The 115,343-nt window shown below is 54.5% G+C and carries 100 protein-coding genes, 4 tRNA genes and 1 other annotated feature (2 of these 105 cut by a window edge); of the genes, 67 read left to right on the plus strand and 37 right to left on the minus strand.

Annotated elements, in window-relative coordinates:
- From WH279_RS12275 to pqqF, 19 genes are all read left to right on the plus strand, one after another.
- A protein-coding gene (locus tag WH279_RS12275) for a GPW/gp25 family protein (protein ID WP_133842469.1) crosses the window boundary here: on the plus strand, positions 1–69 show its end. It extends 279 nt beyond the left edge of the window; the window shows 69 of its 348 coding nt (coding positions 280–348); the start codon falls outside the window, past its left edge; its stop codon occupies positions 67–69.
- Between the two features lie 2 nt (positions 70–71).
- Positions 72–980, plus strand: a complete 909-nt coding sequence (locus tag WH279_RS12280; protein WP_339456866.1) for a baseplate assembly protein — start codon at positions 72–74, stop codon at positions 978–980.
- Positions 973–1,500 carry a phage tail protein I gene (locus tag WH279_RS12285; protein WP_339456868.1) on the plus strand — a complete coding sequence of 176 codons (528 nt, stop codon included), beginning with the start codon at positions 973–975 and terminating at the stop codon, positions 1,498–1,500. The genes WH279_RS12280 and WH279_RS12285 overlap by 8 nt, the downstream gene beginning before the upstream one ends.
- 10 nt (positions 1,501–1,510) lie before the next feature.
- The gene (locus WH279_RS12290; protein ID WP_339456870.1) at positions 1,511–2,539 is read left to right on the plus strand and encodes a phage tail protein; all 1,029 of its coding nucleotides are present in this window, start codon (positions 1,511–1,513) and stop codon (positions 2,537–2,539) included.
- 240 nt (positions 2,540–2,779) lie between these two features.
- Positions 2,780–3,949: a phage tail sheath protein gene (locus WH279_RS12295; RefSeq protein ID WP_200641790.1), complete on the plus strand. Its 1,170-nt coding sequence runs from the start codon at positions 2,780–2,782 to the stop codon at positions 3,947–3,949.
- 12 nt (positions 3,950–3,961) lie between these two features.
- The gene (locus WH279_RS12300) at positions 3,962–4,471 is read left to right on the plus strand and encodes a phage major tail tube protein (protein ID WP_200641789.1); all 510 of its coding nucleotides are present in this window, start codon (positions 3,962–3,964) and stop codon (positions 4,469–4,471) included.
- A gap of 165 nt (positions 4,472–4,636) precedes the next feature.
- Complete coding sequence (locus WH279_RS12305; RefSeq protein WP_133842460.1) at positions 4,637–4,933, plus strand: phage tail assembly protein; 297 nt, start codon at positions 4,637–4,639, stop codon at positions 4,931–4,933.
- Between the two features lie 14 nt (positions 4,934–4,947).
- Positions 4,948–5,070, plus strand: coding sequence for a GpE family phage tail protein (locus WH279_RS12310; protein WP_339456875.1), 123 nt, complete (start codon positions 4,948–4,950; stop codon positions 5,068–5,070).
- Positions 5,071–5,072: 2 nt separating this feature from the next.
- Positions 5,073–6,557 carry a phage tail tape measure protein gene (locus tag WH279_RS12315; RefSeq protein WP_339456877.1) on the plus strand — a complete coding sequence of 495 codons (1,485 nt, stop codon included), beginning with the start codon at positions 5,073–5,075 and terminating at the stop codon, positions 6,555–6,557.
- A gap of 6 nt (positions 6,558–6,563) precedes the next feature.
- Positions 6,564–7,034 carry a phage tail protein gene (locus tag WH279_RS12320; protein ID WP_200641786.1) on the plus strand — a complete coding sequence of 157 codons (471 nt, stop codon included), beginning with the start codon at positions 6,564–6,566 and terminating at the stop codon, positions 7,032–7,034.
- On the plus strand, positions 7,034–8,107 hold the full coding sequence (locus tag WH279_RS12325) for a contractile injection system protein, VgrG/Pvc8 family (RefSeq protein WP_339457081.1): 1,074 nt from the start codon (positions 7,034–7,036) through the stop codon (positions 8,105–8,107). Before WH279_RS12320 ends, WH279_RS12325 begins: the two co-directional genes overlap by 1 nt.
- A 102-nt stretch (positions 8,108–8,209) precedes the next feature.
- A complete protein-coding gene (locus WH279_RS12330; RefSeq protein ID WP_133842455.1) occupies positions 8,210–8,428 on the plus strand; it encodes an ogr/Delta-like zinc finger family protein in 219 nt (72 codons plus the stop codon).
- Between the two features lie 99 nt (positions 8,429–8,527).
- Positions 8,528–9,562 (plus strand): dipeptidase, encoded by a 1,035-nt coding sequence (locus WH279_RS12335; RefSeq protein ID WP_339456881.1) that lies wholly within the window; start codon positions 8,528–8,530, stop codon positions 9,560–9,562.
- Between the two features lie 180 nt (positions 9,563–9,742).
- On the plus strand, positions 9,743–9,814 hold the full coding sequence (pqqA, locus tag WH279_RS12340) for a pyrroloquinoline quinone precursor peptide PqqA (protein WP_072166356.1): 72 nt from the start codon (positions 9,743–9,745) through the stop codon (positions 9,812–9,814).
- 233 nt (positions 9,815–10,047) lie between these two features.
- A complete protein-coding gene (pqqB, locus tag WH279_RS12345; protein WP_200641782.1) occupies positions 10,048–10,959 on the plus strand; it encodes a pyrroloquinoline quinone biosynthesis protein PqqB in 912 nt (303 codons plus the stop codon).
- The gene (pqqC, locus tag WH279_RS12350) at positions 10,956–11,711 is read left to right on the plus strand and encodes a pyrroloquinoline-quinone synthase PqqC (RefSeq protein WP_339456884.1); all 756 of its coding nucleotides are present in this window, start codon (positions 10,956–10,958) and stop codon (positions 11,709–11,711) included. Before pqqB ends, pqqC begins: the two co-directional genes overlap by 4 nt.
- A gap of 11 nt (positions 11,712–11,722) precedes the next feature.
- Positions 11,723–11,989: a pyrroloquinoline quinone biosynthesis peptide chaperone PqqD gene (gene pqqD / locus WH279_RS12355; RefSeq protein WP_167863375.1), complete on the plus strand. Its 267-nt coding sequence runs from the start codon at positions 11,723–11,725 to the stop codon at positions 11,987–11,989.
- Positions 11,976–13,124: a pyrroloquinoline quinone biosynthesis protein PqqE gene (gene pqqE, locus WH279_RS12360; RefSeq protein WP_339456886.1), complete on the plus strand. Its 1,149-nt coding sequence runs from the start codon at positions 11,976–11,978 to the stop codon at positions 13,122–13,124. The genes pqqD and pqqE overlap by 14 nt, the downstream gene beginning before the upstream one ends.
- A gap of 3 nt (positions 13,125–13,127) precedes the next feature.
- The gene (pqqF, locus tag WH279_RS12365; RefSeq protein WP_339456888.1) at positions 13,128–15,506 is read left to right on the plus strand and encodes a pyrroloquinoline quinone biosynthesis protein PqqF; all 2,379 of its coding nucleotides are present in this window, start codon (positions 13,128–13,130) and stop codon (positions 15,504–15,506) included.
- Between the two features lie 3 nt (positions 15,507–15,509).
- Here the strand turns inward: pqqF and WH279_RS12370 are convergent, their stop codons facing one another.
- Entirely contained in the window at positions 15,510–16,094 is a 585-nt protein-coding gene (locus WH279_RS12370; RefSeq protein ID WP_339456890.1) for a TetR/AcrR family transcriptional regulator, read from the minus strand.
- A gap of 84 nt (positions 16,095–16,178) precedes the next feature.
- On the minus strand, positions 16,179–17,219 hold the full coding sequence (locus WH279_RS12375; protein WP_339456892.1) for an aldo/keto reductase: 1,041 nt from the start codon (positions 17,217–17,219) through the stop codon (positions 16,179–16,181).
- A gap of 178 nt (positions 17,220–17,397) precedes the next feature.
- On the opposite strand from WH279_RS12375, the gene WH279_RS12380 reads away from it, so the two are divergent.
- On the plus strand, positions 17,398–18,399 hold the full coding sequence (locus WH279_RS12380) for an NADP-dependent oxidoreductase (RefSeq protein WP_445235265.1): 1,002 nt from the start codon (positions 17,398–17,400) through the stop codon (positions 18,397–18,399).
- Positions 18,400–18,506: 107 nt separating this feature from the next.
- Here WH279_RS12380 and WH279_RS12385 read toward each other — a convergent pair whose 3' ends face one another.
- The 7 genes from WH279_RS12385 to WH279_RS12415 all read right to left on the minus strand — a co-directional run bounded on the left by WH279_RS12385 (position 18,507) and on the right by WH279_RS12415 (position 27,161).
- Positions 18,507–20,297 carry a response regulator receiver domain gene (locus tag WH279_RS12385; RefSeq protein ID WP_339456896.1) on the minus strand — a complete coding sequence of 597 codons (1,791 nt, stop codon included), beginning with the start codon at positions 20,295–20,297 and terminating at the stop codon, positions 18,507–18,509.
- Positions 20,290–21,579, minus strand: coding sequence for an ATP-binding protein (locus tag WH279_RS12390; protein WP_339456898.1), 1,290 nt, complete (start codon positions 21,577–21,579; stop codon positions 20,290–20,292). Before WH279_RS12390 ends, WH279_RS12385 begins: the two co-directional genes overlap by 8 nt.
- A gap of 219 nt (positions 21,580–21,798) precedes the next feature.
- Positions 21,799–23,259, minus strand: a complete 1,461-nt coding sequence (locus WH279_RS12395; RefSeq protein ID WP_339456900.1) for an ATP-binding protein — start codon at positions 23,257–23,259, stop codon at positions 21,799–21,801.
- Positions 23,189–24,472: a DNA cytosine methyltransferase gene (locus WH279_RS12400; protein ID WP_339456902.1), complete on the minus strand. Its 1,284-nt coding sequence runs from the start codon at positions 24,470–24,472 to the stop codon at positions 23,189–23,191. Before WH279_RS12400 ends, WH279_RS12395 begins: the two co-directional genes overlap by 71 nt.
- A gap of 377 nt (positions 24,473–24,849) precedes the next feature.
- A complete protein-coding gene (gene yjjJ, locus WH279_RS12405) occupies positions 24,850–26,154 on the minus strand; it encodes a type II toxin-antitoxin system HipA family toxin YjjJ (RefSeq protein ID WP_339456904.1) in 1,305 nt (434 codons plus the stop codon).
- A 191-nt stretch (positions 26,155–26,345) separates the two neighbouring features.
- A tRNA-Ile gene (locus WH279_RS12410) sits at positions 26,346–26,422 on the minus strand.
- Between the two features lie 184 nt (positions 26,423–26,606).
- Complete coding sequence (locus WH279_RS12415; RefSeq protein ID WP_339456906.1) at positions 26,607–27,161, minus strand: histidine phosphatase family protein; 555 nt, start codon at positions 27,159–27,161, stop codon at positions 26,607–26,609.
- Between the two features lie 687 nt (positions 27,162–27,848).
- Here WH279_RS12415 and WH279_RS12420 point away from each other — a divergent pair.
- The 3 genes from WH279_RS12420 (at position 27,849) to WH279_RS12430 (ending at position 31,387) form a co-directional block, all read left to right on the plus strand.
- A complete protein-coding gene (locus WH279_RS12420; protein WP_167863334.1) occupies positions 27,849–29,243 on the plus strand; it encodes an MFS transporter in 1,395 nt (464 codons plus the stop codon).
- 128 nt (positions 29,244–29,371) lie between these two features.
- Complete coding sequence (locus WH279_RS12425) at positions 29,372–30,388, plus strand: LacI family DNA-binding transcriptional regulator (protein WP_339456912.1); 1,017 nt, start codon at positions 29,372–29,374, stop codon at positions 30,386–30,388.
- Between the two features lie 12 nt (positions 30,389–30,400).
- On the plus strand, positions 30,401–31,387 hold the full coding sequence (locus WH279_RS12430) for a nucleoside hydrolase (RefSeq protein ID WP_339456914.1): 987 nt from the start codon (positions 30,401–30,403) through the stop codon (positions 31,385–31,387).
- Between the two features lie 133 nt (positions 31,388–31,520).
- Here WH279_RS12430 and WH279_RS12435 read toward each other — a convergent pair whose 3' ends face one another.
- Positions 31,521–32,948, minus strand: a complete 1,428-nt coding sequence (locus WH279_RS12435) for a PepSY-associated TM helix domain-containing protein (RefSeq protein ID WP_339456916.1) — start codon at positions 32,946–32,948, stop codon at positions 31,521–31,523.
- 54 nt (positions 32,949–33,002) lie between these two features.
- Positions 33,003–33,449: a DUF2946 domain-containing protein gene (locus tag WH279_RS12440; RefSeq protein ID WP_339456918.1), complete on the minus strand. Its 447-nt coding sequence runs from the start codon at positions 33,447–33,449 to the stop codon at positions 33,003–33,005.
- Positions 33,450–33,859: 410 nt separating this feature from the next.
- Here WH279_RS12440 and WH279_RS12445 point away from each other — a divergent pair, with 410 nt between their 5' ends.
- The 7 genes from WH279_RS12445 to WH279_RS12475 all read left to right on the plus strand — a co-directional run bounded on the left by WH279_RS12445 (position 33,860) and on the right by WH279_RS12475 (position 46,721).
- Positions 33,860–35,563, plus strand: coding sequence for a ShlB/FhaC/HecB family hemolysin secretion/activation protein (locus WH279_RS12445; RefSeq protein ID WP_339456920.1), 1,704 nt, complete (start codon positions 33,860–33,862; stop codon positions 35,561–35,563).
- 1 nt (position 35,564) lies between these two features.
- A complete protein-coding gene (locus WH279_RS12450; protein ID WP_339456922.1) occupies positions 35,565–36,083 on the plus strand; it encodes a toxin-activating lysine-acyltransferase in 519 nt (172 codons plus the stop codon).
- Between the two features lie 19 nt (positions 36,084–36,102).
- Complete coding sequence (locus tag WH279_RS12455) at positions 36,103–43,914, plus strand: two-partner secretion domain-containing protein (protein WP_339456924.1); 7,812 nt, start codon at positions 36,103–36,105, stop codon at positions 43,912–43,914.
- Positions 43,904–44,191 carry a hypothetical protein gene (locus WH279_RS12460; RefSeq protein WP_167863337.1) on the plus strand — a complete coding sequence of 96 codons (288 nt, stop codon included), beginning with the start codon at positions 43,904–43,906 and terminating at the stop codon, positions 44,189–44,191. Before WH279_RS12455 ends, WH279_RS12460 begins: the two co-directional genes overlap by 11 nt.
- Before the next feature lie 22 nt (positions 44,192–44,213).
- Entirely contained in the window at positions 44,214–44,795 is a 582-nt protein-coding gene (locus tag WH279_RS12465) for a hypothetical protein (RefSeq protein ID WP_339456926.1), read from the plus strand.
- A gap of 117 nt (positions 44,796–44,912) precedes the next feature.
- Positions 44,913–45,347 carry a VOC family protein gene (locus WH279_RS12470; RefSeq protein WP_200641731.1) on the plus strand — a complete coding sequence of 145 codons (435 nt, stop codon included), beginning with the start codon at positions 44,913–44,915 and terminating at the stop codon, positions 45,345–45,347.
- Between the two features lie 168 nt (positions 45,348–45,515).
- On the plus strand, positions 45,516–46,721 hold the full coding sequence (locus WH279_RS12475) for an MFS transporter (RefSeq protein ID WP_200641730.1): 1,206 nt from the start codon (positions 45,516–45,518) through the stop codon (positions 46,719–46,721).
- A 26-nt stretch (positions 46,722–46,747) separates the two neighbouring features.
- Here WH279_RS12475 and WH279_RS12480 read toward each other — a convergent pair whose 3' ends face one another.
- Together WH279_RS12480 and WH279_RS12485 are read right to left on the minus strand one after the other, a co-directional pair.
- Entirely contained in the window at positions 46,748–47,218 is a 471-nt protein-coding gene (locus WH279_RS12480; RefSeq protein WP_339456929.1) for a YbaK/EbsC family protein, read from the minus strand.
- 222 nt (positions 47,219–47,440) lie between these two features.
- Positions 47,441–48,538: a GGDEF domain-containing protein gene (locus WH279_RS12485; protein WP_200641729.1), complete on the minus strand. Its 1,098-nt coding sequence runs from the start codon at positions 48,536–48,538 to the stop codon at positions 47,441–47,443.
- A 249-nt stretch (positions 48,539–48,787) separates the two neighbouring features.
- Here WH279_RS12485 and WH279_RS12490 point away from each other — a divergent pair, with 249 nt between their 5' ends.
- The gene (locus tag WH279_RS12490; protein ID WP_133842413.1) at positions 48,788–49,024 is read left to right on the plus strand and encodes a DUF1435 domain-containing protein; all 237 of its coding nucleotides are present in this window, start codon (positions 48,788–48,790) and stop codon (positions 49,022–49,024) included.
- A gap of 136 nt (positions 49,025–49,160) precedes the next feature.
- On the opposite strand, the gene WH279_RS12495 is transcribed toward WH279_RS12490, so the two are convergent.
- From WH279_RS12495 to rsmC, 4 genes are all read right to left on the minus strand, one after another.
- Positions 49,161–49,247: transfer RNA gene (locus WH279_RS12495), tRNA-Leu, on the minus strand.
- 34 nt (positions 49,248–49,281) lie between these two features.
- Positions 49,282–49,368 (minus strand) — tRNA-Leu (locus tag WH279_RS12500).
- Positions 49,369–49,401: 33 nt separating this feature from the next.
- Positions 49,402–49,488: transfer RNA gene (locus WH279_RS12505), tRNA-Leu, on the minus strand.
- A 214-nt stretch (positions 49,489–49,702) separates the two neighbouring features.
- A complete protein-coding gene (gene rsmC, locus WH279_RS12510; protein ID WP_339456933.1) occupies positions 49,703–50,731 on the minus strand; it encodes a 16S rRNA (guanine(1207)-N(2))-methyltransferase RsmC in 1,029 nt (342 codons plus the stop codon).
- Between the two features lie 107 nt (positions 50,732–50,838).
- Here rsmC and WH279_RS12515 point away from each other — a divergent pair, with 107 nt between their 5' ends.
- Genes WH279_RS12515 through yjjG form a run of 3 tightly spaced genes read left to right on the plus strand, consistent with a single transcriptional unit; the run spans position 50,839 to position 52,354 of the window.
- The gene (locus tag WH279_RS12515) at positions 50,839–51,258 is read left to right on the plus strand and encodes a DNA polymerase III subunit psi (RefSeq protein ID WP_133842411.1); all 420 of its coding nucleotides are present in this window, start codon (positions 50,839–50,841) and stop codon (positions 51,256–51,258) included.
- Positions 51,221–51,661 (plus strand): ribosomal protein S18-alanine N-acetyltransferase, encoded by a 441-nt coding sequence (gene rimI, locus WH279_RS12520; RefSeq protein ID WP_133842410.1) that lies wholly within the window; start codon positions 51,221–51,223, stop codon positions 51,659–51,661. The genes WH279_RS12515 and rimI overlap by 38 nt, the downstream gene beginning before the upstream one ends.
- Positions 51,662–51,676: 15 nt before the next feature.
- The gene (gene yjjG / locus WH279_RS12525; RefSeq protein WP_339456937.1) at positions 51,677–52,354 is read left to right on the plus strand and encodes a pyrimidine 5'-nucleotidase; all 678 of its coding nucleotides are present in this window, start codon (positions 51,677–51,679) and stop codon (positions 52,352–52,354) included.
- Between the two features lie 52 nt (positions 52,355–52,406).
- Here the strand turns inward: yjjG and yghU are convergent, their stop codons facing one another.
- Positions 52,407–53,258, minus strand: a complete 852-nt coding sequence (gene yghU / locus WH279_RS12530) for a glutathione-dependent disulfide-bond oxidoreductase (RefSeq protein ID WP_339456939.1) — start codon at positions 53,256–53,258, stop codon at positions 52,407–52,409.
- 144 nt (positions 53,259–53,402) lie between these two features.
- Between yghU and WH279_RS12535 the strand changes: the two genes are divergently transcribed.
- The 10 genes from WH279_RS12535 (at position 53,403) to deoD (ending at position 63,462) form a co-directional block, all read left to right on the plus strand.
- On the plus strand, positions 53,403–54,050 hold the full coding sequence (locus WH279_RS12535) for a DNA-3-methyladenine glycosylase I (RefSeq protein WP_339456941.1): 648 nt from the start codon (positions 53,403–53,405) through the stop codon (positions 54,048–54,050).
- A 167-nt stretch (positions 54,051–54,217) separates the two neighbouring features.
- On the plus strand, positions 54,218–55,807 hold the full coding sequence (gene prfC / locus WH279_RS12540; RefSeq protein WP_339456943.1) for a peptide chain release factor 3: 1,590 nt from the start codon (positions 54,218–54,220) through the stop codon (positions 55,805–55,807).
- Positions 55,808–56,090: 283 nt separating this feature from the next.
- Positions 56,091–56,708 carry a molecular chaperone OsmY gene (osmY, locus tag WH279_RS12545; protein ID WP_339456945.1) on the plus strand — a complete coding sequence of 206 codons (618 nt, stop codon included), beginning with the start codon at positions 56,091–56,093 and terminating at the stop codon, positions 56,706–56,708.
- 126 nt (positions 56,709–56,834) lie between these two features.
- Positions 56,835–56,996 (plus strand): DUF1328 domain-containing protein, encoded by a 162-nt coding sequence (locus WH279_RS12550; RefSeq protein WP_133842404.1) that lies wholly within the window; start codon positions 56,835–56,837, stop codon positions 56,994–56,996.
- A gap of 95 nt (positions 56,997–57,091) precedes the next feature.
- Entirely contained in the window at positions 57,092–58,141 is a 1,050-nt protein-coding gene (locus WH279_RS12555; RefSeq protein ID WP_339456947.1) for a patatin-like phospholipase family protein, read from the plus strand.
- The gene (locus WH279_RS12560; protein WP_339456949.1) at positions 58,138–58,914 is read left to right on the plus strand and encodes a TatD family hydrolase; all 777 of its coding nucleotides are present in this window, start codon (positions 58,138–58,140) and stop codon (positions 58,912–58,914) included. The genes WH279_RS12555 and WH279_RS12560 overlap by 4 nt, the downstream gene beginning before the upstream one ends.
- A 276-nt stretch (positions 58,915–59,190) precedes the next feature.
- A complete protein-coding gene (gene deoC / locus WH279_RS12565; protein WP_339456951.1) occupies positions 59,191–59,970 on the plus strand; it encodes a deoxyribose-phosphate aldolase in 780 nt (259 codons plus the stop codon).
- Between the two features lie 121 nt (positions 59,971–60,091).
- On the plus strand, positions 60,092–61,411 hold the full coding sequence (gene deoA / locus WH279_RS12570; RefSeq protein ID WP_339456953.1) for a thymidine phosphorylase: 1,320 nt from the start codon (positions 60,092–60,094) through the stop codon (positions 61,409–61,411).
- A gap of 66 nt (positions 61,412–61,477) precedes the next feature.
- Positions 61,478–62,701, plus strand: coding sequence for a phosphopentomutase (gene deoB, locus WH279_RS12575; protein ID WP_339456955.1), 1,224 nt, complete (start codon positions 61,478–61,480; stop codon positions 62,699–62,701).
- Between the two features lie 41 nt (positions 62,702–62,742).
- Positions 62,743–63,462 (plus strand): purine-nucleoside phosphorylase, encoded by a 720-nt coding sequence (gene deoD, locus WH279_RS12580; RefSeq protein WP_339456957.1) that lies wholly within the window; start codon positions 62,743–62,745, stop codon positions 63,460–63,462.
- A gap of 61 nt (positions 63,463–63,523) precedes the next feature.
- On the opposite strand, the gene WH279_RS12585 is transcribed toward deoD, so the two are convergent.
- Positions 63,524–64,219, minus strand: a complete 696-nt coding sequence (locus tag WH279_RS12585; RefSeq protein ID WP_339456959.1) for a YtjB family periplasmic protein — start codon at positions 64,217–64,219, stop codon at positions 63,524–63,526.
- A 152-nt stretch (positions 64,220–64,371) separates the two neighbouring features.
- On the opposite strand from WH279_RS12585, the gene serB reads away from it, so the two are divergent.
- From serB to WH279_RS12610, 5 genes are all read left to right on the plus strand, one after another.
- Complete coding sequence (serB, locus tag WH279_RS12590; protein ID WP_339456961.1) at positions 64,372–65,349, plus strand: phosphoserine phosphatase; 978 nt, start codon at positions 64,372–64,374, stop codon at positions 65,347–65,349.
- A gap of 9 nt (positions 65,350–65,358) precedes the next feature.
- The gene (radA, locus tag WH279_RS12595) at positions 65,359–66,741 is read left to right on the plus strand and encodes a DNA repair protein RadA (RefSeq protein WP_133842394.1); all 1,383 of its coding nucleotides are present in this window, start codon (positions 65,359–65,361) and stop codon (positions 66,739–66,741) included.
- Between the two features lie 12 nt (positions 66,742–66,753).
- The gene (nadR, locus tag WH279_RS12600; protein ID WP_339456965.1) at positions 66,754–67,980 is read left to right on the plus strand and encodes a multifunctional transcriptional regulator/nicotinamide-nucleotide adenylyltransferase/ribosylnicotinamide kinase NadR; all 1,227 of its coding nucleotides are present in this window, start codon (positions 66,754–66,756) and stop codon (positions 67,978–67,980) included.
- Between the two features lie 453 nt (positions 67,981–68,433).
- Positions 68,434–68,982, plus strand: coding sequence for a fimbrial protein (locus tag WH279_RS12605; RefSeq protein WP_339456967.1), 549 nt, complete (start codon positions 68,434–68,436; stop codon positions 68,980–68,982).
- A 34-nt stretch (positions 68,983–69,016) separates the two neighbouring features.
- Entirely contained in the window at positions 69,017–70,066 is a 1,050-nt protein-coding gene (locus WH279_RS12610; protein ID WP_339456969.1) for a hypothetical protein, read from the plus strand.
- Between the two features lie 94 nt (positions 70,067–70,160).
- On the opposite strand, the gene WH279_RS12615 is transcribed toward WH279_RS12610, so the two are convergent.
- Entirely contained in the window at positions 70,161–71,162 is a 1,002-nt protein-coding gene (locus WH279_RS12615) for a zinc-binding alcohol dehydrogenase family protein (protein ID WP_339456971.1), read from the minus strand.
- Between the two features lie 104 nt (positions 71,163–71,266).
- On the opposite strand from WH279_RS12615, the gene WH279_RS12620 reads away from it, so the two are divergent.
- A complete protein-coding gene (locus tag WH279_RS12620; RefSeq protein WP_200641906.1) occupies positions 71,267–72,163 on the plus strand; it encodes a LysR family transcriptional regulator in 897 nt (298 codons plus the stop codon).
- Positions 72,164–72,204: 41 nt separating this feature from the next.
- On the opposite strand, the gene ettA is transcribed toward WH279_RS12620, so the two are convergent.
- Entirely contained in the window at positions 72,205–73,872 is a 1,668-nt protein-coding gene (gene ettA / locus WH279_RS12625) for an energy-dependent translational throttle protein EttA (RefSeq protein WP_200641713.1), read from the minus strand.
- 195 nt (positions 73,873–74,067) lie between these two features.
- Here ettA and WH279_RS12630 point away from each other — a divergent pair, with 195 nt between their 5' ends.
- On the plus strand, positions 74,068–75,012 hold the full coding sequence (locus WH279_RS12630; RefSeq protein WP_200641712.1) for a 2-hydroxyacid dehydrogenase: 945 nt from the start codon (positions 74,068–74,070) through the stop codon (positions 75,010–75,012).
- A 53-nt stretch (positions 75,013–75,065) separates the two neighbouring features.
- Here the strand turns inward: WH279_RS12630 and deoR are convergent, their stop codons facing one another.
- From deoR to atzF, 10 genes are all read right to left on the minus strand, one after another.
- On the minus strand, positions 75,066–75,809 hold the full coding sequence (gene deoR, locus WH279_RS12635; RefSeq protein ID WP_339456973.1) for a DNA-binding transcriptional repressor DeoR: 744 nt from the start codon (positions 75,807–75,809) through the stop codon (positions 75,066–75,068).
- 157 nt (positions 75,810–75,966) lie between these two features.
- Positions 75,967–79,905 carry an amino acid adenylation domain-containing protein gene (locus WH279_RS12640; protein ID WP_339456975.1) on the minus strand — a complete coding sequence of 1,313 codons (3,939 nt, stop codon included), beginning with the start codon at positions 79,903–79,905 and terminating at the stop codon, positions 75,967–75,969.
- 275 nt (positions 79,906–80,180) lie between these two features.
- On the minus strand, positions 80,181–80,879 hold the full coding sequence (gene urtE, locus WH279_RS12645; protein ID WP_339456977.1) for an urea ABC transporter ATP-binding subunit UrtE: 699 nt from the start codon (positions 80,877–80,879) through the stop codon (positions 80,181–80,183).
- Position 80,880: 1 nt separating this feature from the next.
- Positions 80,881–81,672, minus strand: a complete 792-nt coding sequence (gene urtD / locus WH279_RS12650) for an urea ABC transporter ATP-binding protein UrtD (protein WP_200641709.1) — start codon at positions 81,670–81,672, stop codon at positions 80,881–80,883.
- On the minus strand, positions 81,665–82,741 hold the full coding sequence (gene urtC / locus WH279_RS12655) for an urea ABC transporter permease subunit UrtC (RefSeq protein WP_339456979.1): 1,077 nt from the start codon (positions 82,739–82,741) through the stop codon (positions 81,665–81,667). The genes urtD and urtC overlap by 8 nt, the downstream gene beginning before the upstream one ends.
- A complete protein-coding gene (gene urtB, locus WH279_RS12660; protein ID WP_445235263.1) occupies positions 82,741–84,300 on the minus strand; it encodes an urea ABC transporter permease subunit UrtB in 1,560 nt (519 codons plus the stop codon). The genes urtC and urtB overlap by 1 nt, the downstream gene beginning before the upstream one ends.
- A gap of 136 nt (positions 84,301–84,436) precedes the next feature.
- Positions 84,437–85,705, minus strand: coding sequence for an urea ABC transporter substrate-binding protein (urtA, locus tag WH279_RS12665; protein WP_133842383.1), 1,269 nt, complete (start codon positions 85,703–85,705; stop codon positions 84,437–84,439).
- Positions 85,706–85,732: 27 nt separating this feature from the next.
- A complete protein-coding gene (locus WH279_RS12670) occupies positions 85,733–86,434 on the minus strand; it encodes a GntR family transcriptional regulator (RefSeq protein WP_445235262.1) in 702 nt (233 codons plus the stop codon).
- Between the two features lie 2 nt (positions 86,435–86,436).
- Positions 86,437–90,054: an urea carboxylase gene (uca, locus tag WH279_RS12675; RefSeq protein ID WP_339456981.1), complete on the minus strand. Its 3,618-nt coding sequence runs from the start codon at positions 90,052–90,054 to the stop codon at positions 86,437–86,439.
- A complete protein-coding gene (atzF, locus tag WH279_RS12680) occupies positions 90,047–91,846 on the minus strand; it encodes an allophanate hydrolase (protein ID WP_339456983.1) in 1,800 nt (599 codons plus the stop codon). Before atzF ends, uca begins: the two co-directional genes overlap by 8 nt.
- Before the next feature lie 406 nt (positions 91,847–92,252).
- Between atzF and sltY the strand changes: the two genes are divergently transcribed.
- Both sltY and trpR read left to right on the plus strand, forming a co-directional pair.
- Positions 92,253–94,175 carry a murein transglycosylase gene (sltY, locus tag WH279_RS12685; RefSeq protein ID WP_339456985.1) on the plus strand — a complete coding sequence of 641 codons (1,923 nt, stop codon included), beginning with the start codon at positions 92,253–92,255 and terminating at the stop codon, positions 94,173–94,175.
- A 111-nt stretch (positions 94,176–94,286) separates the two neighbouring features.
- On the plus strand, positions 94,287–94,619 hold the full coding sequence (gene trpR, locus WH279_RS12690) for a trp operon repressor (protein ID WP_200641703.1): 333 nt from the start codon (positions 94,287–94,289) through the stop codon (positions 94,617–94,619).
- Here trpR and yjjX read toward each other — a convergent pair.
- Complete coding sequence (gene yjjX / locus WH279_RS12695; protein WP_133842377.1) at positions 94,605–95,153, minus strand: inosine/xanthosine triphosphatase; 549 nt, start codon at positions 95,151–95,153, stop codon at positions 94,605–94,607. The two genes, trpR and yjjX, sit on opposite strands and share 15 nt — an antisense overlap.
- A gap of 50 nt (positions 95,154–95,203) precedes the next feature.
- On the opposite strand from yjjX, the gene gpmB reads away from it, so the two are divergent.
- Positions 95,204–95,851, plus strand: coding sequence for a 2,3-diphosphoglycerate-dependent phosphoglycerate mutase GpmB (gene gpmB, locus WH279_RS12700; protein ID WP_339456988.1), 648 nt, complete (start codon positions 95,204–95,206; stop codon positions 95,849–95,851).
- Between the two features lie 47 nt (positions 95,852–95,898).
- On the opposite strand, the gene robA is transcribed toward gpmB, so the two are convergent.
- Positions 95,899–96,774, minus strand: coding sequence for an MDR efflux pump AcrAB transcriptional activator RobA (robA, locus tag WH279_RS12705; RefSeq protein ID WP_200641701.1), 876 nt, complete (start codon positions 96,772–96,774; stop codon positions 95,899–95,901).
- 204 nt (positions 96,775–96,978) lie between these two features.
- Between robA and creA the strand changes: the two genes are divergently transcribed.
- A complete protein-coding gene (gene creA / locus WH279_RS12710; protein ID WP_339456991.1) occupies positions 96,979–97,455 on the plus strand; it encodes a protein CreA in 477 nt (158 codons plus the stop codon).
- A 34-nt stretch (positions 97,456–97,489) separates the two neighbouring features.
- On the opposite strand, the gene arcA is transcribed toward creA, so the two are convergent.
- A complete protein-coding gene (arcA, locus tag WH279_RS12715; protein WP_133842373.1) occupies positions 97,490–98,206 on the minus strand; it encodes a two-component system response regulator ArcA in 717 nt (238 codons plus the stop codon).
- A gap of 647 nt (positions 98,207–98,853) precedes the next feature.
- Between arcA and WH279_RS12720 the strand changes: the two genes are divergently transcribed.
- The 5 genes from WH279_RS12720 (at position 98,854) to thrC (ending at position 104,581) form a co-directional block, all read left to right on the plus strand.
- On the plus strand, positions 98,854–99,534 hold the full coding sequence (locus WH279_RS12720; protein ID WP_339456993.1) for a tRNA/rRNA methyltransferase: 681 nt from the start codon (positions 98,854–98,856) through the stop codon (positions 99,532–99,534).
- Positions 99,535–99,742: 208 nt separating this feature from the next.
- Positions 99,743–99,814, plus strand: coding sequence for a thr operon leader peptide (gene thrL / locus WH279_RS12725; RefSeq protein WP_105594825.1), 72 nt, complete (start codon positions 99,743–99,745; stop codon positions 99,812–99,814).
- Positions 99,750–99,871 (plus strand) — a sequence feature (Thr leader region). Its footprint overlaps the gene before it by 65 nt.
- A 25-nt stretch (positions 99,872–99,896) precedes the next feature.
- Positions 99,897–102,359, plus strand: coding sequence for a bifunctional aspartate kinase/homoserine dehydrogenase I (thrA, locus tag WH279_RS12730; protein ID WP_339456995.1), 2,463 nt, complete (start codon positions 99,897–99,899; stop codon positions 102,357–102,359).
- Between the two features lie 2 nt (positions 102,360–102,361).
- Positions 102,362–103,291: a homoserine kinase gene (gene thrB / locus WH279_RS12735; RefSeq protein WP_339456997.1), complete on the plus strand. Its 930-nt coding sequence runs from the start codon at positions 102,362–102,364 to the stop codon at positions 103,289–103,291.
- A gap of 3 nt (positions 103,292–103,294) precedes the next feature.
- The gene (gene thrC, locus WH279_RS12740) at positions 103,295–104,581 is read left to right on the plus strand and encodes a threonine synthase (protein ID WP_133842370.1); all 1,287 of its coding nucleotides are present in this window, start codon (positions 103,295–103,297) and stop codon (positions 104,579–104,581) included.
- Between the two features lie 52 nt (positions 104,582–104,633).
- Here thrC and yaaA read toward each other — a convergent pair whose 3' ends face one another.
- Positions 104,634–105,404, minus strand: a complete 771-nt coding sequence (gene yaaA / locus WH279_RS12745; protein WP_339457000.1) for a peroxide stress protein YaaA — start codon at positions 105,402–105,404, stop codon at positions 104,634–104,636.
- Between the two features lie 259 nt (positions 105,405–105,663).
- Between yaaA and tal the strand changes: the two genes are divergently transcribed.
- Positions 105,664–106,617 (plus strand): transaldolase, encoded by a 954-nt coding sequence (gene tal / locus WH279_RS12750; protein WP_133842368.1) that lies wholly within the window; start codon positions 105,664–105,666, stop codon positions 106,615–106,617.
- Positions 106,618–106,735: 118 nt separating this feature from the next.
- Here tal and WH279_RS12755 read toward each other — a convergent pair whose 3' ends face one another.
- Together WH279_RS12755 and WH279_RS12760 are read right to left on the minus strand one after the other, a co-directional pair.
- Positions 106,736–107,032, minus strand: a complete 297-nt coding sequence (locus tag WH279_RS12755) for a colicin immunity domain-containing protein (protein ID WP_200641696.1) — start codon at positions 107,030–107,032, stop codon at positions 106,736–106,738.
- Positions 107,022–107,588 carry a colicin D domain-containing protein gene (locus tag WH279_RS12760; RefSeq protein ID WP_339457003.1) on the minus strand — a complete coding sequence of 189 codons (567 nt, stop codon included), beginning with the start codon at positions 107,586–107,588 and terminating at the stop codon, positions 107,022–107,024. The genes WH279_RS12755 and WH279_RS12760 overlap by 11 nt, the downstream gene beginning before the upstream one ends.
- A gap of 648 nt (positions 107,589–108,236) precedes the next feature.
- Here WH279_RS12760 and mog point away from each other — a divergent pair.
- The 6 genes from mog to nhaA all read left to right on the plus strand — a co-directional run.
- Positions 108,237–108,824: a molybdopterin adenylyltransferase gene (gene mog / locus WH279_RS12765; RefSeq protein WP_200641903.1), complete on the plus strand. Its 588-nt coding sequence runs from the start codon at positions 108,237–108,239 to the stop codon at positions 108,822–108,824.
- 128 nt (positions 108,825–108,952) lie between these two features.
- Positions 108,953–110,257, plus strand: a complete 1,305-nt coding sequence (locus tag WH279_RS12770; RefSeq protein ID WP_339457007.1) for an MFS transporter — start codon at positions 108,953–108,955, stop codon at positions 110,255–110,257.
- Positions 110,258–110,494: 237 nt separating this feature from the next.
- The gene (gene dnaK, locus WH279_RS12775) at positions 110,495–112,408 is read left to right on the plus strand and encodes a molecular chaperone DnaK (protein WP_339457009.1); all 1,914 of its coding nucleotides are present in this window, start codon (positions 110,495–110,497) and stop codon (positions 112,406–112,408) included.
- Positions 112,409–112,515: 107 nt separating this feature from the next.
- Positions 112,516–113,658: a molecular chaperone DnaJ gene (gene dnaJ / locus WH279_RS12780; RefSeq protein ID WP_200641687.1), complete on the plus strand. Its 1,143-nt coding sequence runs from the start codon at positions 112,516–112,518 to the stop codon at positions 113,656–113,658.
- A gap of 201 nt (positions 113,659–113,859) precedes the next feature.
- A complete protein-coding gene (locus WH279_RS12785) occupies positions 113,860–114,150 on the plus strand; it encodes a Bor family protein (RefSeq protein WP_200641686.1) in 291 nt (96 codons plus the stop codon).
- 221 nt (positions 114,151–114,371) lie between these two features.
- Positions 114,372–115,343, plus strand: the 5' portion of a protein-coding gene (nhaA, locus tag WH279_RS12790; RefSeq protein ID WP_339457011.1) for a Na+/H+ antiporter NhaA. It continues 204 nt past the right edge of the window; the window shows 972 of its 1,176 coding nt (coding positions 1–972); its start codon is at positions 114,372–114,374; the stop codon falls past the right edge of the window.

A 115,343-nucleotide genomic window follows, 5' to 3' on the forward strand; every position in this document is an offset into this window, starting at 1 on the left:
ATGGTGGTGGCGCTGCAGGGCAGCCTCAGCCAGTCCCCTTTTTCTCTTTCCATTCCAGTGAGTGAATGATTATGGCCACGATTGATTTAAGTCAGCTACCTGCGCCGAACGTTGTTGAGGCGCTGGATTTTGAAACGTTGTTGCAGGCGCGCAAGGCCGCGCTGGTGGCGCTTTATCCGGCCGACCAGCAGGCGGCGATAACCCGGACCCTTGAGCTTGAGTCAGAGCCCATCGTCAAGCTGTTGCAGGAGAACACCTACCGCGAGCTGATCCTGCGACAGCGCATCAATGAAGCCGCCAAAGCCACGATGGTGGCCTGGGCTACCGGAGGCGATCTCGATCAGCTGGGAATGAACAACGGCGTGACCCGCCTGGTGCTGAGCCCGGCTGACAGCAGCACGCTGCCGCCGACTGCTGCGGTGATGGAAAAGGATGAGGACTTCCGTCTGCGCATTGCTCAGGCCTTTGAAGGGCTGAGTGTGGCGGGGCCGGCGGGGGCTTATGAATACCATGCCCGCAGTGCTGATGGCCGAATTGCTGACGTGAGCGCCACCAGCCCGGCTCCGGCGGAAGTGCTGATCACCGTGCTGTCGCGTGAAGGGCGTGGGGAGGCCAGTGCCGCGCTGCTGTCCGTGGTCAATATTGCCCTCAACGATGAGAATGTGCGCCCGGTGGCCGATCGCGTCAGCGTGCAGTCCGCCAACATCGTTGAATACAGCGTTGATGCCACGCTGTTCCTCTACCCCGGCCCGGAGGCCGAGCCGATCCGCGCCGCAGCGGAAGCACGGCTTGCCGCCTTTGTCACCGCACAAAGCCGGCTGGGACGTGATATCCGCCGCTCAGCCCTGTTCGCCGCCCTGCATGTGGAAGGGGTTCAGCGTGTGGAACTGGCCCAGCCCGCGCAGGATGTGGTGCTGGATAAAACCCAGGCGGGCTGGTGCACCGGGCGTGCGATCAGCGTGGGAGGTTCCGATGAGTGATCGTCTGCTGCCTGTCGGATCGTCTGCGCTGGAAGTCGCGGCCGCAGAAGCCTGCGCCAGCCTCCAGCAGCTGCCGGTGCCGCTGCGCACGTTGTGGAACCCGCAAACCTGCCCGGTCGCGCTGTTGCCCTACCTGGCCTGGGCCTGGTCAGTTGATCGCTGGGATCAAACCTGGCCGGAGGAGACGAAGCGCGCGGTGGTTGCCGCCTCGCAGTTCGTTCACCGTCGTAAAGGCACTATCGCTGCGATCCGACGCGTGGTGGAACCGCTGGGGTATGTGATCAACGTGCATGAATGGTGGCAAACCAGTGAGCCACCCGGCACGTTTCGCCTGGATATCGGCGTGCTGGATTCCGGCATTGATGAAGCCATGTTTAACGAGATGGAACGACTGATCGCAGATGCAAAAGCAGTCAGCCGTCACTTAACCGCCCTGACGATCACCCAGGATATTCAGGGCATCGTCTGGACAGGCGCCGTGCAGTATGACGCTGAAACGGTCACTATTTTTCCCGCTTGAGAGGTTTTAAATGGCTGTAAAATATAAGTCTGTCGTAACAACGGCAGGGCAAGCACGCATCGCCGCTGCGATGCAGGGCGGCACTCAGGTCGATATCAAAACCATGGTCGTGGGGGATGGCAACGGCCAGCCCACCACACCGAGCTCCAGCCAGACGACGCTGGTCCATGAGGTATATCGCAAGGCGGTTAACTCGGTCAAAGTCGATAAGACGCACAAAAACTGGCTGGTGACGGAGGTGATCATCCCTGCCAGCGCAGGTGGTTTCTGGATGCGTGAGCTGGGGCTGCTGGCGGGGGACGGTACGCTGCTGGCGGTGTGTAATATGGCAGAAACCTATAAGCCTGCGCTGGAAGAGGGGTCTGGCCGTACGCAAACCCTGCGCATGGTGATCGCCGTTAGCGGAAGCGAGGCGATAGCACTGACGCTGGATGACAGCCTGGTTTTCGCGACAGAAGAGTATGTGAATCAGCAGGTTGCTGCACGAAATGTTGTTGATGAGATTTATCCTGTCGGCATCGTCACCTGGTTTGCGCAGAATAAAAACCCGAACACCCTGTTCCCCAATACGACCTGGAACTCTATCGGTGAGAATAAAACTATCCGGTTAGCGAAAGCGGACGGCAGCGATGTGATGACAATCGGGGGTAAGGATATTTATCAGATTGAAAAGAATCATTTACCGTCACTTTCATTGGGCTTATCCGGCAGAACATCATCAAACGGGGGGCATACTCATACACGCGGCACAATGAATATTACGGGGAATATTGAAGCAAATCAGCTAACTAAAGTTGGTGGTGGGAGGGCAACAGGCGCATTTAGCGCTTACAGATCAGGATTGGATGGCGTTGCAAGTATTTCGAGTAATTCTGATGGCTTTAATTTTGATGCATCTAAATCCTGGACAGGAAATACGTCAAATAGTGGTGATCATGATCACACATTTTCGGGTAATACAGAAATTATGGGTTCGGGACTAGAGTTTAATGTTACTAACTCATTTATTAAACTGATGGGCTGGTACCGCAGCGCATAATCTCTTACCTAAAACGTGTTATTTAAATACGGCTCCCCTGCTGGCAACTCAGGGGAGCCTTTTTATTGGTTTTTGGCATGTAAAAGCAGATCTTTATTTATTTTCTTATCCATATAAATTTCTGTTTTTTAATGACTTTTAAATTCCACGTTGTCCCTTACTCCCCACAACGCCCATCGCATGCCTGCATATTAAATTCTTGTCATCATGACCTCACCCCAACAACGGAGTGCAATAAAGATGGCTAATTATCACCACGGCGTCCGCGTCGTAGAAGTGAATGACGGAACCCGCAGTATCTCAACGGTTTCCACTTCCATTGTCGGCATGATCTGTACCGCAGAAGATGCCGATGCCACCACCTTCCCGCTGAATACCGCGGTGTTGATCACCGATGTACTGGCAGCCGTGGGCAAAGCCGGTACCAAAGGTACGCTGGCACAGTCGCTGCGTGCCATTGCGGACCAGAGCAAACCGGTCACCGTGGTCGTTCGCGTTGCAGAAGGTAAAGACGCTGCCGAGACCACCAGCAATATCATCGGCGGCAGCGATGCCAACGGCCGCTATACCGGCATGAAAGCCCTGCTCAGTGCGCAGACCGATCTCGGCGTTAAGCCGCGCATCCTCGGTGTACCGGGCCATGACTCTCTTGAAGTGTCTACCGCACTGGCAGCGGTCTGCCAGCAGCTGCGCGCCTTCGGCTATATCTCGGCGTATGGCTGCAAAACCATTACCGAGGCGATCGCTTATCGCGAGAACTTCAGCCAGCGTGAGCTGATGGTGATCTGGCCGGACTTTGTGGCCTGGAACACCACGACCAGCGCGGCGGATACCGCTTATGCCACCGCACGTGCGCTGGGCCTGCGCGCCAAAATCGACAATGACACCGGCTGGCATAAAACCCTGTCCAACGTTGGCGTTAACGGCGTAACGGGCGTCTCCGCCTCGGTATTCTGGGACCTGCAACAGGAAGGGACCGATGCCGATCTGCTGAACGAAGCCTGCGTCACCACGCTGATCCGCAAAGACGGTTTCCGCTTCTGGGGCAACCGCACCTGTAGCGATGACCCGCTGTTTGCCTTTGAAAACTACACCCGCTCGGCGCAGGTGATTGCTGACACGATGGCCGATGCGCACATGTGGGCCAACGATAAACCGCTGTCACCGACGCTGGTGCGCGACATTATCGCTGGCATCAATGCCAAATTCCGCGAGCTGATTAACGCCGGCTATCTGCTGGGTGCCAACTGCTGGTACGACGAAAGCGCCAACACCCAGGAAACCCTGAAGGCGGGCAAACTGTTTATCGACTACGACTACACCCCGGTGCCGCCGCTGGAAGATATGACGCTGCGCCAGCGCATTACTGACAGCTATCTGGCGAACTTTGCCGCTTCCGTCAACAGCTAAGGAGACACTCTTATGGCACTGCCAAAAAAACTGAAATACCTGAATTTGTTTAACGATGCCAACAGCTACCAGGGTGTGGTGACCTCGCTGACGCTGCCAAAACTGGCACGCAAACTCGACCCGTATCGCGGCGGCGGTATGAACGGCGTGGCGCACATTGATAACGGTCTGGAAGACGATGCGCTGGATCTGGAATGGACCATTGCCGGGCTGGATGACCGCATTCTCAGCCAGTGGGGCGGAGCAACGGTGCCGCTGCGTTTTATGGGCTCTTATCAGCGTGACGACACCGATGAAACGGTGGCGGTTGAGGTGGAGCTGCGCGGTAAGCACCAGCAGTTCGACTTCGGTGAGAGCAAGCAGGGTGAAGAGACTGAAACCAAAATCACCACCAAATGCACTTATTACAAGCTGACCTGGAACGGTAAAGCGCTGATCGAAATTGACACCATCAATATGGTTGAGATCGTGAACGGCGTCGATCGTCTGGCGCAGCACCGTCAGAACATCGGTCTGGCGTAATCCGCAGGGACGGGCCTGCCCGCCCCACATCGGCAATTCGCAGGGGTTGGGCCTGCCCGCCCCACATCGGCAATTCGCAGGGGTTGGGCCTGCCCGCCCCACATCGGCAATTCGTAGGGGTCGGGCATGCCCGACCCGCATTCTCTCTAAACGTAAGGAAAGTCCATGCAACAGCAAGACAACCTGGTCACCCTGGTGACCCCCATTGCCCGTGGTGAAACCCTGATTACCAGCGTTGAGGTGACCAAACCCAACGCCGGTGCACTGCGCGGAACCCGGCTGGTGGATCTGGCCGGATCGGACGTTGAGGCACTGATCACCGTGCTGCCACGCATCACCCTGCCGAACCTGACCAAATCTGAATGCCTGAATCTGGACCCGGTCGATCTGATCGAACTCGGTGGCAGGGTGATCGGTTTTTTATCCGCGAAGCCGGACACGTCCGCTGGCCCGACGACCTGACGGTGGATGATCTGATGGCCGACATTGCGACCATTTTTCACTGGCCGCCATCAGAAATGAACCCCATGTCGCTGGCGGAACTGATCGACTGGCGGCATAAGGCGATCGTGCGCAGCGGCATGCAGAGTGGAGAATAACTATGAGTATTAACCTTGGTCTGGACGGCCTGCGCAAAGCGGTGATCCGGTCGAATTTGTTCCTCAATGATCTGCCGGGGGAGACCAAATCCCTCGGTAATGCGATGTTTCAGCAGCGTATCGCCCTTAAGGCGGCCACGTTAAGTGATGAGGTCAACCAGCGCCATCGTAAAGAGGGGCTGAAGCTGAGTGAGGAGCGGTTGCAGCAGATCGCCCGTCAGCGGACAGACGAACGGCGTCAGCAGGCCAGTGCACGGCGGCAGACGCTAAGCAAAGGCTTGGATAATGTCGGTCAGCGCTATCAGGCCGGGCAGGCGGTCGTGGACAAAGTCAGCAGCGTCAGCAGCCGGGCAATGGGCGTTGCCTCCTTTGGTGCAAAGCTGCTGAAACCGGGCTATGAACAGGCGACTGCCGGTACTGCACCGGTGAGTGCAGCGTCAGGAGCCGCTGTAGTACCGCAGGCTGATAATCTGGCAGGGGATATCGGCCAGCTTAATGCGGCGATCGACAGCATCAGCCTGACAGTGTTTACCCAACTGGACGGTACGCTGCGTTCCCTGACGCAGACCGCCACCGGGCTGTTAACCGGCGTTGATCAATGGATCCAGGACAACCCCACGCTGGCGGGCGGGATCACCCAACTGGTGGCGGGGGGCGGGCTGCTGATTGCCGCACTCGGCGGGATCGGTTCCGTGGTGGTGCCGGTACTCAGTGGCCTGAATCTGTTGATGGCGGGTGCCGGGATTCTAAGTAGCGTGTTTACTTTTGCTGGCGGGGCGATTGTTGCGGCGCTGGGGGCGATCACGTTGCCCATAGGGATTGTGATTGCTGCGATTGCTGGTGCAGCGATGGCGGTTTATTACTATTGGGAGCCGATCAGTGCCTTCTTTGCTGGCCTGGTGAAAGGGATGAGTGAGACCCTGGGTCCCATCACTGAGATGTTTACCCCGGTCGGACCGCTCTTTGACAACGTCAGCAGCCTACTTAAAGGAATGTACGATGCTTTCTGGAAGCTCCTGGAGCCGGTTACTCTGACAGGGGAGACTCTGAACAAAGTCGGATTCGTCGGCGAAGTGGTGGGGAAGGTGCTGGCATCTGCTTTCATTCTGCCGACAAAAATCCTTAACTCGCTAACCAGTGGCGTGGTGTGGATGCTGGAAAAACTCGGGGTCGTCGATAAAAAATCATCCGATGCCAAAGTCTCGCTGAATGACGATCCGTCTGCACAACGTCCCTCGGTCGCTCTGGGGGGCGCAGACTTTGCTGCGCCGGATACTCCTGCTTCTGTCGCCTTTGGCGGTGCCCGCTATCAACCCCTCACGGTGGCCAGCACCAGTAACAGCCAGCAGAGCACCTTTAACAGCAGCTATGTGATCAACACCCATGACGGCATGAGCCAGGCTGATGTGCTGGCGATTATGGAAAAAAACAGACAGCAGGAACAGTTTAACGCCGACTTGAAACAGCGCAGCAGCGTGTGGAGGTAATAAACCATGATGATGATTTTAGGCATGATGGTCTTTGAACGGCGAACACTGCCCTATCAGACAATGAAGCAAACCAGTGATTATCGCTGGGCCAGCGGCAGCCGCATTGGCACGCGTCAGTCACAGCAGTTTCTCGGCGTGGGGGATGAGACGATTACGCTGTCAGGTGAATTGCGTCCGGAAATCACCGGAGGAGTGGCTTCACTCTTTGCGTTGAATATCATGGCAACGCAAGGACGTGCCTGGCCTTTATTGAGTGGCAACGGCATCCCCTACGGGATGTTTGTGATTACCAGTGTGAACGGCACGCACAGCGATCTCCTTCAGAACGGTACTGCACGTAAAATTAGCTTCGATATCACGCTTAAGCGCGTGGACCCATCGCTGTTGGAGATGTTCGGTGACCTGAAACAGCAGGCGGAAGAGGTGATCAATAAGGTGGGTAATAACGCCTCTAAACTGCTGGAGAGCCTGTGATGGATGCCATAAATATTGGTGCACAGATGGGGCCCGATTATCAGATAAAACTCGATGATATTGATATCACCAGCAACTTCCGATCCCGTTTAATGGGCATGACAATCACGGATAAACGCGGCATGGAGCTGGATACTTTCACAATGGAGCTTGATGACAGCGATGGAAAAATCATCCTGCCGCAGCGGGGGAGTATATTGCAGATCTCTATCGGCTGGCAGGGGATGGCGCTTTTTGATAAAGGGAAATTCATTATTCAAACAGTCACTCATACAGGCTCCCCTGACAAGCTTGCCTTGAGCGGGTTTAGTGCTGACTTGAGCGATGTCCTGAAAGAGAGCCGATCGGAATCCTATGACCGGATGACGCTGGGCGAGATTGTAAAGCGTATCGCCGAACGCAATAAGCTGGGAGCGTCATTGCCCAACAATTTGGCGGCAACCCATATCGAACATCTCGATCAGACAAATGAAAACGATCTCCAGTTTCTTGCCCGGCTGGCGGTGTCTTACGGCGCGGTGGCGACAATCAAAAATGGCAAAGTCTTGTTGCTGATACCGGGTAAGGGAACAACGGCGAAAGGTGACCCTTTACCCGAAGCCACTATTCGTCGCCGCGATGGAGATGCGCATTCATTCTCATATACAGGGGATATGAACAATATCGGAGTAAAGGCGCGCTGGTTGCGTCTGGACAAAGCCAACTCTGGACGGGTATTAGTCAGGGCAGAGTTAGACCCGCCTGGTACTATTTTTGAGACAGCCGGATCGCGTTACCTTGAGCTGGGAACCTTGTTTACCACCGAAGGGGAGGCCGTAAATGCGGCAACAGCGGAATGGAAAAAGAATCAGAGAATGAGTGCGACGCTAAGTTTTGGGCTGGCAATGGGGAGGCCAGAGTTGACCCCGGAAATGCTGATAGAGGTTTCCGGGTTCAAGGAATTGATTGATAAGCACAAATGGATTATATCCAGTGTGGCTCATACGATTAATTCTGGAGGAGGGTTTACGTCAAAAGTAGAACTCGAGATTGTGTTGAAGGACTCTGTGGTGGCGAAAAAGGAACTGGATTAATTCTCACAAAGTGAAAAAACCACTTGATGATTCACTTAAAGTGAATATAATTGGTTTTATTCACAATGTGTGAGTTTAACTGATGACCATTGGAGGTCAACCATGATGCCATGCCCGATTTGCCAACATAACAGCCATGCCCGTTCCAGCCGTATTCTCAGCAGCGAAACCAAGGAGCGTTATCATCAGTGCCAGAACCTGAACTGTAGTTGCACCTTCAAGTCGATGGAGAGTATCACCGGGATTGTTGCCCGCCCGCTGGAGGCCACGCCGCCGCCTGTGGCGCCGGTGAAAACCCGCACCAGCCGTCTTGGAAGTTAACCGCCAGCGGCGGGTTCGCGCCCGCCCTGGTTTTGCATTCCCCTGTTCCGGCTAATCTGCGCTATCATCATCTGTCTTCCTGACATCGCTGGCGCCCCCATGACACACACTTCTCCGACTCCCATCTTTGACGGCCATAACGATCTGCTGCTGCACCTGTGGTTGCACCACCCTGAAAACCCGGCTGCGGCCTTTCTGCATCAGCGACTGAGCGGGCATCTCGACCTGGCGCGGATGCGTGAGGGCGGTTTTTCGGGTGGGCTGTTTGCCGTCTTTGTGCCCCCCGCTGACTACGTGGCGAAATTTCCCACGCGCCAGGCGGAGGTGCATGACCCGCTGGCGATCACCGAACAGCAGATGGCGATTTTGCAGCAGCTGGAAGCACAGTCGGCAGGCCAGGCAAAAATCTGCCGCAGCGTCAGCGAGATTGAACACTGTATCGCCAGCGGCGTGCTGGCGATGGTGATGCATATTGAAGGGGCGGAAGCGCTGGATGATGACTTAAGCCAGTTGGATCGCTGGCAGCAGGCCGGATTGCGCAGCATCGGGCCGTTCTGGAATCTGCCTAACCGTTTTGGCGTGGGCATTAACGGCAGCTTCCCTGGCTCGCCGGATACCGGAGCAGGGCTGACTGACGCCGGAGAGCGGTTGATCCGGGCCTGCAACCAGCGTGGGCTGATGATCGATCTGTCGCATATGAACGAAAAAGCCTTCTGGCAAACGGCGCGGCTGAGTACGGCACCGCTGGTCGCCAGCCATTCCAACGTGCACGCCTTATGCCCTCAGCCACGTAATCTGACGGATGCGCAGCTGGCCGCGATTGCCGACAGCGACGGACTGGTCGGGCTGAATTTCGGTACCTCTTTTCTGCGCAGCGATGGCAAACGTGACGGCGATATGCCGCTCAGCGTCATGGTGCAACACCTGGATTACCTGCTGGAGAAACTGGGGGAGGACCGTGTCGCCTTTGGTTCTGATTTTGACGGTATCAACCTGGCCGATGATCTGGGTGACGTTACCGGGCTGCCGCGTCTGCTGGCCGCACTGCGTCATGCGGGCTATGACGATGCGCTGCTGAATAAGCTGTGTCGCGCTAACTGGCTGCGGGTCTTGCGAAAAACCTGGAAAGAATAACGCCTGATTTTTGAACCAAATAGTTCAAAACAGCATAAACCGTGCAGATTTTAGGGTTGATATCGATTTATCATAGGCGCAACATCTGTGCCGCCAAATTCCTGTAATTTGACAACATGCCGATTACTCTACGAAACTGGAGTATATCGCCTGTTTTTTAAACACCTTGAGGATATCACTATGTGGACTAAACCGACCTTTATCGATATGCGTCTGGGCTTAGAAGTAACCTTATACATCTCAAACCGCTAATTAGCCGTCATACTTCAAGCTGCAACTGCGTTGGCTGCGTGTGCTCACCCCGGTCACTTACCTGAGTAAGCTCCCGGGGATTCTCACACTTGCCGCCTTGCTGCAACTCGAATTATTTAGGCTAATGCCTGGTCATCATACTTTGAGCTGCAACTGTAACTCGAACGATTCAGGCAAGTAATGTGGATGCCTGCGCTGTAGCAGGCATTTTTATTCCTTCTCCCGGTTTACCCATGAAAATCAAAGTCCTCGGCTCTGCGGCAGGCGGCGGTTTCCCGCAGTGGAACTGTCATTGTCCCAACTGCCAGGGTGTCCGTGACGGTAGCGTTCCGGCCACCGCACGTACCCAATCCTCGATTGCGGTCAGTGATAACGGCACCGACTGGGTGCTGTGTAATGCCTCGCCTGATATCTGCCACCAGATTGCGGCCAACCCTGAGCTGCATAAACAGGGCGTATTGCGCGGTACGGCGATCGGCTCGATTATCCTTACCGATAGCCAGATCGATCACTGCACCGGCTTGCTGAACCTGCGTGAAGGCTGCCCGCATTCCGTGTGGTGTACCCCGGAAGTGCATGCGGATCTGACCAGTGGCTTCCCGATCTTTACCATGCTGAAGCACTGGAACGGTGGATTAGTGCATCACGCCATCCAGCCCGCGGAACCCTTTTCCGTGGCCGTCTGCCCGGCACTGCGTTTTACCGCGATCCCGATCCTCAGCAATGCGCCGCCGTATTCGCCGTATCGCGGGCGACCGCTGCCTGGGCACAATATTGCGCTGATGATTGAAAACACCACCACTGGCAGCAAACTGCTGTATGCGCCAGGCCTGGGTGAACCGGATGCCGCGCTGCTGGCGTTGATGGCGCAGGCCGACTGCCTGCTGATCGACGGCACGCTGTGGCAGGACAACGAGCTGGCCACCACCGGCGTCGGGCGTAATACCGGCCGTGATATGGGCCATCTGGCGCTGGGCGAAGAGCAGGGGCTGATGGCAGTACTCAGCGAGCTGCCTGCGAAGCGTAAAATCCTGATCCATATTAACAACACCAACCCGATCCTTGATGAGTCCTCCGCTGAGCGCCAGGCGCTGACCCGGCGTGGCATTGAGGTCAGTTATGACGGCATGAGTATTGACCTATGACCAATCCGACGTTGATGACCCCGGAACAGTTTGAACAGGCGCTGCGCGATCGCGGTCCTTATTACCATATCCACCACCCGTTCCATATCGCCATGCATAACGGCGAAGCAACGCGTGAGCAGATCCAGGGCTGGGTAGCGAACCGCTTTTACTACCAGACCAGCATTCCGCTGAAAGATGCGGCGATTATGGCGAACTGCCCGGACCCGCTAACCCGACGTAAATGGGTACAGCGCATCCTTGACCATGATGGTCAGGGTGACAGCGATGGCGGTATCGAAGCCTGGCTGCGGCTGGGAGAGGCGGTTGGCCTTGATCGCGATGTGTTGCTGTCTGAACAAATGGTACTGCCCGGCGTGCGCTTTGCCGTTGATGCCTATGTGAGTTTCGCCCGCCGCGCCGTTTGGCAGGAGGCGGCCTGTAGCTCACTGACCGAACTCTTTGCCCCACAGATCCACCAGTCGCGCCTGGACAGCTGGCCGCAGCATTACACCTGGATTGAAGAAGAGGGTTACGGTTATTTCCGTGGCCGACTCAGCCAGGCGCGCCGCGACGTGGAGCATGGTCTGCAACTGGCGCTGGAATACTGCGACACCGTGGAAAAACAGCAACGTATGCTGGAAATCCTGCAGTTCAAACTCGATATTCTGTGGAGCATGCTGGACGCCATGACCATGGCTTACGCCCTTAACCGCCCGCCATACCACACGGTGACGGATCAGCCGGTCTGGCATAAAGGAAAACTGCTGTGATCAATGAACAAATGACCCCAATGTTCCGCCGTGGTTACCGCCTGCAGTGGGAAGAAGTGCAGGGCTGCCATGTGATCCTCTACCCGGAAGGCATGGCAAAACTGAACGACAGCGCCACGATGATCCTCGAGCTGGTGGATGGGCAACGTACGCTGTCAGAGATTATCCTGGCGCTGAACACGCGCTTCCCGGAAGCGGGTGGCGTGGATGATGACGTGAAAGATTTCTTCGCCGCCGCGCGTGAACAGAAGTGGATTATTTTCCGTGAACCCGCTTAATCCTGCCGTAAAACCGCCGCTGTGGCTGCTGGCCGAGCTGACCTACCGCTGCCCGTTGCAGTGCCCGTACTGCTCTAACCCGCTGGACTTTGCTCAGCAGGAAAAAGAGCTGAGCACCGCGCAGTGGATCGAGGTGTTTAAACAGGCACGGGCGATGGGCGCAGTGCAGATCGGCTTCTCCGGCGGGGAACCGCTGGTGCGTAAAGATCTGCCTGAACTGATCAAGGCCGCGCGCGATCTGGGTTTTTACACCAACCTGATCACGTCAGGGATCGGCCTGACGCAGAAGAAGATCGATGCCTTTGCCGACGCCGGGCTGGATCATATTCAGATCAGCTTCCAGGCCAGCGACGAAGTGCTGAATGCGGCACTGGCAGGGTCAAAGAAAGCCTTCCAGCAGAAACTGGAGATGGCGCGCGCGGTGAAAGCGCACGGCTATCCGATGGTGCTGAACTTTGTGTTGCATCGCCACAATATCGACCAGATCGACCGGATTATCGAACTCTGCATCGAGCTGGAAGCGGATGACGTTGAACTGGCGACCTGTCAGTTCTACGGCTGGGCGCAGCTCAACCGTGAAGGGCTGCTGCCCACGCGTGACCAGATTGAGCGGGCGGAAGCCGTGGTGCACCGCTATCGCGAGAAAATGGCCGCCAGCGATAACCTCGCGAACCTGCTGTTCGTCACGCCCGATTATTACGAAGAACGTCCAAAAGGCTGCATGGGTGGCTGGGGAGCGATCTTCCTCAGTGTGACGCCAGAAGGCACGGCGTTGCCGTGCCACAGTGCGCATCAGCTGCCGGTTCAGTTCCCGTCAGTGCTGGAGCAGAGCCTTGAGGATATCTGGTTTAACTCGTTTGGTTTTAATCGCTATCGCGGCTTTGACTGGATGCCGGAACCCTGCCGCTCCTGCTCGGAAAAAGAGAAGGACTTTGGTGGATGCCGCTGCCAGGCGTTTATGTTGACGGGCGATGCGGATAATGCCGACCCGGTGTGCAGCAAATCAGAGCATCACCATAAGATCCTGGAAGCACGTGAACAGGCCAACTGCACCAATATTCAGGTCAGTCAGCTGCAGTTCCGCAACCGTGCTAACTCTGAGCGGGTTAATGCTCAGCTGATCTTTAAGGTCTGACGCATGCAGCATCAACAGCGGCGCTTACCCAACGGTTTACGGGTTGAGTTAATCTCAGACCCGCAGGCCACGCGCGCCGCCGCGTTGATGCAGGTGGATGTGGGCAGTCACCATGAGCCGGATGCCTGGCCGGGGCTGGCACATCTGCTTGAGCATCTGCTGTTTGCCGGCAGCCCGGTTTTTCAGGATGACCAAAGGCTGATGGCCTGGCTGCCTGCCCGGGGAGGGCGGCTGAACGCCACCACGCTCGGCAGCAGCACCGCGTACTTTTTCGAGTGCGCCCCCGAACAACTGGCCGATGCGCTGCCCCGCCTGACGGATATGCTGGTGGCGCCGCTCTTGTCTGCCAGCGCGATCCGCCAGGAAGTCGCGACCATTGATGCCGAATGCCGCCTGCTGGCTGACCATCAGGACACGTTGTGTGATGCGGCGCTGAGCGCTGCATTCGCTTCCCATCCGTGGCAACGCTTCCAGACCGGCAATGCAGCGGGCTTTGGCAACGATCACACGGCGCTGCGTGCGGCGCTGCAACAGTTCCATCAGCGTTATTACCATGCGGATACGGTGACGCTGTGGGTGCAGGGACCGCAGCCGATCGAGGCGCTGTGGCCGCTGGCCCAGCAGGCCGCCGAAGCCTTCCCGGCGGGCGGGGTGCTCCCGCCCGCGCTGCCCGCGTTAGCGCCTGCTGCTGAGTGCGATATCGCCCTGCAACTGAACGGTGCACCGCGCCTGCGTCTCTCCTTTTTGCTGAATCAACCGATCGACGGCGGGCTGGCGTTGCTGCGCCAGCTGCTGCTGGACGAAGCGGCGGGCAGCCTGATGGCCTCGCTGCGCGAGCAGGAACTGTGCGACGGTGCCCGCCTGCTGCTGCCGTATCGCAGCGCACAGCAGACGGTGATCACCCTTGAACTGGTACTGGTGGAAGCCGGGGATGCCGACCGGGCTGAAGCGCGCGTACATCACTGGCTGGCACAGCTGGCTCGACTGACGACAACGCAGCGTGCTCATTACGCGCAGCTGGCCAGCCGCCACTTCGCGCAGTTACCCGTGATGGATCAGTTGCGTGAAAGTGCTTTTGGGTTTGCTCCGGCCGGGGACGACGAGAGCGCAATACTGTTCGCACTGCTGTCTGCCGCGCCATTATCACGGCTGTGGATTGCTGACAGCACTCCGTTGGATCAACTCGACGTTCAGGGCTGGACGCTGGCCTGCCAGCCGGGCGAGCGGGCGCCGGTTCAGCCTGATACATCAGGTGAGGCTTTCGTGTTCTTCCCACATCCCCTGCCGCCTGCCATCCCCACGTTGCCTGCGCGCCAGACACCGCTGGCCCATCATCGCTGCGATGAATCGCCCGCTGTGCTGCTGCTCAGCCCTGAAAACAACCTGCCAGCGCCCTGGGGGCAGATCGTGCAGGCCCGTCTGCGTGCGCTGGCGGCGGGTTGTGCCCATCGCGGGGGCGAACTGGCGATCGGTTGCCCGCAGGGACACTGGCTGATCCAGTTACAGGGGGAGGCGGCGCTGATGGTCAGCACGCTGGCATCGCTCAATGCGCTGCTGGCGGATATCCCGCCTGGCGTGATCGCACGCGGTGAGCGTGAGTCTCTGCGCCAGCGTCAGGCGCTGCACGATGATATTGCCGTGCGGGCATTACTCGGTGCACTGCCGGAAACGTTGCAGCCGTTGCACAATCCCGCAGGCGGCCAGACGCCGCTCAACCTCCCCTGGCGTGCAGTACTGGATGGCGGCGACCACGAGCTGCACCGGCAGCTGGCCTGCCTGCTGAGTACCTTTCCGGCTGCTATTAACCCGGCGGTACGTGCATTGCCTGACGTCTTACACCCCAAGGCCGAATACCGGGTGGCGACACGCAGCCCGGAGGCCGTACTGCTGCGCTTCTGCCCGCTGGTGGAGGAGAGTACGGCGTGCCTGGCCGCCTGGCAGTTGTTAGCAATGATTTATCAGCCGCTGTTTTTTCAGCGCCTGCGTGTGGAACAGAACATTGGCTATGTGGTGAGCTGTCGTTTTTATCAGGCGGCGGGGCGTTCGGGCATCCTGTTTGCGCTGCAATCCCCGCATCTCACGACGGCGGAGCTGGCGGCACGCATTGACCACTTCTTAGTGCAGATGAATACCGGGCTGGCGGCGCTCAGCCCGCAGGCGCTGTGGGAAACATGCCAGATAGTGCTGAAGGAACAGCAGCAGGTGCCAACCGGGCGGCTTGAGGCCAGTCGCGATCGCTGGCTGCGGGCACAGCAGATGATTCCTCAGCCCAATATCACCGACTTGCAGGCGCTGACGCCTGACAGCGTGCTGGCGTTCCATCAGCGCCTGCTGGCCGACGGGCGGCACGCCTTCTATCTGGTTAACCATTCCCTTTTCTGATCGCTATTCCTTCTCTGCCAGCAACGCTGCTTTTGCGGCCGTCAGGAATTCATCGGACAGGCTGTCCCCGGACGTGGCGCGTGCCAGCGTCAGCGCGCCGATAAGCAGGGAAAACTGCATCAGCGCATGCTGACGGCGCTGCGCGTCATCTTCCACATCCGAAAGCGACTCCAGCATTCCCAGCATCCCTTTCACGCCGTCGAGATAGACATCACGCACCGGTTTATCCGCGCTTTCCCTGGCGACATCACTGGCTAATGCCGTAATGGCACAGCCAGCCTGTACGCCATCCCGATGAGCGGGAGAAAGATAATGTTCGGCCAGTGTGCGCAACGTGTGATGGCTCGGCTGCTGATTGATCGCCTGCCAGCGCGCCGCAGAGTCGTCAAAGGCCTTGCGGCTGGCGATGGCGGCCAGCTCATCTTTTGACTCAAAGTGGCCGTAAAAACCGCCGTGCGTTAACCCGGCTGCGGCCATCAAATCATTGACGCTGACGCCGTTTAATCCCCGCTCACGGAAGAGCTGCGAAGAGGCGTTGATAATCTCCTCGCGGTGACGTTCCATCTGCTGTTTAGATACACGGGCCATCGTCTTCTCCTTCTTTTTGAGGGCATCATCTTAGGGGATGCGTTTCACACCATCAATAGATGATGCCCTTCATCAATACTTCATTCAGGCGCGCGGCCAGGCTTTGACAAACTCGCCGCCGCCCTGTGCTCTCGGCAGGGTGCTGGCAATCTGGTCATGTGGTGTGCCTGCTGAAATGGCGCTGACGGCATCCAGACGGGCAATCTGAGCGTTATCTAACCTCACTTCCAGCGCCTGCAACGTGTCGTTTAACTGTGCCAGATTACGGGAACCAAGGATGGGGATCAGACTGGTTGTGGAATGTGCGGCTTTGTCTTGCAGCCAGGCGATGGCCACCTGAAGCGGCAGGATATTCAGCTCCCCGGCGATGGCAAAAACGGTATCCAGCAGCGTGGTATCCTGCTCGGTATGCACCAGCCGCCCGCCGAATCCGGTGAGGCGTCCTTCGTTACTTTGACGGTATTTTCCTGTGAGCAGGCCGCCGCCAAGGGGGGACCAGAGTGTCGCTGCCAGCCCAAGTGCTTCAGCCATTGGCAGCAGCTCCCGCTCGGCGGTGCGCTGCACCAGGCTGTATTCCACCTGAATGCCGGCAATGCGCGACCAGCCGCGCAGTTCCGCGATTGTGTCTGCCCTGGCAATACGCCAGGCAGGGAAATTGGATAATCCGGCGTACTGGATCTTGCCCGCGCGCACCAGATCGTCGAACGCACGCACGATCTCCTCGAGTGGGGTGAGCTGGTCGTCAAAATGTGCCCACAGCAGATCAATACGATCGGTTTTCAGACGCTTAAGGCTGTTCTCGACCGACTGGATCATATTTTTCCGACTGTTGCCGGTGCGCGAGATCCCCGGCTCTGGTGAGGCGCTTAAGCTGTACTTTGTGGCGACAACGAAGCGATCGCGCTCTGCGGCGATAAACTCCCCGACTATCTCCTCAGACTGCCCAAACTGGTAAGCGTCTGCGGTATCAATAAAGTTTCCACCGGCTTCGACATAGCGGTCAAAGACCTGTTTTGCTTCTTCTCTCTCCGAACCATAACCCCAGCCAGTGCCGAAGTTTCCGGTGCCCAGTGCCAGTGCAGAAACGCGTAAACCGCTGTTACGACCAAACGTGGTGTAGTTCATGCTGTTGCCCTCGTGGATTTAAATGTTGTTTGACATTTATTATATATGTCATACATCATCTAAAAGCACAATGATGATAATCGTCATCTATAAATTCCACAACAGAGAGCAAACGATGAACACGATCCCCGTCGTTATGATCACGGTTGCCCCCTGCGACATTGAGGTCTGTACAGTGATGAAAGCCTTTATTATTGAGGGTTACAGCAGCAAAAACGTCGGGCGCATCGCTGAGAGACCTGAACCCGAACTGCGGGCGGATGACGTGCTGATCCGGGTGCAGGCAACCAGCGTGAATCTGCTGGATGCCAAAATTCGCAAAGGCGAGTTCAGGCTGATTCTGCCGTATAAACTGCCATTGATTCTGGGTAATGACGTGGCGGGTGTGGTGGTGAGTGTCGGGCCTGAGGTAACCCGATTTCGCTCTGGCGACCCTGTTTATGCGCGGCCAAACTCACAGCGAATTGGCACCTTTGCGGAGTACATTGCGGTTAACGAGAACGACCTGGCGTTAATACCCGACAATCTCAGTCGGGAAGAAGCGGCTTCGCTTCCGCTGGTCAGCCTGACGGCCTGGCAGGTGCTGGTGGAGACCGCAAAACTGAAAAAAGGCCAGAAGGTGTTGATTCATGCCGGTTCCGGCGGCGTGGGCACCATTGCCATCCAGCTTGCCAAACATCTTGGCGCTTTCGTTGCCACCACCACCAGCACGGCCAATGTGGCATGGGTGAAAGCGCTGGGGGCCGATGTGGTTATCGACTATAAAACGCAGGATTTTTCCACCCTTCTGCATGACTACGATGTGGTGCTGAACAGCCTGGGCGGTGATGTGCTGGCAAAATCGCTGCAGGTGCTGAAACCCGGCGGCCAACTGATCTCCATCTCCGGCCCGCCAACCCCGGCATTTGCTACAGAACTGGGCCTCTCCTGGGGGCTTAAGCAGTTGATGCGCCTGCTGAGTTACCGCATCCGGAGGCAGGCTAAACGGCGCGGCATACGTTATTCGTTTGTCTTTATGCGCGCCAGCGGGGCGCAGCTCAGTGAGATTAGCGCGCTGGTGGAGGCCGGAGTGATTAAGCCAGTGGTGGACCGGGTATTTCCCTTCGCCGAGATCAAAGACGCGCTGGCCTATGTTGAGACCGGGCGAGCGAAAGGGAAGGTGGTGGTGCGGGTAGAGTAGCTACCTAGATTTGTTAGTCGTGAGGAGGATTATACTCTTTATATTTTTCATCAGAAATTAAGCTGCTTAATCATTTTTGATTAAGCAGCTATTTATAATGTTAGCAACTACCACATGCTTTCTTTATTCTGAAAGTCTAGCCCAACTCTTGTTTGTGAAGAACCGAATTTGTGTAATAGATTTAAGGCATATTCATAGCGTAACTCGGCAATTACATTTACTTGCAACTCCTTCATCTCAAGAGGAAATTTGGCATCAGGGCTGTTGTTTTCCCTTACAGAGAGAATACATAGTTGCGAACTATTCACATAACGACCTTGGTTAACAGCATAGAATGTGTCCCAGCATGGATTCTCTCCACCAAGACAGTAAGCTTCAGGCTTATCATCTACGTTAAGGTAAATATATTCATTAAAGTTCGCTTTTTTATTTGCGGTATTAAGATTTGCCTTTTCAAATCTTACGGCTTTAAAAACCAAATAAGACTCACCAATGCGAGATCCCCATTGTGTTTTTTTCTGACCAGGGACTAAATCACATGCAGGAGTGATACAAACCCATTTCTCTCCCTCAATATCAAGTACAGATCCTGTCATCAAGTGGCTATTGCAAACTGGCATTGAGCATGAAAATGCATTCAGATGGCCTAAGGTAATATCTTGCTCGGTCATGCATTCATGAAAGAAATGTTTAACAAATTTTTTCTCATCAGAGGGGAAAGTTTCTCTGGCAATATTCATTATTTTTTTAGAGAAATCTCTTAATTCTAAACGTGATGCAGTTGCAAGTTGTTCCCAATGAAGATTTATTGCTTTGTCATGAGCTGAATCGTCATTGGAATTTTTGAGAAGGTTATAGAGCCATCCAGCTTGGGCATATCGATTACTAATTATTTTAGATGCTTGTTCAATTCCTTTTTCATCAAGTTCAAAACGAATTTTTGCCATTAGCAGTTGCATGGGAGATGCATTATGTTTCGTCAGTGCTTTGCTCAGCGAACCAATCAGTTCTTCTTCAAGGTCTTCTGTGTTTTCTTTTCTGATGACGGAAATAAATATTTTTCCAGTGCTGATGAAATTTGTTTCCTCACTCCAGTCAAATTGTAGATCCATACGTGCATCCTGACCAAAAACAATTTCATTTTTCGTCAGAATATCTGTAAAGAGCCATTGCATCAACTCAATTTCTGATAATCCCGCTTGTTTTGCTACGTGGCTTATTTCCGATGAAAAGGCATGTAGTGGGTGAGATTTTACTCGTGGGTTAATACAGCGCAAAGACTCAGGTGATAAAAATATCTTAAGAACTTTGACTAAGCTTATACTTTCATTGATCCACTGATATTTAATGCCATCTTCATTTTCATCAAGCCACTTGTTGATTTTTTCAATGGTAGCTTCAGATGGAATTGTTTGGTTGTCATTGCTAATGCAAATGAAATCTTTAAGGATTTCAGTGAAAACTATATTTATGTCATCGTCTTGACCTTTTGTATGTACCAAAGTGAGATTATAGTGGTTACTTTGGTCCAATTGCTGAATAATTCTGCGGGCGCGTTTACCACCATCGACGGAACCATCACCATCAAGATGATAATCAAGTATGACTAAGTCGCTGTGACGGATATGAGAAGGAACAGGAATTTTCCCACCAACATTAGGAGTGCTCCCGTCTAAAATATCAATACTCCAATGGCGTTGATAATGACACATGGCGATGATTTTTTTTAAGCGATCAGTATTTGAGGAGGCTGATTCTACATCCAAAGATACTTGCTTTTTTGAATCTAGTAAGGATAAAAAAGTAGGATATTCGTCATCGATGACTGTGACCGTTCGGATCGGGGTTATAAAAGCTTCTTTTATCAGATTTGAATAGGCCTGTGTCATTTCAGTCATGAGTTAATCCTTTAAATTTAATAGCGAAATTTGCACCATTAAGTGCTTTAAAATCATCTCTAACTTCGTAACGGATGCTATGTCCGCTTGCCATGAGGTTCTGTTTGCACAGATACAGGCCTACACCTCTCCCACCCTTCTGCTTTCGTGTGAAAAATAAAGTAAATAAGCTATCAAGGTCGTCTTTGTCAACACCAGGCCCATCATCGCTAATGAGAACTTCATTGTTAACGAAGGATAATAATATCTCCTTTTTATTGTCATCTCTACGTTGAACCCAGTACATTGAATTGTTTATTATATTTATAAATACTGGTAGTATTCTTGATGGGAGATCAATGATGCTTATTTTTCTGAACTCAGGTGTGAAGGAGAGTTTTATATCTGCATTATCTAACTGTTTTGAGAAATATGTAGAGGTATATTTTTCAATTTCATGCCCGGTTATTTTTCTTATCTCTTTCTTACCCGATAATTTCAGAGGTGATAGGAATTTTAATTTTTCCATTAATGAATTGTGACATGTTATCGCAGTATTAATGTTTTTCTGTTGGGATTGAGAAAGCTGCCCATTATTAATGGATTTCAAAGAATGAGTCAGTTCTTGATCTAGCCCTTCAAGCTCATGGCCTATGATTTCAACTGTTATTCCAAGCTGAGCCAGTGAATGGAGACGTGCAAGTTCCTCACGATGCCGTGTTGTCTCATTCATACTATGTATGGCCAAATTTTCCAGATCGATTTGTTCGTTAATACGTTCAAGTGCAGAGATATAAGGTGACAGCTTCTGAGCATTCTCAATTTCTATGCGCTGCTGTTCCGAATCTAGTTTGTCAAGAACCTGAGGCAATGCGGCTCGAGAAAGTTTGAGATCCTCAAGGCTATCTTCCATCACCAGTTTATATTGCTCTCGACAATACCTGATAAGTTCCTCTAACTCTACCTGCTGTTTAAGGAGCATTTCTTTACCACGGCCAGCATAGCGAGTAATTGCATTATTTATCGTTGACAGTTTACTACGGTACACTTCATAGGCTTTTTCATAATCGCTTTTCTGTGTAGAGTCAGTAATCGCTTTATTGATTACAAAAGTTAGGGATTTTATTACTTCTCTACAATAAAGTTCTTCTTTCCTATAAGACCGGTAATCGTCTTCAAGGCGCCCTAAGCTTGTTGGTATAGGACTGAGGGAGTATTCCTGAATTGTCTCTGAGTATTTGTCAATTGTGTTTTTTAATGAGTGCAATTCATCAATTGAATTTAAATTTATCCTACCCTGCAAGTTATCGCGAAATTCTGAAATGATAGATACTAGTGATATAAGAGAGCTTAAATTACGTTTTATTGAAGTGCGAATACGGTTTCTTTCTTTAGTGAGTAATTTACTTCTGTCTTCCTCTGCTTTTAATAAAGCTTTGCTTTCTTTTATGTCTTCAATTGTTGTTTTTCTGTCTTTAGCTTTTCGACCAAAGTGCTTTTCGGCAGAGTCGATAAGTATTTTTTAAACTATTTCACGAAATAATTTTGATGCTCGGTTCTCTATGAATCCTTCGCGGCCCGCTTTATCTTTCAGGTTTGGATTGTGCTCTCGACTAATAGCAATACGTCCGAACATTCGGCGGCCGGACCAGAAGAATTGACCGGCGTTTTTTGAGCGGCGTTCTTCAATAGAAAAATAATCACTATCTGCTCGCCCATAAGGCATCACACGCAACCCATCTCGATAAATTCTTAATCCACCATATTTTTCGGTTTGTTCTTTAAAACTGGCATGTTGTGCTTCATTTAATGATGAACTGTTGAAATTATGTTCGAATGATCCAATGCGCAGATGAAAAATACCAAAGGCACTATCCTTACGGGTCTTGTAAATTTGTTTAGGCTTGATTACATAGTCTTCAATCCAATCCCCAAAAACTCGAATTCTACCCCTAAAATATCCATTGCCGTCAACTGTCCCCTCAATAATATGTTCAAGGTTTTCAAGATTACGAATGTCAAATTCTCTATCTTGTCCAATAATTGTACGTGGAACATTGTTTATCCATCCGAACACATTGTAGTTAAAATCGTTAATTAATGGTTCGTTGTCACGTGAAAAGGGATCGGTGAAGTTAGATAATGTCTGAAAAAATCGTTCCCGAGTACTTTTTTCAGTATCCTCTGCTTGCTCAAGGGGAGTGTTTGATAGCTGTACATATAAATCATACTGTACATCAGCCATAAACATAGCTGTGCCATGCGAAGACTCACCTGACCATACTGGCCACTTGTTAAAGTGTTTATCTAGGAAGATTTCTTCAATTAGAGTTTTTTCAATTTTTTCTTGTGTGGTGTTTTCCTGTCCATCTTCTTTTTCTTGCTGACTAAAAGCATGCCATGCATCAGCTATACGAATAGTACGTGCTGGATCATCAGATTCTCCCCAGATATTTCCCATCATCTGGTCAAATAACTGTGGCAACACCTCAGATAGATCGTTTTTTTTGCTAAATTCCCTGACGGGTATCCGGATATCATTGAGATAAAGAAAAGGGTTTTCAAATAACCGCCAGTCAATTAATGCTGCAACAAAATCACTATTCCTACGTTTAGAAATCAATAACAATAGGGGGCCAAGTGCCGCAGAGGATAAACGACCAATACCTTTCTGGCCTTGCTTGGGGCGTTTAGGTAAACCGTCGCGGTCATCCTCAGGGATGTCAAAACCATTGGTTTTAGACTCAGTGCCTACGATTAGCCACTTAGACTCAAACTCAGTCCGGTTCATACCATGACCATCATCCACAATAGCGGCGATTTTCAGCTCGTCGTCAAAAATGTGAAGTCCTACTTGCCGAGCATAAGCATCATAAGCATTCTTCCATAGTTCGGAGATTGCCGTCGGACAGTCAGCTATTTGTTCCCGCCCAAGATGATCGATTGTCCTTGCCCGAGTCTGAAACGTGACGTGCCTCGTCATATGTATAATCCTTATTACAATTGACCTCCCTGGCATCTTTGCTGCTTAGGGAGGGCTGTTTTGATAACAGCTTTATTATCGCACCGAGTAATGCTTCACCAAGCTTTACCGGAACCGCATTACCAATTTGTTTTGCTATCGCCATCGTTCCGCCCACAAAAGCATAATCATCAGGAAATGTTTGTAAGCGGGCAGCATGACGCAATGAAATACCGTGTGGTAGCCAGGGATGAACGAAACGCCCCTTAGATGGATTGTTACATCCTGTTGTTATAGTATTTGATGGAAAGTGAGGATAAATCCTGCCATATACATCCAAATGACCACCATAATTTTTATGGCAATTTAGTTGCCTACCGGACTCGATTCTATCTCCCATTAGTGGGGTGTTTTCGAAAAGAGTAGTCATTTCTTTTGAATGTATCATGTGAATAGCACAAGAATCATCTTGTGCTATCGGTGACCCCCATTGCAGTTGATCTATACAACTTTCTGCCATTTCAGCCGTGAAATTAAATTTTTCAACTAACCGTTCTTTAAATTCAATCAATATTGACTGAGCAGGGCGTTCAAAAACAGAGGACGCTGTGGGCCAAATTTGCTGGCCAGTCTTGGTGTACGTTGCTTCTGGTGGCCATAATAAGTCATTAGTCTGAATATCGTCTCTGACTGCCAGAATAAATGCTCGTTTGCGGTTCTGTGGTACACCATAGTCTCTGGCATTTAAGACGTAAGGTTTATCACCAATGACTTGGTAGCCGTGCTCTCTTGTCAGGCTGATAAAATTGTCAAGATATTCAGCATGACGAGGCCAAAGTAGCCCTGGTACATTTTCAACCAAAAAAACTTTGGGCCTTAGCTTCCTGACGAAATCAAAGTAGCGGAGTAATAAGGAATTTCTTGGATCGTTTATGCCTGCATCATTGATTCTGTGTGAGGAAAATCCCTGGCATGGCGGGCCACCGAGCAAAAGATCGAGTTCATCTTGTTTTAAACCTTGAAAACGCATCAACGAATCAATATCCACATCATTGATATCTTGAGAAAATACCTGAGTTTGTGCACCAAATTTGATGACAAGGTTTTTGTAGTACGTTTCAGATGCCAGTTTATCAAGTTCGATGGCCGCCTGAACATCAACGCCTGCCTTAAAAGCTGCAAGCGAAAAACCGCCAGCACCTGCAAACAAATCAATTGCTTTCAATTTTTGCATACTCAGAATTTCTTAAAGTTTTAATCCGGCTATTATACGCAAGATTGATTTTATGTCTCACCCTAAGCCCCATTCATCCTACACCTGAATAGGATGAACGGGGCTTAGACTTGTTTGTATTACAATATGGGTATAAAAACAAAAAAGCCACTCATTTCAAATTTGTTTAATATACTGATTTAAAAGATAAAATCTCATTGAAACGGCCGGGGTTGAACTCGCGACCAAGCGATATGGAGTTATAATGTTGGTTTGTTCTTGATGGTTCGTCATTGTATCTATTTTTCTTTTTAATTGTTTTTAATCAACTGTTTATGAATTTATCTGGGAAAGTATTGACCTGGAAATTTACCGCTCAATAACGTTGAACCCGCCTCTTATCCCAGGCGGGCGATACGCGATCTGGCCTCGTCAAGGTGGCGGCGTAAGGCCTCAAGGCATGGGGTGAAACTGGCAGAAAAGCGATCGCAGTTGCTGGCTATAGCAAAAAAGTTCTCCGCCAGATTCAGTGCTTCCCGCCAAATATCTCCGCTAATCACTTCCGATAGTGACGCGGGTCGGAGCTCGTTCACGATCGCGCCACTCGCTTTGGGGGCGAACCCCATAGGCAGAACGTCATAGGCCGGTGCGAGGTGATATGGGCGACCATGGTGACTGATGAACGACAGGTTTCCGTGGTGCATATCGGTATTGCCAATCAGGACCCCGAATGCCCAAAGCCGTGCGGTGTCGACGGCGGCATCAGCATGGACATGCCCCTCTGTAATCAGGCTATTGACCAGCGCTGGCCATGAAGCCCTGGCATTACCGACAAACTCTGCATCCAGTGCCCGCAGCGAGAAGACGCCGACACGGCCCATTTGGCCAATGCGATCGAATCGGGGGATCTCGAGGAAACGCTGTCCAGCAAAATCAAATACCTCTGTTTTAACACCCAGCACCTTTAGCGCCAGGTGTTCGGCCAGCAGGAGGTCGCGCCAGCGTTCGCTAACCGGGTTGTCATCCGGGGCCGAGAATTTCACTAACACATGGCCACGTTCGGTACAGGTGCAGAATTTCGGCTGTTCACCGCCCGCAGATGATCCTGGCGCCTCACCCGCACCCGCCGCCACGGCCAGCGCGGGGTAGGTTGTGTCGCGATCAACGGGGTGGGGTTCTGGCATCTCCAGGAAACGATCCCGTGCCTGCTCCCCTATCAGCAGGTTGCCGATCGCATCATGACCCTGTGCGAGCAACGCCCTGACCACATCCGCGTCTGACCATTGCTCTGGGTTCGCCGCCAGGCCCAGCCCAACCGCATGCGTCGATGCCCAGGCTCGCCCGAGATATCCTTGTGGTCGCATGTCAAACAACCACCACGGCAGCCCGTCGCTATGGAGGCTCACATTGTCGGTTTGCACCATGACAAACCCGTCAGGGCGAACCGGAATCAGCTCGCCAAGGGGCTGAACGCGCCCTTCATCGGTGATGCGGTAAACAGGTGCAGATCTGAATCTGCGCCAGGTATCGCGTAGGGCATATTGAATAGAGGGACCCGCCCCGAATCGAACAAGATCGTCACCAAGCTGCCTCAATGCGCGGGACAGTGTTGGCTGGCTAATTTCCATTTTTTCAATCATTTGCCGTGCTTGCATTGGCCCCTGACTGAGCAACTGGCGTATCGTGTCGAAGCGATCAGGCATAATGTTGAATCACTGAGTGAATAGATAAATGAATAGATAAGTGAATAGGTATCCTATCACTTACTGTGTGAGCCGTCACCTCCCCAAAGAGGGAGGCAAGGCGTGGCATAAGAACCGGGAAGCGAAATCAAAGCATAAAAAAAGCCACTCCTTTCGAAGTGGCTTAATGCTCTGATTTAACAGGTAAAATTTGGTGGCCCCAGCTGGACTTGAACCAGCGACCAAGCGATTATGAGTCGCGTGCTCTAACCAACTGAGCTATGGGGCCTGAGGCGCAGGATTATAATGCAACTCTGCGGCACGATCCAGCGCTTAACATGTGTCTGCTGCATTTCCAGGCAAAAATAAAGATAATCTGAAGCGATTGAATTATAACCCTTTACGCATCCTCAACAAGGACGCCGTCATAAGGTCTCTGGTCCGTACCGCAGTGTTCGGCGTTCCGGGCAGGCCTAAATCACCGGTGGATGATAAATCGCACTGCTCCAGTAGCGGCTGCTGGCGTGTTTCTCTCCCAGCCAGCCAAGATGACGTAAGCGGCGTGCAATCAGCTTATTCATAATGCCGTGACCCACCAGCAGTACATTGCCTTCGGCAGACAGGGCGATCAGGCGATCGGCGGCGAGCACCGCACGCTGTTTTGCCTCAGCGTAAGACTCCACCTGTCCGGCGTAGCCCAGCAGCCACATCACCCGCAGCAGCGGCAGCCACAGCAGCGGCGACAAAGTCGGGAAGGCCAGCGGCATAACGGGCAGAGCCACTTCACGATAGACTGCATCGACCCGGTTGGCGTGCCTGCCGAGTTTTGCCAGCGACGAAATGGCACGCGGTAACGTGCTGGTGACAATCCAATCCGCCTCTGCGGCCAGCCTCAGGCTGCGTTCTGGCGGCAGGTCACAGATCTCGGCCAGATCGTAAGCCTCGCACCATTCCGCCATCGCCAGTGAGGAGCGGCGGCCGGGCAGAGAGTGATCGGGCTTACCGTGGCGCATTAATGTAATCGTCATTATTTCCCGCCTGATAAGTGCCTGGCCCATTAGGCTATTTTATTTGCCATTAATGTACGCCTACTGGGCCAGGCTCTACGTGTGTTTTTCAGCTTAACCATCCCCCCCGACAAACACAAACCTGATGCTAATGTGCAGATTGTCATCTCTTCGCAACACTTGGGGGCTAAAACGTCGGTGTTGAAACTGTGGTCTGCTTCGTTTGCCTTAAGTTTGCGCACGGTTTAAACAGTGAAAAAAAATCGCATGTTTTTTGGACGATTTATTTCATTGATTTTATTGGTTTTCTGAGCAATTGGTTGTATTGAATGTCAAGAAAATCTAACGATTGCCGTTTCGTTACCTTGATTTATCTACACGCGTAGATACAATAGCTGCGTAGTGAAAATTCACGGTGCTTGATGGTTAGCAGCTACGTGAAGGTCAGATTTGTTTCGCGTTACTTATACGATTGGTCAATTTTAGACCGTCGGCGCAAAGCGAATAAAGCGTTCCAACACCAGGGAACCTTTTTACCCGTCATACTTCAAGCTGCATGTGCGTTGGCTGCAGCTCGAATTATTTAGGGTAAACGACCTTTCGTCATGGCTTTATAACACGGCCTGTTCACTGGCGAATTTTCCTCCGACGGAGGAGTGCGTGCCAGGGATGGCGCCGAATAAAACTCCTCACATCAGGGAATTTTTCATGTCTACACCTCAAAGCGTTGCACAGGATACTGCAATGTCGGCCAACTCGGCGGCAGATGAACGTTTAGCCACCCCGGAAGGGCGTAAGGATTTTTGGCGGGCAACATTCTCGTGCTGGCTTGGCACAGCAATGGAATATGCCGACTTCGCATTATATGGATTGGCCGCCGGGATTATCTTCGGTGATGTCTTCTTCCCCGAAGCAACGCCAGAAATGGCACTCCTCTCTACCTTCGCGACCTGGTCGGTTGGCTTTATTGCCCGCCCGATTGGCGCACTGTTCTTTGGCTGGCTCGGTGACCGTAAAGGTCGAAAAGTCGTCATGGTTTCCACCATCATCCTGATGGGTGCCTCCACCACACTGATTGGTCTTATCCCCAGCTATGCCTCTATTGGCCTTTGGGCACCGGCGTGTCTGGTGCTGCTACGCTTTAGTCAGGGCTTTGGTGCGGGTGCAGAGCTGTCCGGCGGTACGGTGATGCTGGGCGAATACGCACCCGCGCAGCGTCGCGGTCTGGTCTCCTCCATTATTGCGCTCGGTTCTAACAGCGGCACGCTGCTGGCATCGTTGGTCTGGCTGGCGGTGGTGCAGATGGACCAACAATCACTGCAAGAGTGGGGCTGGCGTATTCCGTTCCTGTGCAGTTCGCTGATTGCACTGGTGGCGTTATGGATCCGTCGTCACTTACGTGAAACCCCGGTATTTGAACGCAAAAAAGCAGAGCTGGAAGCCGAACGCGAGCAGGTGCTGGCCGCCGCGCCCGTCGTAGAGGATACCCGTGGATTCTGGCGCCGTAGCCGTGCTTTCCTGACGATGGTCGGTCTGCGTATCGGTGAGAACGGTCCATCCTATCTGGCGCAGGGCTTTATTATCGGTTATGTGGTGAAAGTGCTGGCAGTGGATAAATCGGTGGCGACCACGGCGGTGTTTATTGCCTCGCTGCTGGGCTTCCTGATTATCCCGCTGGCGGGCTGGTTGTCAGACCGCTTTGGTCGCCGTATTACCTATCGCTGCTTCTGCCTGCTGCTGATCCTCTACGCGTTCCCGGCCTTTATGCTGCTGGACTCGCGTGAGCCGGCCATTGTCATCAGTACGATCGTCGTCGGGATGGGATTGGCATCGCTGGGGATCTTCGGCGTACAGGCGGCCTGGGGCGTGGAGATGTTTGGCGTTCATCATCGTTATACCAAAATGGCCACTGCTAAAGAGCTGGGGTCGATTCTTTCAGGCGGTACGGCACCGCTGGTAGCGTCGGCACTGCTGGCCTGGACGGGGCACTGGTGGCCGATTGCCACTTATTTTGCGGTGATGGCGGGTATCGGTTTCCTGACCACGTTTGTGGCACCGGAAACACGCGGTCGCGACCTTAACGCACCAGAAGATGCGATTTAATCACGGATGAAAGCGGAAAAGAGTGTGGGCTTGGCCCCGCTCTTTTTCCCTTAATTGCATTATCTAAGGGATTCACGGGCCGGATTTTTATCCGGCCCGACGCTGTTTATTTGTGAGGAAGACTGCCTGTGGCAAAACAGATTCATCATCGTGCTACCCGTGCTGATGTAGCAAAAGTAGCCGGAACTTCCGTTGCCGTAGTGAGTTACGTCGTGAATAACGGACCGCGACCGGTTGCGCCTGCGACACGTGAACGCGTGCTGGCGGCGATTAAAAGCACCGGTTACCGCCCGAACAGTGTGGCGCGTGCGCTGGCTTCCGGCACCACCAGAACCTATGGGCTGGTGGTGCCGAATATTGGCAATGCGTTTATTGCTTCGCTGGCCCATGAGCTGCAACAGCAGGCGCTGGCGAACGATATGGTTATGCTGCTGGGCGATGCCGGTGACAGCCGAAAACGCGAGTTGCAGCTGATCAACAATCTCCTGAGTCAGCAGGTCAATGGCCTGTTTTACATCAGCGTCGACCGCAGCCCCTATATTGATCTTCTGCAATCCAGCGGCACTCCGTTTGTGATGCTCGACCGGGTTGATCCCAGCTTGCAGGTGAATGTCATCCGCGTAGATGAACGCGAGGCGTCGCGTCAGGTGACCGCCCATCTGTTAAGCCACGGCTATCAGCATGTCGGCATTATTTGCGGTCCGCCGGAGATGCTGAATACGCAGGATCGTCTGCAAGGCTGGCGCGATGCGCTGGCGGATTATGGCGTGGAAGAACGCCCGGAGTGGATATTCCATACCCCCTATACCCGCGAGGGCGGCTATCAGGCTGCACAGCGCATGATGCAGGGCGAGACGCGCCCGCGTGCGCTGTTTACATCCAACGAAGCGCAGGCGATTGGTTGTATTCGTGCTTTGTCTGAACACAATATCCGCGTGCCGGATCAGCTGGCGCTGGTCTGTTTTAACGGCACCGACCAATCTTCCTATCATGTGCCTTCGCTGACGACCGTTCGTCAGCCCGTGGGCGAAATGGCAAAAACCGCTATCAACATGCTGGCGGCGTGGAAAGGGGAGAGCATGCTGAGTGAGTTCTCCCATCATCTTGAACTTGGCGAGTCCTGTGGCTGCAAGCTGGCCCGATAATAAGATAACGATATGAAACGATTAATTATTGATTGCGATCCGGGGAATGGTATTACGGGGGCCAACGTTGATGACGGGTTGGCGATTGCACTGGCGCTGGCTGCACCGGAAATTTCGCTGGAGCTGATCACCACCGTGGCGGGAAATACCCCAAGCCAGGTGGGATACAGCGTGGTGAAAGATCTGATGGAGCGTATCGGGCAGTCGGTAGCGGTGGTGAAAGGGGCCGATGCGGCCTTATGCGAGCCGACGGAACCGTGGCGCGAAGCATTAGATCAGCGGGTGCACAGCAACCAGCTGGCGCATCTGTGGCGCGGCGTGCGTCAGCCGCAGTCGTTTACCGCCCCGGCTCTGGAAGCCGCGGATGCGATGGGCCAGCTGATTTGCGCGAATCCGGGAAAAATCACTCTGGTGGCGATTGGTCCGCTGACCAATGTGGCGCTGGCGTTAGAACGCTATCCGGAGATGGCCGATGCGGTGCAGGAGATCGCCATTATGGGCGGTGTGTTTGCGCTGGATGATTTTATTAAAGACACCAACTTCGGCATTGACCCTGAGGCTGCACATAAGGTGCTGACCAGCGGCGCGAATATCACGCTGGTGCCGATGGATGTGACCAGTCAAACGCTGATGACGCATCAGGATCTGAACCGTATTGCACAGATTGATACACCGCTGGCGCGTTTTGTCACCGAGACGCTGCGCCCGTGGATTGATTACTCGATTCAGACCCGTCATCTGCCGGGATGCTGGATCCACGATGCGCTGGTAGTGGCCTGGTTGCTGAACCAGCGAGTGAGCACGGCGGCGGATTATTTTGTCGACGTGGAGCTGCGAGAGGGGATGACGCGCGGTAAGTCATGGCGTTTCCGTCAGCCGTTGCGTGTGGATGTGGGCATCGGTGAGCCGCAGGGTGGCCAGGTGCATGTGTTGCAGACGGTAGATAACCAGTTGTTGCTGGCGATGCTGGAGCATTATCTGGCGAAGCCGTTAGCGTAAAGCCTGCCCGTGGATTTTGCCGATCCGGCGTGCTTAAACTGGCCTCAGACCTGAAGCCAAACTGTCAGCCACAAAAAATGAGTGGGGATCCCTCAGGGGGCGACCCTTTTTTCCGGTCACCCCGTATTGATGATCAGGCGTGCACTGCACGCCGCCAGCGCCACACATCCACGCCCAGTAATACCAGCAAACTCACGCCCATCACCGGCAAACAGACCGCCGTAATCAACGTGATCACCAGCAGCAGAAAACGTGCGCTAATCGACAACGGTTGCCAGCAGCCCAGTAGCGTATCCAGTGGGGAAACCTGCCCACCCTGCGGACGGCGCAGCCACCACATGCGATAGCCAATCACAATCATCACGCACAGCCCGGCACCAAACAGTGCCAGGACCAGCTGATTCACCACCCCGAACAATACGCCCATATGGGCATCCACGCCCCAGCGCGTCAGTTTGGCCAGCAGGCCAAAGTTGGCGAACTCCACCTTATCAATCACCGCGTTGCTCTGCGGATCGACCGCCACGCTGTCGACCTGCGTTGGCCAGCGGCGGTCAATCTCATTCACCGTCCAGGCTTTATCAGCCCGGTATGACGGACGGATCTCCAGTTTGGCCGCATCAATCCCCGCCGCACGCGCTGCGTTCAGCACGCCATCGAACTGCGCCGGATTGACCGTAGCCGGAGCAGCATCCTGCGTCATCATCATGTGGCCTTTATGCTCCGCATGCTCATCCATTGGCATATCCATCATCATCGCGGGGTCAGAATGCAGCACGGTATTCACCGAGGGCGTCATCCAGCCAAAATGATTGCGCATCAGGGAGATATTATCCCCGGCCCAGCGTGACCAGGTCAGCCCGGTGGCGGAGAAGAACACCAGCCCGAGCAGCAATGCCAGACCCAGCGTCGTGTGCCAGTGGCGTTGTCCCGCCAGACGCTGGGCGCGTGTTGGGCGAGATCGCAAGGGTTTGCGGCGCGGCGTGCGGCTGGTGGCCCAGAGCAGGGCACCCCCCAGTGCGGCAATCCACAGCCAGCTCGCCGCCAGTTCGCTGTAATTGCGACCCACGTCACCCAGCAGCAGATTACGGTGCAGATAATCCAGCCAGGTGCGGAAGGGCAGAATGCCGCTGGTGCCGTAAACCGTCATCACGCCACGGATTTCCAGCGTCTTTGGATCAACAAACACCGCCCGGGTTTCCGATGGGCCGAGATCGGCACTGGCAAACATCACGCGCGTGGTTTCACCGGGATGGGGTGCCGGGCGCACGGCGGCGATTTTCGCCTTCGGCGCCATCAGGGCACTGGCGGTGGCGATCTGGGCTGAGATTGGCTGGTCCGGTCCGGTTGATGAGGTAAACAGCTGTGACTGATACAGCACATTTTCCAACTGAGGCGTCAGCACATACAGCGTGCCGGTCAGGGCCGCGACAAAGATAAAGGGGGCGATAAACAGCCCGATATAGAAATGCAGGCGACGCAGCAGCGGGATCAGCGTGCTGCTGCTGCGGGTGGCGTGCGTGGTCGCACGTCGGATATTTTCTGACATTGTCTCTTCCATCAGCCTGTTTTACAGGCATTCGCAGGGGCTGCGGGGGATCCCACAGATCAATCGTTAATTGAAGCGTGCGATGAGGACGAGCGGCGGGGCGCGGGGATGGAAGAAGCGGGGAACAACACGCGCCACCACAGGCTGAAACAGGGGAACATCCGGCTGGGTGGCGGCCTGTAATGTCGACCACAGCAGTGGCAGCGTCATCAGGTCGAGCGGCAGATGCACCAGCAGTACGCAATAACCGCAGGCGCTGTCATCCATCATCGACATCGGATGATGTGCCTGTTTGGCCCCGCCAGTGGGCGTGGCGGCCATATCATGATGCATGTCTGGCATCTCAGACATGTCCATCGCCATCCCATGATGCATCATCATCATGCTGTTACTGCCATGCGCCTGCGCCAGTGATTTTGAAATCACCGGAGCAATAAACAGCAGCAGTATTGCCAGCAGGCCAAGCCAGGCGGCAAGGCGGTTACGGGGGGCATAAAATGAGATCGGTGACACGCCTTTTCTTTCAGCAGGAATACCGTCAGGAGTGTACTTGAATTTAGTGGAACAGGGGAAAGGTAATCGCTGTTTCTGTTTTTAATATCGAAAATTTAAGGGCCAGCTGGCGCTGGATGATTGAGGAATAATCTTAACCATTTCCAGTTGTTTCTGGTTAGTTTTCTGAGGTTAATTTGACTTATGTGTATTTTTGTATTTTTTCTTATTAATTGATTATGTTGATGATAAATAGCATTTTTTATATCTACTATCGTGTCAAATATTAAGAATTTCCTTATGTTGTCGTTGTTTTAATTGTCACTCAATTGTAAGCGTTATGTAAGTTTAGGAACAATCCTGGATGAGAAATCGTTAAAGTACCTGGCATCAACATCGTATAAATAATAAACCTTGCTCAGGGCATTACTATGCTACGGATTGCGTCTGGAAAAGACGGGATAACCCCTGCTCGTCTCAGTAGTTTGGCCGTTATTATCAGTCTCTTTCATGTCACGAATGTGGCCGCTGCCACGATCGGCGATCAGCAGTTAATTAATCAGCAGGAACGTCAGCGCGCCACTGAACGTCAGCTGGCGCCACCTGCGCCGGACGTCCGTTTACAGGCGCCGGGCAGCTTTTTCAGCCGTATTCAGTTTCCTGCTGAAGAGCCGTGCTTTGCCCTGCAACATATCGATTTACAGGGGCGAGAGGCGTTCCCGCATTGGATGCCGTTGCAAAAGCTGGCCGATCAGGCGCAGGGGCAGTGCCTTGGCGGTAAGGGTATTAACCTGCTAATGAGTGCCTTGCAGAACCGTCTGGTGGATCACGGCTACGTCACCGCCCGCGTGCTGGCCCCGCCCCAGGATATTAATAGCGGCACCCTGAAGCTATTGCTGGTACCGGGCAAGGTGCGCAATGTCCGCCTGACGCCAGACAGCGATCGTTACGTTCAGCTCTGGAGCGCCATGCCGGCCCACGCCGGGAATTTGTTGGATCTGCGTGATATTGAACAGGGGCTGGAAAACTTACAGCGCCTGCCCACCGTGCAGGCCGATATGCAGATTGTTCCCGGTGAGCAGCCGGGCGAAAGTGATATCAACGTCAGCTGGAAGCAGTCGCGCCACTGGCGACTCGGTGCCACGCTGGATGACTCCGGTAGCAAAAGTACCGGGCGCTATCAGGGCGGCCTGACGCTCTACCTCGATAATCCTCTGTCACTCAGCGATATGTTCTACGTATCCGCAGGTAAGGATTTAGAGCAGGGCGGCGACAAAGGCAGCAAAAATACCCTGATCCACTACTCAGTGCCGTTTGGTTACTGGACGACGGGCGTCACTTTCAGCGACTACGACTACCACCAGTCGGGTCTGGGCAGTGGTTTTGACTACCAATACAAGGGTAAGAGCAAAAGCATGAACTTCCAGCTCGGGCGCGTACTGCACCGCAGCGGCAGCCAGAAAACCTCGTTCAGCTATGAAGTGATGACGCGCCAGTCGCGCAACTACATCGAAGATACCGAGATTGAGCAGCAGCGTCGTCAGACCGCCGCCTGGCGTCTCGGTTTGCAGCATCGTCACTATATCGGCCAGGCCACGCTGGATACCGGCGTGAGCTATCAGCGCGGGACGCGCTGGTTTGGCGCGGAACCGGCACCGGAAGAGAGCTATGGCGAAGGCACCGGGCTGGCGAAGATTATTCAGCTTTCCGTGCAGCTGAATGCGCCGTTCCAGCTGTGGGGGCAATCCTTCCGTTATAACGGGCAGTTCCAGCGTCAGATGACCCATTCTCCGCTGACACCGCAGGATCAGATGTCCATTGGTAACCGCTGGACGGTTCGCGGCTTTGATGGCGAATACACCCTGAACGGTGACGAAGGCTGGTTTGTACGTAACGACATCGCCTGGCAAACCCCGTTGCCGAATCAGGAACTCTACCTCGGCGCGGACTATGGCGAAGTGAAAGGCGGTATCGATTATCAGGTCGGTCGCCATCTGGCAGGCGGGGTCATTGGCCTGCGCGGTAACGTACTGAATACCGGTTACGACCTGTTTGCAGGTGTGCCGTTCTCCAAACCGGATGGTTTCAGCACCAGTCCGGTCTCCCTCGGTTTCAATCTGAGCTGGGAATACTGATATGACGATCCCCGTTAATGGTTTTCAGGTGATTTCCCCGCTGTTGAGCAGCGGGTTCAGCGAGTCTGAAGTGCTGGGTGCCAGCGTCTGGTTATGGATGCATTCGGCACAGCACCGCGACATTCCCCTCAGTGCGCTCCCCACGCTGCTGCTGCCCGCGATCAAGCATCAGCAGTTTGCGCTGGCGATGCGTGACGATAAGCCGGTGTTTTTCCTCAGCTGGGCCTGGCTGGATGATGAAGCCGAGCAGCGTTATCTCACGCAGCCCGGCATTCACGTTCAGGAGCGGGACTGGAACAGCGGTGACCGTCTGTGGATCCGCGACTGGATTGCGCCGTTTGGCGATCAGCTGGCGCTGCGTCGCCTGGTCGGCGGCACGTTATTTCCGCATCACTGCGTACGTTCGCTGTATCACAAAGGTGAGGAGCGCGGTCTGCGCGTCATGAATTTTCGTGGTGATGCGGTAACGCATCAGGATTTCGCACGCTGGCAGCGCGACACCCCGCTGGCAAGCCATTAACTGGAAGGGATGAACCCAGGTGAATAAGAATCTGTATCGCGTAATTTTCAACAAGGCGCGTGGCCTGTTGATGGTGGTGGCCGAAAACGGCCGTGGTCATGGTAAAGGTCCGGCGGTGAGCGGTGAAGGGCATACGCTCAGCCAGCTGATTGGCCAGCTCTCCCCGCTGGCATTCTTCACGCTGGGGGCGCTGGGCATGGTGGCGCTGATGCCACAGGCGCAGGCCGCAGGGATTGTCGCCGATGGCAGTGCGCCTTCGGGCCAGCAGCCGATGATCGGGAAAACAGCCAACGGCACGCCGCAGGTGAATATTCAGGCTCCGAGCGCGGGTGGCGTATCACGCAATACCTACAGCCAGTTCGACGTTGATAAAAAGGGCGTGATCCTCAATAACTCCCACCGCAATACGCAGACGCAGCAGGGCGGCTGGGTGGCGGCGAACCCTTATCTGGCACGCGGAGAAGCGAAAGTGATCCTCAACGAGGTGAACTCGCGCGACCCCAGCAAGCTGAATGGTTATATCGAAGTCGCAGGTAAAAGGGCGCAGGTGGTGATCGCTAACCCTGCCGGGATCACCTGTGACGGCTGCGGTTTTATCAATGCGAACCGTTCCACGCTGACCACGGGTAAAGCGATTATGCAGAACGGCCAGTTGACCGGTTATCAGGTCAATGGCGGGGAGATTGTGGTGCAGGGGGCGGGAATGGACAGCAGCCGCCAGGACTATACCGATCTGATTGCGCACACGGTGAAAGTGAACAGTGGCATCTGGGCCAGCGATCTAAAAGTGACGACCGGTAAAAACCGCGTCAGCGCCGACGGTGCCAGCGTCAGCAAAAATACGGACAGTGATAACGATGTGAAGCCAGCGCTGGCGCTGGATGTGGCCAACCTTGGCGGCATGTACGCCGGGAAAATCCAGCTGATCGGCACAGAAAGCGGTGTTGGCGTGCGTAACGCCGGAACGCTGGGCGCGCAGGCCGGTAGCGTCACCCTCAGCGCCGACGGGCATATCGAAAACAGCGGTACGATCAACGCCAGTGAAGATATTCAGGTGAGCGGCCGTGCGCTGAATAACAGCGGTACGCTGTATGCCGGACGCGATACGCGTGCCAGCGTGAGCGGTCAGTTGAACAACGATGGCATGGTGGTCGCGGCGCGTCATACCAGCGCCCGTGCAGGTGAAATCAACAGTAGCAAAAATGCCGTCTTTGGCGGCGGGGTGAAAACCGATGGCCGCCTGGGAGAAAGCGGCGATTTGGATCTCACCAGCACCGGTAAACTGGCCAGCCACGGGCAGAACATGGCGGCCGGGAAACTCACCGTGCAGGCGGCCGATATTGACCTCAGCGACAGCCAGACCAGCGCAGCGGAGGTGGCATTGACCACCCAGGGCACGCTGAATAACGATCGTGGAACGGTCTCTGCGCACAGCGGCGATCTGACCCTGACCAGCGCTCAGTTAAGCAACAGCGGGGGGACGCTGTATGCCGGACGTGATATGCATACCAGCGTCAGCGGACAGCTGAACAATGACGGGCTGATCGCTGCCGGACGCGATACCCTTGCCAGCGCGGGTGAGCTGAACAGCAGTAAAAATTCGGTGTTCGGCGCCGGGATTAATGCGGATGGCAGTGTTGGAAAGAGTGGCAATCTGACGCTGACCAGTAGCGGGAAACTGGCGAGTAACGGGCAGAATCTGGCCGCCGGGAAACTCACGGTGCAGGCGGCAGAGATCGACCTGAGCGACAGCCGCAGCGCGGGATCGGATGTCACCCTGACCTCAGGCGGCGCGTTGAATACCGATCGCGGGATGGTCTCCGCATTGAGCGGCGATCTCTCCCTGACCAGTGCACAGCTCGACAATAACGGCGGGCGTCTGGAGTCGGCGGGCAAGGTGCAGGTGCGCAGCGCGGGCATTAACAACGTTGGCGGAACCATGGTCGGCCAGCAGTTGACGCTGGACAGCGCTGGCCAGGCAGTCAACAACCAGAATGGCGGCATTGCGGCGACGGAGGGTGTCACGCTTACGGCCGGTGCGCTGAATAATGAGGGCGGCAAGGTGATTGCCGGGAAAAACCTCAACGCCGGCGTTCAGTCGGTGAGCGGCAACGGGCAGTTGCTCTCACTCGGTGATATGCAGTTGGCGGTCAACGGTGACTTCAGTAACGTGGGCAGCACGCTGGCGAACGGCAATCTCGACCTTAACGTGCAGGGCGCGCTGGATAACGCCGGGCAGCTCAATGCCGGCAAGCAGTTAGCGGTGACGGCCGCCAGCCTGAACAACCAGCAGAGTGGCGATATCAGTGGGCAGATCACCCACGTGGATGCCGGTAGCAGCCTGACCAACCGTGGCATTATCGACGGTGTGGAAACGGTGCTGCGTGCCGGAACGCTGAACAATATCGGCAGCGGTCGTATTTATGGCGATCATCTGGCGATTCAGGCCGGGGAGTTGAATAACCTGGCGGAAGGTGAGAGTGCGGCGACCATTGCAGCACGCCAGCGCCTGGACCTCGGTGTTGGTACGCTGAACAACAGCGCCCACAGCCTGATTTACAGCGATGGGGATATGTCGATTGGTGGTCAGCTGGATGAGAACAATGCTGCCAGCGGGCGGGCGACGACGATCAATAACCACAGCGCGACGATCGAATCTATCGGCAATATGCTGATCAATACCGCCACCCTGAACAATATTAACGACCACTTTGCTACCGAGATGGTGCATCTCTCGGACGAGCAAAAAGAAGAATATATGGTGGTCGGGCTGAATAACGGCGTGCATTACGGCACCAGCGACTACAACATCAGCTTCTCTCACAACGAAGTACAGCACATCTGCATTGAAGGTGTGGTGTGTAATCAGGATCACTACTACCAGTATGCTTATACCCAGAGCACCTGGCAGGAACAGATCACGGAAAGCGATCCGGCGCAGATCATCGCGGGCGGCAGTCTGGCGATCAATGCTGACAATACCCTCAACGATAAGAGCCGCATTATTGCCGGGGGCGATCTGCTGGTCAGCAATGCCAATCTGAACAACGTGGAACTGGCCGGGACGCTGCTGGTGCAGAAAGTGGGGCAGGTGATCGAGTGGGATCGCATCCACAAGAAAGGCCACGATAAGCAGAAACATAGTGCCTCCGCTTATACGCCACCGGATGAGATCCAGTCGATTGCCCTGTCACCGAGCGTGGCGAAAGGCAACACGAAGGTGGACAGCAGTTCGCCAGCGCTCAGCGGTTTCAGCCTCGGCTTACTGAACAGTGAAGATTTGGCTTCACTGCCTGGCGGTCAGCGCATTGAGATCGCGGGCAGCACCGATTCCACGGTGATCCGCTCACAGGTACCGGACACCACGCTGCCGGAGAACAGCCTGTTTAACCCGCTGCCATCCTCTTCCAGCAATTACCTGATCGAAACCGATCCGCGTTACACCAACCAGAAAAACTGGCTCAGCTCTGACTATATGCTGTCACAGCTGCGTTCCGATCCTGATATCACTCAGAAACGCCTGGGCGATGGCTTCTACGAGCAGCGCCTGGTGCGCGAACAGCTGGTGGAACTGACCGGCGAGCGCTATCTGGCGGGCTATCAGAGCGATGAGGATCAGTACAAGGCCCTGATGGAAGCCGGGGTCGCTTTCGGGAAAAACTTTAATCTGGTGCCGGGCGTGGCGTTGACCGCCAGCCAGATGGCAAACATCACCAGCGATATGGTGTGGTTGGTGGCGCGTGATGTCACGCTGGCCGATGGCAGCCGCCAGAGTGTGCTGGTGCCGCAGGTTTATGCCCAGGTGAAACAGGGCGATATTGATGGCAGCGGGGCGCTGCTGTCCGGGCGTAATATCGCGGTGGGCGTCAGTGGCAATATGCTGAACTCGGGCCGCGTAAATGCCACCCAGCTGCTGAGCATCAGCGGCGATAGCATTACCAACGTGGGGGGGATCATCAGCGGCGGCAACGTGCAGCTGCTGGCGAACAATGATCTGACCAACAATGGCGGCATCATCCAGGCGCAGACCTCGCTGGTGGCCAGCGCGGGACGCGATCTCAACCTTGTGTCACAAACCACCCATACGGAAAGCACCAACGGTAGCAACACCTTTAGCCGCGATACGGTGTCGCGCGTGGCAGGCATGTATGTGCAGCAGGATGACGGCAAACTGGCCTTACAGGCGGTGCGTGACGTCAATCTGCAAGGGGCGAAGGTGGTGAATACGGGCGAAAACAGCCAGACCACTGTGCTGGCCGGGCGTGATGTGAATCTGACAACGGTCAACTCCGGTGCCAGCGACAATGTGGTATGGAATAAAGACAACCACCTGAGCCAGAGCAACACCACGGCGGTGGGCAGTGAAATTACGGGCGCCGGCGATGTGGCGGTGCAGGCGGCAAACAATATTGCCGCGGCAGCGGCCACGCTGAATGCCGGTAGCGGCCTGAGCCTCGCCGCGGGCAATGACATCACCATTGGCACGGCCAGTGAGCAGTCGTCGCTGGATATGGCCTCCAAAGTGAAAGGGTCGGGCTTCCTCTCCAGCAATACCACCACGACGCGTGCCGGGTTTAATCAGCAAAATGTGGCAGGCAGCAATCTGGGTGGGCAGGATATTACGCTGTCGGCCGGGCACGACATCGGTATTAGCGGTAGCAACGTTGCGGCAGACAATTCGCTGACTGCCAAAGCGGGTAATAACCTGACGGTTGATACCGCTGAGGAGAGCCGCGACGGCTGGGCGATGACGCAGAAAACCAAGTCCGGCCTGATGAGCAGCGGTGGCATTGGCTTTACCGTTGGTTCAACCTTTAATAAATCGACCGATGAAACCACGGGTCAGACGGCGAAGGGCAGCCAGCTGGGATCAGTCAACGGAGATACCACGCTGATTGCCGGTAACGATCTGAAAATCAAAGGATCGGAGGTGATCGCCGGTAACGATATCAATCTGGTCGGTAAAAACGTTGAAATCAGCTCAGCAGAAAATCGCGCCAGTAAACACAGCACGACAGAGTCGCGCTCCAGCGGTCTGACGCTGGCGCTCTCCGGCGCGGTTGGCTCTGCGCTGAGTACCGCAAAAACCATTTCCGAGATGGAAACCGATAAGCAGGATGACCGCGTAGCACGCCTGCAACAGGTGAAAGCAGGTCTGGATGGCTATCAGGCCGCTCAGGCGGTACGCGGTGCTGTGCAGGATCCTACCAATACCAGCTTCGTCGGTATCAGCCTGTCGCTGGGCATGCAAAAGGCACAGAGTGAAAGCCAGAGTGATCAGATGACCTCGGCGGGCAGTGCGATTCAGGCCGCCCAGAATCTGAATATCTTTGCTAACGGCAGTGATGGTTCAACCCAGGATGGCGATATCGTCGTGCAGGGCAGCCAGCTTCAGGCCGGTGATGAGATGCTGCTGTCAGCCTCGCGCGATATCAGCCTGCTGTCGGCGGAAAATACCCAGATTTCCAGCAGCAGTAAAAGCAGCGGCGGCGGTGCCGTTGGTGCCAGTATCGGGGTCGGTTCTGGCGGCTTCGGCCTCAGTATTTTTGCCAATGGTAATAAAGGGAAAGGCAGCGAAAATGGCGATGGCCTGACCCATAACGAAACCACCCTGGATGCCGGTAACAAGGTGACCTTGCTCAGTGGGCGGGATACGACCCTGACCGGGGCACAGGTCAGTGCCGATCGCATTGTGGCTGATGTCGGGCGCGATCTGACGATCACCAGCGAACAGGACAGCAATAACTACAAGTCAAAAGATCAGAATATCAGCGGTGGCCTGAGCTTCACCCTTGGCTCGATGACCGCCAGCGGCAGCCTGTCGATCAGCAATGACAAGATCAACAGTAACTACGATAGCGTGCAGGAACAAAGTGGCCTGTTCGCCGGTGACGGCGGCTACGATGTCACGGTCGGTAACCACACCCAGCTTAATGGTGCGGTGATTGGCAGCACCGCAGAGGCGGCGAAGAACCGTCTGGATACCGGTACGCTCGGTTTCAGCGATATTCAAAATCAGGCCGATTATGCCACCTCGGGAGTGAGTGTAGGGCTGACCAGCCAGTTCAATCTGGATAAAGACAGCGCGGCATCGGGCGAGGACCAGACCAAAGAGAAAGCACCTTCCACGTCGAAGCTGACTCAACTGGGCCAGAATATTGCGCCAACATCAATGTCAGCGACCCAGGTGTCTGGCGACGGGTCGAGCATCACCCATTCTGCGGTCTCTGATGGCACGCTGATCGTGCGCAATGGCGACAGCCAGCAGCAGGATGTCAGCACGCTGAGCCGTGATGTGGAACATGCCAATCAGACACTCAGCCCGATCTTTGATAAGGCCGCGGAGCAGAAACGCCTGCAAAAAGTGCAGTTAATTGGTTCGATTGCGGCTTCCACGATGAACACCGTGCTCACTGAGCGGCAGCTGTATGCCAACAAGCAGGGGATGGAAGCTGTCGGTGAAGAACCGGGGGCCAATGCTACGGCGGAGGATCGTCAGAGTTACTGGAAGGCAGTGAAAGAGAGCTCTGCTTACAAGCAGGCAATGAAAGGCTACGGCCCGGATGATACCTGGGTTAAAGCGGGAAATGCGGCTGTCACAGCAATTGGTGCACTGGCGGGAGGCGACCCGGCGAAAGCGCTGGCTCAGGCTTCTTCACCGTATCTTGCCGGGGTGATTAAAGACGTGACCTTTAATGATCCTAAAAATCCGACTGCGCAGGAGATCGCCACCAATGCCTTCGCGCATGCGATCCTCGGTGGCGTTGTGGCGGAAATGAGTGGGCAGAATGCGCTGGCAGGCGCCGTGGGTGGTGGGGGTGGCGAACTGGCTATCCGTGCAATCCATCAGTCACTTTATCCGGATGTCGCCACGGATAAACTGGACGACCAGCAGAAGAAAACGATTAAGAACCTGGCTCTTATTGCCACCAGCCTGACCGGCTCACTGGTGTCCGGCGATACCGCGGGCGCTGTGGATGCCTACAAGGCCGGCGACAACGCGATGACCAATAATTACCTGAAGCCTGAGCAGATTGATAAGTTTGCAGCGAAAGCTCAGGGATGTAAGGCACGCGGTGACTGCGCAACGGTCAGAAAAGAGATGCAGGAACTCAGCCTGAAACAGCAGGATGAGCTGATTGCGGTCTGTGCCACCGATGCGGCGGCCTGTAAGGCTAACTTTGGCGATGTGACCGCCAATGGCATGCTGGTTCGCGAGGCGATCGATCGGGTGCTGGGCGCCGATGACGTGCCCTGGCAGATGAAGAACGACATGTCGTCACTCTATGCCCAGCAGATTGAGGCGGAAGGGGTGGTGTCCAGCACGGAGTTTGCGAAGCAGTTGCAAAGCCGCTACGGGATGGATTCTGAGCGAGCGCAGCTTCTGGCCGGTGCCGCGCTGGGGGCGCTGAGTGGCGGAATTAAGGGATCACGCACCCCGACGGTGAGCAGCAGCAAGGGCAGCAGTCCTGTCAGCGGTAGCGGCGGCACGGGCAGCAACGTCACGCCGACGCCGCCGGTAACCGGTAGCGTACGCGACCCGGCACTGCCGCTGGGCAGCAAACAAAACCAGATGAATCAGCCTAAAAACCCGTCTTATCAGCCGGTAAGAAACGAGGTGGGCACGATCAGCAACCGCGAGTATTCAGGTCACGCTTTAGATAGAATGCAGGACCGTGGCATCATGCCGTCGGTGGTGGAAAACACCATTAAAACAGGCAATGCTACCTCAAGCCGGGGTAATACAACGGTCTATTACGATGCCACCAATAATGTCTCGGTGGTCACGAACAGCTCTGGAAAAGTGGTGACGGTCAAATATGGTAAATAAGGCGCAGTTGATTGAACGGGGAGCGCGGGCGTCGGAGGATTTGTTTGCCTGGGCCAGTTTTGTCGCAGAGACCGAGTTTTTGTGGCAGGACAGTGCCCTGGTAAAGGATGCCGATGCCTGGCAGAGCCTGTGGTTTGAGCTGGAAATCGTCAATGGCCTGGCGCTGGCAGAGTGGGAAGAACAGGGGCGCCCCGCTGACTGGTCGGCAGTCTGGTGCGAAAACTACCGCCAGGATGCCCGCGAGCTGGTGGCGGAGCTGCTGGCCCTGACCGCCTGATAGCCCACAAGGAGAAATGCTGATGTTCCGTCAAACCACGCTGTCCCTGCTGCTGGTCGCCACCAGCGGCTGTAGCCAGTTTCCGCATAATTCGTTCTTTACTCCGCCTGCGCCAGGCCCGGATACGGCATCGGTGCGCATTGTTGGCGGCACCGAGCTGGCGTCAATTCAGCAGGAAAATGAGGGCCAGCTTACGGGGGGGCTGGTGCGCAGTAGTGAGTTTATCTTAACTCACACTCAGGATGGCGGGATGCCGGTGGCCAGTGGCCAGGATAAAGCGTCCTGGAGCGATTTTTATGAAACCCCGGTGATAGCGGGCAGAAAAACCCGTATTGGCCTGGTGTATCACGGCAGTAATAACCAGTGCAGCAGTTCGATGACGTTTGTACCGCAGAAAGGTCACTACTACCAGTTCGGCCTGCAGGTTGACCTGCGTCTGCGCCAGTGCCGTGGTTTGCCGTATGAGCTGACAAAAAATACCCGGGGAGAGTGGCAGCTTCAGCGTATCAGCGATGTCGTCTGGGGGGGGAAATATGGTCATGAAGATGCAAACTGGCAAAAAATGCCGGATACGCAGGTGCCTCCCAAAGTCTTAGCACCTTGAGTGCGGTGAATATAGTGCTTTTTGTGCTCTCATCCTTCCCCGTCCGCACTGACGATCACTTGTTGCCCGCCGGACACGCCATGATAAACCTATCTGATGATACGAGAGGAGCGGGCGATGAGTGCTCACGATGTGGGATTCACCCATGTAGCGTTTGAAGTGCAGGACTTACAAAAGAGTATCGATTTCTATCAGCGTTACGCCGGTATGCAGGTGGTGCATCAGCGTCAGCCGGGTGTACCAGAAGCACAAGAGGTGGCCTGGCTTTCTGACCTCTCCCGCCCGTTTGCGTTGGTACTGGTGCAGACGGCGGTCAGAAGAGACACACCACTTGGTCCCTTCGGCCATCTTGGTGTGGCCTGCGCCACGCGTGAAGAGATTGACGCTAAAGTCGTGATGGCGCAGGAAGAAGGGGTACTGCGTAAAGCCCCGGTAGCCTCTCCCGCTCCTGTGGGATACTGGGCGTTTTTTGCCGATCCTGATGGCAACACGCTGGAACTGTCATACGGCCAGCAGGTTGGGCTTCAGGCTATGGTAGCCCGCGATATTTAGTGGAGAAATTCTCGTTAACAGGCTAATTATTAGTCTGTTAACATAATGACATCGCCTTTTACAGTCTGAAGAGAACCCTGACAAAAGCGCCGCAATCTACGTCCTTCTTACATGCTATAAACAAATCATTAACATTGTTTGTGTGCTTTTAAGACAGGACTCTCTCCTATGTTTAACTGGACTTCGACTCAGCGCAACGTGGCGTTCGCCAGCTTTGGCTCTTGGACGCTGGATGCGTTTGACTTCTTTATTCTGGTGTTTGTGCTCAGCGATATTGCGGCGAATTTTCATGTCAGCATTACCGATGTGTCACTGGCGATTATGCTGACGCTGGCCGTGCGGCCTGTGGGGGCGCTACTGTTCGGCCGTCTGGCGGAAAAGTATGGTCGCCGTCCGATTCTGATGGTCAATATCATTGCATTCACTATCTTCGAACTGCTCTCCGCCTGGTCACCTACGCTGGTGTGGTTTCTGGTGTTCCGTGTGGTTTATGGCGTGGCGATGGGCGGCGTGTGGGGCGTGGCTTCCTCGCTGGCGATGGAAACCATTCCTGACCGTTCGCGTGGGCTGATGTCCGGTGTGTTTCAGGCGGGTTATCCCTGCGGGTATTTGCTGGCATCGATCGTCTTTGGATTGTGCTACGGCCTGGTGGGCTGGCGCGGCATGTTTTTGATTGGTGCACTGCCGATTCTGCTGCTGCCGTTTATCTATTTTAAGGTGCCGGAGTCGCCGGTGTGGCTGGCTGCCCGTGAGCGTAAAGAGACGGTGGCGTTGCTGCCGGTGCTGAAAAGTCACTGGAAGCTGTGTATCTATCTGGTGTTACTGATGGCCTGCTTTAACTTTTTCAGCCACGGTACGCAGGACCTCTATCCGACCTACCTGAAAGTACAGCACGGTTTTGATCCCCACACGGTCAGCATTATTGCCATCTTCTACAACATTGCGGCGATCCTCGGTGGCATTTTATTTGGTTCACTGTCGGAGAAAATTGGCCGTAAGAAAGCCATTATGATCGCGGCCTTCCTTGCACTGCCTGTGCTGCCACTGTGGGCGTTTTCCAGCGGTTCATGGATGGTGGGTATCGGCGCATTTCTGATGCAGTTTATGGTGCAGGGCGCGTGGGGCGTGGTACCGGGTTGGCTCACCGAACTGGTGCCTGCCAGTGCACGAGCGGTGTTGCCGGGGTTTGTCTATCAACTGGGTAATCTGGTGGCGTCGGTGAATGCCACACTGCAATCGAAGATTGCCGTGGCCAACGGGAATGACTACGGGATGGCGATGGCGGTGGTGGCCGGAACGGTAGCGGTGCTGATCTGCGTGATTGTGGCGTTTGGCCGCGAAACGCGTGGGGTTAAGATTTCCAACAGCGCGTAGGGCAAGGCATGCCTGACCCTGCATGCTTACAGGGCAGGAGGCTGGCAAACATCAACCCATTTAGCATCGGTTAAGTGTGCCATGTACTCCGGCGAAATGCGTACCGCACTGTGGATAGCGCCTGCGGCGGGCAGGACTTCCTGATAGTCCCTGAGCGAGATATCGCAATACACCGTCAGCGGATTTTCCAGGCCAAACGGGCACACGCCGCCCACCGGGTGCCCGGTGAGGCTTACCACTTCATCGGTGTTCAGCATTCGGGCTTTGGCACCCAGCGCCTCTTTCAGTTTGCGGTTATCCAGCCGGGCATCACCACGGGTCACGATCAATACCACCTGGTCTTTCACTTTGAGTGACAGCGTTTTCGCAATCTGCCCGGGTTCAACCCGATGAGCGGCGGCGGCAAGGGCGACGGTGGCGGTGCTTTCTGACAGTTCAATGATGTCAATTTCGGGTGCGCGATCGGCAAAAAACTGCCGTACTGACTCCAGACTCATGCTGATCTCCTGCTGTTTAAGGCGATAAAATTGCCATATTGTCAGCGGTCTGTAAAACGGAAAAACACGTCTTCTCCCTTAGAGAATAAACTCAGATATTAATCATTAAAAAACTTAATTCGCGCTAATACCGTAATTCAATGCTGGCTGGCGTGAGTTTGTATTAAAAAAAAGGTTAAGTTTTTAAAATGAATTGGCCCTAAAAAAGGCCAGTTTCATTTTTTAAACAACATCGGCGGGCTGGTTAAGCGGTTTTTTTACCCTATCCTGATGAGAGAGAATGGTATTTCGGCCCTGATTTTTTGCCAGATATAACGCACGGTCAGCATTTGCCAGAGCATTGTCAAAGTCATCTTCAATCAGCGGGGCAATCCCGGCGCTAATGGTGACATGCGTCGCCACCCGATCATTAAAACGATGAGGAATTTCCAGATCCAGTACGTATTGGCGAATACGCTCTGCCAGCTTCATCGCAATCGATTCATTAACATTCGTCAATAATACCAGGAACTCTTCGCCACCGTAGCGTGTGACGATATCGCGTGATCGTACCGCGTCACGGATAGCCACTGAAACGCGAGCCAGCGCCTGGTCTCCCATCGCATGGCCATAGTTGTCGTTATAAGCTTTGAAATGATCAATATCCAGCAGCAGGACGTAGTGGCTGCCGGCATGATTATCGAGAATATTTTCCAGACGGTTTTTGAGTCCGCGCCGGTTATACAGCCCGGTGAGCGGGTCCAACATGCTCAGGTCACTGTAGGTCTCTTTCTCTTCATACAGCTGGCTGACAAGGCGCCGGGTAAAGTTATCGCGCCGCCGTTGCATCAGATGGTGCAGGGTAAAGCCAAACAACGGCAGGATGATGGTAAAGAGGATAACCAACGTATTCTGGCCGTGATCCAGCACCAGTACCGCCACAGACGCCGGGAGGGTGTGCAGACAGAAGGCGAACAGGTGATCGCCCAGCGCAATCGCACTGATAAAGAATACGCTGACCAGAGCGATCAGCAGATAGCTGCCATCAAAATAAAAGCTCTGGTGATACTTCAATACGATTTGCCATGCCCATAGTAATCCTGTCAGCAGTGCGGCAATATTTAATAGCGGAAATTGACCTAAAGGTTTTAAAACCATCCATATTAACAACGTAATGCTCAATATTATGATGGCTGCCGTTGGTACAGTAACCATGGATGTGGCAATGCTATTAACATTAAACAGACAAAAGATGGCGGTAGCTGTGTTTAAAAAAAGAAATAGCATCAGCGATAGCCGATGCTTGCTGTGAAGCAATTCATCGTAGCTTTGTAATTTCATTATAGTTACTCGTGACTGCCCTGAAATATCAAAGTGCTGGCACGCAGACTCGACTGATATCTCGTAATTGGAATAGTTTAGAGCCGTTATTATTAGATTTTTCTGAATGGTGATCGTTGCCAATTTACCACTTAAACCTGGGGCTGTCATCCGCAGGGACAAAGTTTCAACAATGTTGCTGCAAAGTGATAAAAACTATCATATGCTATTGGTAATCATTATCATTTGAGATTGTGTGGGGTTAGCGGGATGATCGGTAAAAGACTGGACAGTGGGTGGGGTGTACTGATTCCTTGCGCCATGATGCCGCTGGTGGCGTTAATGGAGTTGTCATTCAGTGAGTGGCGTGTGCTGATGGTCGTGGCGTTTTTGGCAACCGTGGTGATGCTGTTTCACAAGCGTCTGCGCCACTATATGTTGCTGCCTTCCTGCATCGCACTGGCTGGCGGTCTGGCGGCGATTTCAGTGAATTTTACGACGATCTGAACAAGAGAAATAACCCGGGCTGATAAACGGATAGCCGGGAGCGTTTTAGCGTCAGAAGTACGGTATGGATAAAGAGAATAAGGGGAGTAATGAAATTAGAAAGGTATCGTGGGAGTCACTGCAGAGGGATTCAACATGGTGCGAAGAGAGGGACTTGAACCCTCACGTCCGTTAAGACACTAACACCTGAAGCTAGCGCGTCTACCAATTCCGCCACCTTCGCGTCCTGTTGAACTCTTTATTCATATCACCGCATTTGGTGCGAAGAGAGGGACTTGAACCCTCACGTCCGTTAGGACACTAACACCTGAAGCTAGCGCGTCTACCAATTCCGCCACCTTCGCGCAGATGCTGCGTAATATGAACAACGTGGTTTTTGGTGCGAAGAGAGGGACTTGAACCCTCACGTCCGTTAAGACACTAACACCTGAAGCTAGCGCGTCTACCAATTCCGCCACCTTCGCATACCCGCAACATAACAACGTTATATCGCAACCACGGAGGCGCATTCTAGAGATTTTATGAAGTACGTCAACAGTTATTTCTTATTGTTGAAACAATCGCCTGGAAAACCAACGCAAGCGGCTCAGGCGGCCCTGACCCCTACGGATTTTGAGTTGAAATCCCAGGGGCGAGGCAAGCCTCGCCCGGTGTCATCATTCGACACGTTACAGAGGGTTATTTCTTCGGTGGACGGCCTTTCACGGCACGGTAAACCTTGAAGCGTCCGTTCTGCAACAGCACTTCATGGCTGCCAAAGGTTTCGTCCAGCACCTGCGGGTAAGGCAGGAAGGCGTTCGCCACGATCCTAAGCTCACCGCCGGTGTTAAGGTGAGTGATGGCCCCCCGGATCAGCGTCTGTGCAGCATCCAGACTGGTCTGCACGCCGTCATGGAACGGTGGGTTGGAGAGGATCATGTCAAAGCGGCCCGGGATGTCGGAGTAGACATTACTGGCGAACACTTCCCCTTCCAACTGGTTCGCCGCCAGCGTGGCTTTACTGGCTTCAATCGCCGCCGCATTCACATCGGTCAATGTCAGGCGCACTTTCGGCGAGTGACTGGCCAGCAGGGCAGCAATCACCCCCGCGCCACAGCCCATATCCAGCACTTTGCCTTTGGTGTGCGGCTTGAGGGTGGAGAGCAGCAGCTGGCTGCCAATATCCAGTGCATCGCGGCTGAACACGCCAGGCAACGTTTTAATCGTGAGATCGCCGAGCGGGTATTCATCCCAGAAACTGTCAACGTCGAAGGCCGGTTGCTTGTCCAGGCGGCCATGATAGAGACCACAGCGGCGGGCGCTGTCGATCTTAGTGACCGTTGCCCAGCCTTCCAGCATCTGCTCCGCACTGCGAACGCCGCTGCGGTTTTCGCCGATAACGAAAATATCGCAGCCCACGGGCAGCAGTGACAGCAGATTCTGTAACTGGAACTGTGCTTCTGGTTTGTTCTTTGGCCAGTAATAGACCAGAGTGTCGCAGTCGGCGACCACCTCAGCGGTGGCAACCAGGCCATAATGGGCGCTTTCCCCAAGGGCACGGCTGAGGATCTGCCAGTGATGGTATTGCTGGGTATGTACCCGGCTCAGTGCCGTTTCCAACTGGGCGGGCAGGTCATCCTGCAGGTCACCAGCAAACAGCACGCGGCGTTCAGTAAACTCATCACTATGGCGCAGTATCACTTCACTGGCCGGGGTAAATGCGGACATCGATGGCTCCTTATAAATCAGAGCGGCGATTATAGTCGTTTGTTGGCGCAGTTTAGACGAATTTGCTAGCATGGCGACGCAATCAGGCGACCAGACAGGAAAAAAAGATGTCTTCCAGACGTGACTGGTTATTACAGCAAATGGGCATAACGCAGTATACGCTGCGGCGTCCGCGTGCCTTGCAGGGGGAAATTGCGGTGACCTTGCCCGCAGAAATTCGCCTGGTGATTGTGGCAGAAACGCCCCCGGTGCTGAACGATCCGTTAGTGATGGACGTTCTGCGCGCACTGAACCTGCATGAGCCGCAGGTGCAGATATTTACCCCTGACCAACTTATGATGCTGCCGGATGACGCCCGGTGTGCCAGCTGGTGTTTAGGGCTCGATGCTCCGGTGCCACTGGCCGGAACCCAACTGGCTTCGCCTTTGCTGGCGGAGCTTTATCACAATGCCGACGCCAAACGGGCGCTCTGGCTGCAGATTTGCCAACATGAATCAGATTTCTTTACTCACCCCGAACGATCTTGAACAGGCGTTTGCCATTGAGCAACGCAGCCACGCTTTTCCCTGGTCAGAAAAAACCTTCTCCAGCAATCAGGGCGAACGTTACCTGAACTTCCGCCTGGAGGTGGACGGCGTGCTGGCCGCCTTTGCCATTACGCAGGTCGTGCTGGATGAAGCTACGCTGTTTAACCTGGCCGTTGATCCGGCGTTTCAGCGCCGCGGCCTCGGGCGCCAGCTATTACAGCATCTGATTAGCGAGCTGGAACAGCGCGGCGTGCTAACGCTGTGGCTGGAGGTGCGCGCGTCTAACACGGCGGCTATCGCGCTTTATGAGCAGCTGGATTTCAATGAAGTCTCGATACGCCGCAACTATTATCCGACGATAGACGGTAAAGAAGACGCGATCATGATGGCTTTAACTATTTAACAGGGAACCTCACTGATGCTAAAAGACTGGGACTGGATTTTATTCGACGCTGACGACACGTTATTCCACTTCGATGCGTTTGCCGGTTTGCAGCGTCTGTTTCAGCAGTATGACGTGCAGTTTAGTCGTGCCGATTACGATGATTATCAGGCGATTAATAAGCCGCTGTGGGTGGATTATCAGAACGGGGCGATCAGCGCCTTGCAGTTACAGCATCAGCGTTTTGAGAGCTGGGCCGCGAAGCTGGATGTCACCGCTCAGGACCTGAACAGTGGCTTTTTGAGCGCAATGGCTGAGATTTGCACGCCGCTGGTCGGTGCCGTCGACCTGCTGAATGCGCTGAAGGGCAGGGTGAAAATGGGCATCATCACCAACGGCTTTACGGCCCTTCAACAGGCGCGTCTGGAACGTACCGGCTTCCTGGGCGTGTTTGATCTGCTGGTGATTTCTGAGCAGGTGGGCTATGCCAAGCCGCATCCGGCGATCTTTGATTATTCGCTGACCCGCATGGGCAATCCTGCGCGTGAGCGGGTGTTGATGGTCGGGGATAACCCGGATTCAGATATTCTGGGGGGGATTAATGCGGGTCTGGCCACCTGCTGGCTGAATGCCGAAGGTCGGGCGCAGCCGGAAGGGATCAACTCGACCTGGCAGGTCACATCGCTGAAAGAACTCCAGGATAAATTAGTGTAACGGGCGGACCGAAAAAGAAGGTCCGCCCCTTCACCTTGCCCGGTCAGGTGTTTTACACCCCCAGTTTGTCGAAATCTGATGCGTCGTGACGTTCAGGCAACTGCTCTTCCGGCGCGCCCCATGTCCGGTTGACGATGCGGCCACGTTTGACGGCCGGGCGCTGTGCGACTTCTTCGGTCCAGCGCACCAGATTTTTGTAAGAGGCGGCATCAATAAACTCTGCGGCTTCATACATCAATCCCTGTACCAGTGCGCCATACCACGGCCAGATCGCGATATCGGCAATGCTGTATTCGTTTCCGGCAATGTAGCGATGCTCTGCCAGTTGCTTATCCAGCAGGTCGAGCTGACGCTTGGCCTCCATCGTGAAGCGGTCAATGGCGTATTCAATTTTGACCGGGGCATAGTGATAGAAATGCCCGAAGCCGCCACCAAGATAAGGCGCCGCGCCCTGTAGCCAGAATAACCAGTTCAGCACTTCAGTTCGTGCCGCCGCATCCTTGGGCAGGAAATGCCCGAATTTCTCCGCCAGATACAGCAGGATCGCGCCAGATTCAAACACGCGAGTGCCCGGAACCGTGGTGGTGTCGAGCAGCGCCGGGATTTTCGAATTCGGGTTAACCGCCACAAAACCGGACGTGAACTGCTCACTTTCACCAATGCGGATCAGATGCGCGTCATACTCCGCGCCCTGCACGTTCAGCGCCAGCAACTCTTCCAGCAGAATGGTCACTTTCTGGCCGTTTGGTGTGCCCATAGAGTAGAGCTGCAACGGGTGTTTCCCGACGGGCAGGCTGGCTTCAGAACGTGCACCTGCGGTTGGGCGGTTAATGCTGCCCCAGGTGCCACCCAGACCTTTATTCTCGCTCCAGACTTTGGCTGGTTGATAGTCGTTGTTACTCATAGCAGTAATGGTCCTTTCTTAGGGGAACGGGATCGCGATGGTCTGAAAGTATGGACCATGCCGATAAATACAGTTCACATATAGCATTCTCTGCAACCCCAGGTTTATCCTCAATGAGCACTGTTGATCAAAAGGAGAGGAAAAATGGCGGCATCTGACAACGCGTATCTTGAGCAGGAGGGGCTGATAACAACCCAGGATGGACGGCGCTGCTGCGCCTGGCAGGCGACAATGCCTGACTATCATGATCGCGAATGGGGCAGACCTGTAGTGAGCGATCGCCTGCTGTTTGAAAAAGTCTGCCTGGAAAGTTTTCACTCTGGCATGTCGTGGCAGATGATTTATAACAAGCGCGAAAACTTTCGCCGTGCGTTCGACGGTTTCGATTTCTCTCTCGTGGCGCAGTATGACGAGCAGGATGTAACGCGACTGATGGCAGATAAAAGCATTGTCAGAAACCGCGCCAAGATCCTCTCCGCGATTAACAACGCCCGCTGTGCGCAGAAACTGGTAGCAGAAGCCGGGTCACTGGCCGCCTGGTTCTGGCAGTTTGAACCGACAGCAGCCGACCGCCCAAAGCGCATTGACCTGCATTACTGGCAAACGCAAAACACCTCACCGGAAGCGACAGCGATGTCGAAGGCACTGAAAAAACGGGGCTGGACGTGGGTGGGGCCAGTGACCACTTACTCGCTAATGCAGGCGCTGGGGCTGGTGAACGATCACCTTGAGGGCTGCTGCTGCCGGGCCGAGTGCGACGCTGAACGGGCGGCATTGCACAGGCCGTGCTGAAGGGCAGTAAGCCTGCGCGCACGCTTTCGGTTGAATAAGCGCCGGTCAGTCATTGTGTCTGACGCCGGGATAGGCGAAAATGCCGACCATTATTGATTAATCGGCTGTGAAAACCGTCGCACGCGCTCTGCCGTGCACTGGCACAGCGCCAAACCAGAAGAAGCTTCATGTCAAATGCACCGTTTATGCAAGAGGTGGCTCGTCGCCGCACTTTTGCCATCATTTCTCACCCGGATGCCGGTAAAACCACCATCACTGAAAAAGTGCTGCTGTTCGGACAGGCTATTCAGACCGCCGGTACGGTAAAAGGCCGTGGCTCTAACCAGCATGCAAAATCTGACTGGATGGAGATGGAAAAACAGCGTGGGATCTCGATCACCACCTCGGTGATGCAGTTCCCTTATCGCGGTAGCCTGGTCAACCTGCTGGACACCCCAGGGCACGAAGACTTCTCCGAAGATACCTACCGTACGCTGACGGCGGTTGACTGCTGTCTGATGGTGATTGACACCGCAAAAGGCGTTGAAGATCGTACCCGTAAGCTGATGGAAGTCACCCGTCTGCGTGATACGCCGATCCTGACGTTTATGAACAAACTTGACCGTGACATCCGCGACCCGATGGAAGTGATGGACGAAGTTGAGAGCGAGCTGAAAATCGCCTGTGCGCCAATCACCTGGCCTATCGGTTGTGGCAAACTGTTTAAGGGCGTTTACCACCTGTACAAAGATGAAATCTACCTTTATCAGAGCGGTAAGGGCCATACCATTCAGGAAGTGCGCATCGTCAAAGGGCTGGATAATCCGGAGCTGGACGCGGCGATTGGTGAAGATCTGGCGGCACAGCTGCGTGATGAGCTGGAGCTGGTGCAGGGGGCTTCGCATGAGTTCGACCGCGATGCTTTCCTGGCAGGTAAACTAAGCCCGGTATTCTTTGGTACGGCGCTGGGTAACTTCGGCGTTGACCATATGTTGGACGGGCTGGTGGAGTGGGCACCCTCACCGATGCCGCGTGACACTGACGTGCGTACCGTCAGCGCCACGGACGAGAAATTTACCGGCTTCGTGTTTAAGATCCAGGCCAATATGGACCCGAAACACCGTGACCGCGTGGCCTTTATGCGCGTGGTGTCCGGTAAATATGAAAAAGGCATGAAACTGCGTCAGGTCCGTACCGGGAAAGATGTGGTGATCGCCGATGCGCTGACGTTTATGGCGGGTGACCGTTCGCACGTTGAAGAAGCGTATCCAGGCGATATTATCGGCCTGCATAACCACGGTACCATCCAGATTGGCGACACCTTTACCCAGGGCGAGAACATGAAGTTCACCGGTATTCCGAACTTTGCCCCGGAACTGTTCCGTCGTATTCGTCTGCGCGACCCGCTGAAGCAGAAACAGCTGCTGAAAGGGCTGGTACAGCTGTCAGAAGAGGGGGCAGTGCAGGTGTTCCGCCCGGTGCACAACAACGATCTGATCGTTGGCGCTGTCGGGGTGTTGCAGTTCGATGTGGTCGTTGCGCGTCTGAAAAGCGAATACAATGTGGAAGCGATCTACGAAGCGATCAACGTCTCTACCGCCCGCTGGGTGGAGTGCATTGACGCGAAGAAGTTTGATGAATTCCAGCGTAAAAATGAGGTTAACCTGGCGCTTGATGGCGGTGACAACCTCACTTACATCGCACCGACCATGGTGAACCTGAATATCACCCAGGAGCGTTATCCTGACGTGGTGTTCCGCAAAACCCGCGAGCATTAATCCCGCAGAGGGGCGGACCTTGTTTCCCGGTCCGCCCTGAATAATAGTTACAGACTCCTCCTAAAACCCCTCTTTTTTGCTTCTTTATCCATCAAATCAACCACCATTCCCGGTGAAATCCTCATTACCGACTATATTCATGTCTACAGGACGAAAAATATGCGGCGCGATGGCTGCAACGTTCGATGGCAAAAGCAGCACGAATTGCCGACAACTACAGTCACGCCGTTTGTGACTGAAAAGCTCACCGTTGTGAGTGGTAAAAGACAAAAGGAACGAATCGATGATGAAGACTAAGATGACAAAAACCCTGATGGCGTTAGTGGTAGGTTCTGCTCTGGTAAGCGGTTCTGCTCTGGCAGAAGGCACCTTGATGAACAAAACAGAGTCTACGGCGGATAGCGCGGGTTCGAAAATCGATAGCTCTATGAAAAAAGTCGGTGGCTACATGGATGACAGTGGCGTTACCGCTAAGGTAAAAGCCGCATTGGTAGATAACGATGCGATCAAAAGCACCGATATCTCCGTTGAAACACACAGTGGTGTGGTGACACTTAACGGTTTCGTGACCTCGCAGGAGCAGGCTGAACTGGCCGTTGCCGCTGCGAAGAAAGTGGAAGGTGTGAAATCCGTTAGTGACAAACTGCACGTAAAAGACGGCACAAAACAGACAGTTAGCGGCTATGCCGGTGATGCAGCAACGACCAGCGAAATTAAAGCTAAACTGTTAGCTGATGACATCGTTCCTTCGCGCAATGTGAAAGTGGAAACCACCAATGGTGTGGTACAGCTTTCCGGTACGGTGAAAACACAGGCGCAGTCTGAACGCGCTGAAGGCATTGCCAAAGCGATTGAAGGCGTTAAGAGCGTTAAAAACGATTTGACCGTCAAATCGTTATAAACCAGCGGCCCTGGTTTACCGGGGCCGCCAGTTGATTCATCTGCACAGAACAAACATTCCCCCTGCCTGGCAGGAGAGGTGAATGATAAAAAATAGTTAGACTTCACTACTGGTAAGGAGAGACATATGTTTCGATGGGGTATTATTTTTCTGATCATTGCGCTGATTGCCGCAGTCCTGGGCTTCGGTAATTTAGTGGGTGCGGCTACAGGCGCAGCTAAGATTGTGTTTTTCGTCGGTATTATTATTTTCCTTGTCAGCCTGTTTACCGGGCGTAAAAAACTCTAGTCCCTGGCCTGAGTCGCTGAATAAGCAATAAGCGCCTCACGCACCTGACCAAGAACAGGTATCCTCTTTCTCTTTACCTCGAGAGGATACCTGGCTTGGGCACACGCATTCCGATAACCCTTGGCAATATTGAGCCACTGGCGTTAACCCCCTTCCGGCCAGGTAAACTTGCCCTGGTATGCGAAGGCGGTGGGCAGCGCGGTATTTTCACCGCCGGTGTCCTTGACGCTTTCCAGCACGCTCGCTTCAACCCCTTTGATCTGATGCTCGGCACCTCTGCCGGGGCGCAAAATTTGTCTGCCTTTGTCTGCGCTCAGCCGGGATACGCTCGCCGCGTCATCACCCGTTACACCACCCGTAAACAGTTTTTCGATCCGCTGCGCTTTGTGCGTGGGGGGCATTTGATCGATCTCGACTGGCTGATCGATATCACTCGCCAGGAATTTCCACTGGCCGTTGATGCCGGAGAGAAGCTGTTCTCCAGCGGGCGGGAATTCTATATGTGCGCCTGTCGAAGCGACGACTATACGCCGGATTATTTTTCACCGACCGCCGATACCTGGCATGACATTATCAAGGCTTCCAGCGCCATTCCGGGTTTTTACCGGCCGGGTGTTGATCTCTCCGGCGTCAGCTATCTTGATGGCGGCATCCGCGATGCCATCCCGGTGCGCGAAGCCGCACGGCGCGGGGCGGAAACCATTGTGGTGATCCGCACGGTGCCCTCGCAGATGACCTATACTCCTTTGTGGTTGAAACGCGTTGAACGCTGGCTGAGTGAGGGCGCACTGCAACCACTGATCAACATTTTGCAGGTGCATGAAGAGAGCTATCGCGAGATCCAGCGCTTTATCGACAACCCGCCGGACTCACTGCGCATTATTGAAATCTACCCACCGCGCCCGCTGGCCAGCAACGCGCTCGGCAGTCGGATTGCTGCGCTCAACCAGGATTATCACCTTGGCCGCCGCTGTGGACGTTATTTTCTTGCCACGCTCGGTCAGTGGCTAAACGACGGCAACCGTCTTACCCGGCGCCCGGTGGTACCATTGCTGCCCGTAGCCAATGAACCGCAGCATCAGGGGATTATTCTCGCTCCGGTGCCGGGCAATGATGAAGATTTTGATAAAGGATCGCTGGCATGACGCTGCGCTTTGTAGACACTCACTGCCATTTTGATTTTCCGCCGTTCGTTGGCGATGAAGCGGCCAGCCTGCAGCAGGCCGCTGCCGCAGGCGTGGAGCGAATGATTGCTGTTGGCGTCTCCGCTGAGCGCTTTGACGGAGTGATTGCGCTGGCAGAGCGTCATGATGCGGTTTATGCCGCGCTTGGCGTGCATCCGATGGCGATTGCCGAACATCGGTCTGAAGATCTGCAGGCGCTGGAGCAGCATCTGCAACGGCGCCACCCTAAGCTGGTGGCGATCGGGGAAATTGGCCTCGATCTCTACATCGACAATCCACAGTTCGAACGACAGCAGGCGCTGCTGGATGCGCAGCTAAGGCTGGCGCGTGATTACGACCTGCCGGTGATCCTGCATTCACGTCGCACTCATGACAAGCTGGCGATGCATCTGCGCCGTATCAACCTGCCGCGTTGCGGTGTGGTACATGGTTTTGCCGGCAGCGAACAGCAGGCGCTGGCCTTTATCCGTGCGGGCTACGCAATTGGCGTGGGCGGTACCATCACCTATGAACGCGCCAGTAAAACCCGGCAGACACTTTCCCGGCTGCCGCTGACCTCGCTGCTGCTGGAAACGGATGCACCCGACATGCCCTTACAGGGATTTCAGGGGCAGCCCAACCGCCCGGAGCGGGTCAGGGATGTCTGGGAAACGTTGTGTGCCCTCAGACCCGAATCCCCGCAACATATTGCTGATACTCTGCGAGAAAACACCCGTACGCTATTTGGCGTGTGAGCTGACGATACTTTTATCCTGCCACATAACGAAAAACAGAATGTTATAATTATAACATTTCCTTATGATGTCGCTGAGCGCCGTCACTTGCCTCCATGGCGCCTATTGGTGTGATGGGCTTCAATTTTCTTACAGAAATGATGAAACAAGAATCCTTTTATTGTGAAATTACCCACAAAATAGTTTCATGCTGACTGTTATAATTTTAACATTACAGGGCGTTGCGGGTTGAGAATATGTCGACCCCGCCCTCATAAAACCTGTCTGGAGAGAATGATGTCCGATGTGAAAACTCAGGCGCTGCGTGCGCTGCAACTGATGGATTTGACCACCCTGAATGATGACGATACCGACGCTAAAGTGATCGCGTTATGTCATCAGGCTAAATCTCCGGGTGGTAACACGGCAGCCATCTGTATCTACCCGCGTTTTATTCCGATTGCCCGCAAGACATTGCGTGAGCAGGGGACCCCAGATATTCGCATCGCGACGGTGACCAACTTCCCGCACGGCAACGATGATATTGATATTGCGCTGGCGGAAACCCGTGCAGCGATCGCCTACGGTGCGGATGAAGTGGATGTGGTATTCCCGTACCGCGCACTGATTGCGGGTAACGAAACGGTCGGCTTTGAACTGGTAAAAGCCTGTAAAAAGGCGTGTTCAGACGCCAACGTGCTGTTAAAAGTGATTATTGAAACGGGTGAGCTGAAAGAGGAAGCACTGATCCGTAAAGCTTCCGAAATTGCCATCGATGCGGGCGCTGACTTTATCAAAACCTCAACGGGGAAAGTGCCGGTTAACGCCACCCCTGCTGTGGCGGAAATCATGATGCGTGTGATTGCCGAAAAAGGGGTCAAGCAGCAGGTCGGCTTTAAGCCTGCCGGTGGCGTGCGCACCGCCGATGATGCTGCACTGTATCTGAAACTGGCAGATGACATTCTGGGCAGCGACTGGGCCGATGCCCGTCATTTCCGTTTTGGTGCTTCCAGTCTGCTGGCCAGCCTGTTAAATGCGGCGGGCTTCTCAGGCGCAACCAGCGACAGCAAATACTAACGGCTGTCGGGTCAGGTCTGCCTGGCCGCTGTGACGGCGGGTATCACCATCCTGTTTACCCGTAGGGGTAGGGCATGCCCTACCCGTTGAACCATTTTCGCTATTAATACCGGGGGTTACCGTGTTTCTGCCACAAGAAATTATTCGAAAAAAACGTGATGGACAGGCGCTAAGTGAAGAAGAGATCCGTTTCTTTATCAATGGTGTGCGTGATAACACGGTCTCTGAAGGGCAGATTGCTGCGCTGGCAATGACGATCTACTTCCACGATATGTCGCTGCCTGAGCGCGTGGCGTTAACCATGGCAATGCGTGACTCCGGTTCGGTACTCAACTGGAAAGCGCTTAATCTCAATGGCCCGGTGGTGGATAAACACTCCACGGGGGGCGTTGGCGATGTGACCTCCCTGATGCTGGGGCCAATGGTCGCGGCCTGTGGCGGCTATGTGCCGATGATCTCTGGCCGTGGCCTCGGTCATACCGGCGGCACGCTGGATAAGCTTGAGGCGATCCCTGGATTTGATATTTTCCCGCAGGACGATCGTTTCCGTCAGATCATTAAAGACGTGGGTGTGGCGATCATTGGCCAGACCAACTCACTGGCACCGGCAGATAAACGTTTCTATGCCACACGTGATATTACCGCCACAGTTGACTCGATCCCGCTGATTACGGCGTCGATCCTCGCCAAAAAACTGGCAGAAGGCCTGGATGCGCTGGTGATGGACGTGAAAGTGGGTTCAGGTGCGTTTATGCCGACGTTTGAAAAATCAGAGGCGCTGGCGCAGGCGATTGTTGGCGTGGCGAACGGCGCGGGATGCAAGACCACCGCGTTGCTGACGGACATGAATCAGGTGCTGGCATCCAGTGCAGGAAATGCGCTGGAAGTGCGCGAAGCGGTGCAGTTCCTGACCGGTGAATACCGCAATCCGCGACTGCTGGAAGTGACGATGGCGCTGTGCAGCGAGATGCTGCTCTCCGGTGGCCTGGCAACCTCGGCAGATGACGCGCGCAGCAAGCTTCAGGCCGTGCTGGACAATGGCCGTGCGGCTGAAATATTTGCCCGCATGGTGGCCGCACAGAAAGGACCGACAGACTTTATTGAACGGATGGACAGTTATTTACCTGCACCGATGCTGAGCAAAGCGGTATTTGCCGACAGGCCTGGCATCGTTAATGCCATGGACACCCGTGCACTTGGCATGGCGGTCGTCTCCCTGGGCGGCGGCCGTCGTCGTGCCAGCGACAGCATTGATTACAGCGTAGGTTTCAGCGAGATGGCGCAACTGGGTGATGCGGTGGACGGTCAGCGTCCGCTGGCCGTGATCCACGCGTCTGATGAAGCCAGCTGGCAGGAAGCGGCCAGCGCGGTAAAACGCGCCGTTGCCGTTGGGGAGGCCGCACCCGCCTCAACGCCAGTTATTTATCGCAGAATATCCTGAGAAGGAGTATTCTGTTCTGATCGCATTTTTTTAACGCTCATCGCGACAATCGCGCAGGAGATCAGGATGAAACGTGCATTTATCATGGTGCTTGATTCCTTTGGGATCGGGTACAGCAAAGACGCCGACAAGTTTGGCGATAAAGGCTCGGATACCCTCGGACATATTGCCGAGGCGTGCTTCAAGGGTGAAGCAGACAAAGGGCGTAAAGGCCCACTCCATCTGCCCAACCTCACGGCACTGGGTTTAGGTAAAGCGGCGGAAGCCTCCAGCGGTAAATTCCCGCTGGGGCTGGATAAAGACGCCGAGATTATTGGCGCTTACGCATACGCCAGCGAGCTCTCCTCCGGGAAAGACACGCCGTCGGGTCACTGGGAAATCGCCGGTGTGCCCGTGCTGTTTGACTGGGGTTACTTCAGCGATCTGGAAAATAGCTTCCCGCAGGCGCTGCTCGATCTGCTGGTGGAAAAAGCCAATTTGCCGGGTTACCTCGGCAACTGCCACTCTTCCGGCACGGTGATCCTCGACCAGCTGGGCGAAGAACATATGAAAACCGGCAAGCCGATTTTCTATACCTCTGCCGACTCGGTGTTCCAGATTGCCTGCCACGAAGAGACCTTCGGCCTTGATCGCCTCTACGAACTTTGTGAGATTGCCCGTGAAGCGCTCACAGAAGGCGGTTACAATATTGGCCGCGTGATTGCGCGTCCGTTTATTGGCGACAAAGCAGGCAACTTCGAACGTACCGGGAACCGTCACGACCTGGCGGTAGAGCCGCCTGCGCCAACCGTCCTGAAAAAGCTGGTTGACGAGCAGGGCGGTGAAGTGATTTCAGTGGGTAAAATTGCGGATATCTATGCGCACGTCGGCATCACCAAAAAGGTGAAGGCGACCGGCCTGGATGCGCTGTTTGATGCCACTGTCGCTGAAATGATAACAGCGCCGGACAACAGTATTGTGTTCACTAACTTTGTTGATTTTGACTCAACCTGGGGACACCGCCGCGATATTCCTGGCTATGCCGGTGGGCTGGAGCTGTTCGACCGCCGTTTGCCGGAGCTGATGGCGCAGGTGAAAGAAGGCGATATCCTGATCCTCACCGCCGACCACGGCTGTGACCCAAGCTGGGCGGGCACCGAACACACCCGCGAGCATATTCCTGTGCTGATTTACGGGCCGGGCGTGAAGCCGGGTGATTACGGTTATCGCGATACCTTCGCCGATATCGGTCAGACAGTCGCTCACTATTTTGGTCTTTCACCCATGGAATACGGCAAGCCGTTATTCTAAAGGTTGAAGTAACACTCTATTTTTTGAGATAAGGATGAAACATGGCTACGCCACATATTAACGCTGAGATGGGTGATTTCGCTGACGTTGTGCTGATGCCGGGCGACCCGCTGCGTGCAAAGCACATTGCTGAGACCTTCCTGCAGAACGCCGTGGAAGTGAACAACGTGCGCGGTATGCTGGGCTACACCGGGACGTACAAAGGCCGTAAGATCTCTGTGATGGGACACGGCATGGGCATCCCGTCTTGCTCTATCTATGCGAAAGAGCTGATCACCGAGTTCGGCGTGAAGAAAATCATCCGTGTGGGTTCCTGCGGTGCGGTACGTGCCGATGTGAAACTGCGTGACGTGGTCATTGGTATGGGTGCCTGCACCGATTCCAAAGTGAACCGCATGCGTTTTAAAGACCACGATTTCTCAGCGATTGCTGATTTTGACATGGTCCGTAACGCGGTTGATGCAGCGAAAGCACTGGGTGTGAAAGCGCGTGTGGGCAACATCTTCTCTGCTGACCTGTTCTATACGCCAGATCCACAGATGTTCGACGTGATGGAAAAGTACGGCATTCTGGGTGTGGAAATGGAAGCTGCCGGTATCTACGGCGTGGCTGCAGAGTTTGGCGCCAAAGCGCTGACCATCTGCACCGTATCTGACCATATCCGTACCCATGAGCAGACCACTGCAGCCGAGCGTCAGACCACCTTCAGTGAGATGATTGAAATCGCGCTGGAGTCTGTGTTGCTGGGCGATAAAGAGTAATTTCTCCCGCGAGGCTGGCATTCAGCCAGCCTCCGTTTTCCCCATTCATTTCCACGGTTTCTCACTGCGGTTTCTCTGCGGCGGCAGAGGAAGGCTGAGTGTCACCGGGACTCACCGTATCCTCTTCATTCTCATCATCCTCTTTCACCGGATTGTTTGCGGTGAGCAGGAACGGCGACTGCTGCCAGCGGGTACGACGAGCGCGCAGCAAGGTACGGGAGAGAATAATGCCGATAGCCAGCGCCAGAATCATCATTAAGCGCAGTATATTGGTGGTGTTATCCACCTGCTTGGCTTCGGTGACCAGTACGTGGGTATCCAGCGTGACGCGCAGAAATCCGCGCGGGCCGTCTTTACTCGCCAGCGGCTGGACAATCTGATGGTTAAAGTAACTACCGGCGCGCTGACCATCCAGTGCCAGGCGGTCACGTACGTTAATGTTTTCACCGCTGTGCGCGATCAAACTTCCCTCGCTGTCATACAGCGAAGCATCAAGAATGCGGCTTTCATGGGTCATCTGGTCAAGCGAATCGATAATTTTTTGATGATTATCATCCGGATTATCCATCAGCGGCGTCAGCGTCCAGGCGACCTGGCGCGTCAGCGTATGGGCCAGCTCTTCAACCTGTTCAGAACGCGCCATCTGGTGTCCCAGACTGAACCAGGAGGCGCCCTGCATCAGCACGACCAGGAGTGTCAGGCAAATCAGGACGATCACCGTACGGTGAAGACGAAACTTCAGTTTGGCTTTTGCCATCTCAACCCTTCAATCCTGGTGAAAGAACCGCTTTCCGGTCATTAGCTTTATGTTGCCAGAAGGCGGGCTTACAGGGTAGCCTCTTGCGTGGTTTTAATGCTCTGCCTATGTTGAGCAACAATAGTGATAATTAAGTCCTTACAGGAGCTGTGATGCCAAATAGCCTCACCTGGTGCGACCTGCCTGCCGAAGTCTCTCTCTGGCCGGGGTTACCTCTATCTTTGAGCGGTGATGAAGTGATGCCGTTGGATTACCGTGCTGGCCGTACCGGCTGGTTGCTGTATGGGCGCCAACTCGATAAGGCCCGACTGACAGAATATCAGCGCCAGTTAGGTGCAGCGATGGTGATCGTCAGTGCCTGGGTGGTGGAAGATTATCAGGTGGTACGTCTGGCAGGTTCCCTGACGCCGCGTGCGATGAAGCTGGCCCACGAGGCAGGCATGGATGTTGCTCCGTTAGGGCGCATTCCCCACCTGAAAACGCCAGGCCTGCTGGTGATGGATATGGACTCCACGGCGATTGAAATCGAATGCATCGACGAGATCGCCAAACTGGCGGGCAGCGGCGAGCAGGTGGCGGAAGTCACCGAGCGTGCGATGCGCGGTGAACTGGACTTCGCAGCCAGCCTGCGCCAGCGCGTGGCCACGTTGAAGGATGCCGATGCCAATATTCTGAAAACCGTACGTGACCAGTTACCGCTGATGCCGGGCCTGACCTCACTGGTCGCTAAGCTGCAGGCGCTGGGCTGGCATGTGGCGATTGCGTCCGGGGGGTTCACCTACTTTGCTGAATACCTGCGCGATACGCTGCACCTGTCGGCGATTGCCGCCAACGTGCTGGAAATCCGCGATGGCAAGCTGACCGGAGAAGTGCTGGGCGATATCGTCGATGCACAATACAAGGCGGATACGTTGCATAAGCTGGCTGCCCGGTTTGATATTGCCCCGGAGCAGACGGTGGCCGTCGGCGATGGTGCCAATGATCTGCCGATGATCAAAGCCTCGGCGCTGGGCATCGCTTATCATGCCAAACCGAAAGTGAACGAGCAGACCGAAGTGATTATTCGTCATGCTGACCTGATGGGCGTCTTCTGTATTCTCAGCGGCAGCCTGATCCACGAAGAGCGTTAAGGGGTAGATTTGGCCAAAGCGGTAAAGCGCGCCTTTGTCTGTAACGAGTGCGGCGCAGATTATCCTCGCTGGCAGGGCCAATGTAGCGCCTGCCATGCATGGAATACGATTACGGAGGTGCGTCTGGCGGCGTCGCCTGTTGTTGCGCGCAATGAGCGCCTGACGGGTTACGCTGGCAGCGCCGGGCCAAGCCGCGTGCAGAAGCTGTCAGATATCAGCCTCGATGAACTCCCGCGTTTTTCCACCGGTTTTAAAGAGTTTGACCGTGTGCTGGGCGGGGGTGTGGTCCCGGGCAGTGCGATTCTGATCGGGGGCAACCCCGGGGCGGGGAAAAGTACCCTGCTGCTGCAAACGCTGTGTAAGCTGTCAGAAGGGATGAAAACCCTGTATGTCACCGGCGAGGAGTCGCTGCAACAGGTCGCGATGCGTGCCCATCGTCTGGGATTACCCACTGAAAATCTGAATATGCTGTCGGAAACCAGCATCGAGCAGATCTGCCTGATCGCCGAGCAGGAGCAGCCGAAACTGATGGTGATCGACTCGATACAGGTGATGCATATGGCCGATATCCAGTCCTCTCCTGGTAGCGTCGCGCAGGTGCGTGAAACCGCGGCCTATCTGACTCGTTTTGCCAAAACCAAAGGTGTCGCCATCGTAATGGTGGGCCACGTGACGAAAGACGGCTCGCTGGCGGGCCCGAAGGTGCTGGAACACTGTATTGACTGTTCGGTGCTTTTGGATGGCGATGCGGACTCGCGTTTCCGCACCCTGCGCAGCCATAAAAATCGCTTTGGTGCGGTGAATGAGCTGGGCGTGTTTGCTATGACCGAACAGGGGCTGCGTGAAGTCAGCAACCCATCGGCGATTTTCTTAAGCCGTGGCGACGAAGTCACCTCCGGCAGTTCAGTGATGGTGCTGTGGGAAGGAACACGTCCGCTGCTGGTGGAGATTCAGGCGCTGGTGGATCACTCGATGATGGGTAATCCGCGGCGCGTTGCGGTGGGCCTGGAGCAGAACCGTCTGGCGATCCTGCTGGCCGTATTGCACCGCCACGGCGGCCTGCAAATGGCCGATCAGGATGTGTTCGTCAACGTCGTGGGTGGGGTGAAAGTCACGGAAACCAGTGCCGACCTGGCCCTGATGCTGTCGATGGTTTCCAGTCTGCGTGACCGCCCGTTACCGCACGATCTGGTGGTGTTTGGTGAAGTGGGGCTTGCGGGGGAGATCCGCCCGGTGCCAAGTGGTCAGGAGCGTATTTCCGAGGCGGCTAAACATGGTTTCCGCCGCGCCATTGTGCCGATAGCGAATGTGCCGAAGAAGCCACCGGAAAATATGAAAGTGTACGGTGTGAAGAAGCTGGCTGACGCGTTGTCTATACTTGACGAATTATAATGGAGTGAGTCCATGTCATCGTTTGACTACCTTAAAACCGCCATTCGCCAGCAGGGCTGCACCTTACAGCAGGTGTCTGATGCCAGCGGTATGACCAAGGGGTACCTTAGTCAGCTGCTGAATGCGAAAATCAAAAGCCCCAGCGCGCAAAAGCTGGAGGCGCTGCACCGTTTTCTCGGGCTAGAATTTCCGCGTCGCGAGAAAACCATTGGTGTGGTGTTTGGCAAATTTTACCCGCTGCATACCGGCCATATTTATCTGATCCAGCGCGCCTGTAGCCAGGTGGACGAGCTGCATATCATCATGGGTTACGATGAGCCGCGCGATCGTCAGCTGTTTGAAGCCAGCGCCATGTCACAGCAGCCCACGGTCAGTGACCGTCTGCGCTGGCTGCTTCAGACCTTTAAATACCAGAAAAACATCCGCATTCACTCCTTTAACGAAGAGGGGATGGAGCCGTATCCACACGGCTGGGACGTCTGGAGCCACGGCGTACAGTCGTTTATGGACGATCACGGCATTGTGCCGAACTGTATCTACACCAGTGAAGAAGGGGATGCCGAGCAGTTCAGCACCCACCTGGGTGTTGAGACCATTGTTATCGATCCAAAACGCTCCTTTATGAATATTAGCGGTGGGCAGATCCGTCAGGATCCGTTCCGCTACTGGGAATATATTCCTACCGAAGTGAAGCCCTTCTTCGTGCGCACCGTGGCGATCCTCGGCGGTGAATCGAGCGGAAAATCCACGCTGGTCAATAAGCTGGCGAATATCTTCAACACCACCAGTGCCTGGGAGTTTGGTCGCGATTACGTCTTCTCGCATCTGGGCGGAGATGAGATGGCGTTACAGTATTCTGACTACGATAAGATCGCCCTCGGTCAGGCGCAGTACATCGACTTTGCAGTTAAATACGCCAATAAAGTGGCGTTTATTGACACCGACTTCGTGACAACGCAGGCATTCTGTAAAAAGTATGAAGGGCGTGAGCACCCGTTTGTTCAGGCGCTGATCGACGAGTATCGCTTCGATCTGGTGATTCTGGTGGAGAACAATGTGCCGTGGGTGGCTGATGGCTTGCGCAGTCTGGGTAGCTCGGTGGATCGCAAAGAGTTCCAGTCGCTGCTGATCGCCATGCTTGGCGAGAATAACATTAATTATGTTCACGTTGAGCAGGACAACTACGACGAACGCTTCCTGCGTTGCGTCGAGCTGGTGAAAGAGATGCTGGGCGCGTAGCGCACCTTGCTGTCATCCCAGAGAGTAATAATCCCCCCCTTTAACAAGGCGAGGTGTACCTCGCCACAATCATGTCCATTCCGCGTTGCATCCAGACATCTGTTTTCCTACACGCTCACCGATAATAATGCTTCGTCGTCTTTCCAGAGACTTATCAGCTCAGAGAACGCTGCGTTAAATTTAACGATGATTAGATAATCTTATGAAAAATAAGAATAATTCTCCATGCAGGGACAGTGTTATACTCATATTAATCTTAAGCTAAGTAAATTATTATTTATTTATTTCATGATGTATCCCTCTGTTTTTTCACTGTAAAAACCCACCTGGCATTATTTTTTTATGATTCCATTTCCTTTCTAAGGGAGTTCTTAATAAGAATGGCTATGGCTATGTTATACTATGGGAAACAATGGATGTTGTGCTCATGCTAAATAATTTAGAGTGGTTTTAATGAAACGGTTGGTTTGCATTTTTTGCATTTTTTACATTTTAATAATTAATTTTATTCATCATGCGAGTGCGAAAGATATTAAGGTTAATATTTCTGGCAATGTTATTATCCCACCCTGTAGCATAGAGGTGTTAGCATATGTAGACTTTCCCTTTGGAGAAATAAATGATGCTTACACGAATGAAAAACCAGTATTTAAACAAAATACTTACCGTATTGATTGTGGTTATTACTGGGGGGAACCTTACTTAACGATAAGTGGTCCCAGCTTGCCGGGGGCGCCAAGTGACATATTAACCCTTCGTCGTGATGAAGGAGGGGAAAGTGCAATAGGTGTGGAGTTTTATCAGGGAAACGCTGCTTCACAGGGAGCAAAAATAGTTCTAGGCGGTGACCCTTACAAGAATAAAATAACGTCAGGGTTAACGAATGTGAATTCTTCTCAGTCTAATCTTACTATAACGGCGAAACTTTTCAGAATTGCTGGCAAGAAAATATTAGTAGGTAGTTACACGGGTTCGGCCACCATGACGTTCAGCTATTTGTAATCAGCATTTAATACTTTAAGGGAGTCACGTTTAAATGGATCTTTCCAGTCAATCAAATCAGTTCATGGGCATATTAGCTTTGACCTTTTCCATATTCTGCTCAGATGCCATGGCGGGTTACAACAATATAGTGTGGGGAGGCAAGGCAGGTTCAAAACCCGAAATACACATTGACCCGCTTGATAATGATAAATTCTATTCAGATTTTACGGTGTCACCTGTATCTGGCAATACGCCCATGATAGCTATTGATTCTCAGTGTGTCGATTTCACTAATATAACAAAAAAAATCACGACGCAGTGGATAATGTACCCATCCAAAGGGAATTATCAAGGGCTTAGATGGAGCCTTACCATGAACTCCGCCGGAGCGGGTGGTCCTTATCGCGGTTCTGAGCTTGGTGGTTCTGATGAGGATATGCTGGTACCTTTTTCTCAGGTAACAGAGCCTTCCTCGGAGTACGGCGGTTGTTTTTATGCCGGGGAACAATATAGATGGAATATTCCATCACAAGGGGTTCTTACTGGGTCATTAACTGTGTCCTCAAAACAAGCGGATCCTGGAGTATATCATTTCAGTATTCCCATGGTATGGGGTGTTGAAGAAAATAAATACGCAGGAAGTTATGGTAATATCTCGAAGCGTATGGGGGCTATATTGAACAAAGCACTTAATAAAATGTCAATCCCTGTGACTTATACCCATAGGATAAAGTGTATTTTTGATACCAGTGATATTACATTGAGTCATGGTGACATTGAAGTTAGACCATTATTTTTTGAATATTTTTCGAATGTATATCCATTGAATATAACCTGTGAAAATGATAATGCTTATGTGAATGTTGAATTAATAGGTAGTACCCCGGTGTCGGGTAAAACCCGTAACTACACATCCTGCGGTACGGGCTCATCTTGCCGGTTAACCTTTGACGTAGATGGAAAAAAATTGCGTTACAATGAAACGCTGAATATCAATAAATCAAGCATGACAGTGAATGTTAAATCGACATATATGCCGAATAGAAACCCAGTGGCGGGTAAGTTCGAAGGAAGTGGAATAATAAGAATTACCATCCTGTAAGGATGCAGAGCATCGCCTTTGAGTTGGATATACACTGATGCTCTGTGCTTGTTTCGGGCCACTGTGCTGGGCGCTTAACACGCCCATACATCCATCAATACACTATTACCACTTTGCCACGCATATGGCCTTCCAGTACCCGCTGGTGAGCTTCAGACAGTGTTTCCACGCTCAGCCCATGCAGGGTTTTGCTCAGTGAGCCTGCCAGCTTGCCGTCATCCAGCAGCTTCGCGGTGGCCTCCAGAATCTCTCCCTGACGGGCGATATCCGGTGTGGTGAACATGCTGCGTGTGTACATAAATTCAAAATGCAGCGCGGCACTTTTCAGCTTCAGCTGATCCATGTTTAACGGCTTCTCGTTTTCGACGATGGTACAGATATGTCCCTGCGGCGCGATCAGTTTGCTCATCGCTTCCCAGTGACCATCGGTATCGTTCAGGCAGAAAATGTAGTCCACCTGTTTGATGTCGTGCTTCGCGAGTTCTCCGGGCATATCACGGTAGTCGATCACCAGGTCGGCGCCGCGATCCTGACACCACTGCGCGGAATCAGGGCGAGATGCTGTGGCGATCACCGTCACTTTGCTGCGCAATTTAGCCAGTGGGATCGCCAGTGATCCGACGCCACCTGCGCCGCCCACAATCAGCAGCGTTTTGCCTGCTGTGGCACTTTCCAGTTGCAGACGATCAAACAGGCCTTCCCACGCTGTCAGTGCAGTCAGCGGGAGGGCGGCAGACTCTGCCCAATCCAGTGAGCGAGGTTTATGGCCGGTAATCCGCGCATCAATCAACTGCTGGCTGGCATTGCTGCCCGGGCGGGTAATGTCGCCTGCGTAATAGACTTCGTCACCCGCTTTAAAACCACTGACCTTGCTGCCCACGGCCAGCACGATACCGCTGGCATCCCAGCCGAGCACGCGTGGCTGTTGCAGGCCATTTTTCTGTGCGCCTTTATGGACTTTGGTATCCACCGGGTTGACCGATGCGGCTTTCACCTCGACCAGCAGGTCGTATTCACCAGGTGTGGGCTGGGGTTGCTGAATTTCAATAAACTGCTGCGGGTTTTCCGGGCTGATGGCAATGGCTTTAATGGTCATAGTGTTTCTCCTGAGTACCTGAATAATTGTCTCTCAGTGTAGGTAATCAACAAACGAATGATAAGATGGACAATGATGCACGCAGTGTTCGTTTGAGGTGAACAATCATGTTTAAGCAGTTGCAGGATATGGCGCTGTTTGCGCTGGTGGCCGAGTGCGGGAGTTTTACCGCTGCGGCGAATCGCGCGGGCTTACCGAAATCCAGCGTCAGTCAGCGCATCAGTCAGCTGGAGCAGGCGTTGGGGCTGCGGCTGATTAACCGTACCACGCGCCAGCTCAACCTGACCTTTGCGGGCGAGCGCTATCTGGTGCACTGCCAGGAGATGCTGCAGGCCAGTGAACGCGCCGGTATGGCGATTGAGCGACTGCGCGATAATCCCAGCGGGCGGCTGCGCATTACCTCTCCTGCCGGCATTGGTGCCACGCTGCTGGCGCGTTTCAATACGGCCTTTCAGCAGGAATATCCTGATGTGACGCTGGATGTGTCAGTTTCCGATGAAATCCGCGATCTGGTGCAGGATGGCTTTGATGTGGCGCTGCGCACCGGAAGGCCGCAGGATTCGTCGCTGATTGGCCGCCGTATTGGCTACTGCCAGCGCCTGCTGGTGGCATCGCCAGATTATCTGGCATCGTTGCCGCCGCTGACCCATCCCGGCCAGCTCTCCGCACACCGCTGCATTGCGCACCGGGCCTGGACTGAATGGGTACTTAAACGTGATGAGGAATACTATCGCTGGCTGCTGCCGCCCACGCATATGACCGATAATCTGGTGTATGCGCGCGAGTGTGCACTGGGCAAAGCGGGGATTACGCTGTTGCCGCGTTTTTTAACCGATGAGGTGTTGTCGCAGGGCCATCTGGTGCAGGTGCTGCCGGAGTGGGAAGTGGAGGGGAATGAGCTGTGGCTGGTGTATCCAAGCCGTAAGTTGAACTCGCCTGCGCTGTCGCGGTTTATTGATTTTGCGATGCAGTCGCCTGTGTTTCGGGAGTTTTATACGTAGGGGGCGACCTTCTTTTTCGGTCGCCCCGTAAGCCCGGTCGCTTACTTGATCATACGCTTGTACTTAATACGTTTTGGCTCAAGCGCTTCCGCACCCAGCGTACGTTTCTTGTACTCTTCGTATTCAGTAAAGTTACCTTCGAAGAACTCGATCTTGCCTTCATCCTGGTAGTCCAGAATGTGGGTGGCAATACGGTCCAGGAACCAGCGGTCATGCGAGATCACCATGGCACAGCCCGGGAACTCCAGCAGGGCGTTTTCCAGCGCGCGCAGGGTTTCAATATCCAGGTCGTTGGTCGGTTCATCCAGCAGCAGCATGTTGCCGCCAACCTGTAACAGTTTGGCCAGATGCAGACGACCACGCTCACCACCGGACAGTTCGCCAACGCGTTTGCCCTGATCAACCCCTTTAAAGTTAAAGCGGCCAACGTAGGCACGGCTTGGCATCTCGGTGTTGCCGATACGCATGATGTCCTGACCACCGGACACTTCTTCCCATACGGTTTTAGACCCATCCATGCTGTCGCGGAACTGATCCACTGACGCCAGCTTCACGGTCTCACCCAGTACGATGCTGCCGGAATCAGGCTGTTCCTGACCGGACATCATGCGGAACAGGGTCGATTTACCCGCGCCGTTCGGACCGATGATGCCGACAATCGCGCCCTTCGGAACGGAGAAAGAGAGATCGTCAATCAGCAGACGGTCACCGTAAGATTTGCGCAGGTTGTTGACCTCAACCACTTTATCGCCCAGGCGTGCGCCAGGTGGAATAAACAGTTCGTTGGTCTCGTTACGCTTCTGGTATTCGGCGTTGTTCAGCTCTTCAAAGCGGTTCAGACGCGCCTTGCCTTTCGATTGCTGACCTTTAGCGCCTTTGCGCACCCACTCCAGCTCTTTCTCAATCGATTTACGACGAGCCGCTTCGGAGGAGGCTTCCTGCGCCAGACGCGCATCTTTCTGCTCCAGCCAGGAAGAGTAGTTACCTTCCCATGGAATCCCTTCACCACGGTCCAGCTCCAGAATCCAACCGGCCACGTTATCGAGGAAGTAACGGTCGTGCGTAATCGCCACAACGGTCCCTTCGAAGTCATGCAGGAAGCGTTCCAGCCAGGCCACGGATTCTGCATCCAGGTGGTTCGTTGGTTCGTCGAGCAGCAGCATGTCTGGCTTTTCCAGCAGCAGACGGCAAAGCGCAACGCGGCGGCGTTCACCCCCGGACAGTGTGCCAATCTTCGCATCCCAGTCCGGCAGACGCAGCGCATCAGCGGCACGCTCCAGCTGGGTGTTCAGGTTGTGGCCGTCGTGCGCCTGGATGATTTCTTCAAACTTGCCCTGTTGCGCGGCGAGTTTGTCGAAGTCTGCATCCGGCTCTGCGTACTTAGCGTACACCTCGTCCAGACCTTTCAGCGCGTTGACGACTTCGGCAACGGCTTCTTCTACCGACTCACGAACGGTGTGTTCCAGGTTTAGCTTCGGTTCCTGTTCCAGATAGCCAATTTTCAGGCCTGGCTGCGGACGCGCTTCCCCTTCAATGTCTTTATCGATGCCCGCCATGATGCGCAGCAGCGTAGATTTACCTGCCCCGTTCAGACCCAGTACGCCGATCTTGGCGCCAGGGAAGAAGCTGAGGGAGATGTTTTTCAAAATATGACGCTTCGGCGGAACGACTTTGCCGACGCGATGCATGCTATAGACGAATTGAGCCACGTTAGTTTGAGCCTCTTAATTAGCAGGGGCATAAGGGTGCCCACTCAGATAGCGGAGTTTAGCTGGTTTCCCCCCTTATTCACAGCCGGAACGCAGAGGATTATCCCGATATCAACGGATCTGCCTGATTTCTGTTTGATTTATGACCGCAGCCGTCTAAGATCATTTTTTGCCTTATAAATGATGGAGATATCGATGAAAGTTCTGATCGCGGCGGAAGAAAATGCCTGGGGTGGGATGATCCAGCAGTTCCGTCAGAGACTCCCCGATGTCGAATTTGTTGCCTCTGCCGGGCATGCGGCAGAGAGCCTGGCAGGCTTTGATGCGCTGATCCCCGGCATGGCGAAGGTCAATCAACGTCTCTTACAGACTGCCGATCGCCTGAAGCTGATTCAGCAGGCGGGTGCCGGGCTGGAAGGGGTGGATATTGAGACGGCTCGCCAGCGCGGTATCACTGTGGCCAATGTGCCATCGGACCGCTCCGGCAATGCAGATTCCGTCGCGGAACTGGGGATCTGGATGATGATCGGCCTGGCGCGTAAGGCCAGCGAAGTGCCGCAGATGCTGGCTACCCGTCAGCTTGGCCTGCCGGTCGGCATGGGGCTGAAGGGCAAAACGGTCGGATTGGTGGGGCTGGGCGGCATCGGTAAAGCGCTGGCGCAGCGGCTGGCGGCGTTTGATATGCGTATGATTGGCGTGAAACGTCAGGCTTCTGATGATTTTGCCCGCCAGCATCGCCTGGACTGGGTTGGCGGCATGGAGCGTTTACCGCACCTGCTGCGCGAGGCGGATTTTGTGGTGCTGAGTTTACCGGACAACCCGGAAACGCATCATATTATCGATGAACCCGCGCTGGCGAAGATGAAGCAGGGCAGCTTCCTGATTAACCTTGGGCGCGGCGGTCTGATTGAGAAACCGGCGCTGCTGGCGGCGCTGGAGAATGGGCCGTTGGCCGGTGCCGGGCTGGATGTCTTCTGGCAGGAACCGCCCGACCCGCAGGATGTGCTGTTCCGCCACAATGTGATCGCCACGCCGCACATTGGCGGCGTGACCGATATTTCACTGGAGGGCAATGTGGCGGGGGTGTGTGAAAACCTGCGGCGTCTGCGCGATGGTGAGGCGATTTTGAATCGCTGGTGAGGAGGCTTGCGGGTCGGGCATGCCCGACCCCTACGATATCCGGCGCCCGATATTTACGAGGCGATAACCTCAATGCCGATATCTTCACCGGGGGCGGCATCGCTGATCAGGCCGTCGAACGCACTGAGATCGGCAATGCGTGCAGGCAACACTTTGCCAAATTTGCTGCTGTCTGCCACCAGCAGGCGCGAACGCGCACGCTGTAATGCCAGATGCTTCATCGGCAATTCACTCAGGTTGTAGCAACTGGCACCCTGCCGGATATCGATGCCGGCGGCGGAAATAAAGGCTTTATCGGGGCACAGGCTGTCCATCACTGACTGCGTGCCCAGCGGTGTGAAAATGGCGTTGTCCGGATGGAATTCGCCACCGCACAGGATCACCCGGCAGGCGGTTTTTTCTTTCAGGGCCAGAAAAGTGTTCATGGCGCAACAAACGGCGGTAAATGGCAGGTCTTCGTCGATGGCATCGATGATCCACGGCACCGTGGTGCCGCAATCGAAATACACCGTCTCTTCCGGCTGGATCAACGCGGCGGCACGCTGCCCCAGCAGACGTTTGCGATCGACATTCTGCTCCTGCTGATCGGAAACAAAATAATGGTTCTGATGACGCATCGGATCGCTGACGATATATCCCCCCAGCAGAACCACAACGCCCGGACCGCTATTCAGATCGCGACGAATGGTCATCTCAGACACGCCAAGCAGATGAGCCGCTTCTTTCAAATGGATTTTATCGGTGCGTTTCAGCGCCTGGGCCAGCTTATTGATACGCTCGTCGCGCCGGGTTTCCATGAGTCTTTTTTTCCCTTATCGCGGAGAGAGGTGAGGGTGAACGAAAACGATTGCCTGCTGCGTTTTACCTGTTTTGCAGTTTACCTTCAATAGGATAGTGCTGCAAACCGCGTCTGATGGAAGGGGCCGACCTTTTTTCAGTCGGCCTGATAAGGGGCTAGGCCGCGCTGCTATTCACTTTAGTACCCTGCGTCAGCATTGCGCCGATCGGATCGTGGCAGAGGATAATAGAGTGGTGATTAGCTGGCAGTGGGATCACTTCGAGATGTGGGCAAACGTCACTGAGGCCGTTATCCTTTATCGCCAGTACCTTTGCTCCGTCCACACCGTCCAGACTTAAATCGGCAAATTCAATGGCTTTGAAAAGCGTCACCCGGCTGTGGCACAGCGGCGCGCTCAACGGTTGATTATTCATCGCCAGTTCAAGCTGTTCGATTTGCAACGCCCGGTCTGCTGCCTCGCCTTCAATGCCGAGCATCGCCAGAATAGGCGCCAGACTCCCGGCAGCAATCTGTTGTTGAAATTCAGTCTGGTACAGACTGTCGAGCAGGCACAGATGGATGTCACGATAGCCGAGTTTTTCAAGCTGAACGGCGATCTCCAGGGCAATCACACCGCCGAGAGACCAGCCAAGCAGACGTACTGGCTGATGGCTGGGCAGCCCATGGCTGAACATATGTTGCAGGTAGAGACGGGCCAGGGCCGACAGTGAGGAAATATGCTGCTGGTGAAAGAGGTTGTAGTTGTTGATGCCAATCGCGTTCAACTGGCCATCGAACGAAAGTGCCAGGTCGCGATAAATCTCGCAGCCGACCACTGCCGGGTGCACCATCCACACATCCTGTGCATCCACCTGAGTGTTCAGACGCTGAGTCTGGTGGAAAGGTTGCGTGGAAGGATTAAGCTGTTGTAACAGTTTCTGCATGGGTAACACGGGCTGCGCAACGCTATTCTCCTCGCCATGTCCGGCGATCACCAGCGCCTGCGCACGCAGAGTGCTGTGGGCAAACAGGGTTTTCATCTCCAGTGCTATGCCCTGGCGCTTCAGACGCACCATCAACTGAATGGCATGCAGTGAGTGTCCGCCAAGCGCAAAAAAGTCGTCGTCGCAGCCAATCTTTTCCACCTGCAACAGTTCACCCCACCACTCCGCCAGCTGGCGTTCTCCGGCGCTTTGTGGGGGGCGCCAGGCGCCCTCTTCGTTAACCCGAATGGGGGCGGGCAGGGCTTTACGATCAAGCTTGCCGTTTGGCGAGAGCGGGAAAGCATCCAGCCGGACAAAGGCACTGGGGATCATATAATCCGGCAGCGCGGCGTGCAGGTGCTGGCGCAGTTGCTCTTCCATGTTCGGCAAGGGGGCCGCCACCAGCCAGGCGATCAGCCGTTTATCCCCTTTTCCATCGTCGCAGGCCATCACTACCGCCTCTTCAATGCCGTTAAAGTGGGCGATTTGCTGTTCAATTTCCCCCAGTTCTATACGCAGCCCGTGGATTTTTACCTGGAAATCGTTGCGGCCCAGATACTCAATACTGCCATCTTCAAGCCAGCGCGCCAGATCGCCGGTTTTATACAGGCGTGCTGTTGCATCCTTGCTGAACGGGTCGGGAATAAAACGCGCCGCAGTGAGCTCGGCCAGATTGAGGTAGCCACGTGCCACCTGTACGCCACCAATATGCAGCTCGCCGCTGACGCCCGGCGGCAACGGTTGCAGGTGCGCATCAAGAATATGCAGCTGCGTATTGGCAACCGGTTTACCAATCGGTACTACGCCGCGCTTATCGTGACGAGAACAGTGCCAGTAAGAGACATCCACAGCGGCTTCGGTTGGACCATAGAGATTATGCAGCTCCGCCTGCGGTAGCTGCTGGTGGAAACGCTGTACCGCCGCCAGTGGCAGGGCTTCCCCGCTGCACATCACCCGCCGCAGGCAGTGGCACTGCGCCATATCCCCGTGGCGTAAAAACAGCTGCAACATAGACGGGACAAAGTGCAGCGTGGTGACTTGTTGCCGGGCAATCAACTGACTGAGGTAATCCGGGTCCTGGTGACCGCCGGGTTTCGCGATCGCCAGTCTGGCGCCGACCATCAGTGGCCAGAAAAACTCCCATACCGAGACGTCAAAGCTGAACGGTGTTTTTTGCAGAACCGTATCCTGTGGCGTCAGGGCATATTCAGCCTGCATCCACTGCAGGCGATTCATGACACCGACATGTTCATTCATCACCCCTTTAGGTTTGCCGGTGGAGCCAGAGGTATAAATGACATAGGCCAGCGAGTGCGGGGTCCAGCCCGCCAGCGACGGCAGATTGTGGTCAGGCTGCGTTTGCCAGCGGGCCGCGTCCTGCTGCAGGTGCCACACACGGTGTGATGCGCTGAGCAGAGGTGCCAGCGCCTGTTGTCCGGCATCATCCAGCAGCACCAGCGTGGCGCCGCAGTCTTCGAGCATATGGTGCAGGCGATCGCCGGGGTAGTCAGGATCGAGTGGGACATAAGCCCCCCCTGCTTTCAGGATCGCCAGCAGGGCAGTGACCATCTCGCTACTGCGTGCGGCACATAGCGCCACACGATCGTCGGGGCCGATCCCGGCCTGACGCAGCTCAGCCGCCAGCTGGTTAGCACGCTGGTTCAGTTGCTGATAGCTGATATTACCGCCGTGACCGCAGAGGGCGCTGGCCTGCGGTGTACGTACGGCCTGTTGCTCAAACCAGCGGTGGATCCCTTCTGGCAGTGGCCAGGGTTGCCGGGTGTTATTCCACTCGCTGACGATCTGTTTTTTCTCCTGCGGCAGCAGAAGTGGCATCTCGGTCAGCGGCTGCTGTGCGCCTTTGTCGAGTAGATGATCGAGCATCTGCATCAGGCGAGCGGCGGTCTGTTGTCCCTCTGCGACGCTGAACCAGGCCTCATTAAAGTTAAACTCCAGCAGTGGCGGATCGTCGTGGTGATAGCGGCGCAGATAGAGCGCCAGCGGCATCTGTTCAAAACCATGGTGTAAGGCCTCCACTTTTAGCTGATTACCTTCCAGTTCAATATCGGTCAGGAAGGTCTCCAGCGAAAAGCTCAGGTCATACAACTGTCGGCGCCCCTGCTGGCTGAGACGCAGATGACGGTTAAGTTCAGCAATCGGAAAGCGCTGGTGGCGGTAACAGCACCGCAGCTCTGCGGCAATCTGTACCATCAGTGCGCTAAAAGGTTGATTAACATCCACATTGAGCTGCACCGGGATCATAGAGGAGAACATCCCCAGCGTGCGCTTATGTTGTGCGCCACTGCGGTTGTGTACCGGGACACCCACAACGACCTGTTCAACCTGCCACAGACGGCTGTACCAGCAGGCGAGCAGCGCAATCATCAGATGCATTGGCGAGCAGTCATGCTGAGCTGCCAGTGTACAAAGTTGCTGATAGCGCTCAGCGGGCAGATGACGGTTAATCTGATGACTGGGCCATGCCCGATCGGCCTCAAAACCAGGGCGCCTCTCCAGACCCGCCGGTCTGGTATGGGCAAAACGGTCAAGCCAGAAGGCACGATCGCGTTCATAACGTGTGGATTGCAGATAGGCACAGTCATTAGCGATAAAATCACGGTAATTGAAAATCTCGGGAACGGGATAAATATTACCGCTTTTCAGCTCTTTATAACGATCCATAATCATGCCACTGAGCAATGATACTGACGTACCGTCGGCAATAATATGGTGGGAATTAATCAGCCAGTAACTGGTCGTGGGGTTTATTTTTATAAATACACAGCGCCAGAGTAATTCTTCATAGAGGTTAAAGGGGTGATTGAATTTCTCCTTTAAGTAATCGCGGGCTTTTTGGTTGGCGTCTTTATCCAGACTAAAGTCATGGTATTCGAGAATGACGTCTTTATTAGAAACTATCGTCTGAATAACACCAGTTTGACTCTCTTTTAGCGTTAGTTTTAAGGCGTCATGCTGAATAAGTGTTTCTTTAATTGCTTTATTTAACAGCGCAATATCGATGTCTCTTTCGATACGCCACAGCGCGCCAACGTTGTAGCAGGGTGTAGAGGGTGTTAAAAGCTGGTCCAGCCATACAGCTTGCTGCACGCTGGTTAACGGATAAATAGTCACGCGAGTACCTCCATTAAAGGATCGTTAAATGTAATTTCACGACAGTATAGGAAGTATCATATAAATATTTCCGAAATGTGAAGTAAAATTAACTTATTTCTTCATGAAGATAATTCAGTTACTGAAGGTGATAATATTAATGAGGTCAGAGATAGGTATCTTTTAATGAGATGATAATTTATTTATTGTGATTATTAACATTAAGTCCTGGGGATAATATCGGGGCCGGTCGGTTTAACGGAACGGCCCGTCACTATCCTGTCGTGTAGCCTGGCTTAAATCGTTACCAGCCCCCGGACGCCTTCGGCTTCCATCGCTTCGCCGCGCCCACGCTGGACGATCTCACCCCGTGACATCACCAGATAATTGTCGGCCAGCCCGGCGGCGAAATCGTAAAACTGTTCGACCAGCAGGATCGCCATATCCCCGCGTGCGGCCAGCTGGCGGATCACCGCCCCGATCTCTTTGATCACTGAAGGCTGGATCCCTTCGGTGGGTTCATCGAGGATCAGCAGTTGCGGTTTACAGGCCAGCGCCCGGCCGATCGCCAGCTGCTGCTGCTGGCCACCGGACAGATCGCCGCCGCGTCGCTGTTTCATCTGCCACAGTACCGGAAAAAGCTGCCAGATCTCCTCCGGTACTTGCGTGGCCTGGCTGCCTGAAAAGCGCGCCAGCCCCATCAGCAAATTCTCTTCCACCGTCAGACGCGGGAAGATCTCCCGACCCTGGGGGACATAAGCGATCCCGGCCTGCACCCGCTGGTGTGGTTTACGCCCGTTGATCGACTGTCCCTGCCAGTTGATGCTGCCGGATTTCGCCGGGACCAGCCCCATCAGGCATTTCAGCAGCGTGGTTTTCCCCACGCCGTTACGTCCCAGCAGGCAGGTGATCTCGCCGGGTTTTGTGTCGAATGACAGCCCGCGCAGAATATGACTGCCGCCATAATATTGATGTAGTTCAGAGACCTGTAACATATTATCGCCCCAGATAGACTTCAATTACCTGATCGTTTGCCTGCACATCGCGCAGCGATCCTTCGGCCAGCACCTGGCCCTGATGCAGCACCGTCACATGGTCAGCAATGGTTTCAACAAAGCCCATATCGTGTTCCACCACCATCAGCGAATGCTGGCCTGCCAGGGTGCGGAACAGTTCGGCGGTGTAATCGGTTTCTGCGTCGGTCATGCCGGCGGCTGGCTCATCCAGTAACAGCAGATGCGGGTCCTGCACCAGTAACATGCCAATCTCCAGAAACTGTTTCTGCCCGTGGGAAAGCAGGCCCGCCGGGCGCTGGCGTTCACTGCTAAGGCGCAGCAGTTTCAGCACCTCGGTAATACGATCCTGTTGTTCGCTGTTCAGTCTGGCGCGCAGACTGGCCCAGACCGATTTATCGGTTTTTAAGGCAATTTCCAGATTTTCAAATACCGTCAGCGCTTCAAACACCGTCGGTTTCTGGAATTTACGCCCAATGCCGATGCGGGCGATTTCTACCGGAGAAAGAGTGGTCAGGTCAATGCTCTGGTCGTAGATCACCCGGCCATTATCCGGGCGAGTTTTGCCGGTAATCACATCCATCAGAGTGGTTTTTCCCGCGCCGTTAGGGCCGATCACGCAGCGCAGTTCGCCAACGCCGATCTGTAAGGAGAGGTCGGTCAGCGCTTTGAAACCGTCAAACGACACATTGATATTCTCCAGCTGTAAGACCGGATCCGTCTGTTCACGGTGACGGTCGGCGCGGTGGGGCTGGGTAAACAGGTGCTCAGTCATGTTTCCTCCTGCGCAACAGGCCAATCACGCCACGCGGCAGGAACAGCGTGACGAGGATAAACATCAGGCCTAAGAAAAACAGCCAGTATTCGGGGAATGCAACGGTGAACCAACTCTTGGCGCCGTTGACGATCCCGGCACCGAGCAGCGGCCCAATCAGCGTGCCGCGCCCGCCAAGCGCCACCCAGATGGCGGCCTCAATCGAGTTAGTGGGCGACATTTCACCAGGGTTGATAATGCCCACCTGCGGCACATACAGCGCCCCGGCCAATCCGCACAGCACGGCTGACAGCGTCCAGACAAACAGCTTAAAGCCCCGGGGATCATAGCCGCAGAACATCAGGCGGTTTTCCGCATCGCGCACCGCCGTCAGCACCCGGCCAAATTTGCTGCGTGCCAGCAGCATGCCTACCGCCAGACTGGCCGCCAGCAGCAGCACCGTGGCCATAAACAACCCAATGCGTGTGCCGGTGGCCGTCACCGGGAAGCCAAGCAGGGTGGTGAACCCGGTAAAGCCGTTGTTACCACCAAAGCCGGTTTCATTACGAAAGAACAGCAGCATCCCGGCATAGGTCAGCGCCTGGGTCATAATCGAGAAGTAGACGCCTTTGATTTTTGAACGGAAGGCGAACCAGCCAAACACCAGCGCCAGCAGGCCCGGCACCAGCACAATCAGGCACAGTGCCCAGGCGAAATGCTGCGTGCCTGCCCAGAACCATGGCATCTCGGTCCACGACAGGAACGACATAAATGCAGGCAGCCTCTCACCGGAAGCCTGGCGCATCAGGTACATGCCCATGGCATAGCCGCCGAGAGCGAAGAACAGTCCGTGGCCGAGGGATAGTAGCCCGGCGTAGCCCCACACCAGGTCCAGCGCCACCGCCACAATGGCGTAGCAGAGGATTTTCCCCACTAGCGTCAGGGTGTAAGTCGACATAAATAGCGGGTGGTCGGCGGGCAGCAGCGCGAGAAATGGCAGCAGCAGCAAGAGTAGCAGCGCCGTCGCAGCCAGCACGGCCGTCAGGCGCGGGGCTTTTCGTGCCAGGGTCAGCGTTATGGGTTGCGTCATCAGTCAATCACCCTCCCTTTAAAGGCGAACAGTCCCTGCGGTCGTTTCTGAATAAACAGCACGATCAACACCAGGATCAGGATCTTACCGAGCACCGCGCCGATCTGCGGCTCCAGCACTTTATTCAGGATGCCGAGGCCGAGTGCGGCCACCACCGTGCCGGCCAACTGTCCCACGCCGCCGGTCACCACCACCAGGAAGGAGTCGATAATGTAGCCCTGGCCCAGCTCCGGGCCGACGTTGCCCAGCTGCGACAGCGCCACGCCGCCCAGCCCGGCAATGCCGGATCCAAGACCAAAGGCCAGCATGTCGACACGTCCTGTAGGAACACCGCAGCAGTCAGCCATCGCACGGTTTTGTGTGACCGCGCGGACATTCATGCCGAGGCGGGTTTTATTCAGCAGCAGCCAGGTCAGCACCAGCACGCCGATCACAAACAGGATCACCGCCAGGCGGTTGTACGGCAGCACGAGGTTAGGCAACACCTGTAAGCCGCCTGACAGCCACGGCGGATTGGCCACTTCCAGGTTTTGTGCGCCGAACAGGATGCGCACCAGCTGGATCAGCATCAGGCTGATACCCCAGGTGGCGAGCAGGGTTTCCAGCGGGCGGCCGTACAGATGACGAATGATGGTGCGTTCCAGCGCCATGCCGATGGCAGCAGTGATAAAGAAGGCGGCCGGCAGGGCCAGCAGCGGATAAAAGGCCAGCCACTCCGGGGCGAAGCGCTGGAACAGGTTCTGCACAATCCAGGTGGCATAAGCGCCGATCATCAGCATTTCACCGTGGGCCATATTGATGACCCCCAGCAGGCCGTAGGTGATCGCCAGTCCAAGGGCGGCCAGCAGCAGCACCGAGCCCAGCGACAGGCCGGTAAAAGCCTGACCTAAAATATCGCCGGGCAGCAGGCGATAACGAATCTGTTTCAGGCTTTCGGCTGCCGCCGCACGCACGCGGGCATCGGCTTCATTCTGGGGTTGCAGCAGGTGTTCCAGGCTGGCCTGCGTTTGCGGATCGCTGGTTTCTCCCAGCCGTTTTACCGCGTCCAGACGCACCAGCGGGTTAGGATCCGCCAGCTGTAATCCGGCAACGGCCTGGGCCAGCACTGCATGAACGGTAGCATCTTCCTCGGCGGCCAGACGCTGTTTCAGCAGCGGTAGCTGGTCGATATTGGCTTCATTCTGCAAGGCGCGCGCGGCGTGCAGGCGAATGGGGGTAATCGGGCTGACCAACTGGTGTGCGGCGAGCGCAGAGGCAATCATCACGCGCAGTCGGTTGTTCATAAACAGTTTTTTAGTTGCCCCCTCGGGTGCCGCGTTGCCCTCCAGCGGCACCAGCTGGTCTTTGATTCGGGTAAAGGGCTGTTTGTGCTCATCCAGTACCACGTTTTCGCTATGCAGGGCCTGCAACAAAGGCAGGCGGCTGGCATTCGGTGCGGCGGCCCACTGCTGTAAGAGTGTCAGTTGATCGCTGCGGCTGGCGGCGGCAAAGTCGGCGGCGGGGCCTGCCTGGGCCAGAAGCGGCAGGCTGAACAGCAGTAACACCAGGAATCGCATCATTATGGCTCCGGAGAAATAACGGGTCGGGCATGCCCGACCCCTACAACATTGTTCGGCGCAGGGGCCAGACGTGCCGACCCCTACAGCATTGTTCGGCGCAGGGGCCAGGCATGCCTGGCCCTGGGGTGGCACGGGATTAATTGCTGGTTTTCACCGGATGATCGGGCTTCTTGTCGTTGCCGGCGATATACGGGCTCCACGGCTGGGCGCGCACCGGTTTGTCGGTCTGCCAGACGACGTTGAACTGACCGTTATCTTCGATCTCGCCAATCATCACCGGCTTGTGCAGATGGTGGTTGGTCTGGTCCATCGTCAGGGTAAACCCATCCGGCGCGGCAAAGGTCTGTCCGGCCATCGCTGCACGCACTTTATCCACATCGGTGGTACCGGCTTTCTCTACCGCCTGCGCCCACATATGGATGCCGACATAGGTGGCTTCCATCGGGTCGTTGGTCACAACGGTATCGGCGTTCGGCAATTTGTGGGCTTTGGCATAGGCACGATAAGCCGCCACGAATTTGGCGTTGGTTGGGTTATCCACCGATTCAAAGTAGTTCCACGCCGCCAGGTTACCCACCAGCGGTTTGGTGTCGATGCCGCGCAACTCTTCTTCACCGACCGAGAAGGCTACCACCGGGACGTCGGTGGCTTTCAGCCCCTGGTTCGCCAGCTCTTTATAGAAGGGAACGTTGGAATCGCCGTTGATGGTTGAGACCACGGCCGTTTTGCCCCCGGCGGAGAATTTTTTGATATTGGACACAATGGTCTGGTAATCGCTGTAGCCAAACGGCGTGTAGACCTCTTCGATGTCGCTGTCTTTTACCCCTTTCGAGTGCAGGAAAGCGCGCAGGATCTTATTGGTGGTACGCGGATAGACATAGTCGGTGCCCAGCAGGAAGAAGCGTTTGGCGCTGCCGCCGTCTTCACTCATCAGGTATTCCACCGCCGGAATGGCCTGCTGATTCGGTGCTGCGCCCGTGTAGAAGACGTTCGGAGACATCTCCTCGCCTTCATACTGCACCGGGTAGAACAGCAGTCCGTTCAGCTCCTCGAAAACCGGCAGCACGGATTTACGCGAAACCGAGGTCCAGCAGCCAAATACCACGGCGGCTTTATCCTGAGTCAGCAGCTGACGGGCTTTTTCCGCAAACAGCGGCCAGTTGGAGGCCGGGTCAACCACCACCGGTTCCAGCTTTTTACCCAGCACGCCGCCTTTAGCATTGATCTCTTCAATGGTCATCAACGCCACGTCTTTCAGCGGTGTTTCAGAAATCGCCATCGTACCGGACAGCGAATGCATGATGCCCACTTTGATGGTATCGGCGGCCTGAGCGCTCCAGGACAATCCCATGCTGACTACGGTGGCAGAAAGCGCGAAGGCCTTGAGCAGTGAACGTCTCTTCATCAGTAAACCCCTAAATGTATTGAAAGATTAGTTGGATGAAACGGTGTGTAACCTTGCCTGCTGGAGCATATGAATGGTGATTTTCCTGACTTCGGCGCGACTGACGGCAATATGGTCTGTCAGAATGCGCTGGGCCTCCTCACTGTGCTGATGCAATACCGCACGCAGAATGCGGGCGTGTTCGTTATAGGTCGCACTGATCCGGTCTTCACGGGTGAAGTCGAGACGGCGGATAATGCGGATCTTCTCGGTTAATTCGCTGTGGATACGGGCGATTTCGCTGTTGCCTGCCGCCGCGACCAGGGCGATATGGAAGGCTTCATCGTGTAGCGAAACGGCAATACCCTCCTCCAGACGCGGCTCATCGATCCAGAAGCAGGTCAGACGCGTCAGCAGTGCCGCACAGTCATCTGCGGGCAGGCGACACAGGCGTTTGACTGCCTCGCACTCCAGCACGGTACGCAGGTCATACAGCTCTTCGAAATATTCGAAGTCGAACTGACGTACCTGCCAGCCGCTGCGAAACCACACTTCGACATACCCCTCACGCTCAAGACGGAACAGGGCCTGACGCACTGGGGTGCGGCTGACGTCCATACGTTCCGCGACTTCGCTTTCGCTGAAGCGGTCGCCCGGCATCAGACGAAAATCAAAGATGTCGTTTTTTAGCTGGTGGTAGACGCGATCGGCCAGGGCTTCCGGCCGATCTTTGCTGCGTTTGCTGTCCATGTTCATTCCAGCCACAGCAGGGCATCGCCGGGGCTGACCGGGCGGCCTGGCTGGCAACCGATACGTTTGACGCGTCCTGCCTGTGGGGCGTTGATCGCCAGCTCCATTTTCATCGCTTCGACGATAATCAGCGGCTGACCGGCTTCCACCTCGTCACCGGGCTGCACCAGTACTTTCCAGATATTGCCGTTCATATCGGCGCTGATCTGCAACGCACCGTCATCCTCTTCGGGGGGCCGCAGCGTCTCTTCGCTGGTCAGCGGTGCGCCTTCTTCTTCCTGTGCCCATAGCGCGACTTCGGCATCAAAGGCGCTGGCCTGCTTCTGGCGGAAGTTGGCGATAGAGGCGGCGTGATCGCTGAGGAACTGCGTATGTTCGGCAAAATCAAACACCGACTGCTCAATGCGGATGGTGGCGCGGCCTTCGCGGAAGTCGTCACGTAGCACGTCCAGCTCGGCTTCGCTCACCGGGTAGAAACGCACCTGGTCAAAGAAGTGCAGCAGCCAGGGCTCGTTCGCCGCGAATTGTTCATTTTTCAGGAATTTGTTCCAGATAGGCAGCGTGCGTCCCACCAGTTGGTAGCCGCCGGGGGAGTCCATGCCATAAATGCACATGTACATGCCGCCAATGCCGACGGTGCCTTCCGCCGTAAAGGTGCGTGCCGGATTGTACTTAGAACTGAGCAGGCGGTGGCGTGGGTCGATCGGCACCGCGCAGGGCGCGCCGAGATAGACATCGCCCAGACCGAGGATCAGGTAGCTGGCATCAAACAGCGTCTGGCTGACGGCTTCGCGGCTGCTCAGCCCGTTAATGCGCTGAATAAAATCGACGTTATTAGGCAACCAGGGGGCGCTGGCGCGCACGGTTTCGGAATAGCGTTCTACGGCACCGAGGGTCGCGCTGTCTTCAAAGGCCATCGGCAGGTGAACAATGCGTGATGGCACGCGCATCTGCGTGACGTCGCCAAGATTTTTCTCCAGCTGTAGCAGCAGGGTCATCAGCTGTTTCTGGCTGAGGATCTGGCTGTCGTAGCGGATTTGCAGGGAGCGCACGCCTGGTGACAGCTCCTCCACGCCCGGCTGGCCGCTCTCATGCAGGGCAGTCATCAGCAGGTGGACGCGCAGGCGCAGCGCCAGATCCAACACATTGTCGCCGTACTCCAGCAGGATGTAATTATCCCCGGCCTGACGATAAATGGCGGTGGGTGTGGTGGCCGTCGCTTTGATGGCGGCCAGTACGGTTGCCGGGCCGTGAACCGTTTCGGCCAGCGACGGTACGGCAAATGCCGGGGCTTGCAGCGCGTTCAGACGCGTCACACTGTGTGTTTGCGCCTGTTCCAGCGCGTGGGCTTCCTCAAAGCTGATCGGATGAAAACGAATGCGGTCGCCAGGCTTCACCTGGCCCACTTTCCACAGTTCGGCTTTGGCGATGGTCACCGGGCAGACGAACCCGCCGAGGCTGGGTCCGTCGCGGGTGAGGATCACCGGGAAATCACCGGTGAAGTTAACGGCACCAATGGCGTATTCGCAATCATGGACATTGGACGGGTGCAGCCCCGCTTCACCGCCGTTGGCGCGGGTCCAGCCGGGCTTTGGCCCTACCAGACGCACGCCGAGGCGGTTGGAGTTGTAATGCACCTGCCACTCGCTGGCAAAAAACTCATCGATAGACTGTTGGGTAAAGAAATCCGGGGCACCGTGCGGGCCGTATAGCACGCCGATGCGCCATTCGTCACCGTATACGGGCTGCGCGGCGACAGGTAAGGCAGCGGGTTCGCTGACCGGGGCCGGAGTGGTACAGGCGGCGAGTGCGGGCTGCGAGATCGCCAGCATATCGGCCACGCGCAGGGTGCGCCCGGCGTGACCGCCAAACTGCCCCAGAGCGAAGGTGGAACGGCTGCCGAGATATTCCGGTACATCAAAGCCGTTTCGTATGGCCAGATAGGTGCGGCAACCCTGTTGGGCGCGGCCCAGCGTCAGGATCTGCCCGGCTTTCACGGTCAGCGGTTGCCAGTACGCCACCGCTTCGCCATCCAGCGTGGCCGGGCAGGCGGCTCCGGTCAGTGCGATCAGGGCATCGCTGTGAAAACGCAGGGTGGGTCCTTGCAGGGTGAATTCCAGCCCGGCGGCTTCTTCCGCGTTGCCGACAATGCGGTTAGCGAGGCGGAAGGCATAATCATCCATCGGACCGGATGGCGGTACGCCAATATCCCAGTAGCCGAGGCGGCCCGGATAATCCTGAATGCTGCTCCAGGTGCCGGGCTGGAGAACCTCCACCACCGGATAAAGCGGGGTGAAGCGGTCGAGCAGTCGCGTCCACACCTGGCCGCTGCGGAACGCCTCAGTGGCGACAATCTGACGCAGGTAATCGAGGTTGGTGGCGATGCCGTGCAGACGGGTTTCATTTAGCGCGGTCTGCATTTTTTCCAGCGCATCCGCACGGTTTTTCCCATGAACGATCAGCTTGGCGATCATCGGATCGTAGAATGCGGAGACTTCTGTGCCGGTGCTGATCCCACTGTCGATGCGCACCCCTTCCGGGAAGCAGACTTCGGTCAGTACGCCTGGGCTGGGCTGGAAGTTTTTCAGCGGATCTTCGGCGTAAATACGCACTTCGATGGCGGCACCCTGCGGTGCCTGCGCCATACGCGCCCAGTCCGGTTGCTCTCCGGCGGCGACCCGCAGCATACATTCCACCAGATCCAGCCCGGTGACGCACTCGGTGACCGGATGCTCTACCTGTAAACGGGTATTCACTTCGAGGAAGAAGAACTCATCGCGTGCGGCGTCGTAGATATATTCCACGGTGCCCGCGCTGCGATAGTTGACCAGCTCACCGAGTTTCACCGCCGAGTCGAGCAGGGCGGTGCGGGTGGCGGCAGGGAGGTTCGGGGCCGGCGTCTCTTCCACCACTTTCTGATTGCGGCGTTGCAGTGAACAATCGCGCTCGCCGAGGGCCACGACCTTGCCCTGGCCATCGCCGAAGATTTGCACTTCTACATGGCGGGCCTGGTCGATACAGCGCTCCAGGAATACCCCGGCATCGCTGAAGAACTGCTCGCCAAGGCGGCGTACGCTCTCCCAGGCGGCGATCAGCGTTGTTTCGTCTGCACAGCGCGTCAGGCCGATCCCGCCGCCACCGGCGGTGCTTTTCAGCATCACCGGGTAGCCGATTCGGCCTGCGGCGCTTAATGCCTCTTCCAGTGAATCCAGTAAGGGTGTGCCCGGTGTCATCGGCACGCCTGCGGCAGCGGCCAGTTCACGGGCGCGGTGCTTGAGGCCAAATTCACCGATTTGGTGTGCCGTTGGACCGATAAAAACGATCCCGGCCGCTTCGCAGGCGGCGGCAAAGGGCAGGCTTTCTGAGAGGAAGCCGTAGCCTGGCCAGATGGCTTGCGCACCGCTCTCGCGGGCGGCGTTAAGGATCTTATCGATGACCAGGTAGCTGTCGCTGGCTTTATCGCCGCCGAGGGCGAGGGCGATATCAGCATCTTTGACATGCTGCGCGTTTTTGTCGGCGTCGGAGTAAACCGCCACGCTGGTGATCCCCAGTCGTTTCAGGGTGCGGATGGCGCGACAGGCGATTTCGCCCCGGTTAGCGATGAGTACGGTATTAAACATGTGAAGATACCTCGCGGGTCAGCCAGCGGCGCCAGCCGCCAAATTCGGTGATGTCGGTAGCCTGCGCCAGGGCGGCAGGTTCACAGATAAACCCTTTCACGCTGCGGCCGTCGGCCAGTTCCAGGGTGCCAATCCCCAGCGGGGCGGGGATCTCTGCCACGAACTCGCCAAAACGTGCCAGTGGGATATCCCACAGTTCGACGATGATGGCGGCGCCCGTCGCATCTCTAACCAGCCCCGGCTTGGCGGGGACGGTGTTGGCCAGCGCGTACAGGCGATAGCTGGCGGCGGTCTGCGTCTCTTCTACCAGTACGGCATCGCGGCGCGTGAGCTGGTGGTTGAGCGGCATTCCGGTCAGGTGCGCACCGACCACGGCCACACGCACGTGCAGCGATGAGGCGGGCAGGGAGGCGGGAACAGGCTGAGGTTTGCCGGTGGCGCCAAGGCTCAGGGCTTGCTGTTGCTGCCAGCGGGTGCCAAAGGTCGCCAGCGCGCGGTCATACCAGGCCGGGGCGATCAGGGTGATCCCGGCAGGCAGGCCATCGGCACGGAACGGGGCCGGAAGGGCCAGGGCGGCCAGGTCGGCGAGGTTAGTGAAGTTGGTGTAAGTGCCGAACTGCGAGTTGTAACGCACCGGTTCCTGTTTCATCTCTTCCAGCGTATGAATGGTCGGAGAGGTGGGGACGACCAGTGCATCAAACTGGCTGAGGGTTTGCTGGATCTGGCGCGTCAGTTCGGCGCGCAGATATTCCGCTTTGTAAGCGTCCACGGCGCTGTAGTGGTTGCCACTGTCGACGATGCCGTACACCACCGGGTCCATCTCTTCCGGGCGGCTCAGCATGTCACCCACGGCAACAGTACGCTCCGCGACCCAGGGGCCGTAATAGAGCTGCTCAGCCAGGTGTGAGAACGGGGTAAAGTCGATGGGCTGTAAACTGGCACCTCCCGCAATCAGGTCGGCACAGGCCGCTTCCCAGGCCGCCTGTGCGTGTGTATCGCCAAAGAACGCCGGGCTGGCAGGGATGGCAAACCGGGGGGAGGTGGGCATCGCTGCCGGGGCGAGGCCCGGATTTGCGCGGGAGTAAGCATCCAGGCTGTCGTAGCCTGCGGCACAGTGTGCGGCGAGGAAGGCATCTTCCACCGTTAGTGCAAACACAGAAATCGTGTCGTTCAGGCGACACGCAGGGACAACGCCAGTGGCAGAGAGCCAGCCTTTGGTCGGCTTCAGGCCAACGATATTGTTAAATCCTGCCGGAACGCGGCCGGAACCGGCGGTATCCGTGCCGAGGGCAAAGCAGACCAGGCCGCGAGCGGTGACGGAGGCAGAACCGGAGCTGGAGCCGCCGCTGACATATTCAGGGTTGAAGGTGTTGCAGACTGCGCCGAACGGCGAACGGGTGCCGACCAGCCCGGTGGCATACTGGTCAAGGTTGGTTTTGCCCATCACAATCGCCCCGTTGCCTTTCAGGTTGGCAACGGCAACGGCATCGCTTTCGGCCGTATAAGTAAAAGCCGGGCAGGCTGCGCTGGTGGGCCAGCCGGCGATATCAATATTGTCTTTTACCGCAAAGGGAACGCCAAACAGCGGCAGCGATGCCGGATCCTGCCGCCAGGCGGCCAGTAACGGTTCCACCTGAGCACGCAGCTGGGCGGGCGTGGCGAGATACAGCCACGCATTATCGTCGGTGGAGAGATCCGCCAGCAGGGCTTCCAGCGTGGACAGTACGTCCTGCGGATGCTGCTGATAATGGTGCTGCCAGTCCTGTAACGTAAACCCCGTGGTAAAAGCCATAAGTTGAATTCCATCTGGTATACAAGATGGAATTCAACAGAGCAAGCAGCGTGCCAGATTTTAATGTATTGGTTTTAAAGGGTTTAAATGACTGGGTGCACAGAGGGTGCACAATCAGTGAGCAGGGTTTGTACACTTGTGGGGCACGGAAGGCAGGTCTGAGGCCAGCGTGATCACGTCGGACCGGCAAAAGACGCATCCATGCGGGCCTCGGCTCGCACCATCCCTGGCGCGTGACGTCCGGCTTACCCCAAACTGGCCTCATCCCCTTAATGACGGTGGTTGCGGTGTGGGGTATTCCGTAAATATTTGTTGAGTACATGGCATGAAGGGCTGCTCCTGGTTAGCATGAAGGGGGAATATTTCGCGGTTCAGGATAAGACGAGGCAATAACGTGGGGAAAGTCATGGTGGACAAGTGGCAGTGGTGGGTAGTGGCAGCCTGTTTAACAGCGGTAACCGGCAGTGCCCGTGCAGACTCATTGGATGAACAGCGTACCCGTTATCTGCAAATCAAGCAGGCGTGGGATAATAAACAGATGGATATTGTGGGGCAGTTGATGCCTACGCTGCGTGACTATCCGCTCTATCCCTATCTGGAGTATCGCCAGCTGGCGCAGGGCCTGGATCAGGAAACCGGGCTGGCAGTGAAAGACTTTATCCAGCGTTATCCTACGCTGCCGCCGGTGCGCTCGCTCTCTTCGCGTTTTGTGAATGAGCTGGCCCGGCGTGAAGACTGGCGTGGGCTGCTGGTTTTCAGCCCTGACGCGCCGAAGCCCGTTGCAGCGCGCTGTAACTGGTACTACGCCAAATGGGCCACCGGGCAAGAGCAGGTGGCATGGGAAGGGGCGAAATCTATCTGGCTGACCGGGAGTTCCCTGCCTGGCACCTGCGATAAACTGTTCAGCGCCTGGCAAATGGCCGGACAGCAGAATCCGATTACCACGCTGGAACGTATACGTCTGGCGATGAAAGCGGGTAACACCAATCTGGTGAACTTCCTGGCGAAGCAACTCCCGCAGGATTATCAGACCATTGCTAATGCGGTGATGGATTTGCAGAACAATCCCGGCACGGTAGAAAACTTTGCACGTAATGTCGGTGCAACCGACTTTACCCGCCAGGCCACGGCAATTGCCTTTGCCAGCCTGGCGCGCACGGATGTGGAACGCGCACGCCAGCTGATACCCACGCTGGTGCAGCTGCAAAAAATGGACGATCAGCAGACGCAGGAACTGAAAGATGCGGTTGCCTGGCGTTTGATGGGCAATGATACCACCAGTGAGCAGGCACGCTGGCGCGACGATGTGGTGATGCGCAGTGATTCAACCTCGCTGGTTGAGCGCCGGGTGCGGATGGCGCTGGGCAACAACGATCGCCGTGGTATGAATACCTGGATTGCGCGTTTGCCGGTCGAAGATAAGGCAAAAGATGAGTGGCAGTACTGGCAGGCTGACCTGCTGATGGAGCAGGGACGCAAAGAAGAGGCGGAAGGCATTCTGCGTAAGCTGATGCGCGAGCGCGGCTTCTATCCAATGGTCGCCGCCCAGAAACTGGGGGTGGAGTATCCGTTGCAGGTCGATAAAGCCCCGGCGGTGGACGGCAGCCTGACCCGCGGCCCTGAAATTGCCCGTGTTCGCGAACTGATGTACTGGGGAATGGATAATCTGGCACGCAGCGAATGGAGCTATCTGGTGTCCAGCCGCACCACCTCGCAGCAGCAGATGCTGGCCAGCTACGCACGTCAGCAAAACTGGTGGGATCTCAGCGTGCAGGCAACGATTACCGGTAAACTGTGGAACAGTTTGCAGGAGCGCTTCCCACTGGCGTGGCAGCCGCAGTTTGAACGCAATATCAGCGGTAAGAGCATCCCGATAAGCTATGCGATGGCCATTGCCCGGCAGGAGAGTGCGTGGAACCCGAAAGCGCGCTCCCCGGTTGGCGCGTCCGGTCTGATGCAGGTAATGCCCGCCACGGCACAGCATACCGTGACCAAGTTCAGCATTCCGGGCTACAGCAACAGCAGCCAGCTGCTGGATGCAGAAACCAATATCCAGATTGGTACGCAGTATCTGGAGTCGGTTTACCAACAGTTCGGTCAGAACCGCATTTTTGCCTCGGCTGCGTATAACGCCGGGCCATCGCGGGTACGTACCTGGCAGGGTAACAGCGCAGGGAAACTGGATGCGGTGGCGTTTATCGAAACCATTCCCTTCTCGGAAACCCGCGGTTATGTGAAGAACGTACTGGCTTATGATGCTTACTACCGCTACTTCCTTAACCAGTCCGATAAACTGTTTGCCGACAGCGAGTGGCAGCAGCGTTATTGATTGCTTATCATCGCCGGAATACGTGAAGAGACAGCCAACACCGCTGTGGCTTCTCGTATGACGGCGATGATGATATGCTACTGTACTAGTTAAATAGTATGGCGGAATATCATGACCAACCCAACTCCTGTTCCCATCACGGCTGACCCGGCGAGCGAAGACTGGCTGCGTTTTGTCACGCTGCTGCAACGTGCCTATCAGGGCGAGCTGCACCTTCCGCTATTACAACTGATGTTGACGCCGGACGAGCGTGAGGCGTTGGGTACCCGACTGCGCATTGTTGAAGAGTTAATGCGCGGGACAATGAGCCAGCGGGAGCTGAAAAACGAGTTGGGAGCCGGGATTGCGACGATTACGCGGGGGTCAAACAGCCTGAAAAGTGCGCCTCCTGCCCTGAAAACATGGCTGGAGACACAGCTTCTCAGTGGATCAGATAAGGTCTGAGCTCTCTTCGTCGTCTTTGCGCTGATAGATGTCGTTATGAAACGGGCACAGTGCGAGGATGAGCGCCTGGTGATAAACGCTGGTACGCGTCAGTCGACCGGCAGTAAAAGCGCCAATCGCACCGCCTTTATGCTTGATATCGTTAACGCCGGTCAGGCGGGCCATCTCTTCGCCCAATTCACGTCCGGCATGGATACCTTTCATCACGATGGCAGGCAGAGTGAAGCTGGCAGAACGCGATTCGCCGCGTAGTTTGTGATTCTCCACCACCATCCAGGCGAAGGCGGTGTTGTCTTCAATACCGGCTTCAATGGCCACCCAAAAATTGGCTTCCGGTCTGACCTGGCGAGCATTCATCACGCGCTGACGTGCGCCAGTTCGCGTTTCTGTGTTTGTGATCGGTTGTGCAGCAACGCCGCTGTCGACCTCGACACCCTCAATATGGCAGGATCCTTCCCCGAAGATATCGCTGAACGCTTGAGAAATTGCCTTAATTTTGGCTGGATTGATGGTAGCAGCGACAACATGGTACATAATTGTTTGAACCCTCTACGCAAATTTGTCGCAGTATAACGGAAAATCGCATGTTACAGGTCTATCTTGTTCGCCACGGAGAAACGCTATGGAATGCGGCACGTCGCATTCAGGGGCAGTCAGACAGCGCGCTGACTGAGAAAGGAGAGCAGCAGGCTCATCAGGTAGGAGATCGCGTCAAAAAGCTGGGCATTACCCATGTCATTGCCAGCGATCTGGGCCGTACCCGCCGTACCGCCGAGATCATTGCCGATGCCTGTGGCTGTTCGGTCGTGCTGGACTCTCGTTTGCGTGAACTGAATATGGGGGTGCTGGAAGAGCGCCTGTTGGATTCATTGAACGCAGAGGAAGAGGGCTGGCGTAAGGCACTGGTGGATGGCACGGAGAATGGCCGCATCCCGCAGGGTGAGTCGATGAGTGAAATGGCGCAGCGCATGCACCAGGCGCTGGATGCCTGTCTGGCATTGCCTGAAGGTAGCCGTCCACTGATTGTCAGCCACGGGATGGCGCTGGGGGTACTGCTCAGTACGATCCTTGGCTTACCGGCGAATGCGGAACGTCGCCTGCGCTTACGTAATTGTTCAATTTCCCGCGTGGATCACCAACAGAGCGCCTGGCTGGCTTCTGGCTGGGTGGTGGAGACCGCCGGCGATATTGCGCATCTTGAGGATACCTCCCTCGACGAACTCCAGCGCTAACGATGAAAAAGGGCCGATATGTTCGGCCCTTGCTGAATCATCGGTGATTACGACTGGCGTCGTATCGGGATCAGATATTCACAATGGATGTCGACAGGTGGCTCTGGACGTTTCTTACCGCCGTGGGTATAGAAGCGCTCAATGTCTTGACCGTGGCGACGTGTCAGATTCAGTGTTGGCATACAGGTGCCATAAATCTGTAAGACAAAGTTCTGAAGTCCGGTACGCGGCCCTTCATAGGTAAACTGCACATAATCACCCCCTTCCAGTACGACCGTCTGCGTTGAATGCAACTGACTGGAAATTGACTCAGCGGTGACCGCCGTGGTGTACAGAATCTCCTGCTCATCGTCTTTTTCCATGCTGGGGCGCGACTGGTGCAGACCATACAGCACTGGCGGAACGGTATCCGTTTCCGTCAGGAACTGGCGCCAGAAATGCATACGCATCTCATCACGGAAGCGTGAAATCTGTTCAAGTGTGCAGGTATAAGATTGAGTTTGCCCAATTAGCACGATTTCCGGCAAACTTACCCATGTCGGTTCGGGTAGTCTGACGTCATCAAGGCGAATCGGTGGGCGCAGTCCATAGGCATTCCAGTCTGATGACCGACGATACCAGGCTGGCGTCTGGGCAAATTGTTTCTTAAAGGCCCTGGTGAAAGTTTGTTGAGAGTCAAAACGATACTGCAAAGCAATATCCAGAATCGGGCGACTCGTCAAACGTAATGCTACGGCGGCTTTCGACAGACGGCGGGCACGAATATAAGCGCCAATCGCATGACTTGTGACGTCCTTGAACATTCTTTGCAGATGCCATTTTGAATAACCTGCCTTCGCCGCGACATTATCCAATGATAAAGGTTGGTCCAGGTGGCTCTCCAGCCAGACAAGCAAATCTCGAATGATACCGGCTTGGTCCATAAATCGTCCTCATGTTACTCAGAATTGGTGCAAGGTAAGCAAAGTCGACGAATAGTAGCATTAATTGCTAATTATTAGGTTCTAACTGAAAAATGTACTCATATCCGCGTTGGTTTAAACGATATCGCGTGATAAATCGTAAAGGCATGGACTGTTGCTCATGTACTTTACAATGTCATCTATTTTCTTTGAAATGGTTACGTCATGACAATTAAAAAAGTGTTAATAGTCACTTCAATAGCGCTGTGCTCCGGCACACTTCGGGCAGAACAGGTCGGTTCTGTGGATACTGTCTTTAAGATGTTCGGTCCCGATCATAAGATCGTGGTGGAAGCATTTGACGATCCGGAGGTGAAAAATGTCACCTGTTATCTGAGCCGGGCGAAAACGGGAGGAATCAAAGGGGGCTTAGGTTTGGCAGAAGATACCTCGGATGCCGCTATTTCGTGTCAGCAGGTGGGGCCGGTAGAACTCAGTGAGAAGATTAAGCAGGGTAAAGCCGAAGGTGAGGTGGTGTTTCGTAAACGGACATCGCTGGTGTTCAAGAAACTCCAGGTCGTGCGTTTCTACGACAAAAATCGTAATGCGTTAATTTATTTGAGCTATTCCGATAAGGTCGTCGATGGTTCACCGAAAAATGCGCTGAGTGCGGTGCCGATAATCCCCTGGGGCAAGCAGTAATGAGTAGGGGCGAGGCATGCCTCGCCCTCAAAACTTAATCCTGCAGATCGCCGCAGAAGCGGTAACCTTCGCCGTGGATCGTGGCGATGATTTCTGGTGTATCCGGTGTGGATTCAAAATGCTTACGGATGCGGCGAATGGTCACGTCGACGGTGCGATCATGTGGCTTCAGTTCACGTCCGGTCATTTTTTTCAGCAGATCAGCACGGGTCTGAATCTTACCTGGATTCTCACAGAAGTGCAGCATGGCGCGGAATTCGCTACGTGGCAGCTTATACTGTTCGCCCTGCGGGCTGACCAGTGAACGACTGTTGATATCCAGTTCCCAGCCGTTAAAGCGGTAAGATTCAACCAGCTTACGCTCTTCGCTGACCGCGGCCAGATTCATGGTGCGGGACAGCAGATTGCGTGCGCGAATGGTCAGCTCACGCGGATTAAATGGTTTGGTTATGTAGTCATCGGCGCCGATTTCAAGACCGAGGATCTTATCGACCTCGTTGTCACGGCCGGTGAGGAACATCAGTGCCACGTTTGCCTGCTCACGCAGTTCACGTGCCAGTAACAGGCCATTTTTACCTGGCAGGTTGATGTCCATAATGACCAGGTTGACGTCATTTTCCGTCAGTATCTGGTGCATTTCAGCGCCGTCTGTAGCTTCATAAACCATGTAGCCTTCGGCTTCAAAGATACTTTTAAGTGTATTACGAGTAACTAATTCGTCTTCAACGATAAGTATGTGCGGGGTCTGCATGTGTTCGCTACCTAAAATTGCCAACAAAATCGAAAACAGGACATACGGCTGTTGGCGCTGGCTACACCTGGTGTTCAGAGCCAGAAGCAAAACAACAGCAGTACAGAATGATGTTCTTGATACACAATCCATGTACCGTCAACAACGTGGCCAACCCTTAATGATTTTTGGGTTTTGCGCAGCCATTAGGATGTATCCTGCATGCCCCGGCAGTGCCAAAACGGCGTATATCCTAACTGTATTAACAGCAACATAACAGCACAGGCAACAACCATCACGCAATAAAACAACGCTTAGTTGACTTATATCAAACCAATTGTAGCACGTTAACACTTTTGTGAAAAACTCTTCCCAGATTGGCAGGTTAGCTCACAAATACGTCCTAAAATGCGCTATTAAATGCAGAAGATTAACAGTCGGGTTACACGCCACATTAATAAATGTTAATTAGTTGATAATATAGGGGTTATTGTGATGAAGCCTTCTTTTCGATGGTTTATCAAGAAAAAATAGGTTTATCATTCGATTACGGCGATTTAAAACACCCCGATAAAGGTGTTGATAATATGTTAAATATTGCCAGCTGTTTTTCCCACTGAGGGAAAGGCATCATCAACATTGTGAATTTCTCTCTATTGAAGGTGGTTATGCGTTTTCCTTTTATCCTTGTCTCTCCTGCACGTGGTGAAAATGTCGGTGCGGCGGCCCGTGCCATGAAAACCATGGGATTTAGCGAACTGCGAATTGTTGACAGCCAGGTGCATCTTGAGCCGGCAGCAAGACGCGTTGCACACGGGGCGGGTGACATTCTGGATAATGCCAGTCACTGGACGTCACTTGAGGCAGCGTTAGCCGATATTGATTTTAGTATTGCCACGACGGCACGTTCTCGCGCGAAATTCCGTTACTACGCTACGCCGCAGGAGGTACAGCAGGTACTGGAAGAAAAACAGCTGTGGACAGGCAGTGTGGCGATGGTCTTTGGGCGCGAAGACAGCGGCTTAACGAATGAGGAACTGGCGCAGGTCGATCTGCTGACAGGTATTCCGATGGCCGGTGATTACCCGTCGCTCAACCTGGGGCAGGCGGTGATGGTCTATTGCTATCAACTCTCGGCATTGCGCCAGGTGAGTGCGCAGACAGAACCTGCTGCGGATGTTGAACAGCTCGCGGCGCTGCGCCAGCGTGCGCAATGTCTGTTGCAGCGGCTGGACGTCGCCGGGGATGAAAAGCTGGCAGACTGGTTGCAGCAACGCATCGGTTTACTTCAGCAACGTGATACCGCCATGTTGCATCGACTGCTGCATGACATAGAAAAAAAGCTGTAGAGAAAAACGCTGGATGAAGCATGAAAACTGGTGCGATTTACTGCCATTTTTTCATAGCGTAACAGAACAGATTGGCTGCAATGACGAAAGGGGTCTGACGACATCGCTGGAAAAAAGAAGCCATTGGATAAAAAAATTGACTTGGCTGGCACTTTGCTTTAATTCTGAAAGCCGACAGATTTAACAGACAGATAAAAGATAAATCTCAATGCGTAAAAACAGCCTGATTACCACAATCATTATTACCACCACCATTACTACAGGTAACGGTGCGGGCTGACGCATACAGGAAAAATTAAAAAAAAGCCCGCACCTTAACAGTGCGGGCTTTTTTTTCGGCAAAAATTCAGGAGAGCTTGAACATGCGAGTGCTGAAATTCGGTGGAACCTCGGTAGCCAATGCGGAACGTTTTCTGCGTGTGGCTGACATTCTGGAAAGTAATGCAAAGCAGGGACAGGTTGCTACCGTATTGTCCGCGCCAGCGAAGATTACCAATCACCTGGTGGCGATGATTGAAAAAACCATCAGCGGCCAGGATGCATTGCCTAACATCAGTGACGCTGAGCGAATCTTCGCCGAGTTGTTGCAGGGGCTGGCCGAAGCACAGCCGGGCTTTGCTTTTGACAAGCTGAAAGGCGTCGTTGATCAGGAGTTCGCTCAACTGAAGCAGGTATTGCATGGTATTGCGCTGCTGGGGCAGTGCCCGGACAGCGTCAATGCCGCCATTATTTGCCGGGGTGAAAAGCTCTCTATCGCCATTATGGAAGGGCTGCTACAGGCGCGCGGCTATGGCGTCAGCGTGATCAACCCGGTGGAACAGCTGCTGGCCGTTGGCCATTATCTCGAATCCACTGTCGATATTCCTGAGTCTACCCGCCGCATTGCCGCCAGCCAGATTCCCGCAGACAACATGGTGCTGATGGCAGGCTTCACCGCCGGCAACGAACGGGGTGAGCTGGTGGTGTTGGGCCGTAATGGTTCCGACTACTCAGCGGCCGTGCTGGCTGCCTGCCTGCGCGCTGATTGTTGTGAAATCTGGACTGACGTCGATGGCGTATATACCTGCGACCCGCGCCAGGTGCCGGATGCGCGACTGCTGAAGTCGATGTCCTATCAGGAAGCGATGGAGCTTTCTTACTTCGGCGCCAAAGTGCTTCATCCGCGTACCATTGCTCCCATTGCCCAGTTCCAAATCCCCTGCCTGATTAAAAATACCGCCAACCCGCAAGCGCCCGGCACCCTCATTGGTGGCGATGGCAGCGATGAAGACAACCCGGTGAAAGGCATCACCAACCTGAATAATATGGCGATGTTTAACGTCTCCGGTCCGGGGATGAAAGGCATGGTCGGAATGGCAGCACGCGTATTTGCGGCCATGTCACGCAGCGGTATTTCTGTCGTGCTGATCACCCAGTCCTCTTCGGAATACAGCATCAGCTTCTGTGTGTCACAGAATGACCTGGCGCGTGCGCGCCGTGTGCTGGAAGATGAATTCCATCTGGAACTGAAAGACGGCTTGCTGGAGCCGCTGGACGTGATGGAGCATCTGGCCGTGATCTCCGTCGTGGGTGACGGCATGCGTACATTGCGGGGTATCTCCGCAAAATTCTTCTCTGCACTGGCGCGCGCTAACATCAATATTGTGGCGATTGCCCAGGGATCGTCCGAACGTTCGATCTCTGTGGTGGTGGATAACGATGAAGCGACCACCGGTGTGCGTGTGGTACATCAGATGCTGTTTGCCACTGACCAGGTGATCGAAGTTTTTGTCATCGGTGTTGGCGGTGTGGGAGCGGCATTGATCGAGCAGTTGCATCGTCAGCAAACCTGGCTAAAGAACAAACATATTGATCTGCGGGTATGCGGCATTGCCAACTCGCGCGCATTGCTGACCAACGTCCACGGCATCCCGCTGGGTAACTGGCAGGATCAGCTGAAAGCCGCGAAAGAGCCGTTTGATCTGGGTCGTCTGAATCGTCTGGTGAAAGAGTATCATCTGCTGAACCCGGTGATCGTTGACTGTACATCAAGCCAGCAGGTCGCCGATCAATATGCCGATTTCCTCGCGGACGGTTTCCACGTGGTGACGCCAAATAAAAAGGCCAACACCTCGTCGTACAACTACTACCAGCAGATGCGCGCAGCGGCAGCCAAATCGCGGCGTAAGTTCCTCTACGACACTAACGTCGGGGCCGGTTTACCGGTGATCGAGAACCTGCAAAACCTGCTGAACGCCGGCGATGAGTTGATTAGCTTCTCAGGTATTCTGTCCGGTTCACTGTCGTTTATATTCGGCAAACTGGATGAAGGTGTGTCACTGTCTGATGCCACCCATATGGCGCGTGAGATGGGCTTTACCGAGCCGGATCCGCGTGAAGATCTTTCCGGGCTGGACGTGGCACGTAAGCTGCTGATCCTGGCGCGTGAAGCGGGCTATCAGCTGGAGCTGAGTGATATTGACATCGAAGCCGTATTGCCGGCCGAGCTGACGGCGATTGCGGATGTGGAAACGTTTATGGCACGCCTGCCGGAACTGGATGCGGAGTTTAGCGCGCGTGTTGCCAGCGCCCGTGAGGCGGGTAAAGTATTACGCTTCGTCGGGGCCATCGAAGAGGGCGGCGTGTGCAAAGTGAAAATCGATGCGGTTGACGGTAACGATCCGCTGTATAAGGTGAAAAATGGTGAGAATGCGCTGGCGTTCTATAGCCGCTATTATCAGCCGATTCCGCTGGTGCTGCGCGGTTACGGTGCCGGTAATGATGTGACCGCGGCGGGCGTGTTTGCCGATCTGTTACGTACTCTGTCGTGGAAGTTGGGAGTTTAATCATGGTTAAAATTCATGCCCCTGCCTCAATAGGCAACGTCAGCGTTGGCTTTGACGTCCTCGGGGCTGCGGTGTCGCCGGTTGATGGCACCCTGCTGGGCGACTGCGTGACCGTGGAAGCGGCCGACGAATTTAGTCTGCACAATGAAGGCAGTTTTGTTAGCAAGCTGCCGGCAAACCCACAGGATAATATCGTTTATCAGTGCTGGGACCGCTTCTGCGAAGCCATTGGCAAACGCGTGCCGGTGAAGATGACGCTGGAAAAAAACATGCCGATTGGCTCCGGCCTCGGCTCCAGCGCTTGCTCGGTAGTGGCCGGTCTGATGGCGATGAACGAACACTGCGGTAAACCGCTGAATGATACGCAACTGCTGGCGTTGATGGGCGAGCTGGAAGGGCGGATTTCCGGCAGCGTTCATTATGACAATGTGGCCCCTTGTTTCCTGGGCGGCATGCAGTTGATGCTGGAAGAGAACGGCATTATCAGCCAGGAAGTGCCAGGCTTTGATGACTGGTTGTGGGTGATGGCTTACCCGGGAATTAAAGTGTCCACCGCCGAAGCCCGTGCGATCCTGCCTGCGCAGTATCGTAAAGAGGACATTATCCGGCACGGTCGCTATCTCGGCGGCTTTATTCACGCCTGCCACACGCAGCAGCCCTTGCTGGCCGCCAAACTGATGCAGGACGTGATTGCGGAACCGTACCGCACCAAATTGTTACCGGGCTTCAGTGAAGCCCGTCAGGCCGCTGCGGATATCGGCGCACTGGCCTGCGGTATTTCTGGCTCTGGCCCAACGCTGTTTGCCGTGTGCAATCAGCGGGATACCGCACAACGTATGGCAGACTGGCTCCGCCAGCACTATCTGCAAAATGATGAAGGCTTCGTCCATATTTGCCGTTTAGACACGGCAGGCGCACGCAAACTGGGATAACGCATGAAACTGTATAATCTTAAGGATCACAACGAGCAGGTCAGCTTCGCCCAGGCGGTGAAGCAGGGGCTGGGTAAACAGCAAGGCCTGTTCTTTCCACTGGAATTACCTGAATTCGAACTGACTGACATCGATGCGATGTTGGAAATGGATTTCGTGACCCGCAGCAGCAAAATCCTGTCGGCTTTTATCGGCGATGAGATCGACGCTCATCAGCTGCATGAGCGCCTGAAAACGGCATTCACCTTCCCGGCACCGGTCGTAGACGTCACTGACGATATTGCCGCGCTGGAGCTGTTCCACGGCCCGACGCTGGCGTTCAAAGACTTCGGCGGTCGTTTTATGGCGCAGATGCTCTCTTATGTCAGCGGTGCGGATGAGAAAATCACCATTCTGACGGCAACCTCGGGTGATACCGGCGCTGCTGTGGCTCATGCCTTCTACGGTATGGAAAACGTGCGTGTGGTGATCCTCTATCCTCAGGGCAAAATCAGCCCGTTACAGGAGAAGCTGTTCTGCACCCTGGGCGGTAATATTCAGACCATCGCGATTGACGGCGATTTCGATGCCTGTCAGTCACTGGTTAAGCAGGCATTTGACGATGAAGAGCTGAAGAAGGCCATTGGCCTCAACTCCGCAAACTCTATCAACATCAGCCGTCTGCTGGCGCAGATTTGTTACTATTTTGAAGCCGTGGCGCAACTGCCGCAGGAAAAACGCAATCAGCTGGTCATCTCTGTGCCAAGTGGTAACTTTGGTGACCTGACGGCTGGTCTGCTGGCGAAGTCACTTGGCCTGCCAGTGAAACGTTTTATTGCTGCCACTAATGCCAATGACACCGTGCCACGCTTTCTCGTCAATGGTGAATGGGCGCCGAACGTGACCGTTGCCACCTTGTCGAATGCGATGGATGTCAGCCAGCCGAATAACTGGCCGCGAGTGGAAGAGATCTTCCGCCGCAAAATCTGGCGCTTGCAGGATCTGGGTTACGGTGCCGTTGATGATGAAACGACTAAAGCCACGATGCGCGAGCTGGCCGATCTTGGCTATCTGTCTGAGCCTCATGCGGCGATTGCTTATCGCCTGCTGCGCGATCAGCTTCAGGACGGTGAGTTTGGTCTGTTCCTGGGGACGGCCCATCCAGCGAAATTTAAAGAGAGCGTGGAAGCGATCCTTGATCAGAAGCTGCCTTTACCGGAAGCACTGGCCGAGCGCGCGGATCTGCCGCTGTTGTCGCACAACATGAAAGGTGAGTTTGCGGATCTGCGTGAGTTCTTACTGAAGAAATAATTCGATACGCAGGGGCGAGGCATGCCTCGCCCTGGGTCAGGCGTGCCTGACCCTACTCGTGACGCTTAAACACCAGCTCATTCCCTTTGCTCGCATCCGCATCAAAAGCATATCCGTCCACATCAAATTTCTTCAGCTGTTCAGGCTGGGTCAGCTCATTTTCAATGATGTAACGGCTCATCAGTCCTCGTGCCTTTTTGGCATAGAAGCTGATCACTTTAAACTTGCCGTTCTTCTCATCGAGGAACACCGGTTTGACGATCTCAGCGTTCAGCAGCTTCGGCTTCACGGCTTTGAAGTATTCATCGGACGCGAGGTTAATCAGCACCGAGTCCCCTTGCTCTGCCAGTGCGGCATTCAGCGCATGAGTCAGCTTATCGCCCCAGAAGCTGTAGAGGTCTTTGCCTGCCGGGTTGGCCAGTTTAATCCCCATTTCCAGACGATAAGCCTGCATCAGATCCAGCGGGCGCAACAGGCCATACAGGCCGGAGAGCATACGCAGATGCTGCTGGGCAAAATCAAAGGCGGCTTCGCTAAAGGTTTCTGCCTGTAATCCAGTATACACGTCACCTTTGAAGGCAAGGATCGCCTGGCGGGCATTGTCCGGCGTGAAGTCAGGCTGCCAGTCATTAAAGCGTTCAGCGTTCAGTACGGCCAGTTTGTCGCTGATATGCATCAGCGAGCTGATATCAGCCGGAGAGAGTTGACGCGCCACGGCGATCAGCTTCTGCGACTCGTCCAACAGCATGGGCTGGGTATAACGTTTTGTCGCCAGCGGGCTTTCAAAGTCCAGCGTCTTAGCCGGAGAAATTACCATTAACATGCTCGCGTCCTTGTAGTTCATTAGCGGAAAAAGAATCTGCGCCTACTGTAGCAAAAAAGTGAGGTCGGGTGACGAATCGCTGCCATTGGTGACTGATGATGACCGGACAATCCCCAGAGAAAAAAGGGCTTTATGACGGCAGTTTTATCCGGTTGTGGCGTGATGATTTACGCCCCTTGCATGGTGAGGTACGCGTGCTATCATCCGGGGCAGACATTTTCAACACCCTGACAAATCAACTTTGATGAGAATGACAACTATGACGGACAAATTATCTTCCCTGCGTCAAGTCACTACCGTTGTTGCTGATACTGGCGACATCGCAGCGATGAAACTCTACAAACCGCAAGATGCAACCACCAACCCTTCTCTGATCCTTAGCGCTGCACAGATTCCTGAATACCGTAAGCTGATCGACGAAGCGGTAGTATGGGCGCGTGAGCAGACCAGCAACAAAGAAGAGCAGGTGTCTTACGCTGCCGATAAGCTGGCTGTGAACATCGGTCTGGAAATTCTGAAACTGGTCCCTGGCCGTATCTCTACCGAAGTAGATGCCCGCCTGTCTTACGACACCGAAGGCAGCATCGCGAAAGCACGTAGCCTGATCAAACTGTATAACGATGCCGGTATCAGCAACGACCGCATCCTGATCAAACTGGCCTCAACCTGGCAGGGTATCCGTGCTGCAGAACAGCTGGAAAAAGAAGGCATCAACTGTAACCTGACGCTGCTGTTCTCCTTCGCGCAGGCGCGTTCTTGTGCCGAAGCCGGTGTGTTCCTGATTTCTCCGTTTGTAGGCCGTATCCTCGACTGGTACAAAGCCAACACCGATAAGAAAGAATATGCGCCAAACGAAGATCCGGGCGTTGTATCGGTGACCGAGATTTACGAATACTACAAACAGCACGGTTATGAGACTGTGGTGATGGGCGCAAGCTTCCGTAACGTTGGCGAGATCATTGAGCTGGCGGGTTGCGATCGTCTGACCATCTCTCCAGGCCTGCTGAAAGAGCTGGCTGAGACTGAAGGCAGCGTTGAGCGTAAGCTGGCCTACAGCGGTGAAGTTAAAGCCCGTCCGGCTAAAATGACCGAATCTGAGTTCCTGTGGCAGCACAACCAGGATCCAATGGCCGTACAGAAACTGGCTGAAGGCATCCGTAACTTTGCCATCGACCAGGGCAAACTCGATAAGATGATTGCCGATCTGCTGTAATTGATCGCGTGGCCGGGAAACTGGCCACTGTTTTTGTTTTTGATCTCTATATGAATGCTTAACACATCAACCTTAATATTGATGGCGATAACAATTTTTAACCAATATTGATCCCTTATTATGTAATCAAATTTCCTGATTGAAGTTTTAGTCTGGCGACCTCTTCAAGCAATTCTTTTTCAGTTAAATCACCAGCGTCAATAAGTTCGGGATCAGAGCAGTACGCATCTACTGCAGAAAAAACAGAATCAAAATAGCGTTGCGTGTTTTCATCTGATTTTTTAACGTTGTCAGCATCTCTGTAGCATCGCCATTCTTTTAGATAACTCACTTCGAAATCTGATGCTGAAATATTCCTGGAGAGAAAAGAATCAATCAGCGCAATCATCTTCGATTCATATTGATTAAAAAACATTGCTATTTCCTTTAAGGTCAATACGTTGCTGAGTGGATAGCTTCCATCCTGAAATGAATGTGCCATCCGGCATAGTTATAATATCAAGATTGGTTTCAGTGTTGTAGTAATGATAAACATCCTGTTTCCAACGATATTTACCAGAAATTTTCTGTGTTGATGGTGAATCAATATGGTTTTTCAACGCTTGTTCAAATAATTGAAGGTTTGTAGCGTTTGGAGATCCTGTTATGCCGAAATCACCAGCATGTTTGAATTTTTTCTGTAGCTGCTTTTGTGAGAACTGAACTGCGTTCGATGGTGATTTTTTAAATCTTTTTGACGCAGTGGAAACAGATTCGAATTCACTTAATGCATTTAGTTTACCTATACTTAACCCCGCTGCAATCGAAGCAACAGCAATCGCAGCGCCTTTAGTCGTCTCGTTCAGTACCTGGTCATATCCCTTAACCGCATCGCCGCCCAGTTGCTCTGCGGTTTTCCTGAATCCTGCGACATTCCCATTATACACGCCACCGGCGGCCAGCAGTCGCCCGGCTGCTTTGCTGTTGAGCATTTTCCCCGGTGGGGATTGCTGGCCGGAGTCACCGATATAATGCTTTTTCAGGGTGGGGGCGGGTTTTTTGCCGTGATGACGTTTCAGACATTCTTCATAGGCTCTCCTGACTGCCTGCTCGAACGGTGAGTCGCGGAGATCCCTGGAACCGCCATAAACCAGATTGCTGTCTGCATCGAAATAAAATAGATGGTGAAAAGGATCTCAGCGTTCTGAAGTATCAATGCCGATAATACGACCCCTATTGAGGTCGCACTCTGTGGCATTATAAATAGGATCGTAGCCACTTATGCCTGAGTATTTGTCGGAAGGGTTAAAGCGATCGTTATTGGCGGATTTCCGCTGCGGGAGATCAACGGATGCGTCTTGCCTGGCATAGCGCCGATAATCCATTTCATAATAAATTCGGGCATTGTCGAATGCTACGCGGGGCGTCTGAACGAATTGAAAATCCCGTGGAGACAGTTGTCTTCCAGCTTCCTGCGTCTGATATAAACAGAACATACATCCTCGCGTGTTTATCCATAAACAACACAGGGATATTAATCTCTTTTGTGTACAAAAAGCAATCATCTGTTCGCGCTATACATCCGGCTTTACTATGGTTTATCCTTCCTTTATCCCCCTTGCACATACAGCGAAAACCCTATGAATACACTACGCATTGGATTGATTTCCGTCTCCGACCGGGCCGCAAATGGCATCTATCAGGATCAGGGATTACCGGCCCTTGAGGCGTGGTTGTCTGAGGCGTTAACCACGCCATTTGACATTGAAAAACGTCTGGTGCCTGATGAGCAGCCGATGATTGAGCAGGCGATCTGCGAACTGGTCGATGAGTTGTTCTGCCATCTGGTACTTACCACCGGGGGAACCGGCCCGGCCCGGCGCGATGTCACACCGGATGCGACGCTGGCGATTGCTGACCGGGAAATGCCGGGATTTGGTGAACAGATGCGGCAGATTAGCCTTAACTTTGTACCCACCGCGATCCTTTCACGCCAGACGGCAGTAATCCGTAAACAGTCGCTGGTGATCAACCTGCCGGGACAACCTAAGTCGATTCAGGAGACGCTGGAAGGTCTGAAAGACAGCGAGGGTAATACGCAGGTACATGGCATCTTTGCCAGTGTCCCGTACTGTATTCAGCTGCTGGAGGGGCCCTACATGGAGACTGATCCGAAGGTCGTAGCAGCATTTCGTCCTAAAAGCGCACGGCGCGAAACAAACAACTAAAAAATCGTTTTTTCAGGCATAAGATCCAGCGTCCACTGCTGTGGCAGAAAATTGACGGTATAGTCATCTCAGCTTTACAAACGCTAACTATACGGCTTTCTTCTGACTCTGGATTTTCGTGAATAATTATGTCCCATGATCATGCGCGTCACCTCAACCGGCACGACTACAAGACGTTAACTCTGGCTGCGCTGGGTGGCGCACTCGAATTTTACGACTTTATTATCTTCGTTTTTTTCGCCAGCGTCATCGGCGACCTGTTTTTCCCTTTAGGTCTCCCTGACTGGTTGCGTCAGTTTCAGGCCTATGCGATTTTTGCTGCCGGTTATCTTGCCCGCCCGCTGGGCGGTCTGATTATGGCGCACTTCGGGGATAGCCAGGGACGCAAGAAAATGTTCAGCCTGAGCATCTTGATGATGGCATTGCCCACGCTGGCGATGGGGCTGCTGCCCACCTACGCCTCGATCGGTATTGCTGCGCCGATACTCCTGCTACTGCTGCGTGTGTTGCAGGGGGCTGCAATTGGCGGTGAAGTACCGGGTGCCTGGGTGTTTGTCGCCGAACACGTGCCGGAGAAACGGATTGGTTTTGCATGCGGAACACTGACCGCCGGTCTGACCTTCGGTATTCTGTTGGGGTCGCTGGTGGCAACATTGATTACCACCACCATGAGTGCGCAGGCCGTCGCTGAAACCGGCTGGCGTATTCCCTTCCTCCTGGGCGGCGGCTTTGGCCTGCTGGCGATGTACCTGCGCCGCTGGCTGCATGAAACACCGGTCTTTCTCCAGATGAAGCAGCGTAAAACGCTTTCAGCCGAGCTGCCGTTGATCACGGTGTTATTTCGTCATAGCCATGGCGTGGTGGTGTCGATGCTGCTGACCTGGCTATTGTCGGCCTGTATTGTCGTGGTCTTGCTGATGGCGCCCGCATTACTGCAAAAGTTACATGGCCTGCCCGCCGCGTTGACGCTTCAGGCGAACAGCCTGGCAACGGTGATGCTGATTTTTGGCTGTATTATTGCCGGGGCCTTGGTGGACCGTATCGGTGCTGCCACTACCCTGATAGTGGGAAGCCTGTTAATGGCCGCCTCCAGTTGGGCGTTTTTCCATGTGGCTGCACAGTCGCCGGAATATCTCTTTATTGCCTATGCGGTCGCCGGGTTGTGTGTCGGTGTGGTGGGCGTGGTGCCGTTCGTGATGGTGAGTGCGTTCCCGGCAAAAGTGCGTTTTACCGGTATCTCCTTTTCTTATAATTTCGCCTACGCCTTTTTCGGCGGCCTGACGCCGATGGCGTTGACGCTGATGTTGAAGCTGTCACCAATGTCACCCGCTTACTATGTGTTGGCACTGGCGGGGATAGGCGTTCTGGTCGGCTGCTGGCTGCGAGGTGAAGCCGGGCAACAGGCACTATTAAAGCAGATCAGCGCACAATAACGCGCCAGCGTAGCGTTTTACGGGTCAGCTCAGGCTGGCCCGTTAGCTTTTTAGGGCAAAGTGAAAATTTTTTTCGTTCTCCCCCTTGATGCCGCGTCGCCCGGCCCCATCTTAGTTGGCATCCGAAGCGACGGACCTGGAAAAAAAAGCGTAGGGCGAGCAGTTGAAACTGTAAAAAATGCCCGCATTAATGGTTCATAAGCTGATTTGAATTGAATTTAAGTGGGAGATGTTTAAATGGGTAAGATTATTGGTATTGACCTGGGCACAACGAACTCTTGTGTAGCTATCATGGATGGCGGCAAAGCGCGTGTACTGGAGAATGCAGAAGGCGATCGTACAACACCTTCGATTATTGCTTACACCCAGGATGGTGAAACGCTGGTAGGTCAGCCTGCTAAACGTCAGGCCGTGACTAACCCGCAGAATACCCTGTTTGCGATCAAGCGCCTGATTGGCCGTCGCTTCCAGGACGAAGAAGTACAGCGTGACCTGAAAATCATGCCATTCAAAATCGTTGGCGCTGACAACGGTGATGCATGGCTGGACGTGAAAGGTCAGCGCGTGGCTCCGCCACAGATCTCAGCAGAAGTGCTGAAAAAAATGAAGAAAACGGCTGAAGACTATCTGGGTGAACCAGTGACTGAAGCGGTTATCACTGTACCGGCATACTTCAACGATGCACAGCGTCAGGCAACTAAAGATGCCGGTCGTATCGCTGGTCTGGAAGTAAAACGTATCATCAACGAACCAACCGCAGCGGCTCTGGCCTACGGTCTGGATAAAGGTCAGGGTAACCGCACTATCGCGGTATATGACCTGGGTGGTGGTACTTTCGATATCTCTATCATCGAAATCGATGAAGTTGATGGCGAAAAAACCTTTGAAGTTCTGGCAACCAACGGTGATACCCACCTGGGTGGTGAAGACTTCGACAGCCGTATGATCAACTACCTGGTGGCTGAGTTTAAGAAAGATCAGGGCATCGATCTGCACAACGATCCCCTGGCTATGCAGCGTCTGAAAGAAGCGGCAGAAAAAGCGAAGATCGAACTGTCTTCTGCACAGCAGACTGACGTCAACCTGCCGTACATCACTGCTGATGCGACGGGTCCTAAACACCTGAACATCAAAGTGACCCGTGCGAAACTGGAATCACTGGTAGAAGATCTGGTTGCTCGTTCTATCGAGCCGTTGAAAGTGGCTCTGCAGGATGCGGGTCTGTCCGTCTCTGAAATCAACGATGTGATCCTCGTTGGTGGCCAGACGCGTATGCCAATGGTTCAGGCGAAAGTGACCGAGTTCTTCGGTAAAGAGCCACGTAAAGACGTGAACCCGGATGAAGCTGTTGCTGTTGGTGCAGCGGTTCAGGGTGGCGTGTTAGCGGGTGAAGTAAAAGACGTACTGCTGCTGGACGTGACTCCGCTGTCGCTGGGTATCGAAACCATGGGCGGTGTGATGACGTCGCTGATCGCCAAGAACACCACTATCCCAACCAAGCATAGCCAGGTGTTCTCAACGGCTGAAGACAACCAGTCTGCCGTGACCATCCATGTTGTGCAGGGTGAGCGTAAACGTGCTGCGGATAACAAATCTCTGGGTCAGTTCAACCTGGACGGTATCCAGAGCGCACCACGCGGTATGCCTCAGATCGAAGTCACTTTCGACATCGACGCCGATGGTATCCTGCATGTGTCAGCGAAAGACAAGAACAGCGGTAAAGAGCAGAAAATCACCATCAAGGCCTCTTCCGGTCTGAACGACGAAGAGATCGAAAAAATGGTGCGTGATGCGGAAGCCAACGCTGAGTCTGACCGTAAGTTCGAAGAGCTGGTTCAGGTACGCAACCAGGGCGACCAGTTGTCACACAGCACGCGTAAGCAGTTGGACGAAGCGGGCGATAAACTGCCAGCGGATGACAAAGCGCCTATCGAAGCTGCATTGACCGAACTGAACTCGGCGCTGAAAGGCGAAGACAAAGCGGATATCGAAGCTAAGATCCAGGCTCTGATGGAAGTGTCCAGCAAGCTGATGGAGTTCGCTCAGCAGCAGCAGGCCGCTGGCGGCGCAGCAGATGCGACCGATGGCGCGAAGAAAGACGATGATGTTGTCGACGCTGAATTTGAAGAAGTGAAAGACAACAAAAAATAATCGCCCTTGAGCGGGCAAGGTGGCGCGTCATGCGCCATTGATTACCAGCACGGGCGTCGGAGAAATCCTACGCCCGTGCATGCATGTTAAGGGCAGGATCAATAACAATGGCGAAGAGAGACTATTACGAGGTTTTAGGCGTTTCCAAATCGGCGGAAGAGCGTGAAATCAAAAAGGCTTATAAACGCCTGGCAATGAAGTTTCACCCCGATCGTAACCAGGGTGAAGGTGCCGAAGAACAATTTAAAGAGGTCAAAGAAGCCTACGAAATTCTGACCGATGCGCAGAAACGTGCGGCTTACGATCAGTATGGACATGCAGCCTTTGAACAGGGCGGTATGGGCGGTGGCGGTCATGGCGGCTTCGGCGGCGGTGGCGGTGCTGACTTCAGTGATATCTTTGGCGACGTATTTGGCGATATCTTTGGCGGAGGCCGCCGTCAACAGCGTGCTGCACGCGGCGCTGATTTACGCTACAACATGGAGCTGTCGCTGGAAGAAGCGGTACGCGGCGTGACCAAAGAGATCCGCATTCCAACGCTGGAAGAGTGTGATGTTTGCCACGGTAGTGGTGCGAAAGCCGGTACCAAACCGCAAACCTGTTCAACCTGTCACGGTGCTGGCCAGGTACAGATGCGTCAGGGCTTCTTCACCGTACAACAGGCTTGTCCGACCTGTCATGGTCGTGGCTCGGTGATTAAAGATCCGTGTAACGCCTGCCGTGGTCACGGCCGGGTTGAGCGTTCGAAAACCCTGTCGGTGAAAATTCCGGCGGGTGTCGATACCGGTGACCGCATTCGTCTGACCGGCGAAGGGGAAGCGGGTGAGCACGGTGCGCCATCAGGCGATTTGTATGTGCAGGTTCAGGTGCGCAAGCACAATATCTTTGAGCGTGAAGAGAACAATCTGTACTGCGAAGTGCCAATCAACTTTGTGATGGCTGCGCTGGGTGGCGAGATTGAAGTACCAACGCTGGACGGCCGCGTGAACTTGAAAGTGCCTGCGGAAACGCAGACGGGTAAACTGTTCCGTATGCGCGGTAAAGGTGTGAAATCAGTACGTGGTGGTGCACAGGGTGACCTGTTATGCCGCGTTGTGGTGGAAACGCCAGTCAGCCTGAGCGAGAAGCAGAAATCGCTGTTACGCGAACTGGAAGAGAGCTTTGGCGGCCCCTCCGGTGAGAAGAACAGCCCGCGTTCTAAAAGCTTCTTCGATGGCGTGAAAAAGTTCTTTGACGATCTGACTCGTTAATCGCAACGGCTCCCTGGTAAGCCAGGGAGCCGATACATCAATAAATCCTCTGTATTCCCCTACCTTCCTGTTTTTTTATCTCTCTTTCAGGTGAATTTTTGGTGCAATCTCTTTGAAAGTCCCATTATTATTTCTTAATGTTGCATTGAGTATCTGATTGTTATTAGATGTCGCTTCAATTTATCTAATGGAATTGGGTTCATGAAAAAGATTCTGGCAATTGCCGCCTTCGCTGTTCTGCTTTCTGGCTGTGCTCAACAAACTGTCCAGCTGAAACACAATCAGGTTGCTGCACCTAAGCAGGTGACCACTCACCACTTCTTCGTGTCGGGTATCGGCCAGAAGAAAACGCTGGATGCTGCGGCAATCTGTGGCGGTGAGGATAAAGTGGATCGCGTTGAAGTTCAGCAGACCTTCGTCAACGGCCTGCTGGCTGTCGTGACTTTAGGTATTTACACCCCACGTGAAGCACGCGTTTACTGCGCACTGTAAGTTGTTAACAGTGTGGTAAGAAAGCCGCTTCGTGCGGCTTTTTTTACGTCCTTAACCTGGCTGAGATTCGCATTTATCCGCGCCTTATTTTTCATTCCCTCTCAATAACTCGTCAATATTGAGGTGGTGTGAGGGTATAAACTGTTTTTTTCCAGCGGTTTAAACACGTATGCTGTCGGTCATCTGAAGCTTATTCACTGAGATTAACAGCGGAGTCTGTCATGACCCTCTTTTTCAAAAAACTCTTAAAAAACGATGCTACCGGCGGCGTGGTGCTGATTATCGCTGCGGCCGTCGCTATGTTCCTCGCTAATAATGCCAGTACTCAGCAGGCTTATCAGGCCATTCTGGCCATGCCGGTGCAGTTCCGTTTCGGTGCCCTGGATATCAACAAAGATCTGCTGTTATGGATCAATGATGCATTGATGGCACTGTTTTTCCTGATGATCGGCCTGGAAGTGAAACGCGAACTGATGATGGGGTCGTTGAAGGGGCGGGAGCGTGCGATGTTCCCGCTGATTGCGGCCTTAGGCGGTATGTTGGCCCCGGGACTGATCTATGCGGCTCTGAATCATAATGACGCGCTGGCGATACACGGCTGGGCGATACCTGCTGCCACCGATATTGCTTTTGCGCTGGGGATTCTGGCGCTACTGGGTAGCCGCGTGCCACCGGCGTTGAAGATGTTCCTGATGGCACTGGCCGTCATCGATGATTTAGGGGCGATTGTCATTATCGCTTTTTTCTACACCAACGACCTGTCGATAGTTTCGCTGGGAGTTGCTGCGGCATCTATCGTTGCGCTGGCCCTGTTGAACCTGTGTGGTGTGCGTAAAACCTCGGTCTATCTGCTGGTCGGGATGGTGCTGTGGGTGGCAGTGCTGAAGTCTGGCGTGCATGCCACGTTGGCGGGGGTGATTGTCGGTCTGTTTATTCCTCTGAAAAAACAGGATGGGCACTCGCCGTCGATTGAACTGGCGCATGGTCTGCACCCGTGGGTGAGCTGGCTTATCCTGCCGCTGTTTGCCTTTGCCAATGCCGGTGTTTCCCTGACGGGAGTCTCGGTTGACGGATTGTTCTCGATGGTGCCGTTGGGGATTATTCTGGGTCTTTTGGTGGGTAAACCGCTGGGGATCACGCTGATTTGCTGGTTGTCAGTGAAACTGAAGATTGCCGTTTTGCCGGAAAACACC

The organism is Erwinia sp. MYb375, from assembly GCF_037479175.1.
GTDB lineage: Bacteria > Pseudomonadota > Gammaproteobacteria > Enterobacterales > Enterobacteriaceae > Erwinia > Erwinia rhapontici.

What these genes read in the sequence shown, in the direction of transcription:
- WH279_RS12280 (WP_339456866.1), top strand. Translation starts at nt 72, where the DNA reads ATGGCCACGATTGATTTAAGTCAGCTACCTGCGCCGAACGTTGTTGAG.
- WH279_RS12285 (WP_339456868.1), top strand. Translation starts at nt 973, where the DNA reads ATGAGTGATCGTCTGCTGCCTGTCGGATCGTCTGCGCTGGAAGTCGCG.
- WH279_RS12290 (WP_339456870.1), top strand. Translation starts at nt 1,511, where the DNA reads ATGGCTGTAAAATATAAGTCTGTCGTAACAACGGCAGGGCAAGCACGC.
- WH279_RS12295 (WP_200641790.1), top strand. Translation starts at nt 2,780, where the DNA reads ATGGCTAATTATCACCACGGCGTCCGCGTCGTAGAAGTGAATGACGGA.
- WH279_RS12300 (WP_200641789.1), top strand. Translation starts at nt 3,962, where the DNA reads ATGGCACTGCCAAAAAAACTGAAATACCTGAATTTGTTTAACGATGCC.
- WH279_RS12305 (WP_133842460.1), top strand. Translation starts at nt 4,637, where the DNA reads ATGCAACAGCAAGACAACCTGGTCACCCTGGTGACCCCCATTGCCCGT.
- WH279_RS12310 (WP_339456875.1), top strand. Translation starts at nt 4,948, where the DNA reads ATGGCCGACATTGCGACCATTTTTCACTGGCCGCCATCAGAAATGAAC.
- WH279_RS12315 (WP_339456877.1), top strand. Translation starts at nt 5,073, where the DNA reads ATGAGTATTAACCTTGGTCTGGACGGCCTGCGCAAAGCGGTGATCCGG.
- WH279_RS12320 (WP_200641786.1), top strand. Translation starts at nt 6,564, where the DNA reads ATGATGATGATTTTAGGCATGATGGTCTTTGAACGGCGAACACTGCCC.
- WH279_RS12325 (WP_339457081.1), top strand. Translation starts at nt 7,034, where the DNA reads ATGGATGCCATAAATATTGGTGCACAGATGGGGCCCGATTATCAGATA.
- WH279_RS12330 (WP_133842455.1), top strand. Translation starts at nt 8,210, where the DNA reads ATGATGCCATGCCCGATTTGCCAACATAACAGCCATGCCCGTTCCAGC.
- WH279_RS12335 (WP_339456881.1), top strand. Translation starts at nt 8,528, where the DNA reads ATGACACACACTTCTCCGACTCCCATCTTTGACGGCCATAACGATCTG.
- pqqB (WP_200641782.1), top strand. Translation starts at nt 10,048, where the DNA reads ATGAAAATCAAAGTCCTCGGCTCTGCGGCAGGCGGCGGTTTCCCGCAG.
- pqqC (WP_339456884.1), top strand. Translation starts at nt 10,956, where the DNA reads ATGACCAATCCGACGTTGATGACCCCGGAACAGTTTGAACAGGCGCTG.
- pqqD (WP_167863375.1), top strand. Translation starts at nt 11,723, where the DNA reads ATGACCCCAATGTTCCGCCGTGGTTACCGCCTGCAGTGGGAAGAAGTG.
- pqqF (WP_339456888.1), top strand. Translation starts at nt 13,128, where the DNA reads ATGCAGCATCAACAGCGGCGCTTACCCAACGGTTTACGGGTTGAGTTA.
- WH279_RS12370 (WP_339456890.1), bottom strand. Translation starts at nt 16,094, where the DNA reads ATGGCCCGTGTATCTAAACAGCAGATGGAACGTCACCGCGAGGAGATT.
- WH279_RS12375 (WP_339456892.1), bottom strand. Translation starts at nt 17,219, where the DNA reads ATGAACTACACCACGTTTGGTCGTAACAGCGGTTTACGCGTTTCTGCA.
- WH279_RS12380 (WP_445235265.1), top strand. Translation starts at nt 17,398, where the DNA reads ATGAAAGCCTTTATTATTGAGGGTTACAGCAGCAAAAACGTCGGGCGC.
- WH279_RS12385 (WP_339456896.1), bottom strand. Translation starts at nt 20,297, where the DNA reads ATGACTGAAATGACACAGGCCTATTCAAATCTGATAAAAGAAGCTTTT.
- WH279_RS12395 (WP_339456900.1), bottom strand. Translation starts at nt 23,259, where the DNA reads ATGACGAGGCACGTCACGTTTCAGACTCGGGCAAGGACAATCGATCAT.
- WH279_RS12400 (WP_339456902.1), bottom strand. Translation starts at nt 24,472, where the DNA reads ATGCAAAAATTGAAAGCAATTGATTTGTTTGCAGGTGCTGGCGGTTTT.
- yjjJ (WP_339456904.1), bottom strand. Translation starts at nt 26,154, where the DNA reads ATGCCTGATCGCTTCGACACGATACGCCAGTTGCTCAGTCAGGGGCCA.
- WH279_RS12415 (WP_339456906.1), bottom strand. Translation starts at nt 27,161, where the DNA reads ATGACGATTACATTAATGCGCCACGGTAAGCCCGATCACTCTCTGCCC.
- WH279_RS12420 (WP_167863334.1), top strand. Translation starts at nt 27,849, where the DNA reads ATGTCTACACCTCAAAGCGTTGCACAGGATACTGCAATGTCGGCCAAC.
- WH279_RS12430 (WP_339456914.1), top strand. Translation starts at nt 30,401, where the DNA reads ATGAAACGATTAATTATTGATTGCGATCCGGGGAATGGTATTACGGGG.
- WH279_RS12435 (WP_339456916.1), bottom strand. Translation starts at nt 32,948, where the DNA reads ATGGAAGAGACAATGTCAGAAAATATCCGACGTGCGACCACGCACGCC.
- WH279_RS12445 (WP_339456920.1), top strand. Translation starts at nt 33,860, where the DNA reads ATGCTACGGATTGCGTCTGGAAAAGACGGGATAACCCCTGCTCGTCTC.
- WH279_RS12450 (WP_339456922.1), top strand. Translation starts at nt 35,565, where the DNA reads ATGACGATCCCCGTTAATGGTTTTCAGGTGATTTCCCCGCTGTTGAGC.
- WH279_RS12460 (WP_167863337.1), top strand. Translation starts at nt 43,904, where the DNA reads ATGGTAAATAAGGCGCAGTTGATTGAACGGGGAGCGCGGGCGTCGGAG.
- WH279_RS12465 (WP_339456926.1), top strand. Translation starts at nt 44,214, where the DNA reads ATGTTCCGTCAAACCACGCTGTCCCTGCTGCTGGTCGCCACCAGCGGC.
- WH279_RS12470 (WP_200641731.1), top strand. Translation starts at nt 44,913, where the DNA reads ATGAGTGCTCACGATGTGGGATTCACCCATGTAGCGTTTGAAGTGCAG.
- WH279_RS12475 (WP_200641730.1), top strand. Translation starts at nt 45,516, where the DNA reads ATGTTTAACTGGACTTCGACTCAGCGCAACGTGGCGTTCGCCAGCTTT.
- WH279_RS12480 (WP_339456929.1), bottom strand. Translation starts at nt 47,218, where the DNA reads ATGAGTCTGGAGTCAGTACGGCAGTTTTTTGCCGATCGCGCACCCGAA.
- WH279_RS12485 (WP_200641729.1), bottom strand. Translation starts at nt 48,538, where the DNA reads ATGAAATTACAAAGCTACGATGAATTGCTTCACAGCAAGCATCGGCTA.
- WH279_RS12490 (WP_133842413.1), top strand. Translation starts at nt 48,788, where the DNA reads ATGATCGGTAAAAGACTGGACAGTGGGTGGGGTGTACTGATTCCTTGC.
- rsmC (WP_339456933.1), bottom strand. Translation starts at nt 50,731, where the DNA reads ATGTCCGCATTTACCCCGGCCAGTGAAGTGATACTGCGCCATAGTGAT.
- WH279_RS12515 (WP_133842411.1), top strand. Translation starts at nt 50,839, where the DNA reads ATGTCTTCCAGACGTGACTGGTTATTACAGCAAATGGGCATAACGCAG.
- rimI (WP_133842410.1), top strand. Translation starts at nt 51,221, where the DNA reads ATGAATCAGATTTCTTTACTCACCCCGAACGATCTTGAACAGGCGTTT.
- yjjG (WP_339456937.1), top strand. Translation starts at nt 51,677, where the DNA reads ATGCTAAAAGACTGGGACTGGATTTTATTCGACGCTGACGACACGTTA.
- yghU (WP_339456939.1), bottom strand. Translation starts at nt 53,258, where the DNA reads ATGAGTAACAACGACTATCAACCAGCCAAAGTCTGGAGCGAGAATAAA.
- WH279_RS12535 (WP_339456941.1), top strand. Translation starts at nt 53,403, where the DNA reads ATGGCGGCATCTGACAACGCGTATCTTGAGCAGGAGGGGCTGATAACA.
- prfC (WP_339456943.1), top strand. Translation starts at nt 54,218, where the DNA reads ATGTCAAATGCACCGTTTATGCAAGAGGTGGCTCGTCGCCGCACTTTT.
- osmY (WP_339456945.1), top strand. Translation starts at nt 56,091, where the DNA reads ATGATGAAGACTAAGATGACAAAAACCCTGATGGCGTTAGTGGTAGGT.
- WH279_RS12550 (WP_133842404.1), top strand. Translation starts at nt 56,835, where the DNA reads ATGTTTCGATGGGGTATTATTTTTCTGATCATTGCGCTGATTGCCGCA.
- WH279_RS12560 (WP_339456949.1), top strand. Translation starts at nt 58,138, where the DNA reads ATGACGCTGCGCTTTGTAGACACTCACTGCCATTTTGATTTTCCGCCG.
- deoC (WP_339456951.1), top strand. Translation starts at nt 59,191, where the DNA reads ATGTCCGATGTGAAAACTCAGGCGCTGCGTGCGCTGCAACTGATGGAT.
- deoB (WP_339456955.1), top strand. Translation starts at nt 61,478, where the DNA reads ATGAAACGTGCATTTATCATGGTGCTTGATTCCTTTGGGATCGGGTAC.
- deoD (WP_339456957.1), top strand. Translation starts at nt 62,743, where the DNA reads ATGGCTACGCCACATATTAACGCTGAGATGGGTGATTTCGCTGACGTT.
- WH279_RS12585 (WP_339456959.1), bottom strand. Translation starts at nt 64,219, where the DNA reads ATGGCAAAAGCCAAACTGAAGTTTCGTCTTCACCGTACGGTGATCGTC.
- serB (WP_339456961.1), top strand. Translation starts at nt 64,372, where the DNA reads ATGCCAAATAGCCTCACCTGGTGCGACCTGCCTGCCGAAGTCTCTCTC.
- nadR (WP_339456965.1), top strand. Translation starts at nt 66,754, where the DNA reads ATGTCATCGTTTGACTACCTTAAAACCGCCATTCGCCAGCAGGGCTGC.
- WH279_RS12605 (WP_339456967.1), top strand. Translation starts at nt 68,434, where the DNA reads ATGAAACGGTTGGTTTGCATTTTTTGCATTTTTTACATTTTAATAATT.
- WH279_RS12610 (WP_339456969.1), top strand. Translation starts at nt 69,017, where the DNA reads ATGGATCTTTCCAGTCAATCAAATCAGTTCATGGGCATATTAGCTTTG.
- WH279_RS12615 (WP_339456971.1), bottom strand. Translation starts at nt 71,162, where the DNA reads ATGACCATTAAAGCCATTGCCATCAGCCCGGAAAACCCGCAGCAGTTT.
- WH279_RS12630 (WP_200641712.1), top strand. Translation starts at nt 74,068, where the DNA reads ATGAAAGTTCTGATCGCGGCGGAAGAAAATGCCTGGGGTGGGATGATC.
- deoR (WP_339456973.1), bottom strand. Translation starts at nt 75,809, where the DNA reads ATGGAAACCCGGCGCGACGAGCGTATCAATAAGCTGGCCCAGGCGCTG.
- urtE (WP_339456977.1), bottom strand. Translation starts at nt 80,879, where the DNA reads ATGTTACAGGTCTCTGAACTACATCAATATTATGGCGGCAGTCATATT.
- urtD (WP_200641709.1), bottom strand. Translation starts at nt 81,672, where the DNA reads ATGACTGAGCACCTGTTTACCCAGCCCCACCGCGCCGACCGTCACCGT.
- urtC (WP_339456979.1), bottom strand. Translation starts at nt 82,741, where the DNA reads ATGACGCAACCCATAACGCTGACCCTGGCACGAAAAGCCCCGCGCCTG.
- urtB (WP_445235263.1), bottom strand. Translation starts at nt 84,300, where the DNA reads ATGATGCGATTCCTGGTGTTACTGCTGTTCAGCCTGCCGCTTCTGGCC.
- urtA (WP_133842383.1), bottom strand. Translation starts at nt 85,705, where the DNA reads ATGAAGAGACGTTCACTGCTCAAGGCCTTCGCGCTTTCTGCCACCGTA.
- WH279_RS12670 (WP_445235262.1), bottom strand. Translation starts at nt 86,434, where the DNA reads ATGGACAGCAAACGCAGCAAAGATCGGCCGGAAGCCCTGGCCGATCGC.
- uca (WP_339456981.1), bottom strand. Translation starts at nt 90,054, where the DNA reads ATGTTTAATACCGTACTCATCGCTAACCGGGGCGAAATCGCCTGTCGC.
- atzF (WP_339456983.1), bottom strand. Translation starts at nt 91,846, where the DNA reads ATGGCTTTTACCACGGGGTTTACGTTACAGGACTGGCAGCACCATTAT.
- sltY (WP_339456985.1), top strand. Translation starts at nt 92,253, where the DNA reads ATGGTGGACAAGTGGCAGTGGTGGGTAGTGGCAGCCTGTTTAACAGCG.
- trpR (WP_200641703.1), top strand. Translation starts at nt 94,287, where the DNA reads ATGACCAACCCAACTCCTGTTCCCATCACGGCTGACCCGGCGAGCGAA.
- yjjX (WP_133842377.1), bottom strand. Translation starts at nt 95,153, where the DNA reads ATGTACCATGTTGTCGCTGCTACCATCAATCCAGCCAAAATTAAGGCA.
- gpmB (WP_339456988.1), top strand. Translation starts at nt 95,204, where the DNA reads ATGTTACAGGTCTATCTTGTTCGCCACGGAGAAACGCTATGGAATGCG.
- robA (WP_200641701.1), bottom strand. Translation starts at nt 96,774, where the DNA reads ATGGACCAAGCCGGTATCATTCGAGATTTGCTTGTCTGGCTGGAGAGC.
- creA (WP_339456991.1), top strand. Translation starts at nt 96,979, where the DNA reads ATGACAATTAAAAAAGTGTTAATAGTCACTTCAATAGCGCTGTGCTCC.
- arcA (WP_133842373.1), bottom strand. Translation starts at nt 98,206, where the DNA reads ATGCAGACCCCGCACATACTTATCGTTGAAGACGAATTAGTTACTCGT.
- WH279_RS12720 (WP_339456993.1), top strand. Translation starts at nt 98,854, where the DNA reads ATGCGTTTTCCTTTTATCCTTGTCTCTCCTGCACGTGGTGAAAATGTC.
- thrA (WP_339456995.1), top strand. Translation starts at nt 99,897, where the DNA reads ATGCGAGTGCTGAAATTCGGTGGAACCTCGGTAGCCAATGCGGAACGT.
- thrB (WP_339456997.1), top strand. Translation starts at nt 102,362, where the DNA reads ATGGTTAAAATTCATGCCCCTGCCTCAATAGGCAACGTCAGCGTTGGC.
- thrC (WP_133842370.1), top strand. Translation starts at nt 103,295, where the DNA reads ATGAAACTGTATAATCTTAAGGATCACAACGAGCAGGTCAGCTTCGCC.
- yaaA (WP_339457000.1), bottom strand. Translation starts at nt 105,404, where the DNA reads ATGTTAATGGTAATTTCTCCGGCTAAGACGCTGGACTTTGAAAGCCCG.
- tal (WP_133842368.1), top strand. Translation starts at nt 105,664, where the DNA reads ATGACGGACAAATTATCTTCCCTGCGTCAAGTCACTACCGTTGTTGCT.
- WH279_RS12755 (WP_200641696.1), bottom strand. Translation starts at nt 107,032, where the DNA reads ATGTTTTTTAATCAATATGAATCGAAGATGATTGCGCTGATTGATTCT.
- WH279_RS12760 (WP_339457003.1), bottom strand. Translation starts at nt 107,588, where the DNA reads ATGCTCAACAGCAAAGCAGCCGGGCGACTGCTGGCCGCCGGTGGCGTG.
- mog (WP_200641903.1), top strand. Translation starts at nt 108,237, where the DNA reads ATGAATACACTACGCATTGGATTGATTTCCGTCTCCGACCGGGCCGCA.
- WH279_RS12770 (WP_339457007.1), top strand. Translation starts at nt 108,953, where the DNA reads ATGTCCCATGATCATGCGCGTCACCTCAACCGGCACGACTACAAGACG.
- dnaK (WP_339457009.1), top strand. Translation starts at nt 110,495, where the DNA reads ATGGGTAAGATTATTGGTATTGACCTGGGCACAACGAACTCTTGTGTA.
- dnaJ (WP_200641687.1), top strand. Translation starts at nt 112,516, where the DNA reads ATGGCGAAGAGAGACTATTACGAGGTTTTAGGCGTTTCCAAATCGGCG.
- WH279_RS12785 (WP_200641686.1), top strand. Translation starts at nt 113,860, where the DNA reads ATGAAAAAGATTCTGGCAATTGCCGCCTTCGCTGTTCTGCTTTCTGGC.